The following is a 100445-nucleotide window of genomic DNA, read 5'->3' as shown; positions in this document are numbered from 1 at the left end:
AGGCTCGAACTCGCGACCCCAACCTTGGCAAGGTTGTGCTCTACCACTGAGCTATTCCCGCTTTAAGCTTTCGCAAACTTCAGCTAAGCTACGCTGGTTTTCCAATCCGTAGATTGGCGTCCCATAGGGGGTTCGAACCCCTGTTACCGCCGTGAAAGGGCGGTGTCCTAGGCCTCTAGACGAATGGGACACTGTAGCGCCTTGCTGTGTAAGCGGGTGCGTATATTACTGTTACCAAACGGAAAATCAACAACTTTTTTTAAATATATGTATTCTAAGCGAAAAAAATTAGTTTCCAGCACAAAAACCCATCAAGAGACACTACAAATGAGAGCACTACTACTAAGTTCGGTTATTTTGGCAGCAGTTGGCCTACAAGGCTGCTCTACTACACACGTTATCAATATTGCGCCTACTAATACGCCAGTATCTCAACATTACACAAACCAGCAACAGATCAACTACTCTGTTAAGCCGTTTAAAGCTAGAACCATTGGCGAGATTGAAACAGGTTTAGGCGAACGCGCCCAGATCGTGATCGGCAATGACACCCATGACGCATTAGAAAGCTACATCGGCAACAAACTTGTCGCCTACGGTTTTACTCCAGACCAAGGCAACTACCCTGAAACGATTTTAATGTTCAATCTAACCAACCTGAGCTACACCACCCGCACGCTTTCTTTAAAAACTGAAGCAAAGCTAGTGGCTGAGATTGAAGCGACTGTAGTAAAAGGTGAGCAACGCTACACGGCGAAGTTTAAGTCTGAAAAGATTGATCAGTACGGCACCATGCCAGACCGAGAGGAGGTAGAGAAGGAAATCAACGCCTTACTTGGCAAAACAGTGGATCGTGTTTTCACTGACGCCAAGCTTGTGAATATGCTAAGCCGATAACAGATACAAAAACGCTGACTATATAGCTACTTATATAGTCAGCGTTATTTTACCAAGCAGACGGTTATTTTTTTGCTTTAAAGTCCATCGAAGCAGAATTCACACAGTAACGGATCCCCGTTGGCTTAGGCCCATCAGGAAACACATGCCCAAGATGCGCTTCGCATTGATTGCAGACAATCTCAACGCGCTGCATACGCCATGAGTTATCTTCTATCTCTTTAATGTTCTGAATATCCGCATCATAGAAACTTGGCCAGCCAGAACCTGAGTTGTATTTAGCATCTGAATCAAAGAGGTGCGCGCCACAGCAAACACAGAAATAACTACCCTCTTCGTAAAACTTATCATAGCGTCCAGTGAAAGCTCTCTCAGTGCCTTTCTTGCGCACTATTTGATACACTTCTTCAGGCAGACGTTCTTTCCACTCTTCGTCGGTAAGTGCCTTGTATTGAGAAGTTTTTTGATCATCGCTCATGTTGAAGACTCCGAATTAACGTCCCAGAATTATAACTGATTCCATCACTAGATATGAGGAAGCGTGGTGCAAATACGTAAATCAAACAAACTCGCTAATATTTGCTACGAGATTCGAGGCCCAGTACTCAAAGAAGCCATGCGCATGGAAGATGAAGGCCACCGCATTCTTAAGCTAAACATTGGCAACCCAGCGCCATTTGGCTTTGAAGCACCGGACGAAATCCTTGTAGACGTTATCAAGAACCTACCTAACGCCCAAGGTTACTGCGAATCTAAAGGCTTATTCTCGGCTCGTAAAGCCGTGATGCAAAAATACCAAGCCCTTGGCATTCGCTCTGCCAACGTTGAAAACGTGTGGATGGGCAACGGCGTCAGTGAATTAATCGTGATGGCGATGCAGGGGCTATTAAATGATGGCGATGAAATTCTGATCCCAGCACCTGATTATCCACTATGGACAGCCGCAGCAACGCTATCCGGTGGCTACGTGCGTCATTACTTATGTGATGAGTCTGCCGGCTGGCAACCAGACATCGCTGACATCAAGTCTAAGATCACCAATAAAACCAAAGCACTAGTGATCATTAACCCGAACAACCCAACGGGCGCCGTATACTCGGAAGCGATTTTAAAGGAATTGGTAGATTTGGCTGAAAAACATGGCCTACTGCTATTCTCAGACGAAATCTACGATAAGATTCTCTACGATGGTGCACAACACATCCCAACGGCCACATTAACTGAAGGCCGTGTACCCTGTGTTACCTTTGGCGGCCTATCAAAAGTGTACCGTACCGCAGGCTTCCGTTCTGGCTGGATGATCATTACTGGGCCAACTACAGGCATTGAAGACTATATCTCTGGCATCGACATGCTGAGCTCAATGCGCCTATGTGCCAACGTGCCAGCACAACACGCAGTTCAGACAGCATTAGGTGGTTATCAAACCATTTACGAGCTTACCGCTCCAGGTGGACGCCTATATGAACAGCGCAACTTAGCTTGGGAAATCTTAGACAGCATCCCAGGCGTGCACTGTCACAAACCAGAAGGTGCTATGTACCTGTTCCCACGCCTTGATCCTAAGATGTATAACATCAAGGATGACGTCGATGTGGCACTGCGCTTCTTAAAAGAAGAGAAGGTACTTTTAGTGCACGGCACAGGTTTCAACTGGCCAACACCAGACCACTTGCGCATTGTGTTCCTACCGCACGTGGAAGAACTTCAACCGGCGATGGAGCGATTTGCTAAGTTTTTATCGCGCTTACGCAATTAATTCCTACTTGAAAAGGAACTAACTGCCCTCATGATGCTCCATAGTATTTTCACTCTGGAGCATCTCTAACATGCGTATATTGCTATTCCTTTTAACCAACATTGCGGTACTGGTTGTTGCCAGCATCGTCTTGAGCGTTTTAGGCGTTGAGCGCTACATTTCAAGCAGCGGCTTAAACTTAACCTCCCTACTGATCTTCTGTGCCGTATTCGGCTTTACAGGCAGCATCATTTCCCTATTGCTCTCAAAGAAAATGGCTAAATGGGGTTCAAAAGCGCAAGTCATTGAACAACCACGTAACCACAAAGAGCAATGGTTGCTAACGACCGTACAAGAACTAGCAAAAGAAGCCGGCATCAAAATGCCTGAAGTGGCTATCTTCCCAGCACACGAAGCAAACGCCTTCGCAACGGGCTGGAACAAGAACGACGCCCTAGTGGCGGTTTCTAGCGGCATGCTAGATCGCTACCCACCTGATGAAATCCGTGCCGTAATGGCTCATGAGATCGGTCACGTAGCCAACGGCGACATGGTGACACTGACGCTGATTCAAGGCGTGGTAAACACCTTCGTTATGTTCTTTGCTCGTATTGCGGGTTATGCCGTGGACCAGTTCCTACGCCGTGATGAAGAAGGTGAAGGTTCTGTTGGTTGGGGTTACTACATTGCTACCATGGTATTCGAAATCCTATTCGGCATCTTGGCGAGCATGATCGTGATGTGGTTCTCCCGCTACCGTGAATTCCGTGCCGACGAAGCCGGCGCACGCCTAGCAGGCAAAGGTGCCATGATCGCTGCCCTAGCACGCATTCAAAGCGAGCACGAAGTATCGTATATGCCGGATACCATGGTGGCGTTCGGCATTCGTCGAGGCCGCAAATCTAGCTTCGGTGAGCTATTCTCAAGCCATCCACCAATCAATGATCGTATCGCTGCACTGCAACAACTGTAAGTACATTCGATACCCATTAAAAAAGGCCTCAGATGAGGCCTTTTTTAATACTTAAACATTTGCTTTGGCAGGGGCGCCCTAGCGCTGCTTTTTAGAAATGGCGTCCAGAATGTACGCCAACAAAGGAATGCCCTGCTCTTTCACGACATTGTTAAACTTAATGCCGTAAACATACATATACTCAACACCCATACGCGATAAGAAAGCGTTGTCCGCAATAGATGACTGCAATTGCTCTAGCAACTGAATCTCTTGGCTACGAATCTCACAATCCAGCTTCAAGATATGCTTAAACTCACCAATATTTAAGTTCATTGCAATACGCATAGTTTGATTCACAAAGCCAAAATCATCTTTGGAGACGATCTTACACCCCCCTGTACTCAAATCCACAATAATACCCGTGGAGTGCTCCGCGATGGGATTCTCGCCACCCTGCTCAACAGAACAGATTAAGCGCGCTTCAACACGCACCGCTTGGCGCACTTCAGAGGTTTCAACATAACTTGGGTAAGCGATATGCAGATGCCCAGCAGGCTCTAGATAACTTTTGGCAACTTTGGAAGAGAAAGCGCAGACGTTGGTGGCAGACATCAGGCGCACATTCACCACCTGACTGTCACGCACAATGATATTTTTACCGTTGACCCTTGGGCAGGACACAATCAAGGATCTTCCAGGAATGCGCCCAAGGACTTTTACCGTATAACGACCAGGAGGGGAAATAAACTCAATTTGGACACTCGACCCCATGGGCACCGAGACATCACTAAAATCTATCTGTTTAACTTCCGCCATCTCTACTCCTAGTGGCTGTGCTGAAGAAACCCTAACGCTGCAAGCTCATGTGCAAACTTAGTGTGTTTCACTATTGTTGTATTGAACTCATCTCGCTCAACGTAGTTCTTTCGCAGCCAGTCAAAGCCTTTGTCTTTGACAAAGCTCGACATTACATGCTTAAAACGAGCACTATCACGCGCCACATCAAAGCAAGCTTGGATGGCACGAGCGAGAGACTCTTCACGATCCAGCGCGGAATTCATTTTTATTTCACAAATACTACCCTGACTGATCGCTTCCGCATAGCTACTTTTTGCCGTAATTTCAAAGAATTGGCATAAAGACTGGTAAATATACCAAGTTCCTTTCTCTCGCCCTTGCTTGCTGTATCCAGCAATATGAGGCGTGGCAATATCACACAATGCCGCCAATTCCATATTAGGATGCGGCTCACCATGCCAAACATCCAGAGCCAAGTTAAGCTGACCATCCAGAACATGAAACTGTTTAATCAAGGCCTGCTCATTAATCACACCACCACGGCCCGCCGAGACAATCGTTTGTCCTGCTTTCAGTTTAGCCACGTATTCGTCATTAATCATGTCGAAACTTGGGTAAGGCCCAGTTTTAGTGAGTGGTGCATGCAAGCAGATCACATCCGAGTCCATTACATCTTTTAATGTGGTCAAGGTGACACCTGGAACACTCTTTTGCAAAAATGGATCATAAGCCACCACTTCACAACCAAGCGCCACAAAACGAGCTGCCACACAGCGACCTACGTTACCCTGGCCAACAATACCAATACGTGCGCCTAACCAGCGCACACCTTTGGTCATGTATAGGTAAGCCAGCGCACTGAAAACATAATCCGCCACCGCATCAGCATTACAACCTGGCGCGCTGTTAAAGCCTATCCCTTGAGCATTCAGATATTCCGTATCAATGTGATCCGTACCTATGGTGGCACTGCCCACATATTTAACTGGTGTACCACTTAGCAGCGCTTCATTAACCTTAGTGACAGAACGCACCAACAATACATCAGCATCCACCAACTGCTCTGCAGTCAAAGTACGACCGTTAACCAGAGTCACTTCTCCTAGATCACTGAACAAGCTGACAACATTAGGCATGTTCTCATCGGCAATAATTTTCATGACACTCTCTTAGATGGGATAACAAACTTGCGGCAGGTGCTTGGTAATGATTCTCATACAAAGCTGTCGCATAAGCCAGCACTCGCTCAGGAATACCGTTCTCTATTAATTCTAGTGCACGTTGCAATACCGCAACGCGAAATGGCGTGGCATCGTAATCTGGAAGCCCCAGATTATCGACACTGACATCAAAGGGCATGCCACAAGACCAATGCAATAAGCATTCATAGGCCTGCGGCCGCACTTCAAATTGTTCAAATTCTTTTTGCTGCTCTAACGAACGCCCGTCTTCGGCATACCAGTAGCCAAAATCATCTTGCTTGCGACGCTCTGGGCCCGCCACACACCAGTGACTGACTTCATGCAAAGCACTCGATGGGTAATCGTAGCGATATTGGATTTGGCTAATGCCTTGAGGATCTTGCGCTAAATAGAAAGGTTCTTCAAAGCCGCCTTTTAAAACGGTGTTATAAGCAGAAAAAAAGACGTCGTGAAACGTCTTTTCTAGAAATCTTGCGTTCACATTTTCTCTCTAAATCTAAGCCCCCGTGCCCACACGACGGCTTAGACAGGGACTATCTATTAGCCACGGTAGTAACGTGATGGGAAGAAAGGCATTTTCGCTGGAGTAAGTGGGATCAGTTTACCACGTAATGAAGCGAAAAGCGGCTGATCCAATACAGCAGTTTGTACATACGCCATCACGATTGGCTTTTCCAAAGAAGGCGCAAAGCCACCACTGGTTACTGTACCAGCAAGTTTGCCGTCTTCAGTAACGATATCGACACCCTCACGCACAGGCGCTTTACCATCAACAATAAAGCCTACACGTTTACGAGAAATACCTTCCGCGAAGTTTGCAAGCACCACATCTGCACCCACGAAGTTACCTTCACGCTCACCGCCAGCACGACGTACCGGTTGAATCGCCCAGGTGATCGATGCTTCCACTGGTGTCGTTGATTGATCAAGATCGTGGCCGTATAGACATAGACCTGCTTCTAGACGCAACGAGTCACGCGCACCTAGACCAATCCATTCCACTTCTTCTAGGGCTGTTAGCGCCGCACAGAAAGCTTCAGCTGATTCGTTTGGTACAGAGATTTCGTAACCGTCTTCCCCTGTGTAACCAGAACAGCTTACCCAAAGCTCGACACCATTCCACTCAACCTTAGTGGATTGCATAAATAGCAAATCGTTTAGTGCTGGTAGAAGACGTGCCGCCGCTTGACGTGCTTTAGGACCCTGAAGTGCCACTAGTGCACGATCAACCACTTCAACTTTAGAGGTAGCAAGACCTGTTGTTAGATGCGCAACGTCTTGTTCCTTACAAGCTGCGTTCACCACCATGTAAATGGTTTCATCACCCCAGTTGGTGAACATAAGGTCGTCAGAAATACCACCGTTGGTTGTCGTAAAGATGCCGTAACGCTGGTGATTCAATTCAAGACCTTTAACATCTACTGGTAAAAGCTTCTCAAGCTCTTCTTTCACATTTGCGCCAGTTAGGATCACTTGACCCATGTGTGACACATCAAATAGACCCGCTGATTCACGTGTCCATAGGTGCTCTTTCTTCACCCCCATTGGATATTGAACTGGCATTTCGTAGCCAGCAAATTCGACCATGCGCGCGCCGGCATCAACATGTGCTTGGTATAAAGGAGTACGTTTCATGAGCACCTCTGGTTAACATTAAATCAAAATGGGGTTGTTTCGGGATGTTTCCAATCGGAAACAAAGTATCTTCGTTAATTTAATTCATTGCAACTATATGATGGTGGAAGCCAGAGAATTTGCGCAATGCTGTTTATTCCATACCACCTACCCACAGAATTGACCGTCAGGTCGATTTTTCCTTTTGCGACATTTTTGTCTAAACTTCGTATTTTGTTTCTGGACACGTGTTTCCAATCGGAAACTTTTTGTTTATGATGCCAGAATCTCATAACAATGCAGATGATTAGTACGAAAGGTGAGATGATCTTTTTTCACGTCATTTACTTGTACAAATGATAGAATGAAGTCCATCTCTTAGTGTCATCGACATGAATTTCAATCAAGAGGATCTCAAAATGGCTAACACTGAAGCCTTTTTCAGCCAAGCACTTAAAGACCGTGATGCTGAGCTATTCGCGACCATCGCTGAAGAGCAACACCGTCAAGAAACTGGTATCGAGCTTATCGCTTCTGAAAACATCGTTTCTAAAGCAGTAATCGAAGCTCAAGGCTCTGTACTTACTAACAAGTACGCGGAAGGCTACCCAGAAAAACGTTACTACGGTGGCTGTGAAGCTGTTGACGTAACTGAGCAACTAGCAATCGATCGTGCTAAGCAACTTTTCGGTTGTGAATTCGTAAACGTTCAACCACACTCTGGTGCGCAAGCAAACGGTGCTGTATTCCTAGCACTTCTACAACCAGGCGACACTATCATGGGTATGGCTCTGTCTTCTGGCGGTCACTTGACTCACGGTGCAGCTCCAGCTCAGTCTGGCAAATGGTTCAACGCTGTTCAGTACGAAGTTAGCCCAGAAACTCTATTGATCGATTACGATGCACTAGAAGCTAAAGCGGTTGAATGCCAACCTAAGCTAATCATCGCTGGTGGTTCTGCTATTCCACGTCAAATCGACTTCGCACGTTTCCGCGAAATCGCTGACAAAGTTGGCGCATACCTAATGGTTGACATGGCGCACATCGCAGGTCTAGTTGCGACTGGCTTCCACCCATCTCCATTCGGTCACGCGCACGTTGTAACTACTACAACTCACAAAACTCTACGTGGCCCACGTGGCGGTATGATCCTAACTAACGATGAAGCCATCGCTAAGAAGATCAACTCTGCAGTATTCCCTGGTTACCAAGGTGGCCCACTAATGCACGTTATCGCTGGTAAAGCGGTTGCATTCGGTGAAGCTCTGAAACCAGAATTCAAAGAATACATCCAACAAGTAGTAACTAACGCTAAAGTTCTAGCGGAAGTTATGATCGAGCGTGGTTGTGACATCGTTACTGGTGGTACTGACACTCACCTAATGCTTGTTGACCTACGTCCAAAAGGTCTTAAAGGTAATGCTGCAGACGCTGCTCTAGAGCGCGCTGGCATCACTTGTAACAAAAACGGTATCCCGTTTGACACTGAAAAACCAATGGTAACTTCTGGTATCCGTCTAGGTACTCCAGCAGCGACTTCTCGTGGTTTCGGTGAAGAAGAATTCCGTAAAGTTGGTCACCTAATCAGTGACGTTCTTGACGGTCTAGTGGCAATGCCAGAAGGCAACCCAGAAGTAGAAGCTCGCGTAAAAGCAGAAGTACAAGAGCTTTGCGCACGCTTCCCTCTATACCGCTAATTCGCTCTCGCCCGAGGTGATCCCTCGGGCAACATAAATAGGAAAGATCGCCATGAGCAACATTCCATCAAACTTGAAATATGCAGACTCACACGAATGGGTTCTAGACAACGGTGACGGCACTGTAACAGTTGGCATCACTGATCACGCTCAAGAACTATTGGGTGACGTTGTTTACCTAGAACTTCCAGAAGTGGGCTCTGAAACAACGGCTACAGAACAATTCTCACTAGTAGAATCTGTAAAAGCTGCTTCAGATATCTATGCACCAGTATCTGGTGAAGTAATCGAAGTTAACGAAGCTCTGGACGATTCTCCAGAACTAGTTAACGAATCACCATTCGGCGATGCATGGATTGCAAAAATCAAGCTTAGCGATCCTAGCGAACTAGACAAGCTAATGGACGCAGACGCGTACGCTAGCTCTATCGAGTAATCGATACCCAACACCCCTCACCCATGAGGGGTGTTTTACTTTCCCCATTTATCTTGCAATTTCTTTTATAGGTGACTTTACCATGACTTCGTGTATCCGCGATTTGCTAGGCAAAGACGAATTCATTGCGCGTCATATCGGACCCGATGTGAACGAGCAGAAATCGATGCTAAGCACTCTTGGCTTTGACTCTTTAGACCACTTAATCGAGAACACTATTCCAAATGCCATTCGCTTGGCCAACCTCGATATGTCTAAGCAGCCCGTTAGCGAAAACGAAGCTCTATCGCAACTAAAAGAAATTGCAGGCCGCAATAAAGTAGCGCGCAGCTACATCGGTATGGGCTACCACGACACATTCGTGCCAACGCCTATCCTACGCAACCTGCTAGAAAACCCAGGCTGGTACACAGCGTACACGCCATACCAACCAGAAATCTCTCAAGGTCGTTTGGAAGCTTTGTTGAACTTCCAACAAGTGATCATTGATTTAACTGGCATGGAAATCTCTAACGCTTCGCTACTAGACGAAGCAACAGCGGCGGCAGAAGCGATGACGCTGATGCAACGCTCAAGCAAGAAGAAAGTGAACAGCGTATTTGTGGCAAGCAACGTATTGCCGCAAACCATCGACGTTGTGAAAACTCGTGCTGAATTGCTTGAATTCGAAGTGATCGTTGATGACATCGAAAACCTAGGCAACTACGACGTGTTCGGCGTGATCGTTCAATACCCAGGTATCGACGGCTCGGTTAACGACCTAACAGACATCATCGCCCAAGCCCACGCACAAGACGCATTGGTTACCACTGCGGTTGACCTATTGGCTCTAGTACTACTGAAATCCCCTGCTGACATGGGCGCTGACATCGTTGTCGGTAGCGCACAGCGTTTCGGTGTACCAATGGGCTTCGGTGGTCCACACGCGGCATTCCTTGCAACCAAAGACAAATTCAAACGCTCTATGCCAGGCCGTGTTATCGGTGTGTCAAAAGACAGCCACGACAAGCCAGCATTACGTATGGCGATGCAAACACGTGAGCAGCACATCCGTCGTGAAAAAGCGACCTCTAACATCTGTACTGCACAAGCACTACTTGCGATGATGGCGGGCTTCTACGCGGTTTACCACGGTCCTAAAGGCCTGAAGAAAATCGCTTCACGCGTAGCGGGCTTCACTAACATCTTCGCTAAAGCTCTAAAAGGTCACTACTCTTTCAACGGCACTTACTTCGACACGCTTGTCGTTAAGACGTTGGATAGGACAGAAGCCATCTTCAAGAGCGCAGCGGACAAAGGCATCAACCTTTACCACGCAAGCAGTACTGAGCTATCACTGTCTTTCAGTGAAACCAGCACTATCGAAGATCTATACAACCTAGCAAGCAGCTTCGGCGTAGAATTGTCTGAAGAGCTACTAGCGGCAGAAGTTGGCTTCGGTATCGAAGACGGCATGCTACGTACAGACGACATCCTAACGCACCCAGTGTTCAATTCGCACCACAGCGAAACGGAACTAATGCGTTACATGCGTCAGCTAGAAGTGAAAGACATCGCCCTAAACCAAAGCATGATCCCACTAGGTTCATGTACGATGAAACTTAACTCTGCATCAGAAATGATCCCAGTCACTTGGGAAGAGTTTGGCCGCATCCACCCATTCGCGCCAAAAGCACAAGTATCAGGTTACCAAGCACTGCTTAACGACCTAATCGCTATGCTGTCTAAAGCGACGGGCTACGACACTATTTCTTTGCAACCAAACTCTGGTGCGCAAGGTGAATACGCAGGCCTTATCGCGATCGACAAATACCACAAATCTCGTGGCGACGATCAGCGTGACATCTGTCTAATCCCAAGCTCTGCACACGGCACTAACCCAGCATCAGCGGCCCTTGCAGGTATGAAAGTTGTCATCGTTAAGTGTGACGAGAACGGCAACATCGACGTAGCGGATCTAAAAGAAAAAGCTGAGAAGCACGCAGACAACCTAAGCTGTATCATGGCGACTTACCCATCAACCCACGGTGTGTTCGAAGAACAAATCCGCGAAGTATGTGAGATCGTACATGACAACGGTGGTCAGGTTTACATCGACGGCGCAAACTTGAACGCCTTGGTAGGTATCGCACCTCCAGGTAGCTTCGGCGGCGACGTATCGCACTTGAACCTACACAAAACATTCTGTATCCCACACGGCGGTGGCGGTCCAGGTATGGGTCCTATCGGTGTTAAATCACACCTAGCGCCATTCCTACCAGGTCACTCTGTGTCTCCAGTAGTACAGAACGAAACGCAACACGGTGCGGTATCTGCAGCGCCTTACGGCTCAGCTAGCATCCTAGTAATCACTTGGATGTACATCAAGATGATGGGCGACCGTGGTCTACGTGATGCAACGTTCAACGCGATCCTAAACGCGAACTACATCGCCAAACGTCTAGGTGAGCACTACCCTGTTCTTTACACGGGTAAAAACGGTACTGTTGCACACGAATGTATTATCGACATTCGTCCGATTAAAGCAGAATCAGGCATTTCTGAAGAAGACATCGCTAAGCGTCTAATGGACTTCGGTTTCCACGCGCCAACTATGTCATTCCCAGTAGCCGGCACACTAATGATCGAGCCAACGGAATCTGAAAGCCGTGAAGAACTAGATCGTTTCTGTGATTCCATGATCCAGATCCGCAGCGAAATCGCCAAAGTTCAAGCGGGTCAATGGCCACTAGAAGACAACCCACTAGTGAACGCACCTCACACAGCAGCGTCTCTACTAAACGCTGACTGGGCACACGCGTACACTCGTGAAGAAGCCGCTTACCCACTACCATGGATTGCAGCTCGCAAATACTGGCCACCAGTGGGCCGTATCGACAACGTTTACGGCGACCGTAACTTGTTCTGTGAGTGTCTACCAGTAGAAAGCTACCAGAACTAATCTCTGGCTAGTTTAGACATTAAAAAGGCGAATCTTGTGATTCGCCTTTTTCGTTTCTGTAAGCAGCCCTTATGGGACGGGTCTCTTACCCCGATTACTTGCTGCAGGAGCTCGCTGCGCGAGGGATCGGCTCTTTTATGCGAGCGGACTCCGCTCCGCGATCAGCATTTGTTGGAGGGGCATCCTTGCCCCGACTATATTTGGCTATGCAAGCAGTCAGCTTTAGTGCTTACTAACAGCTTTGCTGCGCCCTTCCAAGCAAATCATTTTACTTGCGCCTGTCTCGTCTCATTCTTCGACACCGACCATGTATGAATTTAAAAGCACGTAAAGTAACGCATGGAATTACGCCAATAAACCTCTCTAACTTTGTAGGAACTCGTTTTGCAAGTGAACATACCCTATTTATCTATACAAAATTACGTATTGACTAAATCAACACCAGAACCTATATTCTTCCATACAAAATTACGTATAAAACCAGTTTGAGATTCACTATGAGCGAGCTAACCTTTACCAATATTTTTGATGCTATAACAGATGATTCAGGCGAAGCCGCAGATCTCGAATTTCGTGCGGATATGATGCTAGTGCTAAGAAACTATTTTGAGGCTCAAGATTGGTCTACCACAGACATCATGAGCGCTCTGGGCATACCACAGCCACGTGTCAGTGAACTTATGAGTGGTAAGGTCTCCAAATTCTCATCAGATAAGCTAATTAAATTTTTAGCTAAAATCGGCTATCAGCTTAAGCCGTCACTAACAGTAGAAAAGGACAGCTCGGTGACTTTCACTTGCGTAGCCAAAGAGCTAATTACTCAGTAAAGCTATAGTTGATCCTGCATTAACTTGTATCGCTCCTTTGCCGTTTTCATTGCCTTACGATCTACTCCATTAGTCGTTTTAGTAAACGAATGAAGAATATACACAGTGTCCTTGAATTTAGCGCAGTAGATAGATCGAAAAGCTGGGCTACCGTTAATTTTCAATTCGATAGCCCCCTTTCCAACACTTTTACTCAAAGATTCAAAGTCAAGCAACGGACGCTCTCCATGCGCAACTGCATTGATGCTGGTAGCAAACTGTAGTTGTACTTCCTTTGGCAGTTTCTTAAATTCTTTAAGCGCTGCCGCATTAACAAACTGAAAGTCTTTCAAAATCGCTCCTTCCTTGAAGCACCACCTAAATGTGCGAGCAGTTCGTTCCGCGATCAGCCTTTGTAAGAGAGATATCTTACCCGACCATCTTTCACTCTAAATCAAGCTCATAAAACCAAACCACAGAACCAGCACTACCGGACCCTATCGCTCCCCATCATCCACAGAAGGCGTGTTCTTTAGATACTTTTCAAAAAACGATCCTGACTCAGATTCCGACGTTTTAAACAGCATTTCAAAGAAAGATTCCATGTCCACTTCCGGCTCCGTTTCGGGTTTACGCCCTTCTGCCTTGGCATGGGCGATATTGCGCACCATATCATGTCGCCATGAGCCAGGTATCTGAGCCTCTTCAATTGGCGGCAGGTTGTCGTAGTGATTCATTATTCCTTTCAGAGCTTCACTGGTATCACCGTTTCTCTGTCGCCATTGCCAAGTTTGCTCAGCAACAGCTTTTGACCGCCAAGCGTAATCTTGATCACTTTGTTCCGATAAAGCCGCTCGCCTTTCATTGGTGGTAAAGGTTCCGCTTTCATCGTAGATAATTAACGTAAGATGGTCCGGAGCGAACCCTTTAAACGGGTTATTTCCTCGATCGTTTACAAACTGAGTGGCTTGCTGAGCACGCTTTATATGAGCAGGATCGTTTGTGCTTGGTACTTCTGCATCATATTTAAGCTTATTGCGCACAAGGTTTTGCCCATAAAACTGGCTTTTAATGGCTTTTGCTTTATCCGCTAATTCTTGCCTAGTCAGGCTAGCATCCCGCGCATCGGCCCGAATTTGTGCTTCATGTAGCTGTTGTGCGAGTGAAGAAATTTTACTGCTGGATGAGCTCTGTACTTCTGATGAAACTTCTGTTTCTGTGGCAGTATTACGCGGTTTGTTCGCTAAACCTGTACCCTTAATGATGCTTTGCGAAATACGGCTAAATTCATTGATCATGACTCCCTCCCTGAAAGTAAACGTTATCCTTAACGAGCAGCGCTATTTATTCAAAAGGTAGGGCAATGTTCACATTACTCTACCCTCCAAAATCATAAACGACTATTTCAACGCCGGATCCCAATGCTCTGCGATCTTGCCATTCTCAATACGGAACATATCAAACCAAGTTGTCGTATAAGTCTTACTCGCATCATTCGGATCTTGATGTTCACGGGCAAAGCTTAAAACCACCATATCCCGTTCAGCGACAATAGAAACCAGAGGCGCGATGATTTCGTCTTGAATCGGTTTGGGTTGGCTAAATTGGCCAAAGAATTCAACAAAGGCAGCACGGCCAGTGGGCACTTTCGGGTTATGTTGGATGTAGCTTTCCGTGAGATATTGATCGGCTTTGTCTAGATGACCACCTTCAAACACTTCACGCCAGAAGTCGTAGACCAGTTTTTTATTGGCCTCCAGTTGAGGGTTATCGCTGACAAGCAACGCTTGTTGGTCCGGTGCTGGAGTGACCGGCATTTGCGCGTACGCCAAAGGTAGGGTTAAAGCAGTTAGGGTCAGTAATAGTTTTGCAGTTCGTTTCATCTTAATCTCCTTTTAAGGTATGTCTTAATTTGCACATATCATCATATTAATCAGAAAAATTAAGCCTGCAAGAAAAACCTTATATATCAATGAAAAAATAAATATGAACACACTCTAATATACTCACACTAAAAACAGGACTACTACTAAACCTAGCACTTTTAATTCAAAATAAACTTTTTTTAATACTTAAAAAATTTTTGATCGTTTATATTTTCATTAGTTCAACAACAAGCCATATATAATTATTGAGGCTATCTAATGTTAAAGAAAACTACATTAGCATTTTATACTGCAACTTCATTATTTACTTTATCTATTCCATTTAAAGTGGGCGCTAACACTCTCACAATGAGCCTAAATGGTCATATAAAGGATCGTTGTGAAATAAATTTTTATTCAGGGAATGTCATGTCATTTTCTGAAAAAATCAATCAATCCCTTCCGTTTGAGCTGTACTGCAATCGTCCTTTGGGAATTACAGTTACTTCAAAATACGGCGGACTTAAACTTCAGAAAAAGGGATCAAGCTTAATTGAAAGCTACAGTTTCAACCTGCTTCTAGAATCTCTTAATCTTTTTGGAAGCTGGCAAAGCAGTCAATTAAAATCTCCGACTCAAATCGAAGAAAGTTCTGGTGCTATACCTTTTACTCAACAGGGAGTTATCAGGGTGGCGCTCGAAAACAATCTGCTTTATGCAGGTTATTACGAAGACGTTATTGAAATTGAGGTGTATCCATCAATTCATGGCGTGATGAGTAAGTAAAATTTCTGCAAATTTCTGCAGAAGAGCATCAGCTCAGTAGTAATAGAGCTAATAACTAAAGTTAAAGGAGTTTATTATGAAAAAGCTAGCACTCAGTACTGCAGTTGTAACTGCATTATTAGGTATCCAAGCCCATGCAGCACCAGGTGATGTTCAGTTAGTTGGCTATGTTTCCCCTATCTGTGAAGTAACAGGGCTTTCCACGCAGCTAATTGATTTTGGTAATGTATCACAAATTCAAAATGTCTCAGTTAGTGGCCTTAACATGAAATGTAACGACGTTGATGGTGCAACGGTTACATTAACAAGTGCCGAAGGCGGCTTAGAATCTGATGATAATGAAGACTTTGCCCTCAAGTACGACGCCACATTTAACCCTGGAGGAAGTTTGGCTTCATTCACTTTAAATGCCCCAGGTGGCCCAGGTCTAAATGATGTATCTGCAAGCCAATCTTACGGCGGCTCGAACGCGTTAGCAACTGGTGTGGGGGCTTCCATTGAGATAGCAACCACCGAAACTTCACCTTGGGCTGGTGGCTACTCGGATACTCTTACAGTAAACATCACTTCTAATTAGAAGAACAAAGTAGGAGGCTCGTTAGGCCTCCTACTTTCCTCTCCCTAAATCAAAACACCTTTGATGGAGCGCAATGCTATGTCTCGCTTGATAGTAATTTTCGTCTTATCGTTTACTTGTATTTTTGCCTATGCATTCAAAGTTGAGCCCATGTCAGCAGAAATGTCCCCTCTTGGTAAACGAGCTCAAATGTCGATGCGAATCGAAAACACCTCATCTAAAACATTGACGGTGGAACTGTATCCACTCTCTATGACAATGGATGAACATGGCAAGGAGACTGTCACTGCTGCCGACGAAGAATTATTAGTTATTCCAGTTACAGCGATCATAGAACCAGGACGCTCACAATCAGTCATGGTGCGTTACTTAGGAGACCCTTCCATCACAGAGTCCAAGGCCTACCGTGTGGCTATCAAACAAGTCGCAGTCGAGCGTGCTAGTCAAGATACAGGACAGGTAAGTTTCTTATTGCAATTCAATACGCTGATTAATGTACGCCCACAAAATACATACCCTCAATTAGCTGTCAAAAGCGTCATACCTAACAAGAACAATCAATGGCTTTTAGAAATATTAAACAGTGGTAATAGTTATGGTCGATTAACCAGCACCAATTGGAGAGTCTCGGATGGTACACATTCTACTTATTTGAGAGGTGCAGATATCGCTAAACGTATTCCAGGAACACTGATCCTGCCCAATTCTACTCGTTATCTTGAAATGCAACCTATTGATAACTTCAATGTGAGAACACTTAAAATTGAGATTGATGAGGGCATGTAAGGATGACTCGATATATTTTATTTGGCCTAGTGTGGTTGACTGTAAGTACGCAAGTGCTTGCAGTGACAATCTCACCGTTAGTGATCGAATTAAATACTGACCACCGGCTTACATCACAACTATTTGTCACGAATAACTCTACAAAGAAACTTGCCTTAGAGGCAAGCGTACATCAATTGATTTTTCGAGATAATAGACAGATAGAGACATCAATCATAGAAGATCAAAGCATACTTGTATTTCCACCAGCAGTATTATTAGAACCAGGTAAGAAGCAAACTTTTCGCCTTCAATGGGCAACCACCGATCCTCTCGAAGTTTCTAAAAGTTTTTTTATTCGATTTAGCACAGCCAATTTAGACCTGAATAATGAAAACTCATTAGCACTTTCTAATTTACAGAGCGGTATTAAAGTGCAACTTAACTACAATGCACTATTACACGTTTACTCATCTTCTCTCTACCCAGACATAAAAATAGAAATTGGAAAACAAAGCGATATCAGGCTCATAAACTCAGGCAATCGTTTTACATTTACTACATCTCTTAAATTTAAAAATTTAGACCAGAACTCCGTTACTGCTCTTCTTAAAGTATTAGGAACTCAATTTATACCTCCACACTCCACGACTATATTCAATACTACTGGACAGGATTTACCAGCAGGCACTTATTATGGTTATGAACAGTACTCTAAATGATAAAACAGGAAATTGTCTGATTATTCAGACCTTAATAATATTCTACATGATGCTAAGTACTTCGGCATGGTGCCAAGAAATTGTCTTAAATCCCACTGGACGAGATATTCAACTGACCTCTTTAGTTAGAATAAGCGACACTATTTTGGGCGAAGCAGATATTACTATTACTGCTGATGATAAGATCCTACTACCAAAAGAGAGCACGCTTTCTCTTCTCTCGACGGTTATTACTAATGAGGGTATAAGTGCCCTCAGTGCTACTACATCTGACGATGTTCTATCACAATATCAGTTTCAACAAATAGGATTGACGCTTATATTTGATTTTGCGTCCCTAGAATGTGTTATCACCGTTCCACCCGAACTAGGAATAACTCAGCAACTTTCCATGCTCGAAGCAGAAAATAACTATGCGTATGTCGAGCCAAGCACATTCAGTGGCTATCTCAATTTGGCACTATCCGGCAACAAAAGCCAGTTTGTCGAAGGAGATGAGCGTGAACAACAGAGTCTATACCATACTCAACTCGACTCAGCCATTAACATCCACAACCTAAACTTCGAAAATGAGTCCTTCTTAGAAAACGGCTCCCAGACCCATTCAAAGTTTGTAAGACAAGGCTCTCGACTTAACATTGACATGCCTGATCAGGGAACTCGTGTCGTAATGGGAGATATGTACAACAGTGGTCGTGCTTTCCAAGATGGAGTAGACATTCTGGGTATTGGTTTAACACGTGATTTCACCATCATTCCCACTCGTAACGTTCGCCCACGGGCCAACCAGTCTTTTACTCTACAACGTACATCTAATGTCGATGTTTATATAGATGGTATTCCTGTACGCAGACTGACACTTGGTGCTGGCAGCTATAATCTAAGTGATATTCCGCTTGCACAAGGTAGTAATGACATTGAATTAGTGATTACCGATCGGTCAGGTAAAGAAGAGCGCATTGAATTCTCAATCGCCACTGGCAACGGCCTTTTAAACAGTGGGGAATTTGAGTATAGCGTCCTTTATGGTGTACCCGCTCAAATTAATGATGGACAACGAGAATACCTAACAGACGAGCGCATTCTGCATGGCTATATCGATGTAGGTCTAACACCTTGGTTCACACTAGGAATGAACTCTCAGGCTCGTGAAGATTTGTATCAGTATGGTGTTTCAGCTCTCGTCGCATCCAAATGGGGCGTCACAGAATTCAATGCCTCACAAAGTGATCACCCTCTTTATGGAGCGGGTAGTGCTTATCGCGTCGCCTTTGATGCTCAATTCCCAAATAACAATCCGTTAGATCCTCAACTTAGCTTAAGTTATGAACACTTAAGTAACAGCTTTAGCGGTATCAGCAGCTATAACGCCGATGACAAAAATATTCATTTAACAACACACTATGTAAGTGCTTTTGGCTCCATATACCTTAATCGTTCTTTACGCTCCGCTCTTTCTATTAACTATCGATCTGGCATCGACAGCGAAAACGATTACTGGACCGCAAGCCCCAGTCTATCTGGGGGACTATTTGACACCCCCGCCACTTGGAGTGCGCGTATTAACTATCGTCATAAAGAGACGGGGGAGAATGACATTGGCGCAACATTATCTATCAGCTGGCCATTCACTCGAAGTTCGCGCTTAGTAGCTCGTCACTCATCGCATCTTAATGAAAGCACGTTAGATTACACTCATCAAAATAATATAGGCAACACTGGCGGGGTATCTGCATTCGCTAGTGCTGTCACCAATCAAGATGTTGATGCAGATCTAGATGCCGGCGTGAACTACGCGGCCAACCGCTACGAAATCAACGCTAGCCATACCACGCGCTTCAACGATTTAGGTGGTGATCAACGTAGCCATACGAGTGACATCACTATCAGTAGTGCTTTGGCCTTTGCAGACTCGTCTATAACCATAGGCAGACCTGTTCGAGAAGCGTTCGCCATAGTGCAAAAACACGATAGTTTGGCAGAAAATGAATTAGCCATCGACCCAACTCACGATGGCAAGCACGCACGTGTTTATCTCTATGGTGATTCTACTGCCTTGGTACCCGACCTTGTCGCTTATAATAACCAAAACCTTAGCTATGACATTAAAGATTTACCACCAGGCTACGATCTAGGTGAAGGAGCTTTCTGGCTAAAACCCGGCTATAAAAAAGGCTATTCTCTTCAAGTAGGTTCAGATGCCGCTCTAACAGTAATTGGCAAATTATTAGATCGGCAAAGCAACCAACCTATTTCGCTTGTCGCTGGCAATGCTAACTATCTAGGGACATCTAAACAGCCTCATACTCCTATTGAGTTTTTTTCAAACCGAAGTGGTGTGTTTGCAATATCAGGACTAAAACCAGGAAAATACGAACTTATACTCGACACGAAAAAACGACAATCTGTGACCATCGATTTAAGCGACAATAAAAACACCTTAATTAGATTAGGAGATATATATGTTGATTAAATTCCTTATAAAGCTTTTGTTTAACATATTTATATTAACCAGTATCTCTAACATATATGCGTGTAATATTAATTCAATCTCTATTCAACCGGTAACGATCCAGTCAACATATGATGTTTTTAACACAAGTAGTTTCACCACTACAAACACATACCGTGTTAGCGCTGATATAATAGGAAAAGAATGTGAACTAAACATAGCATTACAACTTGATGATCATAGCAACTCATTAAAGAGTGCCAGTCAAGAGACACTTTTATTTGAATGGAGCAGTCAAACAGGCATGCCCGTTGCCAATCAATGGCAACTCACTCTCACCGAAAATCAACCCTCAGCAACGGTTAAAATGCGCTTCCCTAGCAAGCAATGGCTCACTGCAGGCACCTATCATGGCCTGTTACAAATGTCTTTCTCCTCCTCACCCGATAACATCCTATTCGAGCAAAGTCCCACTCCTTTAGATATTCTAGTTAGTGTACCTCCCGCATCAAAAATTCATTATTATGGCTCTACAGAAACACATTATACCATTGATCTAGATGAATTATTATCCGATAAGGTAATCAGCTCTCTCTCAAATTTGTGGGTGCAAAGCAATACAGGCTACCGGATTTTGTTTGCTTCAGCCCATCATGGGGCACTTCGTCATGAGTCTAACGACCCCAAATGGGACATCCCCTACCAGATGACTATAGAGAATATCATACTAGACCTCAATCAAACAGAGGCGTATATTGTTCGAAATATATCCACATTTGGGAAGCCACTTCCGATGAGCTTTATCATTGGAGATACAATAAGAAGACCGGGAGGTCAGTATGAAGACACACTAGAGATATCAATTGAACCAAACCTTTCCCAACAACCATATTTCTAGTTTTTAGAAGATATTAAATAAATGAAGACATTATTATAATAAATAAATCATCGAGTGAATAACGTTCAATGGAGGAAATCACCATGTGCAGTGAATCGAAAAAAAGTAGCATACTTCTTATCGGCAGTAATTGCATAAACAATCAATTTATACAGAGAGAGATAGAAAAACAAAAAAATTGTTACGTAGACAGCCTTTCTTTTTTAGATATTGAAAGCTCATCAAACCACTTAACGCCAGATATTGTTCTCATCAGCTTCTCAATCATCTTCAAGCAAAACAATGTCAACTCTGATTTATCAAAGATACTCACTGAAAAATGGATTATTTATGATGTGCCTAGAGACATAGATAAAAGCGCCATATCAGAAATCCAGCAATCTAATTTCATTAAATTGAAAGGAATCATTCATCAGGATTCACCTATAGAGCATCTTACTCGCTGCTTAAAAACAGTTATCGAAGATGATTTTTGGTTACCAAGAAAAGTAATGTCAAAGATGCTTATAGATGCACAGCCTTATAATTTAAAACTTCAAGAAGTTCAAAAAAGTCTAACAAAAAGAGAACTTCAAATTTTTAAAAAGTTAATTGAAGGTTCGTCGAACTTAGATATCTCAGATGAACTATATATTTCTGAAAGCACTGTAAAAACACATATTTATAAAATATATAAAAAGCTTAACGTCAGCAATAGAAAAGAAGCAATTAAAAAGGCCCGAAATGTTGCTGAACACGATCTTAGCTAGGGAACATGCGCTTAAGTCGGCAATATGTGAGAATCTTGCCGACTTAAGCAACCATGACTTCTCAGTATGAACCGAATTGACAAGCAAACGTCTTATAACTCATCGCAAACCTTCCTTGGCCATATGAATAAGTTGGCAACTAGGCAACTAGGCAACAACTCAAAGCATAAGTTAACCCCTTCTATCCTAAGACATATTACTTCAACGCTGGATCCCAGTGCTCGGCGATCTTGCCATTCTCAATGCGGAACATATCAAACCAAGTCGTGGCGTAGGTCTTACTCGCATCCTTTGGGTCTTGATGCTCACGGGCAAAGCTTAAAACCACCATATCCCGTTCAGCGACAATAGAAACCAAAGGCGCGACGATTTCATCTTGAATCGGTTTGGGTTGGCTAAATTGGCCGAAGAATTCGACAAAAGCAGCACGGCCAGTGGGCACTTTCGGGTTGTGCTGAATATAACTTTCCGTCAGGTATTGATCAGCTTTGTCTAAATGACCACCTTCAAAGACTTCACGCCAGAAATCGTAAACCATTTTTTTATTGGCTTCGAGCTATGGGTTATCGCTGATAAGTAGGGCTTGTTGATCTGGTGCTGGAGTGACCGGCATTTGCGCGTGCGCTAAAGGAAGGGTTAAAGCACTTAGGGTCAGCAATAGTTTTGCAGTTCGTTTCATCTTAATCTCCTTTTAAGGTATGACTGCATTTTAAGCATAAAGTCTTTTGTAAAACGACCTTTTGCTGTGAAATGTCGATTAGTTCCTAGAAATGCTTTCGGTTTTAAAACCTTTTTGTCGGGGTAAGATACCCCTCTCACAAAAGCAAAAAAGCGAGCCGAAGCTCGCTTTTAAAGGTTCTGCGATTGAGATGTTTAGGCTTTACGACAAGCCGCAGCCGTGAAGATCACGTCGGTAGAGCTGTTCAGAGCTGTCTCGGCAGAGTCTTGCACCACACCGATGATAAAGCCGACCGCGACCACTTGCATGGCGATCTCATTAGGGATATTAAACAGGCTACAAGCCAGTGGAATCAGTAGCAAAGAGCCACCCGCCACACCTGAGCTACCGCCTGCTGATACGGCAGCGATGATACTTAGCAGGATCGCAGTAGGGAAATCCACTGGGATATTCAGCGTGTTGACTGCCGCTAGGGTGAGCACGGTAATGGTAATCGCTGCGCCGGCCATATTGATGGTGGCCCCAAGAGGAATCGATACCGAGTAAGTGTCTTCGTCTAACTCAAGCTTTTCACACAACGCCATGTTGACCGGGATATTGGCCGCCGAGCTACGGGTAAAGAAGGCTGTGATACCGCTGGTTTTCAGACATTGGAATACCAGTGGGTAAGGGTTTTGACGCGTGGTTAGAAACACCAATAGAGGGTTGGTGACTAAGGCGATAAAGATCATGGCACCCACCAACACAGCTAGCAAGTGTGAGTAGCTTAGAAGCGCATCAAAACCAGTGGTAGCGATAGTGTTGGCTACCAAGCCAAATACACCAAATGGTGCCAAACGAATCACAAAACCCACCACAACAGTGATACTGTCCGCTAAGTTTTGCAGCAAGGCTTTGGTGGTTTCATTGGCGTGGCGTAAGCCAATACCGATAAACGCTGCCCAGGTTAAAATGCCGATGTAGTTGCCAGTGACGATGGCGTTCAATGGGTTATCGACCATATTGAACACCAAAGAATGCAATACCTCACCAATGCCCTTTGGCGCCGAGCGGCTGATCTCTGTGGCAACTAGGTTCAATTCACTTGGAAAAATGAAGCTAAATACGACCGCGGTAACGGCGGCGATCAAGGTGCCAATCAGATACAGCACTAAGACTGGTTTGATATGAGTTTCTTGGTTTTTCTTGTGGTTCGCGATGGAAGCCACAACTAAAGCGAAGACTAGAACGGGCGCAATTCCTTTTAGGGCCTTTACGAAAAAGTCTCCTAGTATGCCAGCTGACTGAGCAGCGCTTGGTGCCACGTAAGACAGCGCCAAACCGCAGATAATGCCAACAATAATTTGCAACACAAGGCTGCCATTCATGTAACGCTGAAACAGCGTTGGAGTCGTGCTTAAAGCCATGAAAAGTGTCCATCAATTTTTGATGGTGCACCTTAATGCATCGTCCAACAGAAATGAACCGTCTGGGTAAATATTCGGTCATATTCCGTTAAATAATCGCTATTCTTATGATAGAAACAAAAGAAAATGGTTAACCTTCAAACAGTTGATTTAATTTTAACCAGACACAAAAAAGCCAAGCTGGATAGCTTGGCTTTTTGGAATCACTGCTACTAGTGCGTTATATGATGGTAAAACGCTTATCAAAGCGGGAGATCATCAGGATATTACGAATAAAGTCATTCGCACCGACAATCTTAATCTCCACCTTTTCACCCAGCGCTGCTTTCATACTTAGCAACATGCCAAGTGCCGCACTGTCTAGGTACTCAACACTTTCAATGTTAATGGTAAAGTGTTTAATCTCACCACCTACGTAGCTCTCATAGGCACTGCGAAAATCATTGAACAGCGAGAAATCAAAGCTACCTAGCACAGCTATTTCGACGATTCCTTTGCTCTTATGTTCGGTAACTGAAATACTCATTTCGTTCTATTCCTTAGCACCTAGTGGCTGCCGCCCATACAATTTGGCGACTGCGGCGATTCAAAACGGCGCGCTTCCCATTCTTCATCCGTATATAAGTGCAGTGCCAACGCATGAATCTTCTGCATTTGATCAGTCAATGCACCGTACACCAATTGGTGACGTTGTACCGGACGTTTACCAGCAAACGCATTGCTCACCAGAGTCAGTTTAAAATGTGACTCTGGGTTATTGCCGCTGTGCATGTGGCTTTCGTTTTCCAGCTCGATATGATGAACATTAAACGCTCGCTGGATGGTTTCTCGAATTTCATTTTCAATAATCATACTGCCCTCGCGATGTGCGCTTATTCAGTTTCAGCTGTTTCTGTTACGTTTTGTTGCGGACCGTCATTATCTAACTCATGGTCACCACTTAGCAAGGCCTGACCGCGTTGTTGCGGGTACGCCACGTCAATCGATACCGCACCGCCCTCACGCCAAACACTGATAATGGTGTCCATGTTAGCCGCCATCACCGCACGCTTATCATCCGGCGCCGCCGCAATAACCTGCAGACCGATATCACGCATAAAGCCCATACAGGTCGAGGTTTTCGCCATATCGATCTTGTTGAAGGCTTCGTCGAACATCGCCAACGAGAAACCACCAACAATATCACCGTCCATAGTTTCATGTAGACGGTAAGTGGTCGACAAGGCCGCCGCAATCGCTAGGTAGAATGGGATCTGGTGCTCACCACCTGAACCGGTTTGAATACGCTGCGATAGCGTGGTTTTCTTCTGGCCTTCTAAATCTAGAATGTCGACTTCGAAGTTATAGAACTTACGGTAATCCGCCAAGTCTTTTTGCTTCTCATCGTCCGTAATCAATTCTTGGATCAGAGCGATCGCTTTAGCGTGCTCAGGATCACCGGTTTGCTCCGGATCAAACAAGCCACCCACATTCGCTTGATCGTGGGAGCTGAATTTCGCCACCAAGTCCAAGATGTCCTTCATATCGCCATTCGGGTAGTAACGGAATTGGTACACTTCCTGGTTAAACGGACGGCGTTTCAAACTGTGGTTCAACTCTTTGATGATCAAGGCCACTTGATCCAAAGAATCTTTTAGTTTCGACACATAGTCACTGCGGAAGGTTTCTTCCGCCTCACGACGCGCAAGCTCAGCACGCTTAGCGTATTTCGCCAGTTCGGTATCGCTCAACACTGTAATTTGGTGCGTGACGTAATGCTCGAACTCTTCAAACTTAGACTCTAGGTAATCCAATTGGATATCGTCGTCTAAACTGCTGTTATGGTATTTCGCGTAGTGATCCGCCACTTCTTTACGAACTTTCTGGTCAAACATTTTGACCTTTTCCATGGCTTTCTCAGAACGGCTGATGGCTTCTTTGTAGATGGCGCCACCGTTGACCATGCTGTTTTCCAACAAGTCATAACGCTCACTGGCGTATTCCGCATTGAACAATGGATTAGAAGTGATGCGTGTACGCTCTTCATCCAAGGCTGACAGCGCTTCTGAAAGCTGGTTTTTCTGAGTGTTCAAGGAACCGTATTGCTCAGCGATTTGCTGACGCTCACGGTCCAGTTTTTTACGCTCCAGCTCAATGCCCGAAATACGCTCTTTAAGACTTTCAATACGCTCTTGTAGATCCGTATCGTCACGCTGCTGTAGCGCAGCGATTTGCGCTTCCACGTCTGCTAGATCTTGTGCAACACGAGTATTAGCAATGCCGGCATCTTGTAGCGACTGTGGATCAAACTGGTTCGCAGCCATGATACGACCCAACATAGAGTCAGCTTGTTCAAGGCGTTGGTCAGTCTTCATGTAATCCATCAATTCGCCGCTTAGCTGCTGTAGCTGAGCTTCGCGAGATTGACGCATACCATCCGTGTTAATACCCACCATCATATGTGGCACAAAGCGAATGGTCGAAATGGTACCGGACAATTTCAACATGCCATCGGCGGTCATGGCACTGTCTTCACGTAACAGTTCACGCTCGGTTTCTACCGGCTTAATGCCACCTAAACGGCGGTTCAAGTAAGCCTGAGCATGATCATTGTTACAGCGAATAAAGCGCAATACCGAGTTATTGTCGCCACGATTCAACCACAAACGCGTTTGTGTGGTATCAATCACTCGACAGCCCATCAATTGACGGCGGTGCGCACGGAAGATACGAATCGCTTCTTCGGCATCATCAGGCTCAACGATTAAGGCTTCGCGCTGACTACCTAGGTAACCTTCGATGGCATCTTGCCACTTATGATCAGTAACTTCGGCCAAATGGCTAAGCGGCGTTGCCTTGATATTGGCGTGCTCTAATAGCTCGATCAAACGCTTAACGTTAGGAGATAGCGGTGTGGTACCGCCTTTCAACGATTTAACGTCGGCTTCTAACTGACGGCATTCATCTTTTAGGTTCAAGATGTTGCGGTTTAGCTGGGTACGCTGTTGGAACAAAGCGCCCTTGCCTTCATCGAGCATATTGTTAATGCTCGATAGCAGACGGCTTACCGCTTTCGCCGAACCTAGGATATTACCCGAGCTATCAATACTGCCCGCTAGGCCTTGTGCTTCTATGATCAGGTTACGGATATCTTGCGACAGCACATCATCAAACGCCTGTAAAGCACTTAACAACTGTATAACTTGGTGCGCTTGAATCACCAACTTACGGTCTTCTTGCCCCTCTAGGGTCAACAGCTTTTTGTTCTGCTCAAGCTGCTGTAGCTTCAAACCCACATCAGAATGTTCGTACTGTTGTTCTAGTCGAACCAACTGGGTTTGCAATTGTTTGAGCAGGTTAGCTTGGGCAACGATTTCCTCGTCAATCTCTTCTTCACGTTCTTTGAAGTTTTCGTACTGATCTTGGATTTCGTCTTGCTTGCTGCCTAGCTGGTCAAAACGTGCTTCCGTGGCAATCCATTGGTAGTTCACCACAGTTTGTTCTTGCTGGTGTTTCTTCTCACACTCGCCCTGAATCACTTTCAGGTCGTCAATACGCTTGGCCACTTCTTGAGTCTTTGACTCTAGCTGACGGTATTCGAGCAAGGATTTCTGGTAAGCACCTACCTGCAGCGGCTGCTCGGCCAAAACGAAGTCTTGAACGAAGCGCGTTGGCGAGGCGATTGGCACGAATTTCAAGGCGTTCTTAAAGTTTTTCAAGAACGAATCTAGGGTAATGAGCTGTTCCGAACTTGGGCTTAATTCTTCCAAGTAACGGTTCATGTACTGTGTCGCGGAGGCACTGCCTGACTTGATGTAAGGGTCTAGGCAGACTTTTTTCATCGCTTCACGTACTTCTTGCCAAGGTTTGGCTTGGTACTGCTTCTCGCCCAACACTTCGATGAAGTCTTCACGACGCACACCGTAGTTAGACAATACGAAACGACCTAGGATGTCTTCTTCTGGGCTCGCCAACGACGCAGACAAACATAAGCCCACCGTGGATTCTTTACCGGTGTTGGAATCTTCAAACACCATTGCCAAGTAACAAATCGCATCTTGACGAGTTTGTACACCGGTGACCTTTTCACTGGCTTGACCGGAGTCGATCATGCCTAGGATGTAGGAACGAATGCTTCGGCCTGAAGCTTTACCATCGTTGGCACTGGCGTTGTAGTTTAGGTGACGCTTGCTGGCACCGGTCAGAACCGTTTGGATCGCGTCCAACAATGACGACTTACCGGAACCGGTTGGACCGATAATGGCAGTATTACCGCGAATATTGATTTCTTCTGCGCCCAATAGGTACCAGTTTACAAGAACAATTCGATTTAACTTTTTCATGCAATTTCCTATTGTGCCGCTTCTTCTTGCGTTTCTGCGTCGGATTCATCCGATTCAACCACTGCTTGGCTGTCGCTATTTTGCGCGTCCACGCCCTGCTCGATTTGCTCGTCGATCACTTCATCTTCATCTGGATCCGAACCGTTGAAGGACTCAAGCTGACGTAGGTAAGCTTCGGTCACGATCAAACGTACCACTGGAGTAATGCTGATCATGATGTTTTTCGCATCTTCGTCGTAGGCTTTACCGCGAATGATCACGCCCTGTTTGCTGAACAGGGTCAGGATGTCTTTAAAGCGCGTTTCGGTTGGAATTTCACGCTTCACCAACTGTACGTAGCGTTCCAAAATAGCCACTGAGTTAGTCGATACAAAACCGTTGTCGATTTCAAAGTTCTCGACTTTTTCTTCGTAGATTTGACGCATCACCAACAGGAACAGCGTTTCGTCAGTTTTCAAACGAACAAAGGCTTCACGCTCTACTGGCAACACGCCTGCGAGACGTTCGTTTTCATTGACATAAAGCTTCATACCCAGCGCATCAAACAGATTGCTGAAATACTGCTGATACATCTCCACCAATAGGTAATGGCGGCGCTGACCGTGCTTAAAAGCACTGACAAATTGATTGGCGAGTAAATAGTTCGCAGTCTGCTGAAACTCTTGTGGGTCTTTACCGGACTCTTCTACGACCCTTTTTAATTCTCTAAGCATGAGATTTGCTCCTGCGCACTACATTAAACTCTCGACATTCGACGAATTCGTGAACGTTGATATATTGATCTGTGAAAATAACATCAAATGACTTCTCAATGCGTTTCGCATTGACGCCCAAAGAACCGATGTAACGTAAATGGTCGAAGCAAACAAAATCTTCGACGGATTCAATGGTGAAGTCCAAAATGTGCATCGCTGGTTTTTCCAACAGCTGACGATCGAGGTAACTTTGCAGCTTGGCCACACTCACCTGACGCGCTTCGTGGAATCGACGCTGACGGTCACGGAAAGCGATCGCTGCTTGTGACACTTCGGCTTGGACAATCACACGCGGTGGTGGCGGATCACGACGCTTCGCCGGCTGTGCACAAGACTCAACCCCCACGGCTTTAACACTGACCATGCTTTTCAGGGTCGGTAAGTTCTCAAACTTAGCCACATCGGCAATGATACCGGCCACTTTATTGGCCAAACCAGGACGCGACGAATCCATGTAACGGGCCGTATCAGCGGCACGTTTTTCCAAGCGGTAACGGTATTCATCGATGCGATCTAAACGCTGATCAATGGTGGTAAAGGTTTGAATAATATCGCGACAATCTTTTTCCACCGCGGCCAAGGCTTTGTCCACCGAAATCAACTGCTGATCGGCATAACATTGGGCGATGTTGCCCATCAAACTTGGCTCTGCTAAGAAGCTTTGCGTCAGTTCTAAAATCTGACGACGAAAACGAAACGGGTTGTTACTGGTTTTGATGGTTTTGTAGTCAGCAATCAAGATGCCTTCCACAAACAGATCAAAGAAGCCTGCAACGATTTCTTTCGGTTCACGTTTGCTAAACAACTCACGCTGCAGACTGCGAATCCCCAACAGGATTTGGTTCAGGTGTGCCGAAAAGTCACGGGCTGCTTCCGCCGTTTGACTGAGCGTTACGCCACGTTCTTGTGGATGATTGGCTACCGATTCTAGGTTACTTAGGATACTTAGAACCGTGGCGCCGTAGTTACGCTTACCGTGGCGGCTAATTTCCACCAAAGAACGCAATAACATAGACACCTGAGGCGACATCAACACACTGACGCGGTACAGCTCTTGCTCTTCAATTAACCAGCCGGTATTAACCAAGCGGTGATAGATACGCAAGGCGTATTCGTGAATAGTTTTCGGCGAGTCAAAGCCGTCTTTTAAGTCATCGTGCCACGCTAGTGTATCTAGCTTATGCAGCGAGTCTTCGATCGCTTCAATGATGGCTGATTTGTCTTTAATCGGATCTTCCGCATGGTCATAAAACACATCCGAAAGGTCGAACAATACGGCTTCTATAAGCGCTTTGTTGGAGCCCGATAGAGCTTGGAATATTTCATCGGGCAAATGGGTGAATAGCATTCAGAACCAATCCATTCTTTATATTTAAGCTGACGAATTTCAAATCACTCTGAGGTCAGCTTAGAGATTATCGCTTTCTCCATGGCAGCGACAACAGCGGGGTCATCACCAATCGGATCCAGGAGCGTCAAAGTACGTTGCTCAGTATTCAATTGTTCTAACTGCTTGGGGACATCCACTCGCAAATGACGGCCTTGGGCAAAGAACAAGGGGTACACTGCGATGTTGGCAGTCTCGACGGGAAGTTGCTGCAACACATCTTCGATTGAAGGTGTGCACAATTCCATGTAGGCCAAAGTTACCTTATCTTCTGAGACGACACCAGTGACCCTTGCCAATAACTGCTCAAAAGGCACTTTCCAGCGTGGGTCGCTGCTGCCATGGGCTAACAAAATAATATGGTCATACTGCTCTAGATGCATGGGTCTACCTTTCTGATAAGTGGGATATTTTAGCGATTTAACCTTTTAAAAAGAAGGGATTACCTACTTTAAGGACGAATTTTGGGAGTAACTTCTTGATCTATTTTTGAATTTTTGTCGTAAACTTAAAGAACCTTCACGTTTAGGAGTCGGATATGAAAGTTTTAGTGACAGGAGCCAACGGCTTTATAGCAAGCAATCTTTATCCATTGTTAACCGCCGCAGGCCATGAGTCCTACGCATTGGTTCATAAACATCAAAACTCCATACCTCGATACGTGCAAACGCTGCGCATGGATGACTTAGGCCAACATTATTTTGATGTAGTGATCAATCTCGCGGGCGCCAACATCGCCGCGAAACGCTGGACCGCAAAGCGCCAACGTGAATTATTTGACAGTCGCGTGCAATTTACCCGTAAGCTGTTTAATGCCTTAAAGCATAAACCTAGTGTGTTATTGAACGCTTCCGCGGTGGGCTTTTATGGTTTTGATGAGTACAAGACGTTTCTGGAAGACACCCCACCAAATGGTGGTTTGACGCATCATTTATGCTCCGCATGGGAGCAAGAAGCTCGTCATTTTGAAGACGTCGGTGTGAGAACGGCTATTTTCCGTCTTGGCGTGGTCCTTGGCCATGGCGGTGCATTAGCGAAGATGCAATGGCCATTTAAGCTTGGCTTAGGTGGCAAGATTGGCAACGGTAAACAGTTCTTTCCTTGGATTCACATTCATGACGTGTGCCGCTTTATCCTGGCCGCCATGCAAAACGAACAATACCGAGGCACTTATAACCTCGTATCACCACAGGCCATCACGCAAGCGGAGTTTGCCAAAGCCTATGGCAAAGCCTTAAACCGCCCAGCTGTTCTGCCTACACCTACCTTTGTACTGGAGAAATTACTAGGCGACATGAGTCAATTGCTCACCAAAGGCCAGCATGTGGTGCCACAGGCACTGATGGATCAGAAGTTTGAATTTGAATATCGCAGCATTGATGATGCACTTAAGAGCTTAACCTAAGCTCTTAAGTGGCTCTAAAAGCGTCATTCATCTTTGGATGAACGCAGTTTCCTAGGGACTGGACGACCTTTATCGTCCGGAAGTGTGTGCTTGCAATCAGGGTATTTGATACAGCCCCAAAAATAACCTTTAGCGCCTTTTTTACGCACCAAGTAGTGCCCGCAAGCTCGACACGGGTATTTGCGTGATGACGAGGGCTCGCCGTTTAGATCTTCTAGAGTCAGTTTACAATCGGGATAATTACTGCAACCCCAAAAGGTATTGTCCCCATGGGTTTTCTTGCGTAGCTGACCACCACACAATGGGCAAAAAAACTTTTTCGCACGTACCGGACGGCCATCTTCGTCGTTGGCACTGTAATCGCAAGTGGGGTAATTTTCGCAGCCCCAAAAGGCACCGTTTTTACCCTGTTTAAGTTGTAAGACGCCATGACACTTAGGACAACGGTAGCGCTTACTGGGCGTACCGATATAACCCGATCCATCTTGATTTAAGAACTCTTGTTCCCAAGCATCCACGGATGCTGGTTTAGGATCATGGTTGTCATCACGACTCAACGCTTATTACTCCGCTTCACAATTCAGCTTGTCTTTCTTGTCACAAGCGTGTGAATTAACATAACCCTTGGCTTTGTTGGCGCCATTTTTAGCCGCTTCTGCCGTGGCATTACCCACTTCCTTGGTTTTCTTCCACGCTTTGCTGTTAGAAATATCTTCACCTACTTCTTTTCCGCGATCCGCCGCATCACCTGCCACTTCACGAGTACGATCCGCGACTTCAGCGGCTACTTCTCGTGTTCGCTCGGCCACATCACCAGCTACTTCTCGGGTTTTATCTGCCGCATTTGAAGCCGTTTGTTGGATGGCTTCCCACGCAGTTGGCGCTGGCGCCTCTTCTGCGTGTAACGGCATTACCAATACACCAGAAATCACAGTGAACATAGTCAGCCATTTTTTAATACTCATAAATCAATCTCACCACTTAATAAATAATTTGCGCGAATCCAAGCTTCCACTTCCTCTGCCGACGTCACTGTCGGAATCATCGGATAATTTGCCAATTCAGCCTCAGTGACCTGTTCATGACTCCAAGTGGTGTGATATGGCACATGCAGCGCATGGGCTCCAGCATCCAGTACAGGCAACACATCGGAGCGCATGGAATTGCCAATCATCAAGACTTCACTTGGATTCAACTGCAAGCTTTCAAATACTTTTTGGTAGTTAATGGTTTTCTTATTACTCACCACTTCATACCAATCAAAATATTCACTCAACCCTGAGCGGGCAAGCTTACCTTCTTGATCAAGCAAGTCGCCTTTGGTGATTACCATTAGCTGGCATTTCCCTTTAAGAGACTGCAACAGCTGCTCAACCCCAGGCAACAGCTGAATCGGAGCCGCTAACATTTGTTTGGCTAATTGAATAATCTCATGGATTTCATAGCCTGTAACACGGCCTTCCGTAAGCACTATGGCAGTTTCCAGCAGGGAAAGCGTAAAACCCTTGATGCCATAGCCAAAGTTTGACAGGTTGTCGATCTGCACCTCATTCAAACGCTCTAAGATGTATTCACGGGAATGGTAAGATTCCAGCATCTGTACAAAGTATTCTTGCGTACTCAAGAATACATCTTCGTTGCGCCAAAGGGTGTCATCTGCGTCAAAGGCGATGGTGGTCAGGATAGGTTTTTGCAAATCATTTCATCCAGTGTTGGGTGTTCTCTAAAACTAGCTGTTTGTATAAGTTTACATGATCTGGCGAGTCATTTAACGCCGCGATGTAATCGAACTTCTCTCCGCCCGCGCCTTCAAACTCTTCACGCAGCTGCATATCAATCTCTTCCAAGGTCTCAATACAATCAATGGCAAACGCTGGACTGATCATGTTCAGTTCTTTAATACCCTTACTTGGCATGGCACGAATGGTTTCGTCGGCGTAGGGCTTCAGCCATTCTTCGCGACCAAAACGAGACTGGTAAGCATGGGTATATTCACTTTCGCTCAAACCTAGCTGGTTCACTACCGCAGCAGTCGTCGCTTCACAGCGACGTTGGTACGGGTCGCCTTCGCTGACATAACGTTTGGGCACACCGTGGTAAGAGAACATCAAGTGACGTTTGCCGCCCTGCTTCTGCCATTGCTCTGTGATCGACTTGACCAAGGCATCGATGTACACCGGATGATCGGCGTAATCTTGCATCAGATTTAGCGCTGGCCAATGTGGGCAACGTTTCAAAGAGGCCATCAGACGATCGTAAGCCGCCGCGGTAGTCGAACGAGAAAATTGCGGATACATGGGCAATACAAAGATCTGCTCAACCTTGTTATCGCGAAACACTTTAGCGGCATCTTCAACACTTGGCTTTCCATAGGTCATGGCCATGGTCACCACAAAGTGCTTACCGTCTTGATTTAAGGCTTGATCTACTTTTTTCGTTAAGCGCTGCCCCAACACCAAGAGTGGCGAGCCTTCGTCCATCCAGACTTCTTGGTACACTTTGGCGACTTTCTTAGGACGCACATTTAAAATAATGCCGTTTAAAATTGGCTTCCAAATCAGCGGATTAACATCAACTACACGGGGGTCAGACAGAAATTCTTTGAGGTATTTCTTCACCGCCGCAGGCGTTGGGGCTTCCGGCGTACCAAGGTTCATAAGCAGAACCCCGATCAAACTGTTTTTCTGATTCATAGTCATTCCGTTAGGCTGAGAAAATAACGTGTTTTAACAATAAGTGTCCCCAGACACTTAAACACATCGCCAATACGATCCAATCCAGTACTTTGGATTCAAATGCACTCGATGTTAAACGCTGTTGCAATAGTAGCCCTGCACCACCACCGAGTAACGCGGCCAACAGTTGGCTGATCGAAAGTGTTTGCCAAGCCCATTCCGATGGCAATGCAATTAGTCCGATCAAAGCGCCCACCAAGGAGAACGCCCACAGGGCGGCTCGATTACCAAGCAAATCCGCAGATTGTTTATCCTGTAACCAAGCTAGCCCAGAGCTCAGCCCGACAAATTGAATGGTGCCCATCAACATACCGGCGAACAGTTTTAACGGGGCGGGAATCTGGCTCAATAGCCAGCCACCTATGCGTAATAACAAGACTTGTGTCAGAGAAATAACCACCAAGAAAGTGATTAAGACAGTGAAAGTCATAGGCAATAAAAACAGCAGTTGTACACCAATAAAGCCACCCAGGGATAAACCAGCCCCTAAGCGGGTAATGGCTTCCACTTGTAGCTGCGTTCGATGCAAAAAGACTTGCACTAGGGCAAACAACAACGCCACGGGGATCAAGCTGGCAAACAGGCCTCGCAATTGCGTTAAGTCTTCAATCACCAATAACGCACAAGGCAAAATCACCAAAAAGGGGTCAATGCGTAAGCGCTTGTTGACCACGGCAGCACATAGAGATGCAAGAAAAAGATAGATAGGTAATAACATAAAAAGAAACACCTTGAGGTCATCAAGGTGCTTTGCAGTTGCTTATTCGGATTCGATAACAGCGCGCATTCGATCTTGAATGATGGTCGCTAGCTTATCTGGCTGGAATTTCGATAGGAAATCATCACAGCCGACTTTTTGCACCATGGCCTTGTTAAAGCTACCACTCAAGGAGGTGTGCAATACGATGTACAGATCTTTTAAGCGAGGATCTTCGCGAATTTCACGGGTTAGACGGTAGCCATCCATTTCCGGCATTTCGGCATCGGTGATCAGCATAAGTAGCTTGTTTGGTACATCTTCGCCGTCAGCCGCCCATTTCTTCAAGAGGTCAAGACCGCGCTTACCATCGGTCGCAGAATGCACTGTAATACCTAGGTGATCCAGGGTCGATTTACATTGAGCTAAACCGACAGAAGAGTCGTCGACTACCAAGACTTCCAATCCGGATGCCATCGACAGCAGATCTTTATCAATCACTTCGTCCGAAACACGCGTATCGTAAGGGGAAATTTCCGCTAAGACTTTTTCAACGTCGATGATTTCAACCAAACGATCGTTCACTCGAGTAATCGCCGTCAGATAATGTTGACGTCCTGTACCGTCTGGTGGTGGCAGGATATCACTCCAGTTCATGTTAATGATGCGATCGACTTCGCCCACCATAAAACCTTGCACTGTGTTGTTGTACTCAGTGACGATTAGATTACAAGGCTTTTCTTTATCAATAGGACGTAGACCAATTGATTCTGACAAATCGATCACAGGAATGGTACGACCACGAAAATGCGTCACACCGGCCACTGAAGGATGACGATGAGGCATCAAATTTAGACGTGGTAGTTGTACAACTTCTTGTACTTTAAAAACGTTGATAGCAAATAGCTGCATGCCGCCCAGACGAAACATTAACAGCTCAAGTCGGTTCTCACCAACCAGCTGCGTTCTCTGGTCTACCGCATCTAACATTCCTGCCATAACATTCTCCAATATTAAGTTTTAAACGCTTAGGTTCAATTATCATCATGATAGTGAATTCTCCCAAACATAACAGTAATTTTTTTATGCTCAAAACCGCTAAGTCATGATCTATAAAGAAATTAATAGATTTCTACCATTCGACATTACAAAGCCTTCTGCTTCCAAAGCGGACGTTGGTACACTAGCGCCATAACTTAGCTTTGGAGTCTTCATGTTTGATATTGGCGTTAACCTAGACCATTCCTCCTATCTCGATGATTTACAGCAATTTCGTGAAGATTTTCATAACGAAGGCGTACAAGGCATTATTTGCATCGCCTCAAATATGGAGGAAGCCAATAAGCTGGCCAATCTTTGTACACCTTATACAGACATGCACTACACCCTTGGCTGCCACCCGCATCATGCTTCCACTTGGCAAGAGCAGGACAGCGCAGCCTTGATTGAAGCATTTGCCAAGGATGCAAAAGCGGTTGCCGTGGGGGAAATGGGGTTGGACTTTAACCGTAATTACTCTACGCCCGAAGAACAGATTTGTGCCTTTGAAGCCCAGCTAATGGTTGCCGACAAAGCCAACAAGCCTGTTTATCTACATGAACGCGATGCTTTTAACGAGTTAACCGAGCGTCTAGCAAAGGCAACATTACCCAAAAGTGGTGTGATTCATTGCTTCACCGGTAATAAAGATCAACTAAAAACCTACCTAGATTTAGGCTTGTGCGTGGGCATTACCGGCTGGTTATTAGACGAGCGTCGTAACCAAGAATTGGTTGAAGCATTAGCCTATCTACCCTTGGATAGATTGCTTCTAGAAACGGATGCGCCCTACTTGTTGCCACGCAATATTCGCCCTCGCCCAAAACGCAATCACCCTAAGTTTTTGCCATACATTGCCCAAGCGGTAGCGGACATTAAGTCAATTGCGCTAGAAGAAGTGATTACACAAGCGAATGAAAATACTCGTCGCTTATTTTTCAGTGCTTAGTTATTGGCACCCAACGTCAAAACACGTCGTGTTTTTTGCGCGGCGGGACTATCAGCGTGAAGTGTATTCAATAAGGACTGTGCTTGCGCCTGATCGAACGGCCAGTCCATGACAGCCTCGCCAATTTGCAATGTGGGAATGCGTAAACCGTATAACTCCACAAGCCGCTCATCGCTGGCAATATCAATCTTCGTAAAGGCCACGGCTGGGAAGACATGCTGCAACCAAGCTTCAGCATCTTCACATAAATGGCAACCCAGCGTACCGTACAACTGAATCTTAGACATGGCCCGCTTGTGCCTTTTCTAACTCAAAAATGGACTGTGGCAGCGCTGCTAAAGGCGTCACAGGACAAAGCAAACTGGAGGCCTGCTCAAGTCTATCACCAACCAGCCCCATAGATGACAAGGCCAACGATACGATTTGGGACGCCTCATGGTCTGGCAAAGGCGTTTCATTGGCGTGGTATTGCTTCAACAGAGGGAACAAGCCATTTTCGATAAAAGAAGCGGTGATCTTAGCGTTATAAGAACGCCCCTTGTTAGACACCATATCTTCTAACACCAGCGGCTCTAGTAGCGCGACCAAACCACCATCTAGTCGCTCTGAAAAATTATCGGCACGATAGAAGTAATTGGCCCAGGAAGGCTTGGCGTTCAAGATGTTCACAAAGTACTTCAACAGCAATGAAATGCGGCATTCCACTTTCGATTGCGTCAACAATAAGCTGTTTAGGTCTTTCTTAATCAGCGCAGATAAGCAAGAGCGCACATCTGCTAGCGCTTCATCTTTACTGTCGTAGTAATTGTAAAAGGTACCAATGCTAACACCGGCATTCGCCGAGACATCCTGCACGGTAATTTCTGTCCAGTCCGTTTCCAATAATAGGTTTTGCACTGCACTACGAAGTCGATCTTGGGTTAAAACTCGTTTCGGGGGTAACGCCATGCTTATACTCTTCTACTCAACTGTCATTCCATAAAGTTGCGGTAGCCGGGGTAAACCGGCGAAGCCAAAGGATAGCGCCATTGGCTTATCTGTTAACACGCCTAGCCAAATAACCTGACATTATAAAAGGTTAAACTGCGGGGTCAGTATATCAACTACATTCAAATGAAGCATTTGAAAAACGCCCTCGGCGATCGGCAGCACTTGTTTATCAATATAATGTTGATAATCCAAGTTTTCCAAATCACTTTCACCTAGGTATGGCACCACGCCCGCAAGGGTATACACATATTGCACACGTTTACGGCCGCGATCGTATTCTGGCGGCAGACCCTGCTGGTGACGCAACTCATCGGCCATCTTCGCAGCACGCACATGAGGCGGCTGTGTTTTGGTGTATTTCGCCAGAGGTCGTGTTAATTGTTTCGAATATATCAGCTCCTGATCGAACTTTCCTAGTCGTAAATCGCCAACAAATTCAGAAACATAACTATCTAGATCTCGATCAAAGAACAAATGTTCAAACAGTTCTACCTGAAAACGCTTCGCCAACGGTGTCCAATCACTGCGCGCCGCCTCTAATCCTTTAAAGACAATCTCACCATTGGTAAGACCCGCGTAACGCTTTTTTGAGCCTTCTTCTTGACCACGAATGGTCGGCATGTAGAAGCGAGTGTAGAGGGTTTCAAACTCCAACTCCAAGTGAGAGTCGATGTCGGCATAATCACCACACCACTCGCTTAGACACTGGTTGACCACTTCACACAGTTCTTTACCCGCCTGCCAAGCATCTTCTTCTGATAACGAATCCGACAGAGTGATAAATAAGGAATCGGTATCGCCGTAAATGACTTTCGCGCCGCGCTCTTCCATCCATTGTTTACTTCGCCCTAACAACTCGTGACCACGCATGGTGATCGAGCTCGCCAGTTCCGCATGGTAGAAACGGCACACTTGCGAGCCTAAGACGCCATAGAAGGAGTTCATAATGATCTTGATGGCATAGCTTAGGATCGAGTTACCATCACGCTTGGCACTTTCGCGCGATTGAGCCAGTTCAGCCACTAATTCTGGCAAGATGGCAAACTGTCGCTGGAAGGAAGCGCCACGATAGCCCGGCACCAAACCTTCATCTTGAGACAAGGCTTGCGCCACCACACGCGCCAACGGATCCACATAGAAGGTACGAATAATGCTGGGGTAAAGGCTCTTAAAGTCGAATACCAAGACATTTTTATAAAGGCCTGGCAAAGAGTTCATAACAAAACCACCTGGGCTTGGTACAAACTTATCATCACTCCAAGCGGGTGCGACCCAGCCTTTGCGGTGTAGGCGCGGTAGATAGAGGTTTTCAAACGAGGCTACAGAGCCACCGGTTTGCGACAGCGGAATGCCGGTTAAATCAACACGGGTTTGCTGCAATTCAATCAGCTGTAGCTTTTCAAAAATGCGCTCGACCAAGACACAGTCTTGCAGGTTGTAGGCAACGAAGTTATCCAGCTCTTCACGGTGCATACGCTCGATTTCTTGCCAACGATCGCCACCTGTCAGCAACTTGGATTCATCTAATAATTCGTTACTGACGTTATTTAAGCTGTAGGAATTAAAATGATAGCCGCCCACTTTCAGCATGGTGATACCATCTAGCACCACTCGACCAGCAATAGACGCGAACACCTTGCCGCTTTCCTTGGCTTCCCGTACGCGCCAGTTTTCGCCTTGAACACCCAATGCAGGCTTAATCCCTAAATGCTTAAAGCGCTGATCGAGGAACATCAGGTCGAAACCGATCACGTTCCAACCGATCAAGATATCAGGGGAATGCTTACGCACAAATTTGATAAATGCCATCAGGAGTTTGCGTTCATCCGCAAACGAATAGACATTTTCAAGAGTTGACGACTGGGACGACACCACCAGTACCACTTTACGTTCGCCACTGGTGATACCAATGGACAACAGCTCGTTGCGCGATACGGAGGTTTCGATATCCAGCGACCACACCTGCCAATTTGGCTGATACTCGCCTACCTTGAGTTTGGCTTGAGTAAAACTCATACCCGACGCATCCGGCACACCGACAAAAGTGACTTGGCCGCGAATATGACGCTCCATCAGGTAACGATCTTCAGGCTTGATGTCTTCCTCGTACACCGCATAGCCAAGCTTTTTCACCATGGCGACCATTTGCTGCTGTAACAGCAGGCTTTGGCAACGCACGACGCACACGACATCATGAGAAAAAGATTTAAGCTGACTTTCTTCGCACTGAATCCCCACCACATCCGTCGCGAGAGCTTCTAGCGGCGCATTGGTAAAAAACAGGGTTTCAGGGTTGGCGATGGAAACTTTGACGGTGGCGACGTCAGTCTTCACGTAGTAATGGATGTCTAAGCGACCATTCACATCACTACTGTGACGACTGACGATGTATCCTTGCTGTGGTTCAAACATGTAATTGTGTACTTAGATGGATCTCAATAAACGAATGGGCGGCACTTTTAGCACAGCTCGGCTCGCAAATACACCTATTATTGTCACAATTCCCCAACCGGCCAAGGGGCCAACCAGCCATAATAGCGGATGCACAGTCACTTCCATCTCGAACACAAAATGCTGTAAGCCAACCAGGGCAAGCTCTGCGCCCACCGCGCCGATCAAGCCAGCGAACAAACCTAGCGCACCAAATTCGATCAATAAGGCTTGGCGCACTATTTTCTTGGTCGCCCCCAAGGTACGCAGCAAAGCCCCTTCTTCCAAGCGCTCATCCAAGGTGGATCGCACGCTGGCCATCAACACCAAAGCCCCCGCACCTAAGATAAACGCCAGTACGATTTTTAGCGCGTTAGCCAACTGAGCAATGATGTCTTGCACCTGTTTTAGCAGCTCACCAATATTCAACATGGACACTGTTGGATAGTTCGCCATAAAGCGATAAAAATCTGCGGCGTTGCCTTCTGTTAAGAACACACTGCTAACGTAGTTGGCTTGATAATCGGACAACACCGATTGAGGCAAAATCAAATAGAAGTTGGGCTGCATACTTTGCCAATCCACGGTACGGATCGAGGTAATCGGCAAGGTGTAATCCAAGCCACCAATGCTGATGGTAAGCTGATCACCGATGGCTACACCGGCCTCTTTCGCCGCTTCTTGCTCAATGGAAATACCTTCTGCAGCAAAATCCCCTTCAATGACCGCCGATCCTGAACCAATATCGTCCGCCCAAGTCAGGTTCATTTCCCGCTCCACGATTTCCGGTTCATTACGTTGATCCGGGAAAAGCGTTTCGACCTCTGTACCATTGATAGCAATTACGCGACCACGCACCATCGGGAACCAATCTGACGCAGCGATTTGTTGTTCGCTGGTATACGCTTGAATGCCCGCTACTTGTGAATCTTGCACGTTAAATAAATAGTGGTTCGGCGTATTTTCAGGAATTTGTGCTTGCCAGTCACGAATCAAATTGTTCTGTACACCGACCAGTACCAAGCTCAGCATAATGATTAAGGTGAACACTAATAACTGAAACAGGTTGGATACCAAACGACGGTGCAAAGCCGCGAGGCCCACTTGCCAACCTGTGGTGGATTGTTTCGATAAACGGCGACTGACCGTAAACAGTATCCAACCCACAACAAACACCAAAGCGGTGACAATGGCTAAGCCCAACATAACGATACTGGGCAATCGCCATCCTCCGGCATAGATCACCATCAGTCCGTACATGCCGATCAGACCAAATAAGAATAGCGACGATGAGCTTACTTGTAAGCCAGCATTAGGCTGCAACACTCGAAGTGGTGGTACGCTGACCAAACGAGCCAATAACGGCGCACAAAACGCCAAGATAGAAATAATAGCGGTGGCAGCCCCCAACAAAAGTTTGGTTAATGTTGGCGCAGGCAAAGCCGCACTCATCAGCGACGATAATAAATCGGCAATCAGCCCCTGAATCAAATAACCCAACACCGAACCTAAGACAATGCCGAGCAAGGTAATCAAGGTCACCTGAAACACCATTAGGCGCACCAAACGCTTAGGTGTCGCGCCCATAGTTTTCATCACCGCAAACTGGGTCAAATGACGTTTTACATAGCGAGACGATGCCAGCGCCATGGCCACGCCTGACATCACGACTGCTAGCGTACCCGCTAACAATAGGAAGGATTCCGCACGATTAACCGTATTACCCACTCGCTCACCACGCTCAATTGGCGTACGAATACGCTCCCCTTCAGCTAACTGTGGGGCCAGGGATTGATCGAAGCTTGCCAAGGCATCGGCATCACCCGCGTACAAAAAGGCATAACGCACACGAGCACCAGGGATAATCACTTCGGTCGCCGCTAGATCTTGCTCATTCATAATAGCGCGCGGCGCAATGGAGAATGCCGAGGTGGCACTGCCGGGGTCTCGCACTAGATACTTGGTGACAGTCAGCGGCGCCTCACCAACACGCACTGTTTGTCCAAGCTCGACCGACAACAAACTGGCCAAGCGGGAAGATAACCAAATCTCACCTGAGGCAGGTGCTTGCGTGGTGGATTCCCCTGTACCAAATAATTGCTGGTCGGTAATAAATTCTCCGCGTAACGGGTAATTATTCGATACCGCCGTGACTTGTGCTAAATGCAGTCCGTCGCCGCCAAACACCATGGAAGAAAAGGACGCCGTTTGCGCGGTTTCTAAACCTGCCGCTGTGGCTTGTTCAACCCATGGTTGCGGCACGGGATCATCGCGGCGCACACTGCGATCAGCGCCCAATAAGTTGGCCGATTGCACCTCGAAGGATTGCTGTAAGCGATCAACAAAAAGCCCAATACCCGTCACAGTCGCGACCGATAACACCAAGGCCAATAATAATGTCAGTACGTCGCCGGTTTTAAATTCCCTAATCAATAAGCGCCACGCAAACATTAGGACTCCTTAAGTTCGCCATCGTGAATTTCGATTTGACGATCACATCGAGCCGCTAACTCTGGGTTATGAGTCACCACCACCAAGGTGGTGCCTTGTTGCTTGTTCAAGTCAAATAATAGGTCTTCGACCAAAACACCGTTTTTACCATCCAAGTTACCCGTTGGCTCATCGGCAAACAGAATTTTCGGCGCCGAAGCAAACGCTCTAGCGATGGCCACACGCTGCTGTTCACCACCAGACAACTGACGTGGATAGTGTTCCATGCGATGGGACAATCCAACTTTTTCCAGTAGTTCTCGGGCTCGATCGTCAGCCTTGCGATTGCCCTTCAACTCGTTCGGCAGCATCACATTTTCAAGGGCCGTTAAACTGGGCAACAGATGGAAAGACTGAAAAATAAAGCCGACGTAGCGACCTCTTAGCACCGCTCGACCTTCTTCGTCTAATTTCTCTAACGCTTCACCGTATAAACGAATACTGCCTTGACTGTGTTGATCCAGACCGGCCATTAAACCCAGCAAAGTAGACTTACCAGAGCCCGATGCGCCAACGATGGCTACCGACTCACCATCCCGAATGTTCAAGTTGATTCCTTTGAGTATGTCCAATTGACCGTTGCTTGTTGTAACGGAATGGTTAAGCTTTTCTATTGTCAAAGCCGACAATGTATCCGTGTCTTGCATAAATAGGTTGCCTATGATTTCTAAAATGTGTGTTGCACTGCTGTGTTTTGTATCGCTAATCACCACCGCCCACGCCAATACCCTATTGGTGTTTGGGGACAGTCTGAGTGCTGCATATAACCTCAGACAACAGCAGGGTTGGGTTAGTTTACTGAGTCAACAATTAAATCTCAGTCACCCAGATGTCAATGTGGTCAACGCCAGCGTCAGCGGCGAAACCACTCAAGGTGGCTTGTCTCGTTTACCTAAGTTGCTGGAAACCCATCAACCTCATTGGGTGGTGCTAGAACTCGGCGCAAACGATGGTTTACGCGGTTACCCGTTAAATCAAATGAAGCAAAACCTCACGCAGATGATCGATCAAGCGCAACAAATTGGCGCTGAGGTACTGCTAGTCGGCAACCACCTACCGAGCAACTATGGCCGCACTTACACCACGCAATTCTTTAATACATACAAAGAGTTAGCGGACCAATATAAGCTAGCTTATGTGCCTTTTATGCTGGAAAACGTAGCGCTTGATAAAGCTCTCATGCAGAATGATGGATTACATCCTAATGCAGACGGGCAACCTATCGTGCTAGAGAACATCGCACCGACGCTGATGCCTATGCTCAATAAATAATAAGGACTTACGATGAAAGCAGTATTTTTGGATCGCGGCTCTTTTCCTGAAGACACACACACTCCAATGCCAAAGGGCGTTACAGAGACACGTTTTTTTCATAATTGTAATGACGAAAACGTGGTCGAACGCATCCAAGACGCCGACATCGTGATGGCCAATAAAGTGATTTTGTCCCGTAAGACATTGGAGCAATGCCCTAATCTCAAACTGGTGCAAGTGATGGCAACCGGCACCAATAATGTTGATATGCAAGCCTGCCAAGACCTTGGCATTACCGTGCAAAACGTAGCGGGCTACTCGACCGTCAGCGTCCCTGAGCACACGTTTGCCATGATACTGGAACTGCGTCGTAACCTAACCCGCTACCGTGAAGCTATTAAACAAGGGCGCTGGGCTGAATGTGAATTTTTTGGCTTTCTGGATTTTCCCTTGAACGATCTTGCTAATAGCACCTTGTGTTTGCTTGGCAAAGGCTCACTTGGTAATCGTGTGGCTGAAATCGCTCGCGCCTTTGGCATGCAGGTGATTTTTGCCGAACACCGAGGCGCAAACACCGTTCGTGATGGTTATGTGGACTTTGACGAAGCGATTAAAGCCGCCGATGTTATCAGTTTGCACTGCCCACTAACGGAAAGCACACGCAATGTGATCGACAAAGACGTGTTTGCCATCATGAAGCCGACAGCGATTTTGATTAACACGGGCCGCGGTGGCTTGGTCAATGAAGAAGATTTGGTGGACGCCATTAAGACTGAGCGAATTGCCGGGGCGGGCTTTGATGTCGCGACTGTGGAGCCAATGCCAATCGATCATGTATTACAGTCGATAGCTCATTTACCGAATTTTATCCTTACACCCCATGTCGCTTGGGCAAGCGAATATTCAATGGCGCGCCTTCTGCAGATCGCTTGTGATAATATGGCGTCTTTTATCGAACAACAGACTAAATGAGCCTAGACATTCTTCATCTTGACGACGACTTAGTCGTCGTCAACAAACCAAGTGGATTGCTGGTACACCGCACTGACCTAGCCAAACATGAACAAGATGCCGTAGTACAGCGACTCAATGCTCAGCTAGGTCGTTGGGTGTATCCTATCCACCGCTTGGATCGCGCCACCTCGGGTGTTTTGGTAATGGCTTTGAATGAAACCGTTGCACGCCGCTTAGGCGAACAGTTTATGGAACGCACTACCGACAAAAATTATCTGGCAATTGTGCGTGGTCATACCTCAAGCGCAGGCGTGATTGATTACCCATTAGCCAAATTGAACGAAGAAAAGGGTCGTGCTCGCTTTAAGATCGAAGGCACCGAGAAAGAGGCCATTAGCCATTTCCAAACGCTCGAGTCGTTTCAAATCCCAGTACCTGTCAGTCGTTACGAACAAATGCGCTTAAGTCTGGTCAGCGTTAAGCCAGAACAAGGCCGCACACACCAAATCCGTCGTCACTTTAAGCACATTTTTCATCCGCTTTTAGGGGACACCCGCTATGGCTGTCGTCATCACAATCAAGCCATGCGCGATCATTGGTCACAAGACTTGCGTTTAATGTTGCACGCCGAACAGCTAACGTTTACCCATCCTGTGAATGAGCAACGCATTACCGTATCCGCACCGATTCCTGAGGATATGAGTACCCTGCTCAATTCACTAAGAATACAAACAACTAATTAAGAACTCACTTTTTAAAGAACTCTCTATGAAAAACAAACTTGTTTATTCCACTGACCAAGGTCGAATTTGCCCTGAATGCGAAAACAGCTTAGATGACTGCACTTGCAATGATGGCTCAAAGGTTTTGGGCTCGGGGAATGTAAAAATCCAGCTAGAAACGAAAGGTCGTAAAGGAAAAGGCGTAACTTTAGTTAAAGACTTAGCCATGACCGCCGATGAATTAAAAATTATCGGTAAAAAATTAAAAAATCACTGCGGTGTGGGTGGCTCTGTCAAAGATGGCACCATCGAAATCCAAGGTGATCAACGTGAGAAGATTAAGGCTTTCCTAGAGAGCCAAAGCATTAAAGCAAAAATTGTTGGCGGATAATTTACATTCCCTTACAAAACCTTTGCTCAGCAACAAAAGCTAAACGTTCCACGCAAGAAAAACTTCGGTATATCAATGATTTTGTTTTGATTTTTTAAACAGTGTTGTTAAATTTATGTGAATCAAAATTCACTAATGAGGTTTGAATGCACTCTGACAGTCCACGCCAAGCTAATGCTTTGCTACAAAAGGCAATACCGCTGATGCGAAAAATGGACATCGCACCAACACCGTACAATTACGGAATTTGGTATGAATACGTGCGTCAATCATCGCCTAAGCTAAACCATTTGGTCGATACAACCATTGGTCGCTTAGGCAGCCTACCGAGCTTTATTTCAAAAGAACTGTTTCATCAGTTTTTAGTGTCGGAAGAAGCCCGCTTTAATAACGAACATAAAGATAAACTCGAAGAACTGGTTAATACGGTTTCCAGTAACACGCACATTATGACGGAAAGCCTAGAAGAGCTTCAGGCGGTGATGAATAAAAGTCGCCACGTGCTAAGCCGTGCAGATCGTCAAAAGCATCTGGATAAAGTCATCAATTATCTCGATCACAGCACGAAAAAAGCCCTCGAAGATGCCGAACAGTTCTCGCAAGCTCTTAGCCAAGTCAACGCAGAAGTCCTGCAGCTCAAAGCCGAACTAAACGAAATCAAAAACAACGCCGATCTCGACCCACTGACTCAGCTGTTGAATCAAAAAGGTCTTGAGCGCCAGCTGTACACTCTTATCCCTGGTTCTGAAGACGATCTATCATTACTGATGCTAGACATTGACCATCTAAAAGAGATCAATGAAGAATATGGCCGTCGCGCCGGAACCGCTCTGATCTGCCATATCGGCCGCATTTTGAACAGCAAGAAGTTGGAAAGCTCGACCCTTGCTCGCTTGGATGGCGGCACTTTTGCCATCGTGCTACACGAAGCTGCTCTGGATTCAGCTATCGAATTTGCCGAGATGATGCGTCATCATTTAAACCAACAGCGCTTTAAGAGTCGTTCTGGACAAGGGTTAATCGAGCAAATCAAGGTATCCATTGGCGTCGCTACTGTGATTGGTCAAGAAAGCCCGAACAACTTGATTGCTCGTGCCAGCGGTTATCTGGATAATGCCAAACGTCAGGGTCGCAACCGTACGGCCAGTCGTTAATTTGGATAGACAGTTTTCAATATGGACACCCCTCAACACATCACTCTGCTTGAAGTTCGTGACTACGAATGTGATATGCAAGGCATCGTTAACAACGCGGTGTATCAAAATTACCTAGAACACGCTCGCCATACTTACATCAAATCAAAAGGATTGGATTTCGCTGACATCACTCGTGATGGTATTCACCTAGTGGTGATGCGCGCCGAAGTAGATTACAAGGTGCCGTTAAAAAGTGGCATGACGGTACGCGTGGAAAGCCAATGCGAACCAATCAGTAAATTCAAAAGTAAATTTACACAATCTATTTTTATAGACGACACTAATCAGCTAAGTGCCAGTGCCGTGTTTATTATCGCCTCCATTAGCGATAGTGGTCGCCCAGCAGTCTACAAAGACGTACAAAAGCTATTTAACTAGCCTGAGTTGAAGCGGTTACCCTCTACCCTACGGATAACCGCTCAGTTGCCTCAAACTTTAAAGCGATGCGACATCCATAGATTCGTAGAGGTATTGTCGTGCATTAGAGCGTTTCGGGTCATCCATGAGCTGCACCAAACGTTCACCAAATTCTGTGATCGTTTCTTGGCTCGCAGCATCAGAATTAAACATATATTCCGGCACCAGATAATTCATCTGCGTTAAGTTAGCCGTCATCTGGAATGGTCTCAACAAATCCGGTACCGTCGTGAAGATATCAAAGCCCGTATAAAATTCCTGCCTTCCCCCTACTGACACCACTAACTGTAGATCTTTGCCACGCAATTTATCGCCACCCTCACCGTACGCGAAACCATGCGACAGCACATCATCTAACCATTTCTTCAACAACGGCGGCATGGAATACCAGTACATAGGGAATTGCAGCACGATGCGATCGTGCGCCAGCAACAAAGCCTGCTCCTTTTCCACATCAATCTGAAAATCTGGATATTCACCATACAGATCACGACTTGTGGTGATTTTGCCAGACGCTTCGAGTAGCCCTTTCCAAGTTTGATTATTTCTTGAGCGGGATAAGTCTGGATGGAAGACAAGGTTGAGAATTTTCATGATAACTTTTTAATCCTTAATAAAACGTAAACAGAATAAATTAGGTCAACTGACCTAGTTTTGTAAAATTAGGTCGATTGACCTAAAATGTCAAACATATATTTACCCTTGTTAAATCTGCAGCCAAGACTTGAAACATGTCGAAAAAATCAGAAAAAGTAAGTGCGATTCTAGATATCGCTACGGAACTGCTAAAAACAGAAGGAGACTATGGCATCACAATGCGCAAAGTCGCATCGCTTACGAACATCTCCTTAAGTAATGTGCAGTACTATTTCAAAAATAAAGATGAGTTGCTCAAAGCAATTGCTGATCGCTATTTGCGCCAATGTCTCGATGAAATCAAACAACACCCCAATCTGACGCAAAAGCAGGCTTTAGAACCTTTTATAAAAGCGTTTTTGATCCAAGCCCATGAAACGTCAGACATGTGCCGAATTTTTAAAGAGTACTGGGCCATTGCCAGCAAAAATGCAGAAATAAAAACGTATTTGGACAGTTATTACCAAGAACTCGGTAATACTCTCAGTGAAAAATGGCGCCCCATTGCCAAAGACGAGCCATCGGCTCACATGGCCACAGCGATCTTTTTGCCTTATTTCGAAGGCTACACCATCACGCTTACAGGGCTTTCTTTAGACCTAGACATTATGAGCCGAGTGGTCTCAGAAATTGTGTGGCAGTATTTGAGTGGAGAGAAAACATAAAAAGCTTAGCCGCACACACGACTAAGCTTTTTAGCTAATAACCACTGATTCCACTCAGAGGATTAGGCGGTAGCATTACCAATATCAAACTCTGGGACACTTTGCTCGGTGAACCAACCAGGACGGTAATCGGTCCAGCAAAACTTCCACTGTCCATCCGACATCTTGCGCGCACGAAGTTGATAGTGGGCGCCATAGAGCTTATTGCCGCGTTCATCGACCGGACGCTCCGGAATAATACGCCCAATAATGACTTTTACATGACGGCCATCACCCTCTTCTTCCAGTCGCACCACTTCGGCAAAATGCTGCCAAAACGCTGCTAGATGGCGGAAGTTCTTTAGCGTACCAATCACCTGATCCTTGCCAGATAAATTCCCAACTGGGGCGAAGCCGCCGGAAATATCCTCGGTATAAGAGCGATCCAGCAATCCCATATCATTTTGATCAACGGAAAAGGCATAGCGATAGTAAAGCTCTGAAATCGCTTCATGAAGATCTTCTGGTGGTTGAACATTGGGCAGTTTGGCCCATGGCGAATGCAACTCACTTACCACAGCGGGTGCAGCAAAGCCCATTTGCCAACCATATTGAGTTGGCACATTTTGCCAATGCGGCATTAAGCCTTGATCACCCTTAGACCAATTCACCACCATGCGAATCTCTTCTAGGCGCCAGCGGCTTTCTTGGTAACTAAGAGTCGCTACCACGGCACTACCAAACATAAAGGCGCGCGGATTCTGCTCCACTAAACCATACATATAAAAGCTGAATGCAGCACGACTACCGTCCACAGCCACATATAGATTAGACATTTGCCCGATCATGTCTGAGGCCTGAGTATCCTGCGACAATCGTGTCTGTATCGCTTGATAGCCCGTTGCGTCACCGTGATGGCTGCTGTGAAATTCACAGTTAGGCGTAAAATCCGCCGCATCAAGACTTCCAGCCCGATTCATCCAAGCTTTCAGAAAGCGACGCGCCAGTTGCTTGATGGCTTGACGGTCTTGCGGATTATTCATTGGGCCACACCACGTCTAGCTCAGAGTGAGCAATACGCCACTCACCATTTACTTTGACGTATTGATCAATGTAACGACCTAACAGCAAGAACGGATGCTGCGCCTGAGGACGATCACTGACGAAGTCTAATAAGTAACAAGTACCGGTCGCATTTTCATCGTCAATCAAGGTAATTTGATGATTGCTAATGGCATGCATAAACGGATAGTGCTGACGCTTTAGGGTATCAAAGCTGTGGTAGGCATCTTTTAGGCTTTGCTTAATTTGTGTAAGGCCTTCCATGCTGCCAACGGTCACTTTCACTACAGCATCTTCGGTGAAGACTTCGTCCATCTGATCAGCCTTGCCCGTGTCGAGTAATTCGCTGTAACGTAATCGCAGATTACGAATATCTTCACGATCGATTAGCGCCAGCAGTTTCTTAGTTTGTTCAGTATTCATTATTTTCACCTATTAAAGCCAAGCTTTGGCAATCACATTATGTGAGTGGATACGTTTTTCTGGATCATGAATCCAAGAGTTAACCATTACCTCGTCTGCTCCTGTACGCTCAACTAGGCTCGCTAAACGCTCACGAATCACCTCTTTCGTACCCCAAATAGACTCACGCAGCTGGTGCTTCACACGAACCGCTTCACTTGGGCTCCATAAGGCATTCATATTTTCAACCGGCTTGGGTAAGTACTGCTCGGTACCACGATTAAGGGACAGGAATTTCTGCAATTCCGTCGTCGCCAAGTATTCCGCCTCTTGCTGTGTATCGGCACCGACCGCGTTCACACAGACAATCACATAAGGCTCTGGGAACTGCTCGGATGGCTGATAATTTGCACGGTAAAAATCAATGGCGGCATTCATAGCATCCGGCGCAAAATGTGCGGCAAAGGCCATTGGCAAGCCTTTATGGGCTGCCAATTGCGCGCTGAAAGTACTTGAGCCCAACAGCCATGTTGGCACTTGCATACCGGCACCCGGTACCGCTTTGATGCGCTTATTAGCACTTTCTTGGGAGAAGAAATACAACAACTCTTCCAACATATCTGGGAACTCAGTGCCTTTCGCACTGGGGTCACGACGTAAAGCTCGTGCGGTTTCCATATCCGTGCCTGGAGCGCGCCCCAACCCAAGATCAATTCGTCCTGGGTAAAGGGACTCAAGGGTTGCAAACTGTTCAGCAATCACTAACGGCGCATGATTCGGTAGCATGATGCCACCTGAACCTAAGCGAATGGATTCTGTCTTAGCACCAATATGGCTCAGAATGACACTGGTTGCCGCACTGGCGATGTCTTTTAAATTGTGGTGTTCAGCCACCCAGTAACGCTTGAAACCAGCTTTTTCAGCCGCTTGCGCTAGACGAGTACTATTAGCCAGTGCTTGCGCCACGTTAAAGCCTTCACCGATGGGAATCAGATCCAGTACAGACAATGGGATTTGCGTGTTTGACATGCGTTCTCCAAATAATTCGTTTATTTGGACACATTGTGTTTGATAACTTTAAAACGATAAACCGAGCCAATGTATACTTTAAGGAGACATTAATTCTACAATTAAGCTGTTATTGTGCGCTTTAACTATTCAAACCATTGTTTAGAACACAATAGAGAGCGATTCCTATGAGCCAATCATCCATTAATACAGCCCATCAATATGCCATTGAGGAAATCATTCATCGCTGGTTTGCTTTCTTTGAAGGCACTACCGTTAGCGCAAAACAGCAGTGTGATCTGTTTACCCAGGACGCTCAAATCATCCATGCGGGCCAGTACCTGCTGGCGAATGGTCTAGGGGACATTGAAAACTGGCTAAACTCAGTACCAGCAGAAATTAGCTCTCACACAGTCGATGGCCTTATGATTGAGCCCTTAGCAACAGATAGCTATCAACTGCGCTGGCAAACCGCGTATCAGTCACTTCGAGGCGACAATCAAGTGGGCGGTGCCATCATTGCCTATCAAGCCCTTGTTGATATGACTGATAACGGAGCGGCAAAATTCCGCTTAGTTCAGAAAACACCGATCGCCAGTAATCCTAACCTCTCCTTTCAAGAAAGCTTTTCTAACCATCGTTTAAAAGGTTTGTATTGTCGCTTAGCAAGACTGATTGAATCATTTGATATGAGCCATTTTGATGAATTAAAAATGGTAGCGAGTGCCAAAAGTGAGCTACTTAGTCGATTACAAGCAGCAGATACTCACATTGAAGTGGCGAATGACCAGTTACTGCTTCATACACCAGACCAAACCTATCCGCTCCGTATTATTGAGCAGCCAGGTGTGTTCCCTTTTTTAACTGTTTAAGAGGCACTTCATGCGCAAAACTGATCATCTAGGTAATATTACCGCCTTTGTCACCACCGCTCAGGTCGGCAGTTTTACCGCTGCTGCGGAGCGACTAGGTTTAACTAAATCAGCCATTGGTAAATCGGTTGCGCGCCTTGAAGAGCGTCTCGGACTAACGCTGTTTCACCGCACCACGCGTAGTTTAAGCTTAACTCCAGATGGAGAACGCTATTTGGCAAGCTGTCAAAGCGCCTTGGAAATTTTAGAACATGCTGAGCAAGAACTGACTTCGCATATTGCCAAGCCCGCTGGGAGACTAAGAGTCGATCTACCCGCAGCCTTTGGTCGTCAAAAGATCTTGCCCATTCTGCTCGAGATCACTAAGAAGTTTCCCGACTTGGAACTCACTCTGTCTTTTAGTGAGCGCTTTGTAGATTTGATTGAGGAAGGCATTGATTTGGTGGTGCGTATTGGCGAGCTAGATGATAGCAGCACCTTGGTGGCGAGACGTTTAACCACCCAAAAGCTAGTGGTTTGCGCCTCACCTAATTACCTCAAACAATATGGCACGCCACGCACCCCTGGAGAGCTCAGTCAACACAAAACCGTAGTCGGCTTTCGCCGTAATCAACCTGTCTCCTGGCTTCTAAAAAACTATGAAGGGGAAATAGCAAAATTTACACCACCTGCCACCCATGAGTTTTCCGATGGTGATGCTATGGTCACAGCGGTACTGAATGATGCTGGTATTTCACAACTACCAAGGTGGTTAGTGAGCCGCTATTTAGCTTCTGGGGAACTGGTCAGTGTGCTGGACAACTTTGCTGGCGGCGAAATGCCCATCAGCGCTGTTTGGCCCAAAGGCCGCCAACAAGTTCCGAAAATTCGCTATGTCATTGATGAGCTGATTCGTCATGCTGAGCAAAAAGCTTTTGAATGAAACATTCGCCTAGGCATCGTAGCGGCGAAATTCTCGAGGCGTTACACCAAATTGCTTTTTAAATTCTCGTGAAAAATAAGAAATGTCATTAAAACCGCAGGACCAAGCAATGTCACCAAGCAACTTCTGTTGATGCTGAGGCAAACGCAGCAAGCCTTTACAATGCTCTAAGCGACTTTGCAGCAAAAAGCGGCCAAACGTTAAGTCTTCTTGCTGGAACAACATGCGTAAATAACGAGATGAAATGCCAAATTTCAAAGCAACTTCCTCGCTACTGAGTTCAGGGTCCGTTATTCGCTGTCGGATATAAAGTTGAATTTGTGCGAGCAAGGCTTGCTTGGTATCCGGATGATATGGCGCACTGCGACATTCATCTGTAATCATGTTAAATATTAACCCAGTTGCTTGAGCAGATAGGGAATCTAGATAATGTTCGGGCACATCTTCTGGCAAAGAGAAGATATTTTCCAAAAATGCGCGTGTAAAGTGGCTCATTGGGTGCTTCCGGCCAAAGCTATGCGCCATCAGCTCATCGACATCACCTAAATGATTATTCAGTAATAACCGCGGCATTTGCACCACTATCTGACTGCTTGCACCAGCAACGTGCAAACCATAGGGTTTTCTCGTGTCATAAAGAGCAAATTCTCCCCGCTTCAGCAGGGTCGACTTTCGCCCTTGGGAGATTTCAGTTGTCCCCTCCTGCATAAAGCTAATCAGCACGCTTTCCGACTCAAAGTTATCCATACCCTTTAGAGAACGTGTAACCTTCTGAGGGCCACAGCTAACGCGCGCCAAGCTGATATCTCCTAGCGCCAAAGACGAGAGCCTGCCAATCCGCTCAGAATCTTTAAACTCACAGGATAACGGAACAAACGTGCTACTGATGGCGCTGCGCCAGTAGTCTAAGCGATCACTGTATTCAATAAGCGAAGTATCAAACTGAGCCATAGGAAACCCTTCATTCTCTTAACGCCTTTAGTCCTGCAATTAGCATTCCGTAATGATTTCCGCCTCAGTCAAAAAGCACTTCCTTGTCGGAATAACTGCTCTGTATTTGCATTTTTTATAGTGAATACGAACTTGATATTCCAACTAAACCAAGAGGTGATTCCTATGGATAAAGCAATTGTTGTTGCATGTGTACAAGCCGCGCCGGTGTTTATGGACCTAAAAGGCACGGTCGATAAAACCATTAATTTGATTGAGGACGCCGCCCAATCTGGCGCCAATCTAATCGCTTTCCCTGAAACTTGGATACCTGGTTACCCATGGTTTCTATGGCTTGATCACCCTTTAGCTAACATGCCACTGGTGTATCAATATCATCAAAATTCGCTGGTGTTAGACAGTGAACAAGCACAGCGCATTCAAGAAGCCGCACGTGACAATAATATTTGGGTCGTGCTCGGTTTTAGTGAACGCGATCATGGCAGCCTTTACATCTCTCAATGGGTCATTGATGACCAAGGGGAAACCTGTGGCGTCCGCCGCAAACTAAAAGCCACCCACGTCGAACGCACCCTATTTGGCGAAAGCGATGGCTCATCTATCAAAGTATGGGAAACACCCCTTGGCAATATTGGCGCACTCTGTTGCTGGGAACATCTACAACCGCTGAGCCGTTATGCCATGTATTCACAGCACGAAGAAATTCATATTGCCGCTTGGCCAAGCTTTAGCATGTACCGTGATGCCACCGCCGCCTTAGGCCCTGATGTGAACATGGCGGCTTCTCGTTTATATGCGGCAGAAGGACAGTGCTATGTGATCGCGCCATGTGCCATTGTCTCCGAGGAAATGATCGAGCAGCTGTGCGATAGCGATGAAAAACGCAGCATGATTAAATCGGGTGGTGGCTATGCTCGTATCTTTGGCCCAGACGGCAGCGATTTAGTTGAACCTTTGCCAGAACATGAAGAAGGCCTGCTGATTGCCACGCTTGAGCCAGCTGCCATTACCTTTGCAAAATCTTGCGCCGACCCGGTCGGCCACTATTCACGTCCTGATGTGACGCGACTGTTGTTTAACCCTAATGCACTGAGCCCTGTCGTGCACACAGAAGCCGAAAGCGAAGCCAAACAAGAACTAGAAGATGCTCAGGAGGTGTAATATGGAATCTGCTATTGCACCGCATTTACAAACTGAACGCACTCAAAATGCCAATACGCCAACTGACTACCAACCTCCTTATCCTGCTTGGACAGCACGTTTTACGCCGCTGATTAAGCAGGTAGTGATGGGCTATTTTGGCATTCAGTCGGCCAAGGCAATTTCTTTAGACACTTTAGAACCCATTACACAGCTATTTGATGATGTTCATGGGCCGATGCACTGGGATGTTGCTACCTATGAAGACAATCTGGGCTTCCACAATTTGATGGCCATCGCCTATTGGGACTCGCAATCACAATTTACAGCTTGGAAAGCCAGCAGCCAATTTAACACTTGGTGGCACTCGCGCGAACGGGAGAATGAGGATTACGGCTATTTCATGGAAGTGGTTTCACCCGAAACCGCTAACTTTGAAACACTATTCTCTGACCCTCAGTCGCCAGAAGGTGTCGCGCATCTGGGCCAAGGCATGAGCGATCAAATTCTTGAGCATGCTTATTATGGCAGTGCTCGTGACCGATTACCGATTGCTCAAACCAATGCCCTGACCAGTGATTCAGTCAAGCCCTCTAGCACTCAGCAGGGCAAACGCATCCATGTTTCCGGCAAAGACAACCTTTGTCTGATTCGTTCAGGTCAAGATTGGTCAGCCACAGCTAATACGGAACGCACAAAATACTTGGCTGAAATAGAACCTGTCTTACATGAAGGCATGAATTTCTTACGCGATGAAGGTGACAGCGTTGGCTGCTTAAGCTGTCGCTATATGAAAGTGCTCGATAGCCAAAGCGGTGCATTAAAAGAGCAGACCTTTTGCCTTGCTCACTTTAATTCTTTAGCAGAGCTGGAAACATGGGCTAAGACCCACCCTACTCACGTGGCCATCTTTGGTGGCTTTATGAGATATGTACAGGAACTCGAATTTAACGTTGCTCTAAAGCTGTATCATGAAATCGCCGTGATTCCAAAGGAAGCTCAGTTTTTCGAATACATTAATTGCCACCCGAAAAGCGGCTTGCTGAGAAACCTAGCTAAGGAGTCCTTATGAATCATCCGATAAAAACAGCTTTGATCATCAGCCTATTTGGGTCATGGCAAGCCACTGCCCTGGAATTCAGTGGTGGGGATTATGAGATGTTGCCAGATAAAGCCACCATGGTATTAACCTATTTACAAAGCAACCAAAGTGACAGCTTGTATGGGGGAGATCAACAGATTCCAGGGAACCATAAGTTGGATTCGCAAGTGGCTTTGTTAAGGGCGATCCATGCCATACACCCTTCTGAGCACGTTAGCGTGGAGCCGCAATTTATCCTGCCTTATGCCGCTGTCGACACAGGTAATGATAGCTCTTTCCTGGGTGACACCTCGGGCTTTGGTGACTTAACAATTGGCATGCCCATTAAATACAGCGAAACCGGTAAGGATACCTTTGCTATTGCACCGTTTCTGTCCTTACCAACCGGACAATACAATGCTAATCAGGCGATTAATGTTGGCGAAAATTGGTGGCGTCTCTTGCTACAAGGCGTATGGATTCATCATTTTAACGACCAGTGGGCACTTGATACTGGTATTGATGTGTCTTGGACAACAGAAAACGATGAATACGGAGCGCAATCTTTGAACTACAAAGAAAGTGCATTGTATGAGTATCAAGTGCATGGTCGTTATCAACTGAGTCCAGTCACGCAACTGAGCCTCGGTGGTGGATATATTCGTGGCGCAGAAAGCAGCATTGAAGGCGTTAAACAAAACGATGCATTGGAAACCAGCTACATCAGAGCCAACGTTAGCCATTTCTTCCGCCCTAACCTGCAACTGCAATTTCTAGTGGGGAAAGATCTAAAGGTAAAAGAAGGCTTTAAACAGGATGCGCATATTCAATTAAGGGTTGGCTTCCTTTACTGAGGTAGAGCCTAAACCCGAAAATGCAAAAAGCCGTTGCTTGTATCAAGCAACGGCTTTTTATAATGGCGGTGAGCAAGTCCGCCACCCTGACTTCCAAGTTCGTTCTCTAAGATATATTAATCACTTATACTTCAATAACTTAAAGAAAGCTCTTTTCCAACAAGGTCCACAAAGGTATAGTCAATTCTAGCATTTTATGCAGTACACTATGCAGTACAGGAGTTTAGTATGCCAAAGAAAGCAAAGGAACTGTCAGCACTAGCCGTTTCAAAGCTGAAGTCAGAAGGACGTTATGCTGTTGGGGGCGTTGATGGTCTTTATTTAAAAGTTGCGGGTAACTCACGCAGCTGGGTGCTCTGTGCCGCAATGGGTACTAGGATTAACAAGAAAGGCCTAGAAGTACCAAAGCGACTCAATATGGGATTAGGAGCCTTCCCAGAAATAAGTCTATCTATGGCGCGTGATAAAGCGAGAGAGCTACGCCAACTAATTCAGCAAGGTATCAACCCTGTTGAACAAAAACAACTGCGTAAAGCTGAGCAAATCAAAGAGCAAGGTCGAAAAACTACATTTATAGAGTGCGCTCAGTCAGTTCTATCCATTAAAGAGAATGAACTTAAGAATGAGAAGCATATAGCTCAGTGGCGCTCAACGCTTGAAACTTATGCCTATCCTATCGTTGGCCACCTACCCGTCAGTGAGATTACTAAGCTTCATATTCTTGAGATCTTACAACCCATCTGGCTTGAGAAAAATGAAACGGCGAGTCGCTTACGTGGACGTATTGAAACTATTCTAGATTACGCCAAAGCAAAGGAATACCGGGAAGGTGACAACCCTGCTGCCTGGAAAGGCATGCTTAAGCCACTATTACCAGAGCCAAACAGAGTTCAAAAGCGGGTACACCATGCAGCTCTCCCCTATGCTGAGATCAAGCCATTCTTCTCTGAGTTAGCCAAGCGCTCTGGCCTAGCAGCCAGAGCACTTGAATTCTCTATTTTAACTGTTGCACGCTCCGGAGAAGTACGTGGCGCTAAATGGAGCGAGATCGATTTAGCAAACAAAATTTGGATCATTCCTGCTGAGCGTATGAAAGCTCGAAAAGAGCATCGAGTGCCTTTATCTACAGGTGCTTTAAAGCTTCTTGAAAACACGCCTCGTATTGCAGGATGCGATTTAATCTTTCCTGGACAACGTGGTAAGCAAATGTCCGATATGACACTTACTGCCGTCCTGAAGCGCATGGAGCGTGGAGAGCTAACTCAGCATGGTTTTAGATCAACATTTAGGGACTGGGCAGGTGAAACAACACACTTCCCCCGAGAAGTGATTGAGCATGCTTTAGCTCACAAACTAAAAGACCAAGCTGAAGCTGCCTACCAGAGAGGGGATCTACTTATGAAGCGACGAGCATTGATGGAAAGCTGGTGGGAGGCAGCATCAAACCTCATTTTAAATACATAAGATTTCAGATCGCCTAAAAGAACAGAATCATTTAATTTTAAAAGCCAGATACGTAAAACGTATCTGGCTTTTAAGAATTGATAGATACTTAGTTGTATTAGTTCAGACTAGATCTGACACTTCAAATTTCACTCGAAAATCAACATGCAATCCAGCTTCCTCTTGTAACGAGTTACAGGCTTCCACATTCAATTGTATATAATCTATTTCTGAAAATTGATTGAGATAGTATTTTTTATACATCAGATCAATCTGACAAACTTCAGGTCTATTACTGTAAACAATACACCTATTGTCTTTTGATAAAAACTTACAAACACCATTACCTAGATCAAATTCTTTTAGATCAGGTATATGAGATATATTTCGGCAACACTCACCGCAAGAAGTACAAGGAAACTCTTTCATAAAATAAAAAAGGCGGCTAATTAAGGCCACCTTGAATGTACATTACACTTCAGATTTAATAGCTAAGAACTTTTGCTTAGAGCCTTCAAGCATTTCACCATCATCATCCAATACAGGAGTATCAATAAGCACCTTAACTAGCTGAGCTAATTTAACAGTTTTAAATACAAGCTCTTTTTCCGTATCTAAATAGGTGGAGTAATCAACCCCCTTAGTCTGAATTAGCTTATAAAGCGATCTAACAGAGCGTCGTAGTGCAGTACGAAGTTTGGAAAGCGTCTCCATCCCAAGCTCTGTCAACTCAATAATTCCTGATAACTTGATAGTGATCTCTTTCGAGCTACTTGCAAAAGTCTCAGCCTCTTCCTTGTTGGCTTTAGCATTACTCAGCCTTTCCTCAGCTTTAGCACCCAATACACCACCATAGATTGCTAGAGCAGGCCCAGCACCGAATATAGTTAAAGCAGTGATCCCAGACTTAGATCCCAGACCACGTCCAGACTTTTCCACCATTGAAATTTCTTCTTTCAAATATTTAATATCATCCCAGTTAAAAGGATCAATTTGCAATGCATCAGAATAAATTTCATTTGCTAACTTCACATTTTTAAGACGACCATATACATCTAGAAAACTATCTATATTTTTGGTAACTGCCTCTAACTTTTTATATCCAAATTCATCTAGCTTGACATTACAATGAATACGCTTCTTTTCAACCTCCTCTTGTGCATTCATCAAAATATCTTTTGCAGATGAATTAATTTCATCAGCATGAGAAGTGTCAGCATAGGCTTTTCTTGCTTTATAAAGCCCATATCCACTAATTGCAACAGCAGCGAAAATAGGTAATGGCATGCGACTCTCCTTTACTCAAACACAATTTCAGCAGCATTATTAACGGATAAAATTACTTCTTCTGCCGCCTCTTTCAATTCACCAAGAGTTTCTTCATCAATTTGAAACTTATCTGCTACAGTATCAACAACCAGATTTTCTAATTCATGTACACTACCATCAGCATGAGCCAAAGCGACCAATTCAAACAAAAATATTTTTCTCTCTGTCAAAGAAAGCTCACTAACCTGTAGCTTTTCAAAAATTTGCTCTAATACTGAAGCTATCAACTGCTTACGAACTTCAGGTAACTGTGCTAATGCTTGCTCATTTCTATCTTGATCAATGTCAGAGAGCTCAATCCCAAGTTCAATAAAATTCATTAGAACTTGCTTTTTGTATTCAGGCTTGCTTGCAGCTTCCTCAATAAAATCACGCAAAGATTCAATATAATTTCGTTTAAAAAATGACTCTAATAGAATAACATCTAAACTGCATAAATCGCCTAGCTGCCCCATTTTGAGTCCACGCATAACCCCTGAAGTACCTGACAAACTAGGATGCTCCACCGCACCTAATTCAAGCATACATATTCTTAAGGCTTCTGCCTCTTCAACAGAAGGTACGAACCAATTATCACCTCTTTGCTCACCTAAGCTCTCGCCTTGCAGAATGTTCAATTGTTTTAGAATTTCCCTATTATCCCCCCTCCTTGGTTCTGCAGTCACCAAAAGTGTCGCAAGGTCAATAAAAAGCAACTTACTCTCATTAGATAAGTTTATTTTAGATAGAAACATATTATTCCCTTTTTTATAATATAAAAATATCATCTGATGCCATGAATGCATCAAATTCTTCCTGTGTGTGAAGAGGCAAAGACAGCCCTAATTTTTCGGCAAATTGATTTGCACTTCTGGCAAACTCATCACTCGAAATCACGTCGATCTTATTCAAAGAAGAAAATAACTCCACTTGTATTTCCTTCGCACATTGAACTTTCTCAGCAATCAGTAGTTTTAGTTCCTTTTGATACTCTTCGTGCAAAACTCTTGCTGCTTCACACTTTTCTTTGATAAACAAATAGCGTTGATTCGCCATTTCTGCAGAATCCAAAACGGAGAGGTAAGATTGATAAAACATAGCTGATACCGTATGACCAATCATACCTCCTATCATTGCACCTAAGACTGGCACTGGAATTGCGATTTGACCTAAGGTTGCGCCAGCGCTACTAGCCATAGCGCTAGTAGTGGCCATAGCTGTTGCATGAAATAACGCCTTTTCATCAATATTCCCTTTTACATATTCAGAAATTGAGCTACTCAGCTGTATACAAGTTGAGACTACTAGGGCTGGCAAGGAGGATTTAGATAGAGCTCTTATACCTATATGACTAGACTGCTGCATACTCCCTTTAATAGCAGAGCCAATGAATCCAGTCATATAACCAACACCTGCAGCCTTTGCTGTTGTAACAGCACAATCAACTGCAGCATCCTTTAAATCTTTATCCCCGTTAATTAGAGCTAATGTATTAGTGGCAATTGAAATCGTGCCGCCTATAACTGCACCGAACTTTGCACCTTCAATCCCTGCTCTATGACTGACAAAGGCTATATCCTTGGTTGTTTCCCACTTAGGATTTAATCGATACTTAATAGCCTCATCAGTTGTAAGTCCTGAATCCCTAATTTTACCTTCAACTTTTTTGAAATTATCTGCTATTTCTTGCAATTTCTCAGCTAAGTCGCGATTACCGTCCTTTAATGCTCTTTCTGCTTGTTCCGAGAAGTTTTTTGATTGGCTAGCAGCATGTGCTTTTGCCACTTCTACTTGCTCTGTTGGCAAATCGATAAAATCATTTTTCAAATATCGTGAAAAATCATTCTTACCGCCACCAGACCCACCTGCAATTTTGTCTACTAACTGAGCAGGATCGTTAACAAATTTCATCTGAGCATGCTCTATGACTTGACCACTACCATCAATAACTACATGATCACTTACAGTATTATTAGAGCCGTACCCAGGGACATCTTCAGAACGAAATGTTCTTTCAGATCTACCATTAATTATATTCTCTGCATTATCACGGCTAGTTTTTACAACTTCTGCCGAAAAGCCAGCTTGCTGTTTAATATTTCTCTCAGCATACTCAGGGTTAATCTTATACTTTGATATTCCCTCTAACCCTCTCTCGAAGATCTGACCAGCTTCGTAATCAACTCCACGTAGACCTTTTAAAAACTCAGCATTGGCAGAGCCAAAACGGTCAACTACTTCGGATGAAGCTAGACCAATAACTACATTCTGTTTGTTATCCCTGCATTCTTTCGACATAAGAAAACCTAACAATTCCTATAATTAGAGTTACTTTACAACACCATGCGACAATTTGTGTCGTTGAAACTTAGCTAAAATAACAACTAGACTATTCCTAATAATTGCTTTGCCTGTCGGTGAATGTGCTCTCGCCAATCTACAGGTTTAATCACATCAACGGCAGAACCATAGCTCAGTAGCCACCGAAGCGTTTGCTGCTCATCTGGAACTATTGCGGTTAGCATGTACCAATCATCGCTTGATTCTTCCAGTGTTTGATTTTCACTGAGTGGTGTTTCAGAAAGCATCCAAGCAAGTTCTTGCTTAACTCGTGCTTTTAGCTCAATTTCTCTATTTGAGAATAGGTAACCAAATTCACCTCGACTGATATAGTCATTTAAATTAAAGCCATCCAAGGGGATAAACTCTTTCAGGGAAGGCTCAACTTTTTGAATTCGGTGAAGGGCAAATTGAAGAGGGTCATTGTAGTCGTTAACACTTGCAACGATATATGAAACGCTGTTACGAACTACGATCGCTTGGGGATGCAAAGTGTACTGCTTTACTTCATTGCGTTTTCGATTTAGATAAATCACATCGATAGCAAACTTTTCTAATACGGCTCTTGAGATTATTTCCCACACCCCCTCTTTTATAACAGCGGGTATTAGGGCTCTGCCGCTTGGTATTGCCTTTACTCGATGTGCCCAATCTGAGTAATCATTACTAGGTAATCCATTGAGGTATTGCTGCGCAGCATCAAATTGAGCAGAAATTTGATCAACAGCTATTTGCGGTAAAAGACCTAGCAAATACTTCTTTGCTAAAACAAATGTTAGTGCAGTTGGCGTATCAAGCCCAACCTTGAGGTCAGTAGCTGTTGAACACAAACTCCAGCGGTTCTCACCCTCTCCGTCAATGCATCTAAGAGGGAAGTAATTAGCAAGGGCATTCAAATCACGCTGGACTGTTCTAAGGGTAATTTTAAAACCCTTTTCTTCAAGCGCTGTATGTATAGTTGAAGTGGCTTTGTACCTTGGCTCTTTGGGTATGATTTGTAACATTGCCAATGTACGAAATAAGGTGTTGTTCTTCTCACCCATTTAGTGTCCTTACTACCTTGTGCAAAACACCGCTTCATCTTCCTGCGATGCCTCATTCCTTTACTAAGTGCTTACACTAACGCATTGTTAGTTATAACTCCATCCCAAATATAAGTTTGATCTAAACTTGTGTGATTCTTACATGATTAAGTTTTTTTATTTCACAACCACTGTTTTTTTTCCTATAAGAATCATTGATTTATAACAATAAAAAGGAGGCTGAATTAGCCTCCTTCTTCAACGTTATCGCGCTCTTACTCTTCTACAAACTCAGCGTCTTCAACCTCAGCCCCGTCAGTTAGGCCTTTCTCCTTTTCTTGTTTGGCTTTTTCTAAAGCGATTTTTGCTCTGCTTTCTTCCAGTAGCTCTGTAAGGCGATCATGAAGAAGCTGTAATGAAGCTTGCTTGTTAACCCACCAGTCAGTTGACCACACTCGAACGATGGTCCAACCTAAGCTCTCTAAGACTGACTGTCGGATCTTGTCGCGCTCACGGGCATAAGCTGAGCTGTGGTACATCGCGCCATCACATTCCAAACCAGCAAGGTAGCGACCAGGTAAATCTGGGTGAACAATCCCCATATCAATTCGGTACGCCGATACACCTACTTGTGGGTGTAGCTGCCAACCTTTCGCTTGTAGCTCTCGCGCCACCGCCACTTCAAACGGTGATTCAAAGTCTCCTTGTGAGCCTCTCGCTTGAGATCCAAGTGCAACAGGACCACGTTCAGCGTATTCCAAGAAATGCTTCAAATCAGCCACACCGCGAGCTGATGTTCTCTTAAGATCGATAAGGTCGGGACTTAAAGTAGAGAACACTACCATCTCAGAGCGAGCACGAGTCATTGCAACGTTCAAACGACGTTCACCACCCACTTTGTTAATTGGACCAAAGTTCATGGTGACATGACCTGCTTCGTCAGGCCCAAAGGTAATACTGAACAAGATCACATCACGTTCGTCACCCTGTACTGTCTCTAGGTTCTTAACAAATACCGGTTCCAAGTGATCATCAGAAAACGCCCATTCAATACTTGGATCTTCACGGCGTGCTTCATCCAGCAAATCTTGGATAAGGGTCTGTTGCTTGCTGTTAAATGTGACCACACCAATGGACTGATTGCGTTCTGTTGCGTCTTCGCTTGTTAAGCGACGCACGATTTCAGCAACCACCGCTTTCGCTTCACCTTGATTCTGCTGAGACTTACCACGGGCATAAAACCCTTCTGGTCTCACCAATTTAACACCATTATCTGGATGCACCGGCGCAGGGAAGGTAATCAACGAGCAGTCGTAGTAATTACTATTGGAAAACGCGATTAAGCTTTCTCGACGAGAGCGATAGTGAAGATTCAAAAGTCGCTGTGGAATCGAAGCACCTAGCAATTCATCCAAGATACTTTCAAGGTCACCTTCGGTATCGTAATCGCCATCAGGGTCTTCATCTGAGCGACCAAAGAAGTTGGAAGGCGGCATTTGTTTCGGGTCACCAGCCACAATCACTTGCTTGCCTCGCGCCAAAGCACCCACGGCATCCCAAACAGTAATCTGAGAAGCCTCATCGAAAATCACCACATCAAACAAAGCTTGCTCTGTACCAAGAAACTGAGCGATGGACAGCGGTGACATCATCATACAAGGCGCTAATGTCGTGACGGCATCAGTAGCTTCTTGAAGAAGCTGACGCACTGGCTTATGTCGCGTTTTCTTCTGAATCTCATGACGTAACACGCCCCAAGAGCTCGCCTTCGTTCCAGTGTCTTTACTTGGGATCTGGCCTGACAGTTTTGCAGCAATGTATTGAGCGGTCAGCTGACAGAACTCTTTATCTAACGCTTGGAAATTAAGAATCGTTTGCTCATGCTCAGGCGAAGAGAACTCTCGCAACACACGATCTTCATTGATAAGCGCTTTAGACCACCAAGCGCAATAAGCCGCCTCAAATGCATCTTCAATTTCTTCAGAGGTGATAGCACCGTTCTCAATAGCGGTGACTAGCGAGCCCAGTTGTAGATCTTGAGCATCGTGTTTACGCTTATTCCATGCACACCAAGCTTTCAGCTCAACTTGCTTAGATAAGATGACATCTGCCATGTCAGCGATTGCATCAAAGTTATCTAATGCATCCACACTTTCAGAAGCCGCTCTAGATTTAAAATCTGTGAACGCTAAATCAAACTGCGAGATCTTCTCGATCATACGTGTAATAGCAATACCGATAGGCCCATCAGATGCCAGTAGATCATTACCATCATGAAGTAAGCTACGTACCTTGCTACGTAGCGCCATCAATGTCTCAGTATCTGGTGCTAACTGGCTTACCGCCTTACGAGCACGCACACCAATCAGCTGCAATGCTGCAACAGCTTCAGGGTTGGTATCGTGGCTATTCCAGTCTTTTAAGTTAGAAAGCTGTCTATCAAGCCCAGCAATGGCTTCACCTTTCTCTTTAAGCTCAGCCAACACTGCGATGTCTTGATCTAGGTTTGGCTCTCCTTGAGCGCCTTTTGCTTTGACATCTTTGATGATTTTGCGTGTCGCAAAAAAACGTTTTAAGAACCAAGCCTCATTAGCCGCTTGCCATTCGCTCTTAAGCCCAGCTGGATCAATTGATTTCCATGCCAACGGTGAGTAGTCACAGCTCAATTCGCTTTGTAGACGAATGTAGCTTTGCAGTAGTGTCACTGCCTGCTCTAACGCCTCAATCAAATCTTGTCCATCAGGCTCTAAAGCATATCCTGATTGAGTTCTGTACGAGTCTAATAAGACTTGCCCAAGCTCTTCTAATAAAGCCAACTGGCTAATGGAAATATCACCAAACTCAAATCCTAGAGCACTGACAAAACCTTCTACGGCTTGCTTCGCATCTTTTGAGGCAACTTTTAGAGTTTGAGCACTGTTAATTAGGCCATCTTGCCATGCGGGTCCCCAATCATCAGCCTGGATATAGGCTAATGGGTGTTGATTAACAGAACCAATTGCGTTGGCTTGTACAGCAAGGTTTTCTACAACCTCTCGCATATGCTGCAAATCTTGGACACTGTGCTGATCCGCACTTGGCCAAGACAGCTCCACTTTTTCTAGAAGTGCGGTATCTCGAATCTTAACGCCCATTGCATAATGAGCAGTCATGCCATTTGAGCGTTTACGATGAAGGGCCTCTACTAAGCCATTTAGCATGTCTCGACTGCGTTTTAGTTGCTCTGACTTTGCTTGCCAAGCTTCCGCAGTTTGAGCGCCACTTTGCGTCCAAGACTCATTTAACTGAGCAAGCACATCGGCTTTCTTGGCTTTGTTTGAGTGAAGTTCTAAACAAAATGAACCTAGACCAATGTCTTTTAATCGGCGATGCACCACTTCAAGTGCAGCAGTTTTCTCAGAAACAAATAGAACCTTTTTACCCTTGCCCAGCATGTGAGCGATTAGGTTACTGATGGTCTGGCTTTTACCCGTTCCTGGCGGCCCGATAATAACGAAGTCTTTACCTCGATCCGCCGTTGCAACAGCGGCCATTTGCGATGAGTCAGCAGGTAGCGGTGTTAACAAATCCGAAGGATTGTACTGATAGTCCAGCTCATTCGGCTCAACAAAGGAAATATCAGACTTGTAACGTTCACGGGGTGTTTCGAGCAAATGCTTCACAACGTCGTTTTGTTTTAGCTGATCCGCACGTTCTACCAAGTCTTTCCACATCAGATATTTAGCAAATGAGAAATGCCCCAAGGCCACCTCATCCACTAGCTCAAATCCTGGTGCATCTTTTACCGCAGAACGCACCCAAGCAAAAATCTGTGACACATCAAGGCCAGAGTCATCCTTAGGTAAGTCGCCAGCCAACTTACTTAACTCAATGCCAAAGTCTCGCTTTAGCATCTCAATCAAAGTCGTGTTAAAGGTTGGCTCATCATCGGATGCGATGATTTTGATGCCACTACGAACCGATTTACGCTCCAACGATACCGGTAATAAAATCAAAGGCGCTCGGTAGCGCTTTTCATCGTTCTTATCTTTTTTCCAAAACAAAAAGCCAACCGCTAAAAACAAGGTATTAGAGCCGCCTTCTTGCATCGAGGTTTGCGTCTTACGGTAAATCTCAACAGAACGTTTAGTTAACTCATCTTCGGTTAGATTCACCAACAGCTGCTTTTTACGTAATGCATCTAACGCATATTCACGCTTAATATCATCGCCGGTACGCTGCTCATGAATATCTGAGTCTTGGCTACTTGATGAAAGCTTTGGAAATGGCTCCACTGAAATACGTGCGCCGCTGGCTAATAAGTCTTCCAATAGGCCAGCATCAGGCACAACAAACGACAGGCTCGATTTACTGTCTTTATGGTTCAGCAGTGGGTTTACGGCCGTCAAAGAGAGCAGCTTACGCTGCCAACGGTCTAAACGTCCCGCAGGCGTTGTAACAGTTTCCTCTTCAACTGACTCATCTGAAAAGTCAGGTAAATTCGGCGCTTCTTCTAATGCGGTTTCATAAACTTCAGGAACTTCATCGCCAGCACCGCTACTGGTATCTTTTTGCACAAAACCTAATGGTCTGATTTGATGCGCTCGTGCTCGGCGAATATCAATCGCCATACTGAATTGGCTTTCTTCTTCAATCGCGACCGCTCGATTACCCTTTTCGATGGCCTTGGAGAAAGACACGGCTGGGTGATTGGTGACCAGTGTTGTCTCGATCAAAATCAAATCATGATCAGGCAAACGCTTGCGCAGTACTTCCGCTTCATCGGTGCTGATCGCTGACAGTTCTTCTGGATGCAGCCAAAGACCTACTAAAGCATGGCCTTCTTTTAGGACGACTAGTGGGTTTAAGCCTGCTTGTTCAAACGCTGCGGCAAATAACATGGTCGTGTCCAAACACGTACCGAGGCCTGATTCTAATACTTGGTTCGGGAAACGAATCTTTTGTCCGTTTCGCTCAAAGCTTGAGGGTGGCAGCGCGTAACTTAACTGAAGATTGGCAATAGCCGAATAAATCGCCGACGCTATCGACCAAACACGCTCGCGGCTTTTTGAAACATAACCATCGATTTGGTCTGCTTTACCGGCATTACGTAACACACGGCTCGCATCTTTTAAAATACGATCCACGGCTTTATTGTTTGGCATACAAAACGCTGCCAAAAGCTCAGGCATATACTCTGAACCGCCCCATTCATTGTGGGCCAGCAGTTCAATCTTGTGCTCGCTCTCTGCCAGCACCTCATCGCCTTTGCGGATTTCGATGGCAACACTACCCGAGATCGACTCCGTCAAGCCCATCAGAAAACCGCCATCAAGCTCTAGATCCCGATCTTTGATCGGCAATGCGCCGTTAGCGGCTAATCGATCAATCGTCCATGTCTTGCCCTTTAAAAAACTAGGCGATGAAGTAAGACGAATCTCAATATTTTCTAACGTGGTATCTGATGTGTTCTCTACCCGTAATTCACGCAGTACTGAGAAGGCACTTTGATGGCTAGCGAAGTTGATTTTATCAACCAAATTAACGGATAGCTGGCAGATACTGTCATCTATGGATTTTACAGTCATTACGATTACCTAACTCTTTAACTGGGTGTATCAGTCTTGATACACCCATCAGTCATTTGATGATTACTAAGCGATGTGGGATGTTAAGTCTGTCATAACATCGATTATGATGCGGTCAACTTAGTGACCGCGAAGATAAAGATTGTTTCGATACCCTTCAAAACACACCTCCTCCAAGTAACGAGATACTTGATGTAATTAAGCGTCTTTCTTAATTTATTTCTTGGCTGGTTTCTTTTTCGTTGTCTTTTTCGATAGAGCCGCTCGCTCTGCTTTGATGCGTTCTAGCAAGGCTTCAGCGCTATTCTCACCACTGATCAAATCAGGATGCTCCGCACGCCAGTCAGCTGTCAGCTCACCACGAAAGGCTTTCGCTAAAATCGACTGAGTCAGCTTATTCACTATCTCCAGCGCAGCATTGGCTTTTTCTTCCACGCTCTCTGCGAAAGCAAATAGCTCTTCAACGCGGCGGACGATTTCGGTTTGTTCTACGATTGGTGGTGTTGGCACCGGTATTCGACTTAAGTCTTTTTGATTGATTTTTGGTAAAACGGAACGACTTTCTGCATTTGATGCCCATTCCGTAAACCCTGAAGTTAGCATCCACCGAAATAGATAATGAGTATTTATTCGGCTGTTTACTGGATACATATCAGCACTACACAACCCATCAAACTCAGCAATTGTTACTTTGGCTAGATAAGGTCGAATCTTTGAGTAAATTATCTGACCTTTAGTAAACTTATGTTTCGCACTAGTAACACCATCTTCAGAAACTGTTTGGAATCCTGAAACAAAACCAGTCCAAGATTCGATATGATTCGGCGCAATATGTATAGCCTCACCATTATCTAAAGGGCTCACAAGGTTCGATGCGATGTCTGCAACTTGATCAAATCTAAACCAATGCCAATTTTTTGGAAGTAAAGGAAGTTGTTTTCCTCTGAATTCAGTCAACTCTGGCTCTTTAATAAATCCTTCGAGGCCAATACACCTCTCCCGCCACTCCTCCGTCAATTTCCCACTCACTGCGGAGGCAAGAACAGATTGGCGGAAAGTTTTAAGGATCTCAGGGATGCGCTCTAGGCGGGCTTTGGTGGTTTCCACCTGCGCCAGCATTGAGTCAAGTTTATCCGCAATGACTTTTTGTTCGGCAAGGGGAGGAAGTGGAATTGTAAGCTTCTTTAACTTAGTGCCATTTACATTTGGTTGACCAATCCCCGCACTAAATTCAGTAATTTGCTGCCAGTATTGCTGCGAATTAAAAAAATGACTTAGCAGAGAAATTAACCCGTCTGAAGCGGTTCTTACTCGGATTAAATAGGATGCATAAACGGCTTTTGGTGGTTCAGTTTTCACCAAAAAACTCTTGCCGACTGTTGCCCCTGTTCTAGCAAAAAGAAGATCATTTTTCTTCAATAGGTACTTTTCAATCTTACTTTCTTCAATTGAACAATATGGGACATCAGACCATGTCACTGAATTATCTTGTATATCGGTAATACGCAGCATTTTAGGGCCGATATCTTCAGTGCTAGACGATGCTGTATAACCATAAGAGACATCTGTAGTCAGTTGTTCTAACTCAGTATACACCCAACTTTCAGGGACCATTGAAGCACTCATCAATTTGCCCCTTCTAATGCCTTTAATAAGCTATCAAGCTCACTTAACGCAGCTTCTAGCTCATCTTTGGCTTCATTGGCTAACACGGCGGGCTCTGGCAAGTCAGCCGCATCGATGCTGTCTTTGTCTTTTAGCCAGCTGATATCTAATGAGTCACCTTTGGTATCGGCAATCCATTCACGGGTAAAACAGCGCCAGCGTGAATGCACAAGACGATCATCAATACCTTGGTTTTCTTCGATGTCGTCTTTTTCGACCTCGATTTCTTCTGAGCCAAAGCTGTATTCACCTTCGCTGCGAGGGCTTATGCCATCGGCGTTGTCGCCATACACAGCTTCAAATGGGGCTAAGTGCGAATCGCCAAATGGTGTGCGTTTACCGAAGCTTGGCATATTGGTGCGTAGGTCATATACCCATACGTTTTCGGTGCAGTTTTCTTCTTGATGCTTGTCTTTAGGCGAGCCTTTGGTAAAGAACAACACATTGGTCTTTACACCCTGTGCGTAGAAAATACCCGTCGGCAGACGCAGGATAGTATGTAGATTACATTTATCCATGAGGTCGCGGCGCACATCCGTGCCGACACCCGCTTCAAATAACACGTTATCCGGTAATACCACCGCCGCACGTCCACCTGGTTTTAGGTTACGGTAGATATGCTGTAAAAACGCCAGTTGCTTGTTGCTGGTTTTAAAGGTCAGGTCATCACGGGTATTCGACGCTTCGCCACCTTTGCTGGTACCAAACGGCGGATTGGCTAGGATAATATCCGCTTGCTTAAGTGATTTACCGGCTTCACCTAGCGCATTACCAAGATGAACCACACCTTCGTCATCGCCTTCCATACCGTGTAGTAGACAGTTCATCAGCGCTAGACGGCGTGTATTCGGGACCAGCTCTACCCCAACAAAAGCGTTGTTCTTTTGGAATGCAGCTTCTTTACTGTTGAGGTCAAAGTAGTCATCGGTTTGCTCGCGCATGTATTGGTCTGCTGCAACTAAGAACCCTGCGGTACCCGCTGCTGGGTCTTGAATCACTTCGCCAGTTTGAGGCTTAAGACAGCGCACCATGCTGTTAATCAATGAACGGGGCGTGAAGTACTGACCTGCGCCGGATTTGGTTTCAGAAGCGTTCTTTTCCAGTAAGCCTTCGTACAAATCCCCTAGACCATCTTTTTGAGCACTGAACCAGTCGATTTGATCAAGTGTTTTGATCATTTGCTCTAGGTGACGTGGCTCACGCAGACGTGTCTGCGCATCGGCATAAATCGCACTGATTAATGGGTCTTCGTGTACGAAGTTACCTAGCGCATCTTTACCCGATGACAGGCTAAGCAAGATGCGTTTGTAGTCGTCTAGCAGGTTGATCCCAGACTTTTCATTGATATCTGTCCAACGACAGCCCTCTGGCAACGGGTGTTTTTTCAATGTGCCCGCTTCCGTGTTCTCATGCACCATTTTGATAAATAACAGCAGTACCAACTCGGTCACGTAATCACTGTAGTTGATGCCGTCATCACGCAGCACATCACACAGGTTCCAGAGTTTTTGTACGATATCGTTGTTGGTCATAGGGTTCTCTTATACTTGAAAATTAAGGATTCGATGATTAAGCACTTTTTTGTGGCCAAATAGCTTCGCTTAGTTCATCCAATACCGTATCTAATTGATTATTTAGCATTTTATCAAATTGCTTAGCGCCACCGTTATCAGAAAAACGCTCGTTTACGAATTCTCTGTCGATAATCACTTCATGGACTAGCTGCTTAGCAAGACGATCAAGCCACTTTCTCTGTTGGCTTGACCAGGGATGACTGCTATGGATTTTATCCATCGCTTGTGCAACGCGTGTTTCAAAGGGAATTAATGGCTCCCCAAGTGCTGCACGGCGGATATGCCCAACAATTTTGGCCGCAATGTCATGATTGGTTTGATTGCGCACCGCTGCTCGTAGATTTGCCTCAGAGTAACCAGCGCCATCAAGAAGTAGCGTGACTTCTTTCAACTGCTCACGGGTCATGTCGCGTGGTTTATTGACCACCACGGCCAACGCGGCACTTTGGTTTAATTGCTCTTTGATAAAGCGATTAAAGCTTTCAAGATAGTCTTCAGGGCGTTCATGAGCGCCATAGCTTTGAGTACGGTCTCTAATTTCATCTTCATGAACAGAAATCACCGGCATACGATCACTGCCTACTAGCATTACGACTTCAGATAATTGATTTAATAATCCCGAATGCTGGGTTACGAACTCAGAAGCTTGCTGAGGTCCTAAGTCCTGCAAGTGTTTATGTAGCTCTTTCGGCTCGACACCCCAAAGCTGATGCAACTCATCGAGCTTAGTTTTGAGGTCTGGTTTGGATTCTGATGCCTTCTCTGCTTTACGAAGTACACGCATTAGCTTTTGACTGAGTTGGCTCAATATTACTTGAGCATGGCTCTCATCAGGCGTATCGCCTGGACTGTTCAGCGCTTGATTAAGCGTATAAGGATTGCTTAATTCGTCTACGAGCTGCTCTATAGTGATATTAGGATCTTTCACCAGCGGCTTCATGGTATTCACGTCGCTCAATGCAGCGTATATATCTACTGGGTCGTAAATGCGGAATACTGTTTTGCCTATATCGTCACAACGACGTGTGGCACGTCCGATCATTTGTTCGTAAAGGATACGAGACTTAACCCGACGTAAGAACACAAGGTTACAGATCTTAGGTACATCGATACCCGTGGTTAAAAGATCCACGGTAATAGCAATATTTGGGTAACGTTCGTTTTTATATCGGCTGATTAATTTATCGACATGATGACTTTGGCCAGTAATTTTTTGGACAGCATCTTGGTTGTATTGATCACCATAAAATGCTTTAAAAGCATCATCTAACAATCGCTTAACCATATCGGCATGATTATCTGTCGCACAAAAAATCATGGTTTTTTCGTCGCCGAACGGGTCTAGCTCTTTCTCCGCAAGCTCTTCACAAATTACTTTATTAAAGTTTTCATTGATCACTCGCTTATTAAAAGCATCCACATCAAATTTAAGTTCGTCCTCTAACTCAGCGGTATTAATAACGCCTGTTTTAGTATCGATGGCTTCTACGCTTTCACCTTTTTCAAACTTAATTCCTTGCTGTGTTAGCAAGGTCTCGTAGCGAATAGGCGGCTCGTGATCTATCAGCCAATCATCAGCAACCGCTTCACGATAAGAATAGGTATAAACAGGTTTTCCAAAGATTTCTGACGTATGTTTGGCTGGTGTCGCTGTTAAAGCGATCTTCTTTGCATCGAAGTATTCAAGCACTCTGCGATAGCTGGAGACATATTGGCTAATATCACGAGTAGCAAGCTCGCCTTCTGTCATTTCCTGATCAAGCGTATAACCACGGTGAGCTTCGTCAATGATGATACAGTCAAATTGGTCGATTGGTGGTGGCGTATCTGACATAAAGATACGTTTAACCATGGCCTGTACCGTTGCCACCTGAATACGCGTTTCTGCTTCAGATGCCATATCCCCGAATTCCGCTACGTTGTAGATCTTTGACAGTGTATGGTTTTGCTCTAGAGGTGCTTCATTGAACGCATCAATCGCTTGGTTGCCTAGCGCAGTACGATCAACAAGAAATAGAATTCGTTTAAATCGTTCCGCTTTAAGAAAACGATAGATCAGACCAATAATAGTTCGTGTTTTGCCTGTCCCCGTCGCCATGGCTAGCAATGCATTTTGGGCATTATGTTCTAGAGCAGTTTCAACGGATCTAATGGCTTTTTCTTGGTAATCACGAAGCTTCAGGTAGGTAAAACTTTCTTGGTGAAGTTTCTGCTCAGCTTCTTCCTTGCTGCGTTTTAACAAGTCATAAAGGCCATCCGGCGTATGGAACTTTGGTAAGGCTCTTTTGGTATTGCTAGATTCACGCACATCTCTGAACCACGTACCTGATTGCTCGGCTAGTTGAGGGATGTATGGTCGCCCATTACATGAATAGACAAACGGAACTTTGTAGTGGCCTTCATTATCATCAGCCCAGGCAATGGTTCGTCCTGCAAGCTCCCAAGCTGGCTGCATCGTTTCATCTAAAATGAAGCCTTTGCTGTAAAACTCCGCTTGAGGGATTTTACCTGCCACATTGGTATTTTTTTTCTTGGCTTCTACGACAGCGATTGGCGTTAAACCACGAAATAGCACATAGTCAGCTCGACCTTTGTCACTGCCATCTTTGGTAGGCCATTCCGCAATTGCTTTGCTCACACCTTTTTCAGGGCGAACACCTTTCTTGTAGGTAAGCTCTTGGGTATCCGCTTGCCAGCCTGCTTCTTGTAACTGCTGGTCAATGAGCACCCGAGTCAGCTCTTCACTAAGAGAGATATTTTGACCCGCTACGCGAGTATTTTTCGATACTTGCTGTTTCTGTTGTGCAATTGCTTTGTCATCTTGATCTTTTAGGCGTTGTTTCAACGCACGAATCGTACCTTCAAACTCTTTGCGTTGCTCCGATAAAGCCTGTTCGTGTTCTTTCGCTAACTCAGCCAGCTCTTTTGATTCTTCGTCCATCATCAGAGCTAGAGCTTCATATTCAGCCTTTTCCTTATTGATTAAGTCATTAAGCTGCTTACTAGTATCTAGTTTGACGTTCGCCTTTGATAAATCATTTTTAAGATTTTCAATTTCATTCTGAAGCTGGCGTAATTGGCCACTTGGGTCGGTAGGCGGGATAAAAGGACCCGCTTTGAAGGAAGTACCCTGTTTACCAAAAGACTGGTGGAACCATATCGCTAACTCACGGGCAAACTTAAGACCATCAAGTGCTTCCTTATGGCGAGTTTTAAACTGGTGAGTTGCCTTGTTGCCCTCTATACGGAGGGTATGAAAAAGCTCTCGAACGGAAGGTTCAAACTCTAGCTCTCGATTTAACTGATAGAGTAAATCGACTTGAGTGGTTTTCTCATCAAACTCAACGCCTATTAATGAGGCTATATGCTGAGCTAATGCTTCTCCTAACTGGCGAAGCTTGATCAAAGTAGTGTTTGGGTCACTGGCAAAAACTCGCTCAGCTCCTACAGCCAATTCAACAAAAAGAGGATCGTGTTCTTTTAGAAAAGCAAAGTTCGAAGGTGTTTGCATTGTTATACTGCTTCCATTCCGCTAACTGTTTGCTGACTACCTCTCTGCATTAGGCTTTATGCACCATAGGTAGTAAATAATCATGTTCCCTTGAATCTAACATAGTGGCTTGCTAGTAAGGAATGAGTAAACGGGCAAAGTTTGGGGAATAGAAGAACCAAGGAGGGATTAGATTTCAGTGCAACTTCAGATAATTCAATAAACCATACGTACATCTTAACTTTTAAATATGTAAGCTTACACCTACATCCTTTGTTTCATCTTATCATAAAGCCAACCTTGCACTTCTTCTTCAATCCAAGCCACCGCCCTAGGCCCCAACTGAATAGGCCTTGGGAAGTCACCACGCGCCATGTACGCATAGATTGATGATTTTGATAGTCCTGTTGTATCGATAACGTCTTTCAATTTGATTACTCGCATTTTGATGCCCTCGTTCTAGTACATCAAAGTGCATCCGTGTAATTTCTTACTTGGTTAACGCTTCAATTCTAAATTTTTTCAAACCTACATTACTCCTGTGTATTAGCCCCAACATCCGTACTTAGGAGTTACCTTATGCACCAACTAGAAATCCCCCTTAGAGAATTTCAGTACCAATCAAAACAAGAAGTTATTGATGCAGCTGCATCATTCATTCAAGAAAGGCTTCATCGTGAAAGCCTTTCATTTACAAATTGCATGGAGGTTAAACGCTTCATGATGACAAAGCTTTCTTGGCAAGACAGGGAGGTCTTTGCAGTACTGTTTCTTGATAGCCAGCATCGTTTGATCAAGTACGAGGAAATGTTCTTTGGGACAATCGACTCAGCCGCCGTCTATCCAAGAGAAATTGTAAAGGCGGCTTTAAGAAATAACGCTGCGGCCGTCATTCTTGGACACAACCATCCATCTGGCATAACAACCCCATCCAACGCAGACTTACAGATAACCGAACGTATCAAGAGAGCCCTGGACATCATTGACGTTAGAACCCTGGACCATGTCATCGTAGGTGAAGATGCGCATTCGCTTGCAGAGTATGGCGAGCTATAAAGAGAGTCTAAGGTGGCGCGTGCCACCTTAGACTTACATTGAAATATGCTTTAGACCTATATTATTTATAAAAAGATATTTTTTTTACACTTGATGCCTGTGAACAGCCGATAGCACGCTTACCAACAACCTTTGTTCGCTTCTTAGCCAGATAGCTCAATCGGTGAAATAGGCTCTTGTACACGTCTTGAAAGTCCTTGGAGTTCCCATCAAGCTTGTACACTCCATTCTTACAGTAATGCACCAACCCCTGAGCCCCCTTTTCACCGGATAAAGCCAAAGAGCTTGCCCAGGCAGACTGAATCCGTGAGGCCATATTAACTTTAGAACTGTTTAAATTGCCGAATGACATGAACGCATCATGATTCAAAGTAATTACAAAATGAAAGTGATCATGTTTGGCGCCTGCATTTTCTCTCACCCATAGATAACGCAAATTGTGCGTATAGATTCTCTGGCTTGCTTTGCGCTTTTTCAGCTCTAAAGCGTTTAGCTTTGATTTAAGGGAATCAATAAATTTAGACACGCACTTTTCTTCATCACCTATATATATTTCTGGGAAACGTAGATCGAATCGAAGAACAACACACCGTTTTGAAATTGATGCACTGGTATCGATAAAACCTTTGATCTTCGCTAAGTAGATAACGTTATGCTCTTGTAACTTCCCCTGAACCTCATAACCTAAGTATTTTTCATTCATTTCTCACTCTCCGATGTTGTTTGATACATCGAAGAGCTGCTTTGTAATTTCTTACATATAAATACCAGCTATAAAGCTTTTAAGATGTTTCTTAAGAACATCTTTGATATTAGATATTATTATAACCAACACAGATCTAGGCCACTACGCTCTAAATACAGGTCACTTCAAATTTCAAATCACCGCAACCTCCTAGCCCTCCTCAGATGAATACACTCTGAAGTTAAAAGTTGATTAAGAATCAGGCTTCACAGATTGAAACCCAAAAGAAAAATTACATAAGCTCTATAAGATTCCATGTATCTATTGATTTATATAGTGATAGATAAATTTAAAAACTAAAAACAAACTAAATATAAACTTATAATTGTTTATAAAATCACTTATAATTTACCTTTAAATCACTAATAAATTACTAAGTAAATATGAATATTCGAGATCAAATGGTTAAGTTTGAGGAAGATGAGCTTATGCTTTTTGCTTTAACATTTGGCAAAACATATGACCATCTATGGAATTGGTGTCAATCTGGAGATCAGCTAAGCGATGAGCAAGTTTTTAATCAAATAGGAGTCGACAAGACGAAAACAAACTACCTAATTGATATGAAGGAAAACTTATCTAATCAGATTGTCCCGGAGGCTGAGTTTGAAATTTTATTTAAATTAGATCTTATTAATATTTTTATAATGAAAAAGACATTAATGAGCGAACTAAATATAGGTAATACTTTACCCTTATCCTTCTCCTCCATGAGTATAAAAAAAGAAAAGGAAATAAAAAAATTACGCTTCATTATAAACATAATAAAAATTGGCTCTACAGAAACTAAAAGGGAACTTTTCGAAAGCACATACAGTAAAGTCAATAAGTTACTGTCCATTCATTCAAGCGAATTTTCTTTTATAGAAAAAAATAGATCTGAGCACTTTGACAAATGGCTTCTAAATTATAAAAATAAATCTTGGAATAACATTGAGTCAGTTGAAGACCTCATTTATTTCTGGTTTAAACAACTAGTCACGACTATAAATACATACAAGTCAAGTTTTTTTGAATTAGAGATATCAAAATTGAAGCAGGCTTGGAGCCAAAAAAAGCATAGAGATAGCAACAATGGCAAAAAGGCGTGTTCTTATATGCTAAGCGAAGAGCACATCGAGCTTCTTGAGAAGCTATGTAAAAGAAGCCGACGTAAGAAAAACGAGATGATTGAAATTTTGATTGAAGATGCTTGTGAGCAACTGGGGATCACAAAAAAGCCGCCTAGAATGTAAATTCTAAGCGGCTTTTTTATGCATTACTTTATGCAGTACAAAATCAAAATTCACTCTAGAACCCTTGATTTTGCTAGGGTAATGGCGGTGAGCAAGAGATTCGAACTCTTGATGCCTTTCGACATACACGCTTTCCAGGCGTGCTCCTTCGGCCACTCGGACAGCTCACCAAAACTTTCTGTTCGCTTAAGTGCGAAACGTGGCGCGTATAATAGATTTGAAGTTATTGAAATGCAAGCTTTTTATTGCACCAACTCACTTCTTACGCGTCGCCTTATCCAGCATACCCATAGCAACAGCGGATAACACAAACGTTAAGTGAATAACCACGTACCAAAGAAGCTTCTCGTTTTCGATATTTGCGGCATTCATAAAGATTTTCAGCAGATGAATCGACGAGATCGCCACAATCGAGGCAGCCACTTTGCTTTTGAGTGTATTGGTGTCGAGTGTCCCCAACCATGAGAGCTTTTCTGTGTTTTCGTCCAAATCAATTCGCGAAACAAAGTTCTCATAGCTTGTGAACATAACCATGATGATCAAGCCTGATACCAAAGCAATGTCGATGAGTGAAAGCACTAGCAGTATCAAGTCGGTCTCGCCTACCTCAAAAACGTTCGGCAAAACATGAAAGATCTCTTGAAAGAATTTTATGCCTAGCGCCATCAGGGCCAAACTTAAACCGATATAGATAGGTGCAAGCAACCATCTCGATGCATACATCAGTCGCTCAATCATTGATTCCACTTTTAGATATTCCCATTAAAAAATTAAGTTAAGGTCTGTCAGTAATTATAAGCAAATCAATTAGCTACTTAAAGCTTACAAACAGAAGACCCCCAGCAGGAATGAGGCACTGCTAGGGGTCTTATACAACCTTCGTCGTTACAATTATTCAGTCACGAACGTTAATCGTTGATCAATACCTGTATCTTCAACTGGTTTTACTTCAGCCGATGCCGTGCCGACATAAATAAGCCCTACTACATGCTGATTTTGCGCCAAACCGAATTGTTGTTTTGCCTCATCAGTGAATACCGCTGGGCCTGTGCGCCAGATACCGGCATAACCCAAAGCATTTATGCCAAGCAGCGCCTGTTGCGCAGCGGCCGAAACGGCCATCAGCTGTTCAAATTCCGGCACCTTTGGGTGCTCAACTAGATCCGCGTATACCAAAAGAATGGTTGGGGCACGGTAAGCTTTTTTAATAAAAGCATCCGCTTTATCGTCACTTAATTGCTCTACTTCAGATTTTGCATGCTGCCAATACACTTGTCCCACTTGGCTACGAGCATCACCTTCGTACACTTTAAAGCGCCAAGGTTTTAAGTTGCCATGATCAGCAGCGCGACTTGCCGCATCAAGAATTTCACGCCACTCTGCATGGGTTGGCGCTGGCTCTGTTAGCTGATTATTGGATACACGATCACGCATGAAGCGCAAAAAATCTTTACTCATAGCAATAAAAATTCCGTTAATATCATAGATATACCTAACATAACTAATGTGTTTAGCCTTGTAAATCTAAACGACTCTCATTTATGGAGTAGGCAGTATGGAAAGATGGATACTCTGGCTGTTGCTTGAAGCAGCCACCATTATGACAGTTGCTTCGCTATGGTTCATCTGGCGTGGAGTCGTTTTACGCAAAAAAGCCGTTAAGCAAGAGCCTTCAAGCGCCATCACCACCAACCAAGCTCCAGTTGAAACCACCTCAACACAACTGGACGAAGCGGTCGAACAACCTTTCAAAGCCTTTGCCCAAGCACTTGAGCAACAGGCCAACCACGCCGCCGATCAGTTAATTGAGCTTCGACAATCCAAAAACTATCAACAAATTACCCGCATTAAATTGTGGGGCACCTTGGTAAAAGCTGAGCGATCCATCGTTCTCAATGGAGAAAGCAATCATCCTAAACCTATTTTGAACCGATTTATGGCGAGCATTTTGAATACACTGGAGCTAATTAGATCGAAAAATCTCAGTCAACATAGCCTCACCAAGGCATTGCAAGACATCGATGATGAATTTATCCAAACCAGTGAATTACTAATCTCCAAAGAAGAACTGATTCACAATCAGCGCGAATTGCATCTTGAGCTGCATAAAAGCATTGACTCTAGTGAACACAAACTTAGAAAGCTAAACGTTAAAATAAAAGAGTTAGAGCGCCTTAAAGGTGAGCTTAAGAGTCAGCAAAAGCAAATCGACAAATTGGAACAACACGAAAAAAGTGACGACAAATACGTTGCCACTCAAGCCCCTGAGGAACATGAAACTCAGCAACATTATTCAACCCGTCACCTGCATCAGTTAGAACGCTTATCAAAACGCCAGCAGGCAATTATTGAACACCTACAAGCACAATTAAAAGATTCCGATCACAGACTCGATGACCAAGAGGAACAAGCCGCACAACATATGGCCTTAAGCCGCATTGAGCGCCTGTCAAAAGAGTCAAAGTCTTTGATCGGCCAATTACAAACAGAGTTAGATAGCGCCAATTTATCTATCAACGCTTTAAAACAAGATATCTCTGATAAAGATAAACAGCTAGCAGCCATGGATGCACAGATTAAAGCGGCCGATGGTGACTTATTAGACGAGTTTAAAACCCTCACTTCAAACAAACGCGACACTCTTGAAGCACTGTTAGATGATTTTGCTGCGATTCAATCCGATGATTCCAGTCAAGTTTCTCCACTGTCGCAACAAGAAAAAGAGGTGCGCAACCTTGAACAGATGCTGAAGGAATCGGAAACCTGCGTGCAGCTACTTGCACAAGAGTTAGAAAACGCTGAAGCCGAGAACAACAGTTTACGTGAGCAAATCACGTATGATTTGGCGCAACCCACCAATAACTCGCAACCGAACGAAGTCTCGGAGCTTGGTGCTTTGCGTGAAGAGAATCACGAGCTTGTCAAACAGGTACATGACATGAAAGAGCAACTCATTAATCAAGTATCCGACTCGAGTGAAAAAGCCCTACGTAATGAATACAACAAAAAGAGTCTTGAGCTAGACCGCTTACAACTGGCCTATTCAGATTTGGAAAGAAAGTATTTAGGAACGCTCCGCTAAACCCTAGCGGAGCGTTATGCCAAATTTATTGGCGTGCTAGACGATCGTTGCCGAGGACAATTTCGGACGTTGAGCGGTATGGGTTAATGTCCAAACCACCACGACGTACATAACGGGCATAAACCACCAAACTTTGTGGTTTACAGCGGGTCATAATATCGATAAAGATACGCTCAACACATTGCTCATGGAAATCCGTATGTTCACGGAACGAAGCGATGTATTTAAGCAAGCCCGCGTGATCAATCTGACCACCTTGGTAATCAATAAACACTGAACCCCAGTCAGGCTGGTTAGTCACTGGACAGTTAGACTTCAGCAAGTGACTAACCAAACGCTCTTCTACTTGTTCAGTGTCTTTCACTGTTAGTAGATCTGCATTGGGGTGGTATTCATTAATTTCCACATCGAGATCATCGATGCAGTAATCCGGCGTTAGTACCACCAAAGACTCCATAGCATCGACATCACGAATGATTACCGTCACTGGTGCACCCGCCGCTGCCGATAGATCTGTTTCCAAAATGCTCTGCACTTCAAATTGATCTTCGTAGCGCATTTGATTCAAGGAATTTAAGTAAAGTTTAAATGACTTAGACTCAATGATATTTGGCGATGAACATGGCAAGCGAAACTCCGCCGTTGCCACGATCGGTTTTCCCTTTTTATTTAACCAAGACAGCTCGTATGCGTTCCAAATATCCTCTCCATGGAAGGGCAAACGCTCAGATTCGATGCCCATATCACGCCACTTATCGACACGCGCGATCGGAAACAACAAACCAGGATCATATTCAGAAACGTAATCCGTTTTCTGTCCTAAGGGTAAAAACCCCATGCTCAACACCTCAACTTCTAATGCCTCTGCCACGATTTAGCAGAGTTAAGCCAACATAAAATAAACAAATAATAAACGCGCAGATGATAACCAATGCCCACGTCACGTCAATGTCTGATACACCTAAAATGCCATAACGGAACGCATTGACCATATATAGTACTGGGTTCAGCATAGAAACCCCCTGCCAGAAGTCCGGCAACAGACTAATGGAGTAGAACACACCGCCCAAATACGTCAATGGCGTTAGGATAAAGGTCGGCACAATCGACACATCATCAAAGTTACGCGCAAACAAGGCGTTCACAAAGCCACCCAAGGCAAACATCACCGACGTCAGTATGACAATCAAAATGGTCAGGAATAGATTATGCAGATGCAGATGCGTAAAGAACAACGACAGCACTGTCACCGTTGCACCGACACACAGACCACGTGCAACGCCACCCAACACATAGCCCATTAGCACGACCCAGTTAGGCGTTGGCGACACCAACAGCTCCTGCACACTGTGCTGAAACTTAGCGGAGAAAAACGACGATGCCACGTTCGAGTAAGAGTTGGTAATGACCGACATCATAATCAAACCAGGCACGATAAATTGCATGTAGCTAAAGCCATCCATTTCACCGATACGACTACCGATTAGATTACCGAAAATGGCAAAGTACAGCGTCATTGTGATCGCTGGCGGCAACAGCGTCTGTGGCCAAATACGCATAAAGCGTCGAATTTCACGACGTAGGATGGTGTAAAACGCAATCCAAATTTCACCCGTGGACATGCTACTTACTTCCCTTGATTAATTTAACGAATAGCTCTTCAAGACGATTAGACTTGTTTCGCATACTGACAACCTTGGCGTTTTGCTGGTTTAGATAAGCAAACACGTCGTTGAGGTTTTGCCCCTTCATGACCGACACTTCCACTGACGAGCCATCACCAACAAGCTTCATCTCGTAACCTTCTAATTCAGCGGTTTCGATGGACTCATCTAGATCCAACACAAAGGTTTCACTGCTTAAGGTTTTCAATAGCGCTTTAACACTGGTGTTTTCAACGATTTCACCACTGTTAATAATGGCAATATTGCGGCACAGCTGTTCTGCTTCTTCCAAGTAATGTGTGGTCAGGATGATGGTCGTACCCTGCTCATTTAGTTCTTTGATGAACTCCCACATGGAACGACGTAATTCAATGTCAACGCCCGCGGTTGGCTCATCTAAAATCAACACTTTTGGTTCATGAATCAAGGCACGAGCAATCATCAAGCGACGCTTCATACCACCAGACAGCATGCGGGATTGAGTGTCTTTTTTATCCCATAGATCGAGTTTCTTGAGGTACTTCTCAGCACGTTCTTCCGCAACGTGCATTGGAATACCGTAAAAGCCCGCTTGGGTAACGACTACGTTAAATACCGTCTCAAATACGTTGAAGTTAAATTCTTGTGGCACCACACCTAGATAACGTTTTGCACCAGGGAAATCTTTATCGATATCCACACCAAAGATGCTCACGCTACCGGAAGACTTATTAACCAAGGAACATAAGATGCCAATCGTGGTCGACTTACCGGCGCCGTTTGGCCCCAATAGGGCAAAGAAGTCACCTTGCTCTACATTCAGGTCAATTCCCTTAAGCGCTTCAAAGCCATTGCCGTAACGCTTTTTTAGGTCCTTTATTTCAATAGCATATGCCATAATAACCTTCTTTATTAATACACCTTAAACCCACCAAGATAGGTTTCATTTCTCGTGAGTTCTAGAATCCAATTTATTATTAGCCGCCTACAAACTCTTCAGCAACGTATCCAAGAGCATGATCCATTTGATCGCTCTGAGCTGGCTGAAGAAGAGCAAGATTTCATTAATAAGTGGGGAGAACTAATTACTGCTGGCAACCAAGCTCAAGCTGACTTTCTGTTTGATGCTCAAGAACTGTTAAGTCGCTTTATCCGCTGCTATCCGAACTTGGTTCCTTTGATGCACCGCGAGCTTTTGTATTTTGTCGGTGGCGAATGTTTGCACTTCTTAGGCGATGAAGAACTTGCCTATTACCAACAAATCGACGAGCAACTGTACGATGCAGAGCAAGCTGGAGAGAGCGTGGATATTGCCAAAATGATAGAGGCTAACCGCCCTGCCGCTCAAGGGGAAACCTTGCAATAAAATTTAAGTTTATAAAAAAAGCGGCTAATGCCGCTTTTTTTACATTTTACGGAACACTAAGGTGCCGTTTGTACCACCAAAGCCAAATGAGTTATTCAATACCAACTCTACTTTACGCTTTTGCGCGGTCATCGCTACATAATTCAGATCACAACCTTCACTTGGCTCATCCAAGTTGATGGTTGGTGGCACTAACTGATCGCGAATCGCTAAAACAGAGAAGATGGACTCTACTGCCCCAGCGGCCCCTAGTAAGTGCCCCGTCATGGATTTGGTTGAACTGATCGCCACATCCGAAGCATCCGCCCCCATGAGTGATTTCACGGCTTCTGTTTCCGCTAAATCACCAATCGGTGTCGAGGTACCATGAGCATTGATGTAATCAATTTCATGAGCTTCTGCGCCGGCATCTTTCAGGGCCGCAGCCATCGCCGCTAACGCACCCTCACCGTTTTCTGGTGGCGCAGTCATGTGATGCGCATCATCACTCATACCAAAGCCAGCTAGCTCTGCATAAATGGTCGCACCACGGGCTACGGCATGCTCGTATTCTTCTAATACCAAAATACCAGCACCATCCCCCATGACAAAGCCATCACGATCTTTATCCCATGGACGACTTGCTGTCTTAGGATCATCGTTACGGGTAGACAAAGCACGGGCGGCACCAAAACCACCAATACCCAATGGCGTAATCGCCATCTCAGCACCACCCGCAATCATCACTTCCGCATCACCGTAAGAGATCATACGACCTGCCATACCGATGTTATGCGTACCTGTGGTGCAGGCCGTGACAATTGAAATATTTGGGCCTTGGAAGCCGAAACGGATCGCAACATGACCAGAGATCATGTTGATAATCGCACCCGGAACAAAGAACGGCGAAATGCGTTTTGGTCCCGATGCGTTCAGTAATTCTACATTTTTTTCAATCATTGGCAGGCCGCCAATGCCTGAACCAATGGCACACCCAATACGTTTGTAATTCACGCTATCAGGAGTTAATCCAGCATCTTCTATCGCTTGGACGGCGGCGGCAATGCCATATTGAATAAACACGTCCATTTTACGAGCTTCTTTCACGCTCATATATTGCGATGCATCGAAGTCTTTTACTTGCGCAGCAAAACGAGTTGAGAACTGAGAGGCGTCAAAGTGTTCAATAGCTGACACACCACTTTTGCCTTCAATGATATTGTCCCAAGTGTCTTTTACGTTATTGCCAAGGGGGCTCACCATTCCCATACCGGTGACTACGACCCGACGACGAGACATATGATTCCTCCGAAAACTCCCTTTACTACAGGGGTAAGAATAAGAAAAGCCGCTGTACATACAATACGAGCGGCTTTTCGGAAACTCAGTGCACCAGAGAATTACAAGTTAGCGTTGATGTAATCAATAGCTGCTTGAACAGTGGTGATTTTTTCAGCTTCTTCGTCAGGAATCTCAGTGTCGAATTCCTCTTCAAGAGCCATAACAAGCTCAACTGTGTCTAGGGAATCAGCACCTAGATCGTCTACGAAAGACGCTGCTGGTACAACTTCTTCCTCTTTAACACCTAGTTGTTCGCAAACGATTTTTTTAACGCGTTCTTCAATGCTACTCATTAGAAGTTCCTACTCTACTCGTTAATAGCTCACTTTGAGCATATTATAAAAATTGGTGACACCCAAACTGGGCGTGATTCTCATCATGAACCGGAGACGTATTTTCGTTGAATTCATTACGAATTTCAACTCAAATTACGCCATGTACATACCACCATTGACATGCAATGTTTCACCGGTAATGTAACCTGCTGCATCAGAGGTCAAGAAAGCAACAGCTGCTGCAATTTCTTCTGGCTCACCTAGACGCGCTGCAGGTACTTTAGAAACCAAATTCGCTTTGTGCTCTTCTGGCAGATCTTTGGTCATATCGGTTGCGATAAAGCCAGGCGCCACACAGTTTACTGTGATGCCACGTGAACCAATTTCAGCCGCCAATGAACGGCTAAAGCCTTCCAGACCGGCTTTGGCTGCAGAGTAGTTCGCTTGACCAGCGTTACCCATAGAGCCCACCACAGAACTAATCGTTACGATACGACCAAATTTTGCTTTAGTCATGCCACGAAGACACGCTTTCGTTACGCGGAACACAGATGTCAGGTTAGTGTTGATCACTGTATCCCACTCATCCATCTTCATGCGCATCATTAGGTTGTCACGCGTAATACCCGCGTTGTTTACCAAAATCGTTGGCGCACCAAACTCTTCATTGATTTGCTTGATTACGGCGTCAACTGACTCGTCGTTAGACACGTCTAGCACTACACCCTTACCATTATCGCCTAAGTATTCGCTAATGCTTGTAGCACCCGCTTCACTTGTTGCGGTACCTACTACAGTCATACCATTAGCGACTAGCGCTTGCGCGATGGCTTTACCAATACCACGCGTCGCACCAGTTACTAGCGCAATCTTGCTCATCAAGTTATCTCCAGTCTTTTTTAATTTGCTGTCGCAGCCTCAAAGCCTGCCACATCTCCAATTGCTACGGCGTCTAAACCTTTCACAATTCGCTTGTTTAGACCCGTCAATACTTTACCCGGACCACATTCAACTGTCTTTTCTACACCAAGCTCACTTAGCAAAGCAATAGATTGAGTCCATAAAACTGGCTCACTTAGCTGAGAGACTAGGTTTGCTTTGATCTGAGCCGCATCAGAAACCGCCTGTGCAGACACGTTTTGCACTAGCTTAATCGCAGGCTCTTTGAATTCGATCGCGTTTAGACGCTCGGCAAGTTTCTCACCTGCTGGCACCATTAATTTACAGTGAGACGGCACACTGACTGGTAGAGGTAGTGCACGTTTCGCACCGGCCTCTTTCGCATTTGCCATTGCCACTTCTACTGCTGCGGTCTCGCCAGCAATCACGACTTGACCAGGCGAGTTAAAGTTTACCGCACTCACTACGCCTTCCGTCACAGACGCGCAGGCTGCAATTACTTGATCATCGTCTAGACCAATGATCGCAGCCATGGCACCAGAACCTGCTGGAACTGCTTGCTGCATGTATTCGCCACGCAGTTTAACTAGCTCTACTGCATCAGCAAACTCGATCACGCCTGCACACACTAGTGCAGAGTATTCACCTAGACTGTGACCAGCAACATAAGCTGGCTTATCACCACCTTGCTGCTCCCATAGGCGCCACAATGCCACACTGCTAGTAAGCAACGCTGGCTGAGTTTTATCGGTTTGATTCAGAGATTCTGCATCGTTTTGCACCAAATCCCATAGGTCGTAACCTAGTACTTGAGTTGCTTCGTCAAACGTCGCTTTGATAATGTCGTATTTTTCAGCCAAGTCAGCCAACATGCCTTGCTGTTGTGAACCCTGACCTGGAAACACGAATGCTAATGAAGAATTCATAACACCCCCTGTTGAGTTAATTTTGATTCAATTCGCTTGTATAAATTGGTGCGAGCAATGTCGATACCGTACTCAATCGCACCAATCATGGCTTTCAAATCCGAACGACCATGACCTTTCACTAAATTCCCTTTGATACCCACTAAACAGGCACCATGGCGACTTTCCGCTTGAATCAGCTTTTCAATCGCCGATGTGTCGACCGAATGTTTTGGCAACTGTGACAACAGAAAGACAAACAAGCCTTCTGAAGCTTTTAACACGGCGTTACCCACCATGCCATCGCAGACAATCACATTTTTTTCGCCAGTAAACAGCTCAAACCCTTCTGCAAAACCAGAAAATTTCGGCCAAGACTGCTCCGATAACATCTGGTAGCACTCTTTGATCACTGAGCTGCCCTTACTGGTTTCAACGCCCACGTTCAGTAGCGCCACATTTGCCTCACTATCACTGCGCGCTTCTACGTAAGAAGCCCCCAATAAAGCAAAGCCATTCAACATTTCTGCCGGACAATGCACGTTCGCACCCAAATCCACTAAACAACGTAATGGATTAGGTCGCATCTCTCGAATTAAAGCTGGATAAAGCTTTGGCCGTAACAAGCCAACAATATGACGCGCGAGCGCCACCATAGCCGCCGTATTACCAAAGGTGACCACCACATCGGCTTTTGCATCGGACATATCTGACAAGGCACGATAAATAGTAGCGTCCACTCGCTTAAACAAGGAGCGATCGACGACCTCCATACTGGCAATGGAATCGTGACAAGCGACAGGAATAATTCGAGAAGAAGGCGAATCAACAGGAAATTCGAATTCCTGTGGATCAAAGTAGAAATGCGCCTCGACGTCAGTGAAGGCGGCAACAATTTTTTCTGTTGCTTGGAATGCAATGCGGGGACCTAAGTCCCCGCCCATAGCGTCAATAGCTACCCTAATCATTTGGGGTATCTAATTACTCACCTTTTGGGGTGATTACTTGACGGCCACGGTAAAAACCGTCTGCAGTTACGTGGTGACGACGGTGTAGTTCACCAGTAGTTTGTTCTACAGATAGAGTTGGGTTAGTTAGTGCATCGTGTGAACGGCGCTGGCCGCGACGTGAACGAGTCACTTTACTTTTTTGTACTGCCATTTTTGGAGCTCCTAATTTTTCTTAGCCTTTAATTCGGCCAATATACTAAATGGATTCGGTTTAATTTCGTCATCCGGTGCGTCATCGGTAGACGAGGCATACTTTAGAGCTACTGGGTTGCAACCACTTTCATCGTGATAGGCAACAATAGGTAAAGCGAGAATTAATTCTTGCTCGACCATATCAGCGAGAACGACCTCACCATCGGTCATGACAACGGGATCATAGTCGCCTGGTATGTTCTTAGCGTGGTCTTCGTCATAAACGAAGCACACACACAGATCAACCTCTAGCTCAACTGGGGCCGCTTCCAAGCATCGTTGACACTCAACTTGAACAGTAGCTTTAATTGAACCAGTCGCAATGTAGCGCCTATCTTCATCCACTCTAAAGTCTAGATGAACAAACGCATCCCCTTCATTTGACGCTAAAGCAGCGCTCAACTCAGGAAATTGACTAAGTGGTAAACGCCCCTCTAATGTAACTTCATGCACAGCATGTTTACGAGGGTCAAAGTATTTGGGTAATGTGTCATTCAACATGGCGGGGAATAATATTGCCAAGTCCCATTCTTGTCAAAGAATACTGAGGCTTAATTGGCATTTTTTACGTATTATTTCGTGTCTTAAGTGGAATTAGCTATTTTTTCGACAAAACAAGACTCTAGAAAGCCCATATGACTCAAAAATTGATCTTAGGTTCATCCTCTAAATACCGTCAAAACTTACTTAAACGGCTAGGAATCCCCTTTTCAACTTTGTCGCCGGACATTGACGAAAGTCGATTGGATGCCGAGTTGCCGGAACAATACATCGAACGCGTCACAAAAGCAAAGGCTGAGGCCCTCATAGCACAACTTAATGAGGACTGCATTTTGATCACCTCCGATCAGTGCGCTACCTTTGCTGGAGACATTATTGGTAAACCGCTAACAACAGAGAAAGCCATCGCCCAACTAAAACGATTTAGCGGCCACACCGTAAGTTTTTTAACTGGTTTATACCTCTACAACAGCCGCACTCAACAAAGCCGTTATACACTCTCAGAGTACAAGGTGACCTTTAGAAAGCTAACCGACTATGAGATTGAGCGCTATGTAACTATAGAAGCACCACTCGACTGCGCTGGCAGCTTTAAGTGCGAAGGGCTTGGGGTGGCTTTATTTGCCAAGATGGAAGGCAGTGATCCAACCTCACTAGAAGGCCTACCTTTAATAGAAACTTGTGAAAGTTTGCGCCAACTAGACCTAGACCCTCTGGCTTAGCAATCCAACTCTGGCCTAGCAACAAAACCATGGTACAGCAACAAAAACGGAGGCATCCGCCTCCGTTTGATTTTCCAATGCTCACTATCTCTTACTAGCGCATATCAAACAGTAGAGATTTCACGCTAGCACTAAACTCAACACCAAGCTGTTTTGCTACTCGCTCCCATGGCTCTTGGTAAGGACTGTAATAAGCAGGCGTCAAACCAGCAAACTCTGTATTGAGTAATTGCTGTGCGTAACCAAACTCATCCGCTAAACCATTACGAACCGCTTGCGCACCGGTAAACACCATACCGGTAAACATTTGCGGATCGTTCTGCAGACGATCACCACGCCCTTCTTTTACCGCATTAATAAACTGCTGATGGGTTTCATCCAAAACTGCTTGCCAGCTTTTCTGCGCCTGTTCGGTCATAGGCGAGAACGGATCCAAAAAGGCTTTATTCTCACCTGCGGTGAACAATCGGCGCTTCACGCCAATTTTCTCGATCAACTCACTGGCTTCAAAGCCGCCAGAAATGACGCCAATAGAACCTACTAAGCTGGCCTTGTCGACAACAATCTTGTCAGCCGCTGAAGCAATGTAGTAGCCGCCAGATGCCGCCATATCTTCCACGGCAACCACCACAGGAATCTCAGGATATTGAGCGCGGTACTGCATAATCGCATCATGCAAAATGCCAGAATGCACCGGACTACCGCCAGGACTATTCATTTCTATCAATACCGCTTTATTGGTCGAGTCAGCATAGATTTCATCAAACAAAGGCACGTAGTCGTTGGCATCAATTTCACTTTCCGCACCTATGGTGCCCTGCATGCGAATCACCGCCACACTGTCTTCCACTGAGACTTCATCCATATCAGCCTTCATAAAGGTAGCCACTAGGATGCCAATGAAGACAAATAGGTAAACGAAGCGGAAAAAGATTTTCCAACGACGCGCTCGGCGCTTTTCAACAACCTGCGAGCCCAACACTTCTTTTAATGCCTCAATCACCTTGCTATCCGAATGCTCATCAGATTGCTTAGCAGGTCGCTTCTCTTCATTTTGCTCAAGCTGACCGTTTTTTTGATCGTCTTCTTCGTTCCAAGCCATGCATCACTCCATTTGGCCTAATCGTTACTTTCTAGAGTAGACCGTAAAACAAAAATACGACGCTTTAATGCGTCTAAGCCTTAAGTAAACACTGATTGAAGTGTAACATAGCGCCATTTACAGAAATAAGGACTTAATAGTGAGCTATTCATTCGAAGATTTGACCGAAGGCCTAAGCGCAAGCATTGAAAAAACTGTCACAGAACAAGACGTTCAAGCCTTCGCTCAAGTAACAGGTGATACTAACCCTGTTCACCTAGACGCCGAGTATGCAGCAACCACCAGCTTTGAAAAGCCTATTGCACACGGCATGCTAACCGCTGGCTTTATTTCAGCGGCGATTGGCACCAAGCTTCCAGGACCAGGCTGCATCTACCTAGAACAAACGCTTAAGTTCCGTGCCCCAGTATTTATTGGTGCTACTGTTACCACAACGGTCACTGTGAAAGAGTTGAATGAACGTCGTCGTCGCGCTGTGATCGAAACCGTCTGCACGGTAGAAGGCAAGAAAGTGGTGACCGGTGAAGCCACTATTATGATTCCTTAAGTTGAGTCACTGCTTAGAATGCAAAATGCCGCTTCACTGTTTCAGTGAAGCGGCATTTTTATATCTTACGACTATTTATAACTACTAATAATTACCTAGCTAAAACTCTTAGTACTAGTAGTTACTTGGCAAAGCCTGCATCGCTTCTTTCCAAGCATCATCAATCGGCGCCTCTAACACCAGCTTTTCGCCATCGTAATCAATTTCCAGTTTCGCCGCGTGCAAACATAGACGTTTAAAGCCAAGCAACTTTGCTTCAGCATTGGCTTCGTTCGGTGCGTATTTATCATCACCCACAATTGGGTAACCGGCAAACTGAGTATGCACACGAATTTGGTGGGTACGTCCCGTCACTGGCTCACATTCTATTAAGGTATAACCTTCAAAGGAACGTAGCACTTTAAATCGGGTTAAGGATTCCTTACCGTCCGTGTGAACCTTCACGACACGCTCGCCAGATTTCAGTTCATTCTTCATTAAAGGAGCATTTACCTGTAGTTTGCGCTTTGGCCAAGCGCCATATACCAAGGCATTGTAAGTCTTCTGCACCCCTTCTTTTTCACGCAAGGCTGCATGCAGCATTTTTAGAACGCTACGCTTCTTAGCAATCATAATCAGACCAGAAGTGTCACGATCTAAACGATGAACCAGCTCAATGAACTTTTCCTGTGGACGCATTTGGCGCACCACTTCTACCAAGCCAAAACTTAAACCGCTACCACCGTGTACTGCCAAGCCAGAAGGCTTATTGATCACTATCAAGCCTTTATCTTCATAAACGATGCGACTTTCAATCTCTTGCTTAAGCCCTTCAGCCACCATAGGTTTATCGGTTGGCTCAGCCACTACGATCGGCGCAATGCGGATTACATCTTCACTGGTTAAACGAAAATCCGGCTTTATACGCTTCTTATTGACACGGATCTCACCTTTACGCAGTAAGTTGTAGATTTTCCCTTTCGGCACCCCTTTTAAAAAGGTGACCAAAAAATTATCGATACGCTGACCGTGATTGTTTTCATCAATCGTCACAAAACGTACCTGTGGGCGTTCTACTGCGCCATTATTTTCACTTGCTGCCAAAAGATTGGTTTCCTATGTAATTGAAGCACTTAGATTTTACTGTTATATTCAAAACCCAAGAGGGTAAGAGGCAACAGAAAGCCTCGAAGAAGCAATTGTAACGAATGAAAAGCCATAACCAAAGCGACACTTTGGTCATTTCTTACCTCTGAGCAAAAAGTTAATTTTTATATAATAAACCGCATGAATCAGTGAATCGGTTCATGGGTGTAACAGTTTACCATTGAAGACGCTTTCAAGATCAGCACCTTTCATGTTGACCGATAGTTGAAACACGTATTACAGCAACACAGAAAAGAGCGACGCCATCCCAACAAACGGGCATCTGTGGCGAGCCTGTAAATTGTGTCTGAATCGCGATAGCCCATTCATAAAATCGTTATAGCTCATGAGCTTAGCATTCTCTGAATCATTAAGAAGAGTCATTTCAATGATTAGAATGTTAATAAACGCAACTCAACAAGAAGAGTTGCGCGTTGCGTTAGTGGACGGGCAACGCCTGTACGATCTAGATATCGAATCAGGGTCACGTGAGCAAAAGAAAGCAAACATCTACAAGGGCAAAATTACTCGTATTGAGCCCAGCCTAGAAGCCGCTTTCGTAGATTACGGCGCAGAGCGCCATGGTTTCCTACCTCTTAAAGAAATTTCCAAAACTTACTTTTCCAAGAAATCCAATTCCGATGGTCGTATCAACATCAAAGATGTGTTGACCGAAGGCCAAGAAGTTATCGTTCAAGTTGATAAAGAAGAACGTGGCAATAAAGGTGCCGCACTAACTACTTTCGTTAGTTTAGCAGGCCGCTACCTAGTGCTAATGCCAAACAACCCACGTGCAGGCGGTATATCTCGTCGTATCGATGGTGACGATCGTACGCAACTTAAAGAAGCGATGTCCGGCCTAGAAGTACCAGATAATGGTGGCTTGATCGTGCGTACTGCCGGTGTTGGCCGTTCGACTGAAGAATTGCAATGGGACTTGGATTACCTGCAAACACTTTGGGATTCGATTACCAAAGCCGCTGCTGATCGCCCTGCTCCATTCTTGATTTACCAAGAAAGTAACATCGTGATCCGTGCCATCCGCGACTACCTTCGCGATGACATCGGTGAAGTTCTAATCGATGAGAAGAACGTTTACCAAGACGCCCTAAACTTCGTTATGCAGGTGATGCCACACTTTAAGAACCGCATCAAACTGTACACTGAACCCACCCCACTATTTAACCGTTTCCAGATCGAAACCCAGATCGAAACAGCTTTCCAGCGTGAAGTTCGCCTACCTTCTGGTGGCTCGATCGTTATCGACCCGACTGAAGCCTTGGTTTCTATCGATATCAACTCTGCTCGCGCAACGAAGGGCGGCGACATCGAAGAAACAGCACTACAAACCAACCTAGAAGCGGCAGACGAGATTGCACGCCAATTGCGTCTACGTGACATCGGTGGCTTGGTGGTGATCGACTTTATCGACATGACCCCAGTACGCAACCAGAAAGAAGTAGAAAACCGCATGAAAGCGGCTCTAGAAGCGGACCGTGCGCGCGTACAAATCGGCCGCATTTCACGCTTCGGTCTACTAGAAATGTCACGTCAGCGTCTACGCCCATCACTGGGTGAAACCAGTGGCATCGTTTGTCCACGCTGTAACGGCCAAGGCTTTATCCGTGACGTTGAATCTCTAGCACTGTCAGTTCTTCGCTTAATCGAAGAGGAATGTGCTAAGGAACGTACTGCACAAATCCGCGCTATCCTGCCGGTTTCTGTGGCGACTTTCCTATTGAATGAGAAGCGCACTAACATCGCTAAGATCGAAAAGCGCAATCACGTTCACATTATCCTAGTTCCAAACCCACACATGGAAACACCGCATTTCCATGTAGAACGTATTCGTGATGACAACGAAATCATCGCGCAAGACGACAGCAGCTACACCTTGATTGAAGAGCCAGTACAACCTCCGTACGAGCCACGTCAAGCCGGCGAAAACGCTCGCCAACAGGCTGCAGTAACAAGCATCGCACCAGCACAGCCTGCGCCAGCACCTTCTGCGCCAGAAGTAAAAGCACCGGTTAAGAAGCCAGGCTTCTTCAAGCGTCTGTTCAATGCACTCTTTGGCTCCTCTGAAGAGACCGTTGAGCAAGAAGCAACTGCTAAGAAAGAAGAACAGAAACCAGCTAGCAAAGCCTCTTCTGAAGAGCGCAAGCCACAGCGTAACCGTCAACAACGTGAACGCCGCCCTGCTCGCCAGCAAGACAAAGACAGCAAGCCTCGTCAAGACGGTGAGCAGAAGCCTAAATCAACACGTCAATCACGTCGTGCCCAGGCGCAAGCACAAACTGAAGACACTACGACGAAAGAGACAAGCAACCGCAATAAACAGCGCGAGCAGTCAAGCAAAGAAGAGCCACAAGTTAAAGAACCTACAAATAAGGTTAAAACTCGTCGCCCTGAGCCAGAAGTGACTGAGCGTAAACGTGAGCGTAATGACAATAAACGTCGTAACGGTAAGCTGAAAGACGAAGTTGAACTAGCTCAACAACAGGCACAAGCTGAAGCAGAAGTAGAAGCTAAGGCGATTGCCGAGCAGGCTGAAGCGACCAACAATGACGCTCAAGACAATAACGAAGCGAATGCTGGCGAACGTAAACCACGTCGTTCACGTCGTTCACGTCGCAACAACAATAAGTCTGAAGAGACGACTACAAACGCTGATAGCAACAACGCAGAAGAGCAAGCACAAGCTCCAAGCACAGAGGTTGCTGATGAAGCGGTTGCCAGCACTGAGCAGAAAGAAGCCCCTAAAGCCTCTACTCGAGCGACAGAAGCTGAAGCGGTTGAAACCGTTACTGAAGAAACGACTACAGAAACACAAGTTGCTGCTGAACAACCAGCGAAAGCTGAAAAGCCAAGCAAACCAAAAATGTCTGTTAAAGCAGGCATGAATAAGGTTGAGCCAGCAAGTGAACCAGCTGAAGTAACAACAGAAGAAGCCCCAGCAAAAGCAGAGGTATCGAAAGTTGCTGAAGTTGTCGAGCAAGCAGCGGAAGTCGTTAAAGCGGAAGCATCTAATGAAGAAAACCCTTCATCAGAAGCGGAAGTAGCTCCTCAGGCAGAAGCTAACGTAGCAATAGAAGCAGAAGCAGCACCTGTAGCAGAAGAAAAAGCTGATGACGCTGTTACTGCACAAAGCGCTCCAGTTGAGCCTGTTCAAACAGCCGTAACAGCAGTAGAAACTTCTACAGAGACTGAAAGCACAACGAAAGAAAGCACTGAAGATAACTCTTCTAACCGCAAGATCCGTCAACCTCGCCCTATTCGTGGACGCAAAGCCGCGAAACCTGCAAGCGAAGAAAAAGCGTCAGTACAGCTACCTAAAGCGCTAATCGAGCAACAGGAAAAGGCGAAGCTAGAGCTTCAAGAAAAACGCGAGCAAGCTGCCCAACAACGCCGTCAACGCCGCGCTGGTCGAGTAAAAAATGACCCTCGTCTTGATCGCCAAGGCAATGCAGCAACAGAAAGCACTGAAACAGAATCTGTTTCGGAATAACGCTTTCACTTAGTTCCTGCGATATTAGTTCCTGCGATAAAACAAAAAGCCAGCTAAGAATTTCTTAGCTGGCTTTTTTAATGCCATTTTAAATGCGCCAGTAAAGCGCTATCGAAAATTAAAGCTTAAAGGTCGATTACCGTCACAGCGCCCATCGCAGGCGTAGCCCAATATGCTAAAGCCTGTTTCGCCTCACCATCCATATTGCTCAATAAAGATAAACCACCCTCTTGCGATGCCCGGGGCGCCGTCAGATCATTACCAGCCTCAGAAGCCAACAAACGTTGCACCTGCGCAGTCACGCCCTTACTCGGCTCAACAATCACCACCTCAGGCAGCACATCATCGAACATTTCTTTGATCAAAGGATAATGCGTACAGGCAAGCACCAAGGTATCGGACTGATTTTCAATGACCAAATCTGCAATACGGCGCACTTCGCCACGCACCTGATCAAGGGATTGAGGCATGGCATCGATCAAAGAAGCCAATGTTGAGCTGGCCAAAATAGACACTTCCGTATCAAAACGCCACGTATCGATTAGGTCATTTAGACGACGGCTTTTACTGGTAGCCAAGGTGGCCAGTACCGTGACGCGTTTACGCAAACTGCTACTGCAGGCAGGCTTCACAGCCGGCTCAACACCGACAATCGGCAGCTGGCAAGCCGCTCTTAAATCCGAGATCCCCGCCACGGTTGCGGTATTGCAAGCCACCACCATCAAATGGCAGCCTTGCTCAGTGAAATACTGAGCAATTCTAATTAATCGCTGAGTGATAAATTCATTAGATTGGGCTCCGTAGGGAGCATAGGCTTGATCTGCAAAATAGAGCAAATCCGCATGAGGCAAGGCTGTGCGAATTGACTGGAGAATGGTTAACCCACCCGCCCCAGAATCCATAACGCCAATTTTTACTGACACTGAGCGGCTCCTAGCAACACCGGCTCACGCTCTAATTCAACGCCAAACATCTCTAAAACAGAGCCTTTAATCTGCTGTTCAAGATCCAACAAAGCATTCGCCTTATCGCAATCATAGTTAACTAGTACTAGCGCCTGCTTTTCATAAACACCCACACCATGATCGCGATAGCCTTTCCAGCCTGCCTGATCATTCAACCAACCCGCAGCAAGCTTCCAATTTCCCTCTTGCTCAAACGCCACTAAGTTGGGAAATTGAGCCTTGATAGTATGATAAGTATCTTCATCTACTACTGGATTTTTGAAAAAACTGCCCGAATTGGCGATCTCTAAAGGATCTGGCAACTTGCTACGGCGCACGGCACACACGGCCTCGAAGACTTCGCGAATACCGACACCGTCTGGCACAGCATTTTTTAAGCCGCCGTATTCAAGTGTTAAACTAGGCTGTTTTTGCAAACACACGGTAACAGCGGTGATGATATAGCGATCGCGCCACTCTTGTTTAAAACGCGATTCACGATAACCAAAGGCACACTCGTCGGGAGACAAAACATGCTCCGTCAAGTCGCTAAGATCGAGCACTGCAATCGAGCTAATCACATCCTTAATTTCAACACCGTAAGCACCGATGTTTTGCACTGGTGCCGCGCCAACTGTACCTGGGATCAGTGCTAGATTTTCAATCCCACCTAATCCTTGCTCGACAGCCCAAGCAACACTTTCATGCCACACCTCACCCGCACCAAACCGCACCTCTGCAGAAGAAGCAGACTCAGCCAATCGTTCGATACCTTTAATACGGTTAATCAAAACTAGGCCCGACACATCCCCCTGTAGCAAGAGATTACTACCCCCACCTAAGGTGGTAATCGGCAATGATTGAGCTTGGGCCCACGTGACCGCATCAATCAGCTGCTTAGCCGTTTCAACCCGTGCGAAATATTGTGCTTGGTAATCAAAGCGAAAGGTGTTGTATGGTTTTAATGAAACCTGCGATTGGACAAATACGGGACGAGAATCAATCATACAGATGGGCCAAAAAATCGTTACTGATCATCATGAGCTGATCCTTCATGTCCACAAAGCCCTGATCACCACCGTAGTAAGGGTCATCCACTTCACCAAAGTCCACACCGTCACGGTAGCGACCAAACATGACAACTTTGGCACGATGGTTAGCCGGTGCAATACGCTTTAAATTGGCAAGATTGTCTGCATCCATCGCCACAATCCAATCAAAGCGATCGAAATCCACAGCCGTCACCTGCCGAGCACGCTGATGAGTAATATCAATACCGGCGTTTTTCAAAGTACGAATGGAGCGCGCGTCCGGCAGCTTTCCAATATGGTAGGCTGCGGTACCGGCTGAATCAACGGATAGATCCAAATCTTGCTGCTGCGCCAAATGCTCTAAAATCCCTTGTGCGGCAGGCGAGCGGCAGATATTACCCAAACAAACGGTTAATACTTTCATTGCTTATTTGTCGTCAAGACGCTCTTCCGCTGACAGCGTACGCGCTTCGGTTTCCAACAACACAGGAATGCCATCACGCACTGGGTAAGCCATACCGCCCACCTTACTAATCAGCTCTGAACCATCTTCACTTAGCGTTAATGGCGCTTTGGTCACAGGGCAAACTAAAATATCTAACAATGCTTTATTCATAATCTTATTTCTTCTGTTGTATTACTTCATTTAAGCGTGCACTGAATGCACTTACAAATGCTTTGGGCAACTCCAGCTGAGCCGCCACATACCACCAATCATCATCAGCTTGAGCAAAGCTTTCCACTTTCACTGCATCTTTCTCTGTCATAAGCACGGATCCTGATACAGGTAAATCTTCTCGCTGATAAATATGATGATCGGCAAAAAAACGTGTTTCGGTCTGCTGGTGCAGACCATTCGCCTCAAGAGAGGCTAAGAAACGATCAGGATTACCTATCCCAGCTATCACCAGCCAGTCTCGGTTGGCAAGATCCGTCAATGGCAGCGTCTTATTCCCGTCAGCCAAATGCACCATATTCCCAAGCTGTAAACTGCCATGGAAACAGGGCGTACTGGTTGCCACTGGGGCAGGCTGTCCGATGGCGAAGACAAAGTCTGCATCCTCTAATCGCTCAGCAGGCTCTCGTAATGGACCTACCGGTAACAGCATACCATTGCCTAGTCCGCGCTGGGCATCCACC

The 100445-nt window shown here is 45.3% G+C and carries 99 protein-coding genes and 2 tRNA genes (1 of these 101 cut by a window edge); 36 read left to right on the top strand and 65 right to left on the bottom strand.

What is annotated here, in order from left to right; genetic code table 11:
• Positions 1 to 114: 114 nt before the first annotated feature.
• A tRNA-Glu gene (locus ACOSVP_RS04550) sits at positions 115 to 190 on the bottom strand.
• Between the two features lie 137 nt (positions 191 to 327).
• Between ACOSVP_RS04550 and ACOSVP_RS04545 the strand changes: the two genes are divergently transcribed.
• Positions 328 to 897 (top strand): YajG family lipoprotein, encoded by a 570-nt coding sequence (locus tag ACOSVP_RS04545; RefSeq protein WP_487346301.1) that lies wholly within the window; start codon positions 328 to 330, stop codon positions 895 to 897.
• Between the two features lie 64 nt (positions 898 to 961).
• Here the strand turns inward: ACOSVP_RS04545 and msrB are convergent, their stop codons facing one another.
• A complete protein-coding gene (gene msrB / locus ACOSVP_RS04540; RefSeq protein ID WP_487346300.1) occupies positions 962 to 1375 on the bottom strand; it encodes a peptide-methionine (R)-S-oxide reductase MsrB in 414 nt (137 codons plus the stop codon).
• A 66-nt stretch (positions 1376 to 1441) separates the two neighbouring features.
• Between msrB and ACOSVP_RS04535 the strand changes: the two genes are divergently transcribed.
• Both ACOSVP_RS04535 and htpX read left to right on the top strand, forming a co-directional pair.
• Complete coding sequence (locus ACOSVP_RS04535; RefSeq protein WP_141656866.1) at positions 1442 to 2656, top strand: pyridoxal phosphate-dependent aminotransferase; 1215 nt, start codon at positions 1442 to 1444, stop codon at positions 2654 to 2656.
• A 70-nt stretch (positions 2657 to 2726) separates the two neighbouring features.
• A complete protein-coding gene (gene htpX, locus ACOSVP_RS04530; RefSeq protein ID WP_487346299.1) occupies positions 2727 to 3608 on the top strand; it encodes a protease HtpX in 882 nt (293 codons plus the stop codon).
• A gap of 78 nt (positions 3609 to 3686) precedes the next feature.
• On the opposite strand, the gene ACOSVP_RS04525 is transcribed toward htpX, so the two are convergent.
• The 4 genes from ACOSVP_RS04525 to gcvT are packed head-to-tail and all read right to left on the bottom strand — an operon-like array spanning position 3687 to position 7225.
• The gene (locus ACOSVP_RS04525; RefSeq protein ID WP_487346298.1) at positions 3687 to 4406 is read right to left on the bottom strand and encodes a flagellar brake protein; all 720 of its coding nucleotides are present in this window, start codon (positions 4404 to 4406) and stop codon (positions 3687 to 3689) included.
• Between the two features lie 8 nt (positions 4407 to 4414).
• Positions 4415 to 5548: a 4-phosphoerythronate dehydrogenase gene (locus tag ACOSVP_RS04520; protein WP_487346297.1), complete on the bottom strand. Its 1134-nt coding sequence runs from the start codon at positions 5546 to 5548 to the stop codon at positions 4415 to 4417.
• Positions 5529 to 6071, bottom strand: coding sequence for an elongation factor P hydroxylase (locus ACOSVP_RS04515; protein ID WP_487346296.1), 543 nt, complete (start codon positions 6069 to 6071; stop codon positions 5529 to 5531). Before ACOSVP_RS04515 ends, ACOSVP_RS04520 begins: the two co-directional genes overlap by 20 nt.
• 59 nt (positions 6072 to 6130) lie before the next feature.
• Positions 6131 to 7225 (bottom strand): glycine cleavage system aminomethyltransferase GcvT, encoded by a 1095-nt coding sequence (gcvT, locus tag ACOSVP_RS04510; protein WP_487346295.1) that lies wholly within the window; start codon positions 7223 to 7225, stop codon positions 6131 to 6133.
• A 398-nt stretch (positions 7226 to 7623) separates the two neighbouring features.
• On the opposite strand from gcvT, the gene glyA reads away from it, so the two are divergent.
• The 4 genes from glyA (at position 7624) to ACOSVP_RS04490 (ending at position 13105) form a co-directional block, all read left to right on the top strand.
• Positions 7624 to 8901, top strand: coding sequence for a serine hydroxymethyltransferase (gene glyA, locus ACOSVP_RS04505; protein WP_487346294.1), 1278 nt, complete (start codon positions 7624 to 7626; stop codon positions 8899 to 8901).
• Positions 8902 to 8953: 52 nt separating this feature from the next.
• On the top strand, positions 8954 to 9337 hold the full coding sequence (gene gcvH, locus ACOSVP_RS04500; protein WP_487346293.1) for a glycine cleavage system protein GcvH: 384 nt from the start codon (positions 8954 to 8956) through the stop codon (positions 9335 to 9337).
• A gap of 82 nt (positions 9338 to 9419) precedes the next feature.
• Complete coding sequence (gcvP, locus tag ACOSVP_RS04495) at positions 9420 to 12278, top strand: aminomethyl-transferring glycine dehydrogenase (RefSeq protein ID WP_487346292.1); 2859 nt, start codon at positions 9420 to 9422, stop codon at positions 12276 to 12278.
• A gap of 497 nt (positions 12279 to 12775) precedes the next feature.
• Positions 12776 to 13105: a helix-turn-helix domain-containing protein gene (locus ACOSVP_RS04490; RefSeq protein ID WP_487346291.1), complete on the top strand. Its 330-nt coding sequence runs from the start codon at positions 12776 to 12778 to the stop codon at positions 13103 to 13105.
• Positions 13106 to 13107: 2 nt separating this feature from the next.
• On the opposite strand, the gene ACOSVP_RS04485 is transcribed toward ACOSVP_RS04490, so the two are convergent.
• The 3 genes from ACOSVP_RS04485 to ACOSVP_RS04475 all read right to left on the bottom strand — a co-directional run bounded on the left by ACOSVP_RS04485 (position 13108) and on the right by ACOSVP_RS04475 (position 14967).
• Positions 13108 to 13437: a type II toxin-antitoxin system RelE/ParE family toxin gene (locus ACOSVP_RS04485; protein ID WP_487346290.1), complete on the bottom strand. Its 330-nt coding sequence runs from the start codon at positions 13435 to 13437 to the stop codon at positions 13108 to 13110.
• A gap of 144 nt (positions 13438 to 13581) precedes the next feature.
• A complete protein-coding gene (locus ACOSVP_RS04480; protein ID WP_487346289.1) occupies positions 13582 to 14382 on the bottom strand; it encodes a hypothetical protein in 801 nt (266 codons plus the stop codon).
• A gap of 102 nt (positions 14383 to 14484) precedes the next feature.
• Positions 14485 to 14967: a nuclear transport factor 2 family protein gene (locus ACOSVP_RS04475; protein WP_487346288.1), complete on the bottom strand. Its 483-nt coding sequence runs from the start codon at positions 14965 to 14967 to the stop codon at positions 14485 to 14487.
• 261 nt (positions 14968 to 15228) lie between these two features.
• On the opposite strand from ACOSVP_RS04475, the gene ACOSVP_RS04470 reads away from it, so the two are divergent.
• From ACOSVP_RS04470 to ACOSVP_RS04440, 7 genes are all read left to right on the top strand, one after another.
• Positions 15229 to 15735, top strand: coding sequence for a hypothetical protein (locus ACOSVP_RS04470; RefSeq protein ID WP_487346287.1), 507 nt, complete (start codon positions 15229 to 15231; stop codon positions 15733 to 15735).
• Positions 15736 to 15811: 76 nt separating this feature from the next.
• Positions 15812 to 16312 carry a hypothetical protein gene (locus ACOSVP_RS04465; protein ID WP_487346286.1) on the top strand — a complete coding sequence of 167 codons (501 nt, stop codon included), beginning with the start codon at positions 15812 to 15814 and terminating at the stop codon, positions 16310 to 16312.
• Between the two features lie 78 nt (positions 16313 to 16390).
• The gene (locus ACOSVP_RS04460; protein ID WP_487346285.1) at positions 16391 to 17098 is read left to right on the top strand and encodes a fimbrial biogenesis chaperone; all 708 of its coding nucleotides are present in this window, start codon (positions 16391 to 16393) and stop codon (positions 17096 to 17098) included.
• Positions 17099 to 17100: 2 nt separating this feature from the next.
• Positions 17101 to 17799, top strand: coding sequence for a fimbrial biogenesis chaperone (locus tag ACOSVP_RS04455; protein WP_487346284.1), 699 nt, complete (start codon positions 17101 to 17103; stop codon positions 17797 to 17799).
• A complete protein-coding gene (locus ACOSVP_RS04450) occupies positions 17780 to 20272 on the top strand; it encodes a fimbria/pilus outer membrane usher protein (protein WP_487346283.1) in 2493 nt (830 codons plus the stop codon). The genes ACOSVP_RS04455 and ACOSVP_RS04450 overlap by 20 nt, the downstream gene beginning before the upstream one ends.
• Positions 20262 to 21149 (top strand): hypothetical protein, encoded by an 888-nt coding sequence (locus tag ACOSVP_RS04445; RefSeq protein ID WP_487346282.1) that lies wholly within the window; start codon positions 20262 to 20264, stop codon positions 21147 to 21149. Before ACOSVP_RS04450 ends, ACOSVP_RS04445 begins: the two co-directional genes overlap by 11 nt.
• 83 nt (positions 21150 to 21232) lie before the next feature.
• Positions 21233 to 21898 carry a helix-turn-helix domain-containing protein gene (locus tag ACOSVP_RS04440; protein WP_487346281.1) on the top strand — a complete coding sequence of 222 codons (666 nt, stop codon included), beginning with the start codon at positions 21233 to 21235 and terminating at the stop codon, positions 21896 to 21898.
• A gap of 196 nt (positions 21899 to 22094) precedes the next feature.
• Here ACOSVP_RS04440 and ACOSVP_RS04435 read toward each other — a convergent pair whose 3' ends face one another.
• The 9 genes from ACOSVP_RS04435 to ACOSVP_RS04395 form a co-directional block, all read right to left on the bottom strand.
• Positions 22095 to 22436: a nuclear transport factor 2 family protein gene (locus tag ACOSVP_RS04435; protein WP_487346280.1), complete on the bottom strand. Its 342-nt coding sequence runs from the start codon at positions 22434 to 22436 to the stop codon at positions 22095 to 22097.
• Between the two features lie 18 nt (positions 22437 to 22454).
• Positions 22455 to 22577 (bottom strand): hypothetical protein, encoded by a 123-nt coding sequence (locus ACOSVP_RS04430; protein ID WP_487346279.1) that lies wholly within the window; start codon positions 22575 to 22577, stop codon positions 22455 to 22457.
• A 194-nt stretch (positions 22578 to 22771) separates the two neighbouring features.
• The gene (gene sstT, locus ACOSVP_RS04425; protein ID WP_487346278.1) at positions 22772 to 23983 is read right to left on the bottom strand and encodes a serine/threonine transporter SstT; all 1212 of its coding nucleotides are present in this window, start codon (positions 23981 to 23983) and stop codon (positions 22772 to 22774) included.
• A 220-nt stretch (positions 23984 to 24203) separates the two neighbouring features.
• On the bottom strand, positions 24204 to 24509 hold the full coding sequence (locus tag ACOSVP_RS04420; RefSeq protein WP_487346277.1) for an STAS domain-containing protein: 306 nt from the start codon (positions 24507 to 24509) through the stop codon (positions 24204 to 24206).
• Positions 24510 to 24529: 20 nt separating this feature from the next.
• A complete protein-coding gene (locus tag ACOSVP_RS04415; RefSeq protein WP_487346276.1) occupies positions 24530 to 24835 on the bottom strand; it encodes a BolA family protein in 306 nt (101 codons plus the stop codon).
• A 20-nt stretch (positions 24836 to 24855) separates the two neighbouring features.
• Positions 24856 to 28305 carry an SbcC/MukB-like Walker B domain-containing protein gene (locus ACOSVP_RS04410; protein WP_487346275.1) on the bottom strand — a complete coding sequence of 1150 codons (3450 nt, stop codon included), beginning with the start codon at positions 28303 to 28305 and terminating at the stop codon, positions 24856 to 24858.
• An 8-nt stretch (positions 28306 to 28313) separates the two neighbouring features.
• Positions 28314 to 29018, bottom strand: a complete 705-nt coding sequence (locus ACOSVP_RS04405; RefSeq protein ID WP_487346274.1) for a DUF4194 domain-containing protein — start codon at positions 29016 to 29018, stop codon at positions 28314 to 28316.
• A complete protein-coding gene (locus tag ACOSVP_RS04400) occupies positions 29011 to 30408 on the bottom strand; it encodes a Wadjet anti-phage system protein JetA family protein (protein ID WP_487346273.1) in 1398 nt (465 codons plus the stop codon). The genes ACOSVP_RS04405 and ACOSVP_RS04400 overlap by 8 nt, the downstream gene beginning before the upstream one ends.
• A 44-nt stretch (positions 30409 to 30452) precedes the next feature.
• Positions 30453 to 30830 (bottom strand): sirohydrochlorin chelatase, encoded by a 378-nt coding sequence (locus tag ACOSVP_RS04395; RefSeq protein ID WP_487346272.1) that lies wholly within the window; start codon positions 30828 to 30830, stop codon positions 30453 to 30455.
• Between the two features lie 155 nt (positions 30831 to 30985).
• On the opposite strand from ACOSVP_RS04395, the gene ACOSVP_RS04390 reads away from it, so the two are divergent.
• On the top strand, positions 30986 to 31852 hold the full coding sequence (locus ACOSVP_RS04390) for a TIGR01777 family oxidoreductase (protein ID WP_487346271.1): 867 nt from the start codon (positions 30986 to 30988) through the stop codon (positions 31850 to 31852).
• 23 nt (positions 31853 to 31875) lie between these two features.
• On the opposite strand, the gene ACOSVP_RS04385 is transcribed toward ACOSVP_RS04390, so the two are convergent.
• The 6 genes from ACOSVP_RS04385 to ACOSVP_RS04360 are packed head-to-tail and all read right to left on the bottom strand — an operon-like array spanning position 31876 to position 36283.
• Positions 31876 to 32409, bottom strand: coding sequence for a DNA topoisomerase family protein (locus ACOSVP_RS04385; protein WP_487346270.1), 534 nt, complete (start codon positions 32407 to 32409; stop codon positions 31876 to 31878).
• 6 nt (positions 32410 to 32415) lie between these two features.
• Positions 32416 to 32817: a hypothetical protein gene (locus ACOSVP_RS04380; RefSeq protein ID WP_487346269.1), complete on the bottom strand. Its 402-nt coding sequence runs from the start codon at positions 32815 to 32817 to the stop codon at positions 32416 to 32418.
• Positions 32814 to 33548 (bottom strand): HAD family hydrolase, encoded by a 735-nt coding sequence (locus tag ACOSVP_RS04375; RefSeq protein WP_487346268.1) that lies wholly within the window; start codon positions 33546 to 33548, stop codon positions 32814 to 32816. Before ACOSVP_RS04375 ends, ACOSVP_RS04380 begins: the two co-directional genes overlap by 4 nt.
• 1 nt (position 33549) lies before the next feature.
• The gene (hemH, locus tag ACOSVP_RS04370) at positions 33550 to 34545 is read right to left on the bottom strand and encodes a ferrochelatase (protein ID WP_487346267.1); all 996 of its coding nucleotides are present in this window, start codon (positions 34543 to 34545) and stop codon (positions 33550 to 33552) included.
• A gap of 10 nt (positions 34546 to 34555) precedes the next feature.
• Positions 34556 to 35305 carry a hypothetical protein gene (locus ACOSVP_RS04365; protein WP_487346266.1) on the bottom strand — a complete coding sequence of 250 codons (750 nt, stop codon included), beginning with the start codon at positions 35303 to 35305 and terminating at the stop codon, positions 34556 to 34558.
• A gap of 42 nt (positions 35306 to 35347) precedes the next feature.
• Positions 35348 to 36283: a chemotaxis protein CheV gene (locus ACOSVP_RS04360; RefSeq protein ID WP_487346265.1), complete on the bottom strand. Its 936-nt coding sequence runs from the start codon at positions 36281 to 36283 to the stop codon at positions 35348 to 35350.
• 214 nt (positions 36284 to 36497) lie between these two features.
• Between ACOSVP_RS04360 and ACOSVP_RS04355 the strand changes: the two genes are divergently transcribed.
• On the top strand, positions 36498 to 37271 hold the full coding sequence (locus tag ACOSVP_RS04355) for a TatD family hydrolase (protein ID WP_487346264.1): 774 nt from the start codon (positions 36498 to 36500) through the stop codon (positions 37269 to 37271).
• Here ACOSVP_RS04355 and ACOSVP_RS04350 read toward each other — a convergent pair.
• The 5 genes from ACOSVP_RS04350 to ACOSVP_RS04330 form a co-directional block, all read right to left on the bottom strand.
• Positions 37268 to 37558, bottom strand: coding sequence for a glutaredoxin family protein (locus tag ACOSVP_RS04350; RefSeq protein ID WP_487346263.1), 291 nt, complete (start codon positions 37556 to 37558; stop codon positions 37268 to 37270). The genes ACOSVP_RS04355 and ACOSVP_RS04350 overlap by 4 nt on opposite strands.
• Positions 37551 to 38219, bottom strand: coding sequence for a TetR/AcrR family transcriptional regulator (locus ACOSVP_RS04345; protein WP_487346262.1), 669 nt, complete (start codon positions 38217 to 38219; stop codon positions 37551 to 37553). The genes ACOSVP_RS04350 and ACOSVP_RS04345 overlap by 8 nt, the downstream gene beginning before the upstream one ends.
• Positions 38220 to 38339: 120 nt before the next feature.
• Positions 38340 to 40673 carry a DNA polymerase II gene (locus ACOSVP_RS04340; RefSeq protein ID WP_487346261.1) on the bottom strand — a complete coding sequence of 778 codons (2334 nt, stop codon included), beginning with the start codon at positions 40671 to 40673 and terminating at the stop codon, positions 38340 to 38342.
• 12 nt (positions 40674 to 40685) lie between these two features.
• On the bottom strand, positions 40686 to 43142 hold the full coding sequence (locus ACOSVP_RS04335) for an ABC transporter permease (RefSeq protein ID WP_487346260.1): 2457 nt from the start codon (positions 43140 to 43142) through the stop codon (positions 40686 to 40688).
• Positions 43142 to 43828, bottom strand: a complete 687-nt coding sequence (locus tag ACOSVP_RS04330; RefSeq protein ID WP_487346259.1) for an ABC transporter ATP-binding protein — start codon at positions 43826 to 43828, stop codon at positions 43142 to 43144. The genes ACOSVP_RS04335 and ACOSVP_RS04330 overlap by 1 nt, the downstream gene beginning before the upstream one ends.
• A 13-nt stretch (positions 43829 to 43841) precedes the next feature.
• Here ACOSVP_RS04330 and ACOSVP_RS04325 point away from each other — a divergent pair, with 13 nt between their 5' ends.
• The 6 genes from ACOSVP_RS04325 to ACOSVP_RS04300 all read left to right on the top strand — a co-directional run bounded on the left by ACOSVP_RS04325 (position 43842) and on the right by ACOSVP_RS04300 (position 48076).
• The gene (locus ACOSVP_RS04325; protein WP_487346258.1) at positions 43842 to 44453 is read left to right on the top strand and encodes an arylesterase; all 612 of its coding nucleotides are present in this window, start codon (positions 43842 to 43844) and stop codon (positions 44451 to 44453) included.
• Positions 44454 to 44465: 12 nt separating this feature from the next.
• Complete coding sequence (locus tag ACOSVP_RS04320; protein WP_487346257.1) at positions 44466 to 45407, top strand: D-2-hydroxyacid dehydrogenase; 942 nt, start codon at positions 44466 to 44468, stop codon at positions 45405 to 45407.
• The gene (locus ACOSVP_RS04315) at positions 45404 to 46132 is read left to right on the top strand and encodes an RluA family pseudouridine synthase (protein ID WP_487346256.1); all 729 of its coding nucleotides are present in this window, start codon (positions 45404 to 45406) and stop codon (positions 46130 to 46132) included. The genes ACOSVP_RS04320 and ACOSVP_RS04315 overlap by 4 nt, the downstream gene beginning before the upstream one ends.
• A 25-nt stretch (positions 46133 to 46157) precedes the next feature.
• Positions 46158 to 46502 carry a translation initiation factor gene (locus tag ACOSVP_RS04310; RefSeq protein ID WP_487346255.1) on the top strand — a complete coding sequence of 115 codons (345 nt, stop codon included), beginning with the start codon at positions 46158 to 46160 and terminating at the stop codon, positions 46500 to 46502.
• Between the two features lie 146 nt (positions 46503 to 46648).
• On the top strand, positions 46649 to 47656 hold the full coding sequence (locus ACOSVP_RS04305; protein WP_487346254.1) for a GGDEF domain-containing protein: 1008 nt from the start codon (positions 46649 to 46651) through the stop codon (positions 47654 to 47656).
• A gap of 21 nt (positions 47657 to 47677) precedes the next feature.
• Entirely contained in the window at positions 47678 to 48076 is a 399-nt protein-coding gene (locus ACOSVP_RS04300; protein ID WP_487346253.1) for an acyl-CoA thioesterase, read from the top strand.
• Positions 48077 to 48133: 57 nt separating this feature from the next.
• Here ACOSVP_RS04300 and ACOSVP_RS04295 read toward each other — a convergent pair whose 3' ends face one another.
• Positions 48134 to 48709, bottom strand: a complete 576-nt coding sequence (locus ACOSVP_RS04295; protein ID WP_487346252.1) for an NAD(P)H-dependent oxidoreductase — start codon at positions 48707 to 48709, stop codon at positions 48134 to 48136.
• A gap of 137 nt (positions 48710 to 48846) precedes the next feature.
• On the opposite strand from ACOSVP_RS04295, the gene ACOSVP_RS04290 reads away from it, so the two are divergent.
• Positions 48847 to 49416, top strand: coding sequence for a TetR/AcrR family transcriptional regulator (locus tag ACOSVP_RS04290; RefSeq protein ID WP_487346251.1), 570 nt, complete (start codon positions 48847 to 48849; stop codon positions 49414 to 49416).
• Positions 49417 to 49478: 62 nt separating this feature from the next.
• Here ACOSVP_RS04290 and ACOSVP_RS04285 read toward each other — a convergent pair whose 3' ends face one another.
• From ACOSVP_RS04285 to ACOSVP_RS04275, 3 genes are read right to left on the bottom strand one after another with little or no spacing between them, the layout of a single operon-like run.
• Positions 49479 to 50438, bottom strand: coding sequence for a nuclear transport factor 2 family protein (locus tag ACOSVP_RS04285; protein ID WP_487346250.1), 960 nt, complete (start codon positions 50436 to 50438; stop codon positions 49479 to 49481).
• Positions 50431 to 50880 carry a nuclear transport factor 2 family protein gene (locus ACOSVP_RS04280; RefSeq protein WP_487346249.1) on the bottom strand — a complete coding sequence of 150 codons (450 nt, stop codon included), beginning with the start codon at positions 50878 to 50880 and terminating at the stop codon, positions 50431 to 50433. The genes ACOSVP_RS04285 and ACOSVP_RS04280 overlap by 8 nt, the downstream gene beginning before the upstream one ends.
• Positions 50881 to 50892: 12 nt before the next feature.
• A complete protein-coding gene (locus ACOSVP_RS04275; RefSeq protein ID WP_487346248.1) occupies positions 50893 to 51888 on the bottom strand; it encodes an LLM class flavin-dependent oxidoreductase in 996 nt (331 codons plus the stop codon).
• Positions 51889 to 52055: 167 nt separating this feature from the next.
• On the opposite strand from ACOSVP_RS04275, the gene ACOSVP_RS04270 reads away from it, so the two are divergent.
• On the top strand, positions 52056 to 52739 hold the full coding sequence (locus tag ACOSVP_RS04270) for a hypothetical protein (RefSeq protein WP_487346247.1): 684 nt from the start codon (positions 52056 to 52058) through the stop codon (positions 52737 to 52739).
• Between the two features lie 10 nt (positions 52740 to 52749).
• The gene (locus ACOSVP_RS04265; protein WP_487346246.1) at positions 52750 to 53661 is read left to right on the top strand and encodes a LysR family transcriptional regulator; all 912 of its coding nucleotides are present in this window, start codon (positions 52750 to 52752) and stop codon (positions 53659 to 53661) included.
• 9 nt (positions 53662 to 53670) lie between these two features.
• Here ACOSVP_RS04265 and ACOSVP_RS04260 read toward each other — a convergent pair whose 3' ends face one another.
• Positions 53671 to 54612 carry a helix-turn-helix domain-containing protein gene (locus ACOSVP_RS04260; RefSeq protein ID WP_487346245.1) on the bottom strand — a complete coding sequence of 314 codons (942 nt, stop codon included), beginning with the start codon at positions 54610 to 54612 and terminating at the stop codon, positions 53671 to 53673.
• 165 nt (positions 54613 to 54777) lie between these two features.
• Between ACOSVP_RS04260 and ACOSVP_RS04255 the strand changes: the two genes are divergently transcribed.
• The 4 genes from ACOSVP_RS04255 (at position 54778) to ACOSVP_RS04240 (ending at position 59151) form a co-directional block, all read left to right on the top strand.
• Entirely contained in the window at positions 54778 to 55773 is a 996-nt protein-coding gene (locus ACOSVP_RS04255) for a carbon-nitrogen hydrolase family protein (RefSeq protein ID WP_487346244.1), read from the top strand.
• A gap of 1 nt (position 55774) precedes the next feature.
• Positions 55775 to 56824, top strand: coding sequence for a phenylacetaldoxime dehydratase family protein (locus ACOSVP_RS04250; RefSeq protein ID WP_487346243.1), 1050 nt, complete (start codon positions 55775 to 55777; stop codon positions 56822 to 56824).
• Positions 56821 to 57687 carry a transporter gene (locus tag ACOSVP_RS04245; protein WP_487346242.1) on the top strand — a complete coding sequence of 289 codons (867 nt, stop codon included), beginning with the start codon at positions 56821 to 56823 and terminating at the stop codon, positions 57685 to 57687. The genes ACOSVP_RS04250 and ACOSVP_RS04245 overlap by 4 nt, the downstream gene beginning before the upstream one ends.
• A gap of 228 nt (positions 57688 to 57915) precedes the next feature.
• The gene (locus ACOSVP_RS04240) at positions 57916 to 59151 is read left to right on the top strand and encodes a tyrosine-type recombinase/integrase (protein WP_487346241.1); all 1236 of its coding nucleotides are present in this window, start codon (positions 57916 to 57918) and stop codon (positions 59149 to 59151) included.
• Positions 59152 to 59253: 102 nt separating this feature from the next.
• Here ACOSVP_RS04240 and ACOSVP_RS04235 read toward each other — a convergent pair whose 3' ends face one another.
• The 10 genes from ACOSVP_RS04235 to ACOSVP_RS04190 form a co-directional block, all read right to left on the bottom strand.
• Positions 59254 to 59559 (bottom strand): YkgJ family cysteine cluster protein, encoded by a 306-nt coding sequence (locus tag ACOSVP_RS04235; RefSeq protein ID WP_487346305.1) that lies wholly within the window; start codon positions 59557 to 59559, stop codon positions 59254 to 59256.
• Positions 59560 to 59601: 42 nt separating this feature from the next.
• Positions 59602 to 60417 carry a hypothetical protein gene (locus ACOSVP_RS04230; RefSeq protein WP_487346240.1) on the bottom strand — a complete coding sequence of 272 codons (816 nt, stop codon included), beginning with the start codon at positions 60415 to 60417 and terminating at the stop codon, positions 59602 to 59604.
• 11 nt (positions 60418 to 60428) lie between these two features.
• Positions 60429 to 61244, bottom strand: coding sequence for a hypothetical protein (locus tag ACOSVP_RS04225; protein WP_487346239.1), 816 nt, complete (start codon positions 61242 to 61244; stop codon positions 60429 to 60431).
• Positions 61207 to 62736 (bottom strand): C1orf50 family protein, encoded by a 1530-nt coding sequence (locus ACOSVP_RS04220; RefSeq protein ID WP_487346238.1) that lies wholly within the window; start codon positions 62734 to 62736, stop codon positions 61207 to 61209. Before ACOSVP_RS04220 ends, ACOSVP_RS04225 begins: the two co-directional genes overlap by 38 nt.
• An 86-nt stretch (positions 62737 to 62822) precedes the next feature.
• Positions 62823 to 63821 (bottom strand): helix-turn-helix transcriptional regulator, encoded by a 999-nt coding sequence (locus tag ACOSVP_RS04215; RefSeq protein ID WP_487346237.1) that lies wholly within the window; start codon positions 63819 to 63821, stop codon positions 62823 to 62825.
• 254 nt (positions 63822 to 64075) lie between these two features.
• Positions 64076 to 69367 (bottom strand): anti-phage protein ProA, encoded by a 5292-nt coding sequence (proA, locus tag ACOSVP_RS04210; protein ID WP_487346236.1) that lies wholly within the window; start codon positions 69365 to 69367, stop codon positions 64076 to 64078.
• Positions 69368 to 69583: 216 nt separating this feature from the next.
• A complete protein-coding gene (locus ACOSVP_RS04205) occupies positions 69584 to 70993 on the bottom strand; it encodes a restriction endonuclease subunit S (protein ID WP_487346235.1) in 1410 nt (469 codons plus the stop codon).
• Positions 70993 to 72564 (bottom strand): class I SAM-dependent DNA methyltransferase, encoded by a 1572-nt coding sequence (locus ACOSVP_RS04200; protein WP_487346234.1) that lies wholly within the window; start codon positions 72562 to 72564, stop codon positions 70993 to 70995. Before ACOSVP_RS04200 ends, ACOSVP_RS04205 begins: the two co-directional genes overlap by 1 nt.
• A gap of 37 nt (positions 72565 to 72601) precedes the next feature.
• On the bottom strand, positions 72602 to 76117 hold the full coding sequence (gene hsdR / locus ACOSVP_RS04195; RefSeq protein WP_487346233.1) for a type I restriction-modification system endonuclease: 3516 nt from the start codon (positions 76115 to 76117) through the stop codon (positions 72602 to 72604).
• 243 nt (positions 76118 to 76360) lie between these two features.
• The gene (locus ACOSVP_RS04190; RefSeq protein WP_487346232.1) at positions 76361 to 76540 is read right to left on the bottom strand and encodes an AlpA family transcriptional regulator; all 180 of its coding nucleotides are present in this window, start codon (positions 76538 to 76540) and stop codon (positions 76361 to 76363) included.
• Between the two features lie 135 nt (positions 76541 to 76675).
• Here ACOSVP_RS04190 and radC point away from each other — a divergent pair, with 135 nt between their 5' ends.
• Entirely contained in the window at positions 76676 to 77152 is a 477-nt protein-coding gene (gene radC, locus ACOSVP_RS04185; RefSeq protein ID WP_487346231.1) for a RadC family protein, read from the top strand.
• A 61-nt stretch (positions 77153 to 77213) separates the two neighbouring features.
• Here the strand turns inward: radC and ACOSVP_RS04180 are convergent, their stop codons facing one another.
• A complete protein-coding gene (locus ACOSVP_RS04180; protein ID WP_487346230.1) occupies positions 77214 to 77855 on the bottom strand; it encodes an inovirus Gp2 family protein in 642 nt (213 codons plus the stop codon).
• A 443-nt stretch (positions 77856 to 78298) separates the two neighbouring features.
• On the opposite strand from ACOSVP_RS04180, the gene ACOSVP_RS04175 reads away from it, so the two are divergent.
• Positions 78299 to 79132, top strand: a complete 834-nt coding sequence (locus tag ACOSVP_RS04175) for a hypothetical protein (RefSeq protein ID WP_487346229.1) — start codon at positions 78299 to 78301, stop codon at positions 79130 to 79132.
• A gap of 82 nt (positions 79133 to 79214) precedes the next feature.
• Here the strand turns inward: ACOSVP_RS04175 and ACOSVP_RS04170 are convergent.
• The 3 genes from ACOSVP_RS04170 to ACOSVP_RS04160 form a co-directional block, all read right to left on the bottom strand.
• Positions 79215 to 79302 (bottom strand) — tRNA-Ser (locus tag ACOSVP_RS04170).
• An 85-nt stretch (positions 79303 to 79387) separates the two neighbouring features.
• Complete coding sequence (locus ACOSVP_RS04165; RefSeq protein ID WP_487346228.1) at positions 79388 to 79870, bottom strand: TIGR00645 family protein; 483 nt, start codon at positions 79868 to 79870, stop codon at positions 79388 to 79390.
• A gap of 153 nt (positions 79871 to 80023) precedes the next feature.
• Positions 80024 to 80590 carry a nitroreductase family protein gene (locus ACOSVP_RS04160; protein WP_487346227.1) on the bottom strand — a complete coding sequence of 189 codons (567 nt, stop codon included), beginning with the start codon at positions 80588 to 80590 and terminating at the stop codon, positions 80024 to 80026.
• A 97-nt stretch (positions 80591 to 80687) separates the two neighbouring features.
• Between ACOSVP_RS04160 and ACOSVP_RS04155 the strand changes: the two genes are divergently transcribed.
• Entirely contained in the window at positions 80688 to 82214 is a 1527-nt protein-coding gene (locus tag ACOSVP_RS04155) for a guided entry of tail-anchored proteins factor 1 (protein ID WP_487346226.1), read from the top strand.
• Positions 82215 to 82239: 25 nt separating this feature from the next.
• On the opposite strand, the gene queF is transcribed toward ACOSVP_RS04155, so the two are convergent.
• From queF to ACOSVP_RS04140, 3 genes are read right to left on the bottom strand one after another with little or no spacing between them, the layout of a single operon-like run.
• Complete coding sequence (gene queF / locus ACOSVP_RS04150; RefSeq protein WP_487346225.1) at positions 82240 to 83052, bottom strand: NADPH-dependent 7-cyano-7-deazaguanine reductase QueF; 813 nt, start codon at positions 83050 to 83052, stop codon at positions 82240 to 82242.
• Positions 83053 to 83062: 10 nt separating this feature from the next.
• The gene (locus ACOSVP_RS04145) at positions 83063 to 83836 is read right to left on the bottom strand and encodes an ABC transporter permease (RefSeq protein WP_487346224.1); all 774 of its coding nucleotides are present in this window, start codon (positions 83834 to 83836) and stop codon (positions 83063 to 83065) included.
• Between the two features lies 1 nt (position 83837).
• Positions 83838 to 84755: an ABC transporter ATP-binding protein gene (locus tag ACOSVP_RS04140; RefSeq protein ID WP_487346223.1), complete on the bottom strand. Its 918-nt coding sequence runs from the start codon at positions 84753 to 84755 to the stop codon at positions 83838 to 83840.
• Positions 84756 to 84809: 54 nt separating this feature from the next.
• Here ACOSVP_RS04140 and ACOSVP_RS04135 point away from each other — a divergent pair, with 54 nt between their 5' ends.
• A complete protein-coding gene (locus tag ACOSVP_RS04135; RefSeq protein ID WP_487346222.1) occupies positions 84810 to 85223 on the top strand; it encodes a PA2817 family protein in 414 nt (137 codons plus the stop codon).
• A 39-nt stretch (positions 85224 to 85262) separates the two neighbouring features.
• Here the strand turns inward: ACOSVP_RS04135 and fabF are convergent, their stop codons facing one another.
• From fabF to ACOSVP_RS04100, 7 genes are all read right to left on the bottom strand, one after another.
• The gene (gene fabF / locus ACOSVP_RS04130; protein ID WP_487346221.1) at positions 85263 to 86501 is read right to left on the bottom strand and encodes a beta-ketoacyl-ACP synthase II; all 1239 of its coding nucleotides are present in this window, start codon (positions 86499 to 86501) and stop codon (positions 85263 to 85265) included.
• 101 nt (positions 86502 to 86602) lie between these two features.
• Positions 86603 to 86836: an acyl carrier protein gene (gene acpP, locus ACOSVP_RS04125; protein WP_055462884.1), complete on the bottom strand. Its 234-nt coding sequence runs from the start codon at positions 86834 to 86836 to the stop codon at positions 86603 to 86605.
• Between the two features lie 135 nt (positions 86837 to 86971).
• The gene (gene fabG, locus ACOSVP_RS04120; RefSeq protein ID WP_487346220.1) at positions 86972 to 87697 is read right to left on the bottom strand and encodes a 3-oxoacyl-ACP reductase FabG; all 726 of its coding nucleotides are present in this window, start codon (positions 87695 to 87697) and stop codon (positions 86972 to 86974) included.
• A 20-nt stretch (positions 87698 to 87717) separates the two neighbouring features.
• Positions 87718 to 88644 carry an ACP S-malonyltransferase gene (gene fabD, locus ACOSVP_RS04115; protein ID WP_487346219.1) on the bottom strand — a complete coding sequence of 309 codons (927 nt, stop codon included), beginning with the start codon at positions 88642 to 88644 and terminating at the stop codon, positions 87718 to 87720.
• Positions 88641 to 89591: a fatty acid synthesis protein gene (locus ACOSVP_RS04110; RefSeq protein ID WP_487346218.1), complete on the bottom strand. Its 951-nt coding sequence runs from the start codon at positions 89589 to 89591 to the stop codon at positions 88641 to 88643. Before ACOSVP_RS04110 ends, fabD begins: the two co-directional genes overlap by 4 nt.
• Positions 89592 to 89604: 13 nt before the next feature.
• On the bottom strand, positions 89605 to 89784 hold the full coding sequence (gene rpmF, locus ACOSVP_RS04105; protein WP_487346217.1) for a 50S ribosomal protein L32: 180 nt from the start codon (positions 89782 to 89784) through the stop codon (positions 89605 to 89607).
• 11 nt (positions 89785 to 89795) lie between these two features.
• Positions 89796 to 90347, bottom strand: a complete 552-nt coding sequence (locus ACOSVP_RS04100; protein ID WP_487346216.1) for a YceD family protein — start codon at positions 90345 to 90347, stop codon at positions 89796 to 89798.
• 113 nt (positions 90348 to 90460) lie between these two features.
• Here ACOSVP_RS04100 and ACOSVP_RS04095 point away from each other — a divergent pair, with 113 nt between their 5' ends.
• Positions 90461 to 91048, top strand: coding sequence for a Maf family protein (locus tag ACOSVP_RS04095; RefSeq protein WP_487346215.1), 588 nt, complete (start codon positions 90461 to 90463; stop codon positions 91046 to 91048).
• Between the two features lie 94 nt (positions 91049 to 91142).
• Here the strand turns inward: ACOSVP_RS04095 and ACOSVP_RS04090 are convergent, their stop codons facing one another.
• Positions 91143 to 92150: a S49 family peptidase gene (locus tag ACOSVP_RS04090; protein WP_487346214.1), complete on the bottom strand. Its 1008-nt coding sequence runs from the start codon at positions 92148 to 92150 to the stop codon at positions 91143 to 91145.
• Between the two features lie 139 nt (positions 92151 to 92289).
• On the opposite strand from ACOSVP_RS04090, the gene ACOSVP_RS04085 reads away from it, so the two are divergent.
• Positions 92290 to 92697, top strand: a complete 408-nt coding sequence (locus ACOSVP_RS04085) for a MaoC family dehydratase (RefSeq protein ID WP_487346213.1) — start codon at positions 92290 to 92292, stop codon at positions 92695 to 92697.
• A gap of 114 nt (positions 92698 to 92811) precedes the next feature.
• Here the strand turns inward: ACOSVP_RS04085 and rluC are convergent, their stop codons facing one another.
• Positions 92812 to 93780: a 23S rRNA pseudouridine(955/2504/2580) synthase RluC gene (gene rluC / locus ACOSVP_RS04080; RefSeq protein WP_487346212.1), complete on the bottom strand. Its 969-nt coding sequence runs from the start codon at positions 93778 to 93780 to the stop codon at positions 92812 to 92814.
• 430 nt (positions 93781 to 94210) lie between these two features.
• On the opposite strand from rluC, the gene rne reads away from it, so the two are divergent.
• Complete coding sequence (gene rne / locus ACOSVP_RS04075; protein ID WP_487346211.1) at positions 94211 to 97330, top strand: ribonuclease E; 3120 nt, start codon at positions 94211 to 94213, stop codon at positions 97328 to 97330.
• A gap of 125 nt (positions 97331 to 97455) precedes the next feature.
• Here the strand turns inward: rne and murI are convergent, their stop codons facing one another.
• The 5 genes in view from murI to lpxK are tightly spaced (at most 4 nt apart) and all read right to left on the bottom strand, a layout consistent with a single transcriptional unit that may run on beyond the window.
• Positions 97456 to 98253, bottom strand: a complete 798-nt coding sequence (gene murI, locus ACOSVP_RS04070) for a glutamate racemase (RefSeq protein WP_487346210.1) — start codon at positions 98251 to 98253, stop codon at positions 97456 to 97458.
• Positions 98244 to 99281: a UDP-N-acetylmuramate dehydrogenase gene (gene murB / locus ACOSVP_RS04065; protein ID WP_487346209.1), complete on the bottom strand. Its 1038-nt coding sequence runs from the start codon at positions 99279 to 99281 to the stop codon at positions 98244 to 98246. Before murB ends, murI begins: the two co-directional genes overlap by 10 nt.
• The gene (locus tag ACOSVP_RS04060; protein WP_487346208.1) at positions 99274 to 99729 is read right to left on the bottom strand and encodes a low molecular weight protein-tyrosine-phosphatase; all 456 of its coding nucleotides are present in this window, start codon (positions 99727 to 99729) and stop codon (positions 99274 to 99276) included. The genes murB and ACOSVP_RS04060 overlap by 8 nt, the downstream gene beginning before the upstream one ends.
• Before the next feature lie 3 nt (positions 99730 to 99732).
• Positions 99733 to 99921, bottom strand: coding sequence for a Trm112 family protein (locus ACOSVP_RS04055; RefSeq protein ID WP_487346207.1), 189 nt, complete (start codon positions 99919 to 99921; stop codon positions 99733 to 99735).
• Positions 99922 to 99925: 4 nt separating this feature from the next.
• Positions 99926 to 100445, bottom strand: partial view of a tetraacyldisaccharide 4'-kinase gene (gene lpxK, locus ACOSVP_RS04050; RefSeq protein WP_487346206.1) — the 3' portion only. 500 nt of this gene lie beyond the right edge of the window; 520 of the gene's 1020 nt are visible here — the last part of the coding sequence; its start codon lies off the right edge, out of view — the gene reads right to left on this strand; the stop codon is at positions 99926 to 99928.

The organism is Marinomonas sp. HM11-D (assembly GCF_057626615.1).
The sequence above is the reverse complement of the archived record's forward strand: the minus strand, read 5'-3'. Positions and strand labels throughout refer to the sequence as shown.

Excerpts from the sequence above, each read along its gene's own strand:
- ACOSVP_RS04230 (WP_487346240.1), bottom strand. The coding sequence starts at position 60,417 with ATGCCATTACCTATTTTCGCTGCTGTTGCAATTAGTGGATATGGGCTT.
- ACOSVP_RS04335 (WP_487346260.1), bottom strand. The coding sequence starts at position 43,142 with ATGTTTGCGTGGCGCTTATTGATTAGGGAATTTAAAACCGGCGACGTA.
- ACOSVP_RS04470 (WP_487346287.1), top strand. The coding sequence starts at position 15,229 with ATGTTAAAGAAAACTACATTAGCATTTTATACTGCAACTTCATTATTT.
- ACOSVP_RS04220 (WP_487346238.1), bottom strand. The coding sequence starts at position 62,736 with ATGTCGAAAGAATGCAGGGATAACAAACAGAATGTAGTTATTGGTCTA.
- gcvP (WP_487346292.1), top strand. The coding sequence starts at position 9,420 with ATGACTTCGTGTATCCGCGATTTGCTAGGCAAAGACGAATTCATTGCG.
- msrB (WP_487346300.1), bottom strand. The coding sequence starts at position 1,375 with ATGAGCGATGATCAAAAAACTTCTCAATACAAGGCACTTACCGACGAA.
- ACOSVP_RS04175 (WP_487346229.1), top strand. The coding sequence starts at position 78,299 with ATGGTTAAGTTTGAGGAAGATGAGCTTATGCTTTTTGCTTTAACATTT.
- gcvH (WP_487346293.1), top strand. The coding sequence starts at position 8,954 with ATGAGCAACATTCCATCAAACTTGAAATATGCAGACTCACACGAATGG.
- rne (WP_487346211.1), top strand. The coding sequence starts at position 94,211 with ATGATTAGAATGTTAATAAACGCAACTCAACAAGAAGAGTTGCGCGTT.
- ACOSVP_RS04545 (WP_487346301.1), top strand. The coding sequence starts at position 328 with ATGAGAGCACTACTACTAAGTTCGGTTATTTTGGCAGCAGTTGGCCTA.
- ACOSVP_RS04095 (WP_487346215.1), top strand. The coding sequence starts at position 90,461 with ATGACTCAAAAATTGATCTTAGGTTCATCCTCTAAATACCGTCAAAAC.
- ACOSVP_RS04480 (WP_487346289.1), bottom strand. The coding sequence starts at position 14,382 with ATGATCAATGAATTTAGCCGTATTTCGCAAAGCATCATTAAGGGTACA.
- glyA (WP_487346294.1), top strand. The coding sequence starts at position 7,624 with ATGGCTAACACTGAAGCCTTTTTCAGCCAAGCACTTAAAGACCGTGAT.
- ACOSVP_RS04340 (WP_487346261.1), bottom strand. The coding sequence starts at position 40,673 with ATGTTTGAACCACAGCAAGGATACATCGTCAGTCGTCACAGTAGTGAT.
- ACOSVP_RS04305 (WP_487346254.1), top strand. The coding sequence starts at position 46,649 with ATGCACTCTGACAGTCCACGCCAAGCTAATGCTTTGCTACAAAAGGCA.
- ACOSVP_RS04310 (WP_487346255.1), top strand. The coding sequence starts at position 46,158 with ATGAAAAACAAACTTGTTTATTCCACTGACCAAGGTCGAATTTGCCCT.
- ACOSVP_RS04060 (WP_487346208.1), bottom strand. The coding sequence starts at position 99,729 with ATGAAAGTATTAACCGTTTGTTTGGGTAATATCTGCCGCTCGCCTGCC.
- ACOSVP_RS04520 (WP_487346297.1), bottom strand. The coding sequence starts at position 5,548 with ATGAAAATTATTGCCGATGAGAACATGCCTAATGTTGTCAGCTTGTTC.
- fabD (WP_487346219.1), bottom strand. The coding sequence starts at position 88,644 with ATGAATTCTTCATTAGCATTCGTGTTTCCAGGTCAGGGTTCACAACAG.
- ACOSVP_RS04285 (WP_487346250.1), bottom strand. The coding sequence starts at position 50,438 with ATGAATAATCCGCAAGACCGTCAAGCCATCAAGCAACTGGCGCGTCGC.
- ACOSVP_RS04090 (WP_487346214.1), bottom strand. The coding sequence starts at position 92,150 with ATGGCTTGGAACGAAGAAGACGATCAAAAAAACGGTCAGCTTGAGCAA.
- ACOSVP_RS04160 (WP_487346227.1), bottom strand. The coding sequence starts at position 80,590 with ATGAGTAAAGATTTTTTGCGCTTCATGCGTGATCGTGTATCCAATAAT.
- ACOSVP_RS04225 (WP_487346239.1), bottom strand. The coding sequence starts at position 61,244 with ATGCATTCATGGCATCAGATGATATTTTTATATTATAAAAAAGGGAAT.
- ACOSVP_RS04245 (WP_487346242.1), top strand. The coding sequence starts at position 56,821 with ATGAATCATCCGATAAAAACAGCTTTGATCATCAGCCTATTTGGGTCA.
- ACOSVP_RS04275 (WP_487346248.1), bottom strand. The coding sequence starts at position 51,888 with ATGTCAAACACGCAAATCCCATTGTCTGTACTGGATCTGATTCCCATC.
- proA (WP_487346236.1), bottom strand. The coding sequence starts at position 69,367 with ATGACTGTAAAATCCATAGATGACAGTATCTGCCAGCTATCCGTTAAT.
- ACOSVP_RS04265 (WP_487346246.1), top strand. The coding sequence starts at position 52,750 with ATGCGCAAAACTGATCATCTAGGTAATATTACCGCCTTTGTCACCACC.
- ACOSVP_RS04180 (WP_487346230.1), bottom strand. The coding sequence starts at position 77,855 with ATGAATGAAAAATACTTAGGTTATGAGGTTCAGGGGAAGTTACAAGAG.
- ACOSVP_RS04355 (WP_487346264.1), top strand. The coding sequence starts at position 36,498 with ATGTTTGATATTGGCGTTAACCTAGACCATTCCTCCTATCTCGATGAT.
- htpX (WP_487346299.1), top strand. The coding sequence starts at position 2,727 with ATGCGTATATTGCTATTCCTTTTAACCAACATTGCGGTACTGGTTGTT.
- ACOSVP_RS04260 (WP_487346245.1), bottom strand. The coding sequence starts at position 54,612 with ATGGCTCAGTTTGATACTTCGCTTATTGAATACAGTGATCGCTTAGAC.
- gcvT (WP_487346295.1), bottom strand. The coding sequence starts at position 7,225 with ATGAAACGTACTCCTTTATACCAAGCACATGTTGATGCCGGCGCGCGC.
- fabF (WP_487346221.1), bottom strand. The coding sequence starts at position 86,501 with ATGTCTCGTCGTCGGGTCGTAGTCACCGGTATGGGAATGGTGAGCCCC.
- ACOSVP_RS04280 (WP_487346249.1), bottom strand. The coding sequence starts at position 50,880 with ATGAATACTGAACAAACTAAGAAACTGCTGGCGCTAATCGATCGTGAA.
- ACOSVP_RS04240 (WP_487346241.1), top strand. The coding sequence starts at position 57,916 with ATGCCAAAGAAAGCAAAGGAACTGTCAGCACTAGCCGTTTCAAAGCTG.
- ACOSVP_RS04255 (WP_487346244.1), top strand. The coding sequence starts at position 54,778 with ATGGATAAAGCAATTGTTGTTGCATGTGTACAAGCCGCGCCGGTGTTT.
- ACOSVP_RS04380 (WP_487346269.1), bottom strand. The coding sequence starts at position 32,817 with ATGAGTATTAAAAAATGGCTGACTATGTTCACTGTGATTTCTGGTGTA.
- ACOSVP_RS04395 (WP_487346272.1), bottom strand. The coding sequence starts at position 30,830 with ATGCATCTAGAGCAGTATGACCATATTATTTTGTTAGCCCATGGCAGC.
- ACOSVP_RS04200 (WP_487346234.1), bottom strand. The coding sequence starts at position 72,564 with ATGACCAACAACGATATCGTACAAAAACTCTGGAACCTGTGTGATGTG.
- ACOSVP_RS04365 (WP_487346266.1), bottom strand. The coding sequence starts at position 35,305 with ATGTTATTACCTATCTATCTTTTTCTTGCATCTCTATGTGCTGCCGTG.
- ACOSVP_RS04140 (WP_487346223.1), bottom strand. The coding sequence starts at position 84,755 with ATGGCATATGCTATTGAAATAAAGGACCTAAAAAAGCGTTACGGCAAT.
- ACOSVP_RS04325 (WP_487346258.1), top strand. The coding sequence starts at position 43,842 with ATGATTTCTAAAATGTGTGTTGCACTGCTGTGTTTTGTATCGCTAATC.
- ACOSVP_RS04250 (WP_487346243.1), top strand. The coding sequence starts at position 55,775 with ATGGAATCTGCTATTGCACCGCATTTACAAACTGAACGCACTCAAAAT.
- ACOSVP_RS04455 (WP_487346284.1), top strand. The coding sequence starts at position 17,101 with ATGACTCGATATATTTTATTTGGCCTAGTGTGGTTGACTGTAAGTACG.
- ACOSVP_RS04110 (WP_487346218.1), bottom strand. The coding sequence starts at position 89,591 with ATGATTAGGGTAGCTATTGACGCTATGGGCGGGGACTTAGGTCCCCGC.
- ACOSVP_RS04330 (WP_487346259.1), bottom strand. The coding sequence starts at position 43,828 with ATGCAAGACACGGATACATTGTCGGCTTTGACAATAGAAAAGCTTAAC.
- ACOSVP_RS04400 (WP_487346273.1), bottom strand. The coding sequence starts at position 30,408 with ATGCTATTCACCCATTTGCCCGATGAAATATTCCAAGCTCTATCGGGC.
- ACOSVP_RS04360 (WP_487346265.1), bottom strand. The coding sequence starts at position 36,283 with ATGGCAGGAATGTTAGATGCGGTAGACCAGAGAACGCAGCTGGTTGGT.
- ACOSVP_RS04290 (WP_487346251.1), top strand. The coding sequence starts at position 48,847 with ATGTCGAAAAAATCAGAAAAAGTAAGTGCGATTCTAGATATCGCTACG.
- ACOSVP_RS04440 (WP_487346281.1), top strand. The coding sequence starts at position 21,233 with ATGTGCAGTGAATCGAAAAAAAGTAGCATACTTCTTATCGGCAGTAAT.
- ACOSVP_RS04145 (WP_487346224.1), bottom strand. The coding sequence starts at position 83,836 with ATGTCCACGGGTGAAATTTGGATTGCGTTTTACACCATCCTACGTCGT.
- ACOSVP_RS04460 (WP_487346285.1), top strand. The coding sequence starts at position 16,391 with ATGTCTCGCTTGATAGTAATTTTCGTCTTATCGTTTACTTGTATTTTT.
- hsdR (WP_487346233.1), bottom strand. The coding sequence starts at position 76,117 with ATGCAAACACCTTCGAACTTTGCTTTTCTAAAAGAACACGATCCTCTT.
- ACOSVP_RS04315 (WP_487346256.1), top strand. The coding sequence starts at position 45,404 with ATGAGCCTAGACATTCTTCATCTTGACGACGACTTAGTCGTCGTCAAC.
- ACOSVP_RS04215 (WP_487346237.1), bottom strand. The coding sequence starts at position 63,821 with ATGGGTGAGAAGAACAACACCTTATTTCGTACATTGGCAATGTTACAA.
- ACOSVP_RS04155 (WP_487346226.1), top strand. The coding sequence starts at position 80,688 with ATGGAAAGATGGATACTCTGGCTGTTGCTTGAAGCAGCCACCATTATG.
- murB (WP_487346209.1), bottom strand. The coding sequence starts at position 99,281 with ATGATTGATTCTCGTCCCGTATTTGTCCAATCGCAGGTTTCATTAAAA.
- ACOSVP_RS04525 (WP_487346298.1), bottom strand. The coding sequence starts at position 4,406 with ATGGCGGAAGTTAAACAGATAGATTTTAGTGATGTCTCGGTGCCCATG.
- ACOSVP_RS04350 (WP_487346263.1), bottom strand. The coding sequence starts at position 37,558 with ATGTCTAAGATTCAGTTGTACGGTACGCTGGGTTGCCATTTATGTGAA.
- ACOSVP_RS04435 (WP_487346280.1), bottom strand. The coding sequence starts at position 22,436 with ATGGTTTACGATTTCTGGCGTGAAGTCTTTGAAGGTGGTCATTTAGAC.
- ACOSVP_RS04345 (WP_487346262.1), bottom strand. The coding sequence starts at position 38,219 with ATGGCGTTACCCCCGAAACGAGTTTTAACCCAAGATCGACTTCGTAGT.
- sstT (WP_487346278.1), bottom strand. The coding sequence starts at position 23,983 with ATGGCTTTAAGCACGACTCCAACGCTGTTTCAGCGTTACATGAATGGC.
- radC (WP_487346231.1), top strand. The coding sequence starts at position 76,676 with ATGCACCAACTAGAAATCCCCCTTAGAGAATTTCAGTACCAATCAAAA.
- queF (WP_487346225.1), bottom strand. The coding sequence starts at position 83,052 with ATGGGGTTTTTACCCTTAGGACAGAAAACGGATTACGTTTCTGAATAT.
- ACOSVP_RS04445 (WP_487346282.1), top strand. The coding sequence starts at position 20,262 with ATGTTGATTAAATTCCTTATAAAGCTTTTGTTTAACATATTTATATTA.
- ACOSVP_RS04165 (WP_487346228.1), bottom strand. The coding sequence starts at position 79,870 with ATGATTGAGCGACTGATGTATGCATCGAGATGGTTGCTTGCACCTATC.
- hemH (WP_487346267.1), bottom strand. The coding sequence starts at position 34,545 with ATGAATCAGAAAAACAGTTTGATCGGGGTTCTGCTTATGAACCTTGGT.
- ACOSVP_RS04205 (WP_487346235.1), bottom strand. The coding sequence starts at position 70,993 with ATGAGTGCTTCAATGGTCCCTGAAAGTTGGGTGTATACTGAGTTAGAA.
- ACOSVP_RS04420 (WP_487346277.1), bottom strand. The coding sequence starts at position 24,509 with ATGAGTATTTCAGTTACCGAACATAAGAGCAAAGGAATCGTCGAAATA.
- ACOSVP_RS04450 (WP_487346283.1), top strand. The coding sequence starts at position 17,780 with ATGAACAGTACTCTAAATGATAAAACAGGAAATTGTCTGATTATTCAG.
- ACOSVP_RS04320 (WP_487346257.1), top strand. The coding sequence starts at position 44,466 with ATGAAAGCAGTATTTTTGGATCGCGGCTCTTTTCCTGAAGACACACAC.
- ACOSVP_RS04295 (WP_487346252.1), bottom strand. The coding sequence starts at position 48,709 with ATGAAAATTCTCAACCTTGTCTTCCATCCAGACTTATCCCGCTCAAGA.
- acpP (WP_055462884.1), bottom strand. The coding sequence starts at position 86,836 with ATGAGTAGCATTGAAGAACGCGTTAAAAAAATCGTTTGCGAACAACTA.
- ACOSVP_RS04475 (WP_487346288.1), bottom strand. The coding sequence starts at position 14,967 with ATGAAACGAACTGCAAAACTATTACTGACCCTAACTGCTTTAACCCTA.
- ACOSVP_RS04390 (WP_487346271.1), top strand. The coding sequence starts at position 30,986 with ATGAAAGTTTTAGTGACAGGAGCCAACGGCTTTATAGCAAGCAATCTT.
- rpmF (WP_487346217.1), bottom strand. The coding sequence starts at position 89,784 with ATGGCAGTACAAAAAAGTAAAGTGACTCGTTCACGTCGCGGCCAGCGC.
- ACOSVP_RS04430 (WP_487346279.1), bottom strand. The coding sequence starts at position 22,577 with ATGAAACGAACTGCAAAACTATTGCTGACCCTAAGTGCTTTAACCCTT.
- ACOSVP_RS04410 (WP_487346275.1), bottom strand. The coding sequence starts at position 28,305 with ATGAAAAAGTTAAATCGAATTGTTCTTGTAAACTGGTACCTATTGGGC.
- ACOSVP_RS04270 (WP_487346247.1), top strand. The coding sequence starts at position 52,056 with ATGAGCCAATCATCCATTAATACAGCCCATCAATATGCCATTGAGGAA.
- ACOSVP_RS04490 (WP_487346291.1), top strand. The coding sequence starts at position 12,776 with ATGAGCGAGCTAACCTTTACCAATATTTTTGATGCTATAACAGATGAT.
- ACOSVP_RS04405 (WP_487346274.1), bottom strand. The coding sequence starts at position 29,018 with ATGCTTAGAGAATTAAAAAGGGTCGTAGAAGAGTCCGGTAAAGACCCA.
- ACOSVP_RS04235 (WP_487346305.1), bottom strand. The coding sequence starts at position 59,559 with ATGAAAGAGTTTCCTTGTACTTCTTGCGGTGAGTGTTGCCGAAATATA.
- ACOSVP_RS04415 (WP_487346276.1), bottom strand. The coding sequence starts at position 24,835 with ATGATTATTGAAAATGAAATTCGAGAAACCATCCAGCGAGCGTTTAAT.
- ACOSVP_RS04190 (WP_487346232.1), bottom strand. The coding sequence starts at position 76,540 with ATGCGAGTAATCAAATTGAAAGACGTTATCGATACAACAGGACTATCA.
- ACOSVP_RS04465 (WP_487346286.1), top strand. The coding sequence starts at position 15,812 with ATGAAAAAGCTAGCACTCAGTACTGCAGTTGTAACTGCATTATTAGGT.
- fabG (WP_487346220.1), bottom strand. The coding sequence starts at position 87,697 with ATGAGCAAGATTGCGCTAGTAACTGGTGCGACGCGTGGTATTGGTAAA.
- ACOSVP_RS04300 (WP_487346253.1), top strand. The coding sequence starts at position 47,678 with ATGGACACCCCTCAACACATCACTCTGCTTGAAGTTCGTGACTACGAA.
- ACOSVP_RS04055 (WP_487346207.1), bottom strand. The coding sequence starts at position 99,921 with ATGAATAAAGCATTGTTAGATATTTTAGTTTGCCCTGTGACCAAAGCG.